The organism is gamma proteobacterium symbiont of Axiagastus rosmarus (genome assembly GCF_059730925.1).
Map to the genome: position 1 here is coordinate 344827 of NZ_AP035926.1, position 114367 is coordinate 459193.

Genomic DNA, 114367 nt, shown 5'->3' on the forward strand with positions numbered 1-114367 from the left:
AGTTTCTGTCGCCGCTCAGCAACCAGCGTGACGATGAATATGGCGGCTCATTAGAGAACCGTCTGCGTTTCCCGCTTGAGGTGTTTAAGGCGCTGCGTGCTGCGCTGCCGGCGGAAATCCCGGTTGGCGTGCGGCTGTCTGCCACCGACTGGATCGAGGGCGGCTGGGATAATCAGCAATCGATTGTTTTCAGCCAGCAGCTCGAAGCCGCAGGCTGCGCCTACATTCACGTCTCCAGCGGGGGCCTGGCACCGCAGCAGCAAATCAGCGTGGGCCCTGGTTATCAGTTGCCGTTCGCCCGCGAGATTCGCCAGCAGGTCTCGATTCCGGTGATTGGCGTGGGGCTAATTACCGAACCGAAACAGGCCGAGCAGGCGCTGCAGGAGCAGGATGCCGATTTGATTGCGCTGGCACGCGCGGTGCTGTATGACCCACGCTGGCCATGGCACGCCGCCGCCGAACTGGGCGCGCAGGCCAAAGCGCCGCCTCAGTACCTGCGTTCCGAACCGCACGGCCTGAAAGGCACCCTGATCAGCAACCAGTAGTTCCCCTGACCGGCAGCCGCCCGGTTGCCGGTTCTGTTCTGGGAAATTTCACAGATTTCAGCCCATTGTGCGCGACCGCACTGTTTTCGTCTTATGCTTTCCCGGCCAATTAACCAAAAGGAAGATGAGATGAAATTGCAGCATTATTTACTGGGCGGCGCGCTCTGTGCTTTCAGCGTGAGCGGCCTCGCCGCTGAGATGAAAAATCCCCTGAGCGTGCATGTGCTGAATCTGCAAACCGGTGTACCGACCGCAGGTATTGAGGTCGAGCTGGATAAGAAACAAGGTGACGAGTGGGTGAAACTGGCGCAGGGCACCACCAACGAACAGGGGCGTATTCCGGCGCTTTACCCGGCGGGCCAGAAGGCGCAGACCGGTATCTACCGCGTAATTTTTAAAACCGGTGACTATTACAAAAAAAACGCCCAGCCGACCTTTTTCCCGGAAATCCCGGTGATGTTCAACCTGGATAATGCCGAGCAGCACTACCATATTCCACTGCTGCTCAGCCAGTACGGCTACTCCACCTATCGCGGCAACTAAGCAAAAAAGGCGCTGCGGACGGTATATTTATACCAGTACGTTTTGTTGAACAGTTGCCTCGTTAAGCGATTGAATCAGGCAGGAGAATCTCTATTCCGTTGCTCCTGCCCATTACAGGGTAAGCCTGTTTTTTCGGCTGGTGTGATTGCTATAGCGTGCTGGCTGACGCATTAAAAACTGTCTGACTCAGACTACGCGCTGAGCTGAGTTCTGCGAAATCCAGCGCTCTGTTTTCGCTCTGCTTTCATCGGTTGCCGGATTAAAGAGCATCATCGTTAAATCCGGCCTGCCTTCAACAGAAAAGGTCGAGAACTCCAGGGCAATCGTTCCCATTTGCGGATGATGCAGCACCTTAAACCCTTCGCCATGCCCGGCCACATCGTTGTTACGCCACAGGCGGGCGAAGTCAGCACTTTGAGCGGATAGCTCCTCAACCAGTCGATCAATTTCCTTTGAAGCACCCAGGCGCGCGGCATCCGCCCGAAAGGCGTTGACGATGAGCCGGGCCACACCCTCCCAGTCGTCTTGCATCTCCCGCGCATCCTGATCGGTAAACAGCAGGCGCAGAATATTGCGCCGCGCGGGCGGAAGTTGCCCGTAATCCTTCAGCACAACCGTCGCCGGGTGATTCCATGCCACCACATCCCAGGTGGCGGTTTTGATAATCGCCGGAATCGTCAGGCTTTCCAGTACGCGTTGCAGCCGTGGGGTTATGCTGTCGGACCGACTTACCCGGTTTTCTGGCGGATGCCCAAACGCGAGGATAAACAGATGATCGCGTTCGGGAGACGTAAGCCGCAATCCGGCAGCAATGCGGTTCAGTACCTCACGCGAGGGCGCTCCCCCGCGGCCCTGCTCAAGCCAGGTGTACCAGGTCGGGCTGATATTCGCGAGCTGGGCAACCTCTTCGCGGCGCAGGCCCGGCGTACGGCGGCGGCCGGGCAAAAAACCAAACGAAGCCGGGTCAATTGCCAGACGGCGTGCCCTTAAAAACTCACCCAGCGGATTTTCAGAAAGCAGCGTCATAAATCACCCTGTTAATGTTTATACCCTGATAACTTCACTACTTTAATAGTAAAAGATCCGCGCTTACGCTGTCGCACTAAATCACTCAGGAGACAGGCTATGCGTATTTTTATAACGGGTGCGACGGGCTTTATCGGCTCACGCGTTGTATCGGCCCTGCTGGCTCGCGGCCATCAGGTGACCGGTCTTGTACGTTCAGAAGAAGCAGCTCAGCAGTTAAACGATAAGGGCGCCACAGCCCAGCGCGGTACGCTGGAAGATCCCCAGGCGTGGATTGCCGGCATTGACCAATGTGATGCGGTGATCCACACCGCTTTCGATCATGATTTCAGCCGTTTTGTCGAAAATTGCGAAAAAGACCGCCGCGTTATTCGCGCGATTGGCTCTGTATTGCAGGGCAGTCAGCGTCCGCTGCTCATCACTTCTGGTACCGGAATGGGTGATGACGGCAGCGGCCAGCCCGCTTTTGAGCAGAATTTCAACCCGGCACACCCTAACCCACGCGTCGCCTCGGAGCTGGAAGGTACTAAGCTCCTTGAATCGGGAATCGATCTACGTGTGGTGCGTTTACCTCAGGTTCACAACACCGAACGTCAGGGATTAATCAGCTATTACATCGCTCTTGCCAGGGAGAAAGGCGCGGCAGCTTATATCGGCGGAGGTGAAAACGCCTGGTGCGCGGCACACGTTGATGACGTCGCCGGGCTGTACGTAAAAGTGCTTGAGCAAGGCGAACGCGGCAAACGGTATCATGCGGTAGCTGAGGAAAGCATTGCCTCACGGCTGATTGCTGAAACCGTGGCAACAGGCCTGGGTATTCCTGCCGTTTCGCTGAAACCCGATCAGGCCGCGGAGCATTTCGGCTGGTTCGCCGCTTTCGCCAGGCTGGATCTGCGTGCCAGCGGAGCCTGGACGCGTCAGCAGCTCAACTGGCAGCCCACAGGACCGGGTCTTATCGCTGATTTAAGCAGAGTGAATTATTCAACCCAGTCGTAGCCCCAGCGCCAGGTAGCGGCGCAATTCATTGCGCAATTTACAACGCTGCGGCTAATGGATTAGCGCGATAAATCGCGCCACTACGAGCTGGTGCTGTGACCGTAAGCGGTGCAATTTATCGCACAATCTACAACGGCGCGGTGACCAGATTCGCGCGATAAATCGCGCCGCTACGAATACCTATGAACCCCATGGCTCTCGCCACTCAGGCCGCAGCAAATTGCGGTAACACACCCAGCCAGCTCAGCGTCCATGACAGCACATTCAGCGCGCCGAAAAGCAGCACCAGACCAATCGCCAGTGACGTACGCGGCCGATCGGCAAAGCGCTGTTGCGCACGCCGCGCCAGCAGCGCCGGAATAATCACCGCCCACAGCGTGGCAAACAGGCCGGCAAAACCGATGGCGGCGACGAAGCCATGTGGCCACCACAGCGAAGCGAGCAGCGGCGGCAAAAATGTCAGGCAGGCGGTTTGCAGCCGCGCGCGCGGGGAATGCCCCCAGCCGAGGCGGTCGGCGATGAAATCAAACAGGCCTGCCGTCACGCCGAGAAACGAGGCTATCACCGCAAAATGAGAGAACACCGACATCATCAGCGACAACGCGCGCACGTGCAGATGATCGCGCAGCGCGGCCATCAGCGCGGCAATATCTCCACCCTGCTGCACGATGTCAGGAAACGCGGCGCGCGGCAAATTCCCCATGGTGCAGACAATCCAGAACAGGTACAGCGCCAGCGACATCAGCGTGCCCAGCACCAGCGCGCGTGTCACCGGCGACTCGCGGCGCTGATAATAACTCACCAGCCCGGTGATGTTACCGTGATAGCCAAAAGAGGCCAGACAGAACGGCAGCACGCCCAGTGCGTAAGGCCAGTAGCTGTCTCCCGGCGCGGCGGCGGCGAACAGCGAGGGCACGTCAACCTGGGTTAACAGTCCGCCGAACAACAAAATCAATAGCAGGATTTTTGCCAGCACGCAGAACGTCATCAAACGACTGACGCCGGTGGTGCCGAGCCACACCACGGCGGCGACACACAACGTCAGCGCGACTTTGGCCCCGGCGGTTGAGAGCGGCACGCCAAGCTGATTCAGCGAGTGCTGGTAAACCGGACCGCTGGCTGAAATATAAGCGTAGGTGAGAATGCCCAGCACAAACAGGATGCTAAGGCCATTGATGCTGGCCCAGCCGCGCCCAAGCAAATCGCGCGTCAGCGTATCGTAGCCCGCGCCTGGCGGATAATGCAGGCTGACACGCATAAACAGCAGCCCGGAGAGCAGCATTGCGCCCCAGCTGATGCCCAGCAGCAGCAGCGCCCAGCCAAACCACGCCCCGGCCATCACGATCGGCAACGTAAACATACCGGCGCCCACTACCGTCCCACAGATGATCATGGCGCCCCACCATACCGAGGGCTGGCGGCGCGCCATTACGCTCTCCGTCATCACACTTTTCCTTGCACAACATAAAGGCGGCGATGATACACGGGATCGGTAACAAATGTGAGGCGCGGGCGGTGACTGACGGGAAGATGGCTGTCAACAGGTGACAACGTCACACAAAAGCGCACCGGTTAGGGTGCGCCAGCCGCGATGTGACGGGATTAACGATAAAAAGCCGGACGTGGCGGCATGGTAATCGGGACAATGTCACCGTTGTTCTGTGCCGCAACACAGGCATCGGCCGCCACGGCGGCGGCATAGCCGTCCCACGCCGACGGGCCAGTCATATTGCCTGACAGCACGTTGTTAATGAAATCCTGCAGCTCAACGTCATAGGCAGCGATGAAACGTTTTTTCCAGTCGGTCAGAATGCCAGTGGAGAGCTGCGCCGCGTGGCGGGTTTGCACCGACATTGGTTCAGGCAGGCGGGCAATGCCGCTCTCGCCAACCACCTCACACTGAATGTCGTAACCATAGGCACAGTTCACGAAGATCTCGACATCAATGCGGATACCCTTCGCGGTTTCCAGCAGCACAATCTGCGGATCTTTCAGGTGCGATGACGCGTGGCGGGTCTTGCGGGGGTAAATCACCTGCGCACTGACGTAATCATCGTTCAGCAGCCAGCGCAGCACGTCGAGTTCATGGATCAGCGTATCGGTGATCGCCATATCGGTGGTGTAAGCATCGCCGACCGCCGGATTGCGGTGCGCGCAGTGCAGCATCAGTGGCTCACCCAGGGTGCCGCCGTCGATAACTGCTTTCAGCGCGCGATAGCCGCTGTCGTACGGTCGCATAAAACCCACCTGCACCAGTTTTTTGCCTGCGGCAATTTCCGCTTCGACAATATTCATACAGCCCTGCGCGGTCACTGCCAGTGGCTTCTCGCAGAATACCGCTTTGCCGGCTTTGATGGCTGCCAGCACAAACTCTTCATGCGTCGGGCCCCACGAGGTAACCAGAATGGCCTGCACCTCCGGCGCGGCGATTAAATCGTGCGCGTTGTCGTAAATCTCCGCCTGCAAGCCGAGCTCGCTAATCACCTGCTCACAGTTGTTGCGATTGATATCATTAAGCGCGACCACGCGCGCATGCTGCAGCACCTGGCTGCAACGACGAATGTGTTCACGGCCGATAGCGCCAGTGCCGATTACACCAATATTGAGTGTCATGCGAGGTTCCTTCAGCAAAATGCCGGATTGGTTAGTGGTTGAGATAATCAATGCTGCTGCGGATTTCGCGCGCAATATCCTCAGCGCTCCAGCTCTCCATCACCGAAGAAAACGGCTCGAAAGCATAAACACCGCGATAGCCCATCTCTTCCAGGCGCTGCACCTGCTCGCGGGATTTCAGCAAGTCATCCGCGCTCAGCATGATGCGCTCTTCGTCGGTGAGTTGATGAGTCGGGCGCGCATCCGTTACGCCAGAGAGATGCACCAGGCCGATGTGATTCACGTCTACGCCACCGGCGAAATCATGTTCGGCGCCTTCGTACAGGTGATGATGGAAGGTATCCAGCACGATGTTAAACGGCACGCCGGCCTGAGCGATAAGCTGCTGCGCCAGCGCGGCGGAGCGCAGTGAGCTCTGCGGAAAACCGAGCGGTTCAACCAGCCCGGCAACACCATATTCGGCAAACAGCGGCGCCAGGATTTGCAGCGCCTGTACGGTTTGCTCATTACTCACCGGCGTCCCATCATTGAGCGGACAGAGCACCAGCGCTTTCGCCCCGGTGGCGCGCGCATCGGCTAACAGCGCGCGCGTTTTTTCCAGCACCGCATCATCTAACTGATTGAAGGGATACACCGCGTTGATGGTTTCGATCTCAAGCTGATGCTGCGCTGCCAGACGACGCACTTCCTCACCGCCTGCGCCGTCGGTCACGCTGCCGCTTTTCATATCGTTGCGTATTTCAACTTTATTTAATCCCAGTTGTTCCACCAGCGCGAAGAATTCCGCCATGCTGAGATGAGGGGCAATTTTACGGTTAACACAGAATCGGTCACTGCTTATTTTGTAGGTCATGATCTTTCCTGGATAATAATCACTGGGTAAGGTTCTGTTTGCTGCAAGGTACTGACATGCCCTGATAGTAAGTTATCTTTTTTGCCCGCTCTGCGGCTTCTTTGAGTGATTTACATCAGCCTGAGCGCAATCTGATCGCCCTCACATTTAGCCTTTGCCGTCATACAGTTCATAGAAATAGTGTTCGACCTGTTCCAGGCTGCGCCCTTTGGTTTCCGGGATAGCGCGCAGTACAAACAGGGCGCCGCCGATCCCGATCACAGCGAAAGTCAGGAAAGCGCCAGCCAGGCCAAAGGCGGCCAGCAACAGCGGGAAGGCCATGGAAATGGCGAAGTTGGCAATCCACAAGGCAAAAACGGCACCGCCCATGCAAATGCCGCGCATGCGCGCCGGGAAGATTTCCGACAGCAGCAACCAGGTGACCGGTGACAGCGCGCCCTGCTGAAAACATAAAAACATCAGCATTCCGGCCAGTACCAGATAGGCACGCAGCAGATTAACCGCACCACCGGCGTGATACTCCGGCATTAGCAGGCACACCGTGGCGATAAAGAACAGGCAGGCGGTACAGCCCATCTGCCCTATCAGCACCAGCGGACGACGACCAACCTTACCGATTATCACGATCCCCACCAGCGTCATGATTACCGAGATCACGCCGTTGGCGATGGTGGCGAACAACGCCGCATCGTTGCTCAGGCCGGTAGCAGTGAGCATGGTTGGCGCGTAGTACATGATGGTGTTCACACCGGTCAGCTGCTGGATGGCGGCAATGCCAATTCCCAGTAAAAACACTTTGCGCAACCATGGCGTGCGCAGGTCACGCAGGCGACCTTTGCCTTGCTGGCGATGCTCTTCGATGGTCTCTTCGATCTCCTCCAGTTCCCACTCTACGTCCTCCGCCGCCCGGGTTTTCTCCAGCACCCTGCGCGCGCCAGCGGTGTTGCCGCGCATGACGTGCCAGCGTGGACTTTCCGGCATAAAGATCATCCCGATCCACAACAGCACGGCGGGTACGGTGGAGATGGCCAGCATCCAGCGCCAGGTATGTTCGCCACCCCAGATTTCATTGAAGGTCGCATTGGAGACATAGGCCAGCAGCTGGCCAGAGACAATCATCAGCTCCTGCAGCGTCACCAGTTGACCGCGTTTATTCGCCGGGGCAATTTCCGCGATATACACCGGCACGGTGGCAGCCGCCCCGCCAACGGCAATACCAAGAAACAGGCGTGACGCAATCATCGTCACCACATCAGGTGCGAAGGCAGAGCCGACCGCGCCGAGGGCAAAAATAAAGGCCAGCGTGATGATGATTTTGCGGCGCCCGAGGGCATCCGCGAAGTGCCCTGCCAGCAGCGCGCCAAAGGCAGCGCCGAACAACAGTGAACTGGTCACCAGCCCGGTAGTGAACGGCGTGAGATGCAAATCACTCCGCATGAACAGCAGCGCACCGGATACCACGCCGGTATCGTAACCAAACAGCAGCCCGCCGAGTGTCGCCACCAGCGCGATGACTTTTACGAAGGGTTCGGTTTTTGTTGTGCTGTTGGGGCCGGATGCGGTGTTGGTGGAGAGATAAAGTTCTTTTTCCATAATACCTCCTGGTAAAAAATGCGTTAGGAAAAGCATCAGAACAAAGCAGCGCGTCCAGGCTATCGGCATTTTTATTTCATGTTAATTTATATTTGAAACCTGCTTTTCAAATTGTGAGTTCAAGCCTTTTGATCGGTTTATTTTGATGGATTTACATCAGCCGAAATAAGGAGAATGAAAATCGGGCGAGGTGGTTATGGAAGCGCAGTAGATCGGCCCCTTTACGCCGGGAGTCGCCACGCTTTGTGATCAATCGCGCAACAACTGCACAAACCTTCTTGTATGGTAGTCGCTCTTTCACCTCTTCGGGATTTGTCATGGCCTCTTCAACTGTTGCTCAATCTGATACCGCTGAAGCTCACCCTAAATCATTGATTCGCCGCGTCGCCAGCGCCTCGGCGATAGGCACGGCGGCAGAGTATTACGACTTTTTCGCTTACGGTACGGCAGCGGTACTATTCTTTGGCCATCTGTTCTTTCCCAGCCACGATCCGCTGGTCAGCACACTCGCTGCCTTCGCCACTTATGCGGTTGGCTTCCTCGCACGTCCTATTGGCGGCATGGTGTTTGGGCACATCGGCGACAAAGTGGGACGCAAAAAAGCGCTGGTGGCGACCATCCTGATCGTGGGCCTTGGCACGTTCTGCATTGGTCTGCTGCCAACCTACGAAAAAATTGGCGTCTGGGCCCCGGTATTACTGATTGCCATCCGCTTGCTGCAGGGGTTTGGCGTCGGCGGTGAACAGGCGGGCGCGGTATTAATGACAGCTGAATATGCGCAGCCTTCCCGGCGTGGTTTCTTTGCCAGTTGGGTGCAGATTGGTGCTCCGGTCGGGTTTCTGCTGCCGCTGGCGCTGTTCGCTGTGCTTAATGCCGCGCTGAGCGCGGAGCAGATGATGGACTGGGGCTGGCGCGTGCCTTTTCTGCTCAGCGCGCTGCTGGTGATTGTCGGCCTGTTTATTCGCCTGCGCATTGATGAATCGCCGGTCTTCGCCGCCATTCGTGAAACCAAAGCGGCAGAATCCAGGCCGTTAAAAGAGGTGCTGCGTGGTAATCCGCGGCTGGTGGTCAACGGTGTGGCAGCGAAACTGATCGAAGCCTGCGCCTTTGCCCTATTTACCGTCATCATCCTTGCCTGGGGTAAGGCTAATCAGCTTGATGCCGGCATTTTGATGAACAGTATGATCGTCGCGGTGATCCTCGAAGTCCTGGCGATCCCGCTGATGGGTGCCCTTTCCGACCGCATCGGTCGCAAGCCGGTTTATCTGATCGGCACGCTGCTGATCATGCTCTCGATCGTGCCATTTTTTCTCGCGCTGGCGCACAACAGCTACTGGCTCACGCAACTGGCGATGATCGTGGCGCTGACGCTGGGCCACAGCATGTGTTATGCCCCGCAGGCGTCATGGTTCCCCGAACTTTTTCCCACGCACATTCGCTGCAGCGGTATCGCGGTGATCTGGCAGATCGGTTCGCTGATCGGCAGCGGCGTACTCGGACTGGTGGCGGTGAAAATTCTGCAGGTGACCCACGGCCACTGGTATGGTCTGGCGCTGTATGTTGCAGTGCTGGGAGTGATTTCTTTGTTCGGCCTGCTGCGTTTGCCGGAAACGGCGCCAGCCCGCCGCCAGGGTGAATATCACCCGTGGCAGCAGCATTAACGGTTAACGGCGCGGCAGCGCCACGCACAGCAGGCCGCAGACGATCAATATGACGCCAGCGAGACTGCTCCAGCGGAAGGTTTCATGCAAGGCTGGCAGGGAAATGGCGGCCAGCCACACCAGCACATAGCTCAGACTGAGCAGCGGATAGAGCCGGTTGAGCGGCAGCAGCCGCAGCGCCAGCAGCCAGCACAGCATTGAGCAGCCGTAGGCCGCCAGTCCGGCGATTAACGGTATCAGGCCGTGCTGCCACGGTAGCGCGGTCCATGTATCCAGCGGTGGCAGCGCGAGCATTGCCGTGCGCAGCAGCAGCTGCGCCAGTGACACCAGCAGCACGCTGGCCAGCGCCAGCAGCCAGCCCTTCACAGGTGGCTCCCCATCAGCGCAACCCCGGCAACGATCGTCAGCGTACCCAGCCACTGCCGCCGCGTGTAGGTCTCACGCCAGATGACGCGCGCCGCCACCGCCACCAGCACAAAATTCAGGCTCAGCATCGGGTAAGCCACGCTGACCGGCACGGTGCGCAGCACCAACAGCCACAGCAGCATCGCTGTCCCCAGCAGCAGCAGGCTGAGCACCAGCCAGCCGAACAGGCGGTGCCCGCCGCAGTGGGCCGCCTGTTTCTGGCACAGCTGGGCGGCACAACTGAGCAGGCTTACCAGCAGGATCAGCAGCAGATTCATGGTGTCGCGTTGTAGCCGTAGTAGACCAGCCGTCCCTGCTGATACACATCGTCCGGCACCGGCAGATGCGCATCCGCTTGCTTTTCGTCAGAATTCAGCAGCAGCACCAGCGCTACCGGACCCTCTCGACGATGCAGGCGCAGCCAGTCTGCGAAGGCTTCCCCGTCGACGTAGCGCGTTTTTGCATCGGGATAACCCAGTCCGTACTCCAGCTCACCTTTTTCATCGACGAAAGTGATATCGCTGCGGCGCAATTCCCATGCGACCGCAGAAGCGATGCCGGAATTGTCCACCACCAGATAGCGGCTCTGCGCCAGCTGAGGCCGAACGGCGCTGACGAAACTCTGCGGCTGTTTGCTGTCACGTACCTTTTGTGGGATAGCCAACCCGACCAGCAGCGCCAATGCCAGCGGGCAAAGCGCAGCCAGTTGCCAGCGGCCTGTTTTCAGGCTTAACCAGCCCATCACCGCCCAGCCGGCAAATGCCAGCGCAGCGCACAGTACTCGCAGCAACTCATCGCGCGCGTACACCGGATGGTGCGCCAGCCCCCAGGGTGCCAGCACCACCACGACCAGCAGCGTGGCGCCCAGACCAAACAGCAGGTTGATCCAGCCATTTACCGCCAACGCCTGTTTCAGGCGTGCGGCGTTACCGTGTGCATAGTGCGCCATCAACAACGCCAGCGGCGCAAAGCACGGCAGGATATAGGTCGGCAGTTTGCCTTTGGCAATGCTAAAGAACAGCAGCGGCAGCACAACCCAGCTAAGCAAATAGATCGCGGCAGCGTGCTGTTGACGCTGTCGCCATGCGCCGCTCAGCGCGCCCGGCAGCAGGCCGAGCCACGGCAGACAGCCTGCCACCAACACCGGCAGGTAATACCAGAACGGGGCTTTATGCTGCGCATCGCTCTCCGCGAAGCGCTGAATATGTTCGACCCAGAAGAAGTAGTGCCAGAAATCGCCTTCCTGATGCTGAATAGACAGCGCCCAGGGCGCGCTGATCGCGGCCGCCACCAGCACAGTAAGCGGGCCCCAGCGCAGCAGTTCGCCAAAACGTCGCTGCCAGAGCACCCAGGGCACAATCGCCAGCACCGGCACCGCCAGCGCCAGAAAACCTTTGGTCATGAACCCCATGGCACAGGCCGCGCCAAGCAGCACATACCCCGTCAGCCGCTGTGAGGTACTGTGCGCCTGCGCAGCAAACCAAAAGCTGCACATCGCCGCCACCAGCCACAGCAGCAGAATCGGATCGAGCACGGCGTAAGTGCCGATGCCGTAAACCAGCAGCGAGGTAAGAAAGATCACGCTGGCGGTGAGCGCTATTTTGCGGCTGGCGAACATCCGCTTGCCCAGCCAGTAGATCAGCAGGGCACTCAGCGTGGTACAGATAATCGCACCGGCGCGCACGCCAAAATTATCATGCCCAAATAACAGCTGGCCAAGATTATTGACCCAGTAACCGGCAATCGGCTTCTCGAAGTAGCGCAAATCAAAAAAATGCGGCACCACCCAGTTACCGCTCAGCAGCATCTCGCGGCTGATTTCGGCATAGCGGGTTTCATCCGGCTGCCAGAGATCACGGAATGGCACCGGGATCAGATAATAGAGAGCAAAAAGCGCTATCAGCAGCACTATACGGGTGCGGCTGCGCATCGGTGTTTCCATACTTGGGTCCTGTAAAATGTTAACTCTGGCAACCCAGCCAGCCTTCCCGGCCGGCAATGTGTCCGCGCACCACATGGCCCTGCGGCAGCGTACTGAGATCGTCAGGCAGCAGCTCGCTCAGCGGACAAAACCGGATGCCCTGCTGCTGCGCGCGCGTCAGCAGATCGGCAAAGGCGGGCAATCCGATGATGCCTTCGACCTCTGCGTGAATGGTATAGACCGGCGTACCGCTGGCGGCATGCATCTGCGCGAGAATAAAGTCGTTAAACCCCTCCGCGCTGACCTGCTGGCCCACCACTTCATCCCACGTTGGCAGCGTCACCGGAATTTGCACCGTGCCGAGGCTGCCATCGTTGAGGCGCGGAATGAACGGCCCGCTGCCACGACAGTCGCTGTTATAGCGAAAGCCAAACGGCTGCTTGGCATCCAGTACCCGGCTGTCGGCGCGCCAGCCTGCCACCGCAGAGCAGGTGACACTGTCACTCAAGATGGCTTCCAGCGCCGCTTTACCGCGCGCAATCTGCGCATTCAGCTGCTGTGGCGACCAGACGCCAGCCCAGGTCTGCCAGGCAAAGTGATCCCACGCATGTAACCCCACTTCATGGTGATCTGCCGTGGCGCGAATAATCGAAGCCAGCCCTTTGCCTATTTCGCGGCCCGGCCAGGCGGTACCGGCCAGTAAAATATCCCAGCCGTACAGCGAGGCCGCGCGCGAACGCAGCATTTTCCACAGAAAGCGCGGCTTCATCAGGCGCCACAGGTGGCGCCCCATGTTGTCCGGCCCGACGCTGAAGAAGAAGCTGGCCTGCAGTTGATGCAGGCTGAACTGCTGCAGCAGCGCCGGTACGCCCAGTTGCGTGCCGCGCCAGGTATCGACATCAACACGCAAACCCACTCGCTTCATGGCTTTTCCTGTAGCTCAACGGTGCGCAGGAAGAAGTCCAGCGTGTTGTCGATGGTGGTATCCATCGCCACGGTTGGCGTCCAGTCGAGCAGGCGGCGGGCATTCTTAATCGACGGCTTGCGGTGCTCCACGTCCTGATAGCCTTTGCCGTAGTAGCTGCTGCTCTCTACCTCACGGAAACCGGCAAACGGCGGGAAGCGATCGCGCAGCGGGTGGCGCTCAAAGCTGGCCAGCAGGTGTTCCGCCAGCTCTTTAATACTGGCTTCGTTCTCCGGGTTACCAATGTTAACGATCTGGCCATCGCAGTTGTTGTGCTTGTTCTCGATAATGCGGAACAGCGCTTCGATGCCGTCGCGAATATCGGTGAAACAGCGCTTCTGCGCGCCACCGTCGATCAGCTTGATCGGCGAGCCTTCTACCAGATTAAGGATCAGCTGGGTGATGGCGCGAGAACTGCCGATACGCGCGGCGTTGAGGTTATCCAGCCGCGGGCCCATCCAGTTAAACGGACGGAACAGCGTAAAGCGCAGCCCCTCTTTTTCGCCATAGGCCCACAGCACCCGGTCCAGCAGCTGTTTTGATACCGAATAGATCCAGCGCTGTTTATTGATCGGTCCGACCACCAGGTTGGAGTGATCCTCGTCGAAATGCTGATCGGTGCACATACCGTACACTTCGGAGGTCGACGGGAAAATGATGCGCTTTTTATACTTCACGCAGTCACGAATAATCTTCAGGTTCTCTTCGAAATCCAGCTCGAACACGCGCAGCGGATTACGGGTATATTCGATCGGCGTGGCGATCGCCACCAGCGGCAGCACCACGTCACATTTCTTGATGTGATACTCAATCCATTCAGAGTGGATGCTGATATCCCCTTCGACGAAGTGGAAGCGCGGTTCATCAAGGAAGCGGCTGATGGCATCGGAACCGATGTCCAGGCCATAAACCTCAAAGTTATCATCCTGCAGCAGGCGTTCGGTGAGATGGTTGCCGATAAAGCCGTTTACGCCGAGGATCAGCACCCGCGTGCGGCGTTTCACCGCAGCAACCGGCTGCGAATAAAGCAGCGCACCCGGCACCATGCCCAGACTCTGCGCCAGCTGGCTGCCGTTCATGTAAACACCGTTGTCGCTCTGCCCGGTGACCACTTCGAGCGCGCCCTCGCCGCAGGCAATCAGGAACGGCTCAACCGAGAGCACCGTGCCCGGTTTGGCGCTGGGCGCATCCTGGTGCACCCGCCCTTTCCACACCACGAATTTCACCGTGCCGGCATACGCAAACGCACCAGGCCAGGGATCGGTGACTGCACGCACCAGGTTATTCACTTTAGCCGCCGGCAGCTCCCAGTTGATGCGGCCATCCTCCGGCGTGCGGCGACCGACCACGGTCGCTTCCGCGTCGTTCTGCGGCGTGGCGGCAATCTCACCGCGCTTCATCGGCGGCAGCGCGCCTTCCAGCAACTGGCCGGCGCAGGCCACCAGCTTACGGTGCAGCGTCAGCGCATTATCCTGCGGGTCAATCGCCACGCGCTGCTGCGCCACAATGTCGCCGGCATCGGCACGTTTCACCATGCGGTGCAGCGTCACGCCAGTCTCCGTCTCACCGTTGACCAGCACCCAGTTAAGCGGCGCACGACCACGGTATTTCGGCAGCAGCGAACCGTGCAGGTTAAACGCGCCAATCCGCGCGCAGTTCAGAATGGTGTCGCTCAGCAGGGCGCGATAATAAAACGAGAAGATAAAGTCCGGCTGCATGGTGCGGATGCGATCCACCCACAGCGGATGATTAGCATCTTCCGGCGCATAAACCGGAATGCCCTGCTCAGCCGCGAGGCGTGCTACCGAAGGAAACGCATGGCTCTCCGGCGAGGTGTCCGCATGGGTGAAGATGGCACTGATTTCATAGCCTGCGTTCAGCAGCGCAGTGATGCCTGCACAGCCCATTTCGGCATAGGCGAAGACGATAGTTTTCATTGCTTAATTTCCTGTACAGACGGGGCATCTTGTTGCGGATGGATAACACGTTGAATGAAGTAGCGCGGACGGGCGCGTACGTCGTTATAAATACGACCGATGTATTCGCCCAGCAGGCCCATACCGACAAACTGCGCGCCGACAAAAATAAACAGCACGGCAAACAGCATGAACATACCGTCACCGGCCCAGCTGGCACCGAGGAACAGTCGCAGCACAATCAGGATCAGAGAAAAGGCGAAACCGGCCAGCGCGATTAAGCTGCCGACAATACTCAGCAGACGCAGCGGCGTGGTGGTCAGGCAGGTCACCAGGTCATACATCAGGTTGATCAGCTTCATGAAGCTGTATTTGGAGTCGCCAAACTCACGCTCGGCATGCGTAACCGGCAGTTCAATGGTGCGGCGCGCGAAGGTGTTCGCCAGAATCGGGATAAAGGTGCTGCGTTCGTGGCAGTTGAGCATCGCATCGACAATGTGGCGGCGATAGGCGCGCAGCATGCAGCCATAATCGCCCATCGCTTTGCCGGTCACGCGCTGAATCAGGTGGTTGATGGTTCGTGAAGCGCGGCGACGGAACCAGCTGTCCTGACGGTTCTGACGCACGGTGCCGACCACGTCGTAGCCCTGCTGCGCAGCTTTGACCAGATTGGGGATCTCTTCCGGCGGGTTTTGCAGATCGGCATCCAGCGTAATGATCACATCACCTGAAACATGGCTGAAACCGGCCATAATCGCCGAGTGTTGTCCATAGTTGCGATTCAGCAGCACGCCGACCACGTGACTGCCCGGCATATCCGCCGCATCGGCGATCATCTGCGCGGAGCGGTCGGCGCTGCCGTCATCCACCAGTAAGATTTCATAGTCAAGGCCGAGCGTGCGGCAGGCAGCGTCGGTACGGCGCACCAGCTCCGGCAGGCTCTGTTCTTCGTTGTACACCGGGATCACCACGGAGACTTTGCGAATCGGTTTTTCTTCCAGCATCTCAGGCTCCCGCAAGGTGGCGTAAGGCAGCAATCACACGCGTTACATCGTCATCGTGCATGTCGGGGAACAGGGGCAGCGAGCAGATACGTTCACTGTTCCATTCGGTGGCAGGCAGCGAGAGCTGCGGATAGCGTTCACGGTAATATTTGTGCGTATGCGCGGCGCGGAAATGCAGGCCGGTGCCGATGTCATGGATTTTCAACTGCTCCATTAGCGCATCGCGGCTAATACCGCAGCGCGCTTCGTCCACGCGAATGATAAACAGATGCCACGCATGCTGATGCGGCCACGCCGGCTGCACCAGCGGCAGCAACGGCGTATCTGTCAGCTCGTGCAAATAGCGCGCGGCGATGGCCTCGCGACGTGCATTGATGGCCGGCAACTTTTGCAGCTGCACCAGCGCAATCGCGGCGTTGATGTCTGGCAGGTTGTATTTAAAACCGGGCATGATCACTTCGGCCTGCGGTTTGCGGCCATGGGTATGGCGATCGTAGGCATCGACGCCGAGGCCGTGGAATTTCAGGCTGCGCAGGCGGTCAGCCAGCTGCGCATCATCGGTCACCACGATGCCGCCTTCGGCGCAGGTGATGTTTTTGATGGCGTGCAGCGAAAAAATTGCGGTGCCCTGCTGCCCGACGTGCCGGCCTTTGTAGTAACAACCTACCGCGTGGGCCGCATCTTCAATGAGCGGGATATTGTGCCGCGCGCTGACGGCGCGAATGGCGTCGATATCCGCCGGCGCACCGGCATAGTGAACCGGCACGATGGCGCGGGTGCGCGGCGTAATGGCCGCTTCGATCTGTTCTGCACTCACCATCAGGTTATCGCGATCTACATCGATCATCACCGGCGTCGCGCCCAGCAGCGTAATGATATTGAGCGTGGAAACCCAGGTCAGCGACGGGGTGATCACCTCGTCGCCGGGCTGGATACCCAGCGCCATCAACGTGACGTGCATGCCTGCTGTGGCAGAGCTGACAGCAATAGCGTGCTGGTTGCCGGTGAGCTGACAAAACGCCTGCTCCAGCGCAGCATTCTGCGGTCCGGTGGTAATCCAGCCCGATGCAAATACCGCCTGCACCGCGGCCAGTTCTTCCTCACCCAATGCCGGGCGCGAAAACGGAAGGAAACTCATAAGATAACCTTACTGTTGTGCCTGAAAACATGCTGAAAAATAAAACAAGCGTTATTGCCGCGCATGACAACCTGATGAAACACGCTGTAACCTTTTGTTTAAACGTTACTTAAACGAGTGCGTTTGATGTGCTGTTGTCATCTGCGCGCAACAAAACTTAAGCAGGTCTGTTTTATCGCTATAAGAAACCAAAATACGGGGGAAAACTTAACTGAACATTAAATGGCAAAGCGGCACGCTGACTTTTTTACGTGATGTTGAAGATTGGTAGAAGATTGCGCGCCGGGGCCGGAAATCAGCATCGGGCCAGACATCATTGGTCTGCTTGTCGACCCACGGCAATTAAAGTGGCTATTTTTCAATGCATTAACCGAGAGACTATACTGTCCTTAAGGTTATCCTAAGGTTAGGTGCTTATTCTTCCCTGGGATAGTGACGCCAGAGGCTGGACAGGAGAATGATGATGAGAACCGCGACTGACAGACTTTCACAGGCAGCACTGCGCCGGCATCACATTGGCGTGAAAACAAAAGGATTGCGTTTCCGCGGTGAGCTGTATGTGTTTCGCTATAACGCCGGGCATTACGACGTGTTTCGCAACAGCGAATGGGTGATGTCGCTCGCCACCAGCAATGTGCTGGAAGCCATGCAGCAGTTTAAACAGAGCCAGTAAATTCGCTGGCGCATAGATAAGGTTATTATCTGTCTCCGCTGGCGTATTGATTAGATTGTTGCCCGCCTCAGCTGGTCCATCGAATGGATTTTTGCCTGTCTTCGCATCGATTTGGTCATTGCCAGCCCGTGAAATTCACGCATCCCCGCTTATATCTCCGCTGTTCTCTGGAACCCGCTCGTAAATCCTGCTGCAAATCGCTGCAACGCCGCTTTGCTGCTCGCCACGCCGTCTCCGCCGGCGTATTGTGCCTCTCGCACACCGGCCAGGGTTGGCGACAGATCGCGGTGCGCATAAATGCGCACCCTACAGGTTTTGTAGAGTCGCCATTTATGGTGACCTGTCGTCAAACCGCACAAATCCGTAGCATCGCGATTTCGCGGTGCGCATCAATGCGCCCCCTATAGTTTTTGTAGGGTCGCCATTTATGGTGACCTGCCATCAAACAGCACAAATCCGTAGCGGCGCGATTTCGCGGTGCGCATAAATGCGCACCCTGTGAAACCTGTAGGGTCGCCATTTATGGTGACCTGTCGTCAAACCGCACAGAACTGGTAGCGGCGCGATTTATCGCGCAAACAGGTTACGCGGCACCTTTATGGCAACCTGCCGTGCAACCGGGCAAAAAATCGCCCCCACGGTAACCGCGCCATGATCTGCACGGTCGCCATTGATGGCAACCGAGAAACCCAACGCTGCATGGACAGCAGGAGAAAACCTCATGGAAATCGCTTACTGGCTGATCGGTACACTGCTGGCGCTGTGCGTCGGCAGCTTTCTCAACGTAGTCATTTATCGCCTGCCGCAGCAGGTAATGAACCCGCAACCCAGCATTACCCTGCTGTTGCCGCGCTCGCACTGTCCACACTGCCAGACCACGCTGCGGGCGATCGATATGCTACCGCTGCTGAGCTGGCTGCTATTACGCGGACGCTGTCGCTACTGCCACCACCGCGTGAGCCTGCGATACCCGCTGACGGAACTGCTTACCGCCGCGATCAGCCTGGCGCTGGCCTGGCTGCTGCCGCCCGATAGCCGCCTGCCTGCCGCCCTGCTGCTCGCCTGGATTCTGCTGGCGCTGACCCTCATCGACATTGAGCATCTGCTGTTGCCGGACGCTCTCACCCTTTCACTGCTGTGGCTTGGCCTGCTGTTCAAAGCGCTGCACTGGCTGCCCGGAACGCTGCATGACGCGGTGTTCGGCGCAGTTGCGGGATACAGCGCGCTGTGGCTAGTGGGTGGACTCTATCAGCTGATAAAAAAGCGCCCCGGCCTCGGTGGCGGAGACGCCAAACTGCTGGCTGCGCTGGGTGCCTGGCTCGGCTGGGCGCTTTTACCCTTTGTGCTGTTACTGGCTTGCACAGGCGCAATTTTGTTTGTTCTGCTGGCCCGATTAGGCTGGCAACGCGAGCTGTATCACGTGCTGCCCTTTGGTCCGTGGCTGGCACTGGCGGGCATAAGTCTTTTTATTCACACGATTATTTAATCGCCTGTTCATATCGCGGCGCTAAAATAAGTGGCCAGTTTCTGTCCAACGTCCTGATTCCTATATGAAAACAATAAACAATTCTAAACAAAATTAATCATTGTGATGTGCGTCAAAAGGCTCTATATTGGCCGCGTTTTTTGAGCCACTGATACTTTTTTGTTCAACTAGTCAATCGGCCAGCCTGTTCGAGCCCCGGTTGAAGGAGAGATATGATGACGGATAAAGTCCGTATTGATACTTTTGGTGCCAACTCATTCAACGGAAACAACGACGCATTCTTAGCCCGTCAGGCTGAGTTTGAATCAAACGTCAGGAGTTACCCGCGCAAGTTGCCTTTAGCGATTGCCAAAGCCAATGGCGTGTGGATTACGGATGTTGAAAACAAACAATATCTTGACTGTCTGGCTGGCGCAGGGACGCTGGCACTTGGTCATAACCATCCTGATGTTCTGCAGAGCATCCAAAATGTCATTACCAGCGGCTTGCCGTTACATACTCTTGATCTGACGACGCCTCTGAAAGATCAGTTCTCCGAATCTCTGCTCTCGCTGCTGCCAGGTCAGGGTAAAGAGTACTGCCTGCAGTTCACCGGTCCATCCGGTGCTGATGCCGTTGAAGCGGCGCTGAAGCTGGCGAAAAAAGTCACCGGCCGCAGCGGCGTAATCAGCTTCTCTGGCGGTTACCACGGGATGACGCACGGCGCGCTGTCCGTGACCGGCAACCTGTCGCCGAAAGAAGCGGTTGACGGCATGATGCCAGAAGTGCAGTTCATGCCTTACCCGCACCTGTACCGTTGCCCGCTGGGCCTCGGCGGCGAAGCTGGCGTGAAGGCCCTGACCTACTACTTCGAAAACCTGATCAACGACGTTGAAAGTGGCGTGCGTAAACCTGCGGCCGTGATCCTCGAAGCAGTTCAGGGTGAAGGCGGTGTGAACCCGGCGCCGGTTGAGTGGCTGCAGCGCATCCGCAAAGTGACTCAGGAACACGGCATTCTGCTGATCCTTGACGAAGTCCAGGCTGGCTTTGCCCGTACCGGTAAGTTCTTTGCCTTCGAACACGCGGGCATTGAGCCAGACATCATCGTGATGTCTAAAGCGGTGGGCGGCGGTCTGCCTCTGGCCGTGCTGGGTATCAAAAAGCAGTTTGACGCCTGGTCACCTGGCCACCACACCGGTACCTTCCGCGGCAACCAGCTGGCGATGGCAACCGGTCTGGCGACGCTGAAGATCCTGACCGAGCAGAACATCGCCGGCAAAGTGGCAGAACAGGGTGAATGGCTGAAAGCCCAGCTGAACGCGATGGCGAAACGCTTCCCGGTTATTGGTCACGTACGCGGCCTCGGGATGATGATCGGTATCGAAATCGTTAAGCCACACGAGCCAGCTGACCACATGGGCAGCTTCCCGGCCGACGGCGAACTCTCTGCACTGTTGCAGAAAAAATGCTTCGAAGCCGGTTTGATTCTGGAGCGTGGCGGTCGTCATGGTGCGGTACTGCGCCTGCTGCCATCACTGCTGATCAGCAACGAAGAGCTGGCCGTGTTCCTGGATAAATTTGAGCAGGCGCTGCTGGGCGCTGGCGTCAAACCTGTTTGACTGGAAGAGTAAATGTCTGAAGTAAACCCGATTCTGGCCGCCTCGGCCCCGAGCATTGAGGCGTACCAGCAGGCGATTGCCCAGAGCAGCGCCGCGGTTGTGCAGTGGCTGCAACAGCCTGAGATGTACCAGGGCAAAACGGTTGCCGAATTGCGCGAGCGTATCACGCTCGACTTCAATCCAAACGGCCTGGGCAACCAGGCCGCGATTGAACGTGCGATTGAATATTTCCTCAAAGACAGTCTGGCGGTGCACCATCCGCAGTGCGTTGCGCACCTGCACTGTCCGAGCCTGGTGGTAAGCCAGGCGGCTGAAGTGCTGATCAACGCCACTAATCAGAGCATGGATTCGTGGGATCAGAGCCCTTCTGCCACCATTATTGAAATCAAACTGATTGAGTGGCTGCGTGCGCAGGTTGGCTATCCGGCCGGTGATGCGGGCGTGTTCACCAGCGGCGGTACGCAGAGCAACCTGATGGGCCTGATGCTGGCACGTGACGCTTTCTATGCACGTCAGGGCCATTCCGTGCAGCAGCACGGCATCACTGGCGATCTGCGCAAGATTAAAGTGCTGTGCTCAGAAAACGCCCACTTCTCCGTGCAGAAGAACATGGCGCTGCTGGGCCACGGCTATCAGTCTGTGGTGCAGGTGAAGTCGGATCAGTTCGCCCGTATGGACGTGAATGACCTGAAAGCCAAACTGGCGCAGGCTGAAGCCAACGGCGAGCAGATCCTGGCGATCGTCGCGACGGCAGGCACCACCGATGCCGGCGCCATCGATCCGCTGCGTGAAATCGCAGCCATCGCCGCTGAGCACAACATCTGGGTGCACGTGGATGCGGCCTGGGGCGGTGCGCTGCTGCTGTCTGAAAAGTATCGTCATTACCTGGATGGTCTGGAGCTGGTGGATTCCGTCACCCTCGACTTCCACAAACAATACTTCCAGACCATCAGCTGCGGCGCGTTCCTGCTGAAAGACGCGCGTCACTATGAGCTGATGCGTTATCAGGCAGCTTACCTCAACTCCGAGTTCGATGAAGAAGCTGGCGTGCCGAACCTGGTGTCCAAATCACTGCAGACCACGCGTCGTTTCGATGCGCTGAAACTGTGGATGGGCCTGGAAGCGCTGGGTCAGAAACAGTACGCCGCGATTATCGACCACGGCGTGAGCCTGGCACAGGACGTCGCGCAGTTCGTTGAATCTGAACCACGTCTGGAGCTGGTAATGCAGCCACAGCTGGCCAGCGTGCTGTTCCGCTATCGTCCAGCCCAGCTGAGCGACAGCGCGCAGATCGCCCTGTTCAACCAGCGTATCGGCGATGCGCTGCTGGAGTCTGGCCGCGCTAACGTCGGTGTGACCGAGCATGCAGGTGTGACCTGCCTGAAGCTGACGCTGCTGAACCCGACCGTCACGCTGGAAGACATCAAGCTGCTGCTGGCGCTGGTAGAAAAAACTGCTGATCAACTGCTGAGCGCCTGATTAGGCGTGAAGTAAAAAAGCCGCTAACCGGCAACGGTTAGCGGCTTTTTTTATGGGTTACAGACTGATCGCCGCACGCTGGCTCACTGCGGAATGCGCGCAATCACCTTGATTTCAAAATCATAGCCCGCCAGCCAGTTAACGCCCACCGCCGTCCAGTTGGGATAAGGCTCATCGCCGAAGAAGCGCAGCCGTACTTCGTTCACCGTGGCGAACTGCGCTTCCGGATCGGTATGAAACGTAGTGACATCAACCACGTCATCGAAACTGCAACCGGCGGCCTTCAGCACCGCCGCGAGATTGGTAAATGCCTGATTAACCTGACGCGTGAAATCGGGCTCGGCGATGCCATCATCCCGGCTGCCCACCTGGCCGGAAACAAACAGCAGGTCGCCGGAGCGAATCGCCGCAGAGTATTTATTGATGTTGTACAACGCCTGACGGCCCGCTGGAAAAACAGCATCGCGTTTGTTCATAATCGTACTCCTGAAGATGAGAGAAGAAAGCGGGTTAGCTATGCCCGTTTTCGCTTTAACATACGCCGCGTATGTATTACTATGTTTTACATACGCGGCGTATGTCAATGCAAAATTTAAGGAACAGCGATGGCAGCCAGACGACGGGCAGACCAGGTGGAAGAGACACGCGGCAAACTGATTGCCGCTGCACGACGCGCGTTTGCGCAGAAGGGTTACAGCGAAGCGTCGATGGATGACCTCACGGCAGACGCCGGGCTGACGCGCGGTGCGCTGTATCATAATTTTGGCGACAAAAAAGGGTTATTGCAGGCGGTTATTGATCAGATCGATGGTGAGATTCTTGAGCAGATGCGCGCAGCCGGACAGCAGTATCACACTCGCTGGCACGCGTTTCTGGCGGAAGCCATTACCTATATCGAGATGTCGCTGGAGCCGGAAGTCCAGCGCATCATGCTGCTGGATGGCCCGGCGGTGCTGGGCGATCCGTCGCGCTGGCCTAATCAGACCGCCTGTCTGCGCACCACCGCCGCCATGCTGGCGGAACTGATTGAGGAAGGTACGGTGAAACCTGTCGATACCGAAGCGGCGGCGCAACTGGTCAACGGCGCCGCGCTCAATGCCGCGCTGTGGATTGCCGCTGCCGATGAGCCGGTCGCGGCGCTGCCGCGTGCGGTGCAGGCCTTCCGGCTGCTGGTTTCCGGGCTGCTGGTCAACCCGGCGTCGCATTGAGTTCGCGTATCCAGCTGAGAAACGCCTGCAGCGGTGCCGGGATCAGCCGGCGATCATTGTAATACAGCCACAGGCCGGGAAAGCTGAGCCACCAGTCGGCAAGAATCGGTTGCAGACTGCCGTTGGCCAGCGCCGGCTTCAGCCAGTCCTCAAACAGATAGACCACGCCGGCACCGGCGATGGCTGTCGACACCGTCAGCTCCATCGCCGCACCGATGCTGCAAATCAGCGGCCCCTGCGGCTGTAGTGTGATGCGTTCCGCGCCGCGGCTGAACTCCCATTCGGCCGTCACCCCGGTGGCATAACGACCATACAGACAGCGATGCTGCATCAGGTCGCGCGGATGCTGCGGCGTACCGTAAGCCGCCAGATAGGCCGGCGCCGCGGCCGCGGCAAAGCGCTGCACGCGCGGACCAATCGGCAGCGCCACCATATCCTGTTCCAGATGATCGTCGTAACGGATACCGGCATCGCAGCTGTCGCGAAAAATGTCCTGCACATTACTCTCCGCCACAATCTCCAGCCGGATGTCGGGATAGCGCTGCAGAAATCCCGGCACAATCGCCGGTAATACCAGCCGCGCCGCGCTGACCGGCACGTTCAGCCGCAGCGTGCCGCCCGGCGTGTCACGGAACGTGTTCAGGGCATCCAGCGCCGCATCCACTTCGTTCATGGCGGGCAGCAGCCGTGACATCAAAGCCCGGCCCGCTTCGGTCAGTACCACCGTTCGCGTAGTGCGATTGAACAGCCGAACGCCCAGTTGCTGTTCGGCGCGCCGCACCGCATCACTCAAACGCGACGGATTGCTGCCGCTCATGCGCGCCGCCTCGCGAAATCCACCGGCTTTTGCCACCGCCACTACCGCATGCAGCAATGCCATATCCAGCGCCATTGTGCGTCACTCCGTACAGTCTGTCCTGATTTACACGGATAGTCGCACAGCACCGTTGTGATTACAATTTAAACACTATCCGATAAAGGAGGTTTACATGTCACAGGCTACCACCACTTACACACTGGGCGACCGTCAGGTTGCCCGTCTCGGCTACGGTGCCATGCAGCTGGCCGGTCCCGGCGTATTTGGCCCGCCAAAAGATGAGGCCCGCGCGTTACAGGTGCTGCGCGATGCCGTGGCTGCCGGTGTGAATCACATCGACACCAGTGATTTTTACGGCCCGCACATCACCAATCAGCTGATCAAAAAAGCGCTCTATCCTTACCCCGACGATCTGGTGCTGGTGACCAAAGTGGGTGCCCGACGTGATGCCAAAGGCGGCTGGCTGCCCGCCAGCACGCCGGAGGAACTGACGCAGGCAGTTGAAGATAACCTGCGTAATCTGGGGCTCGACGTGCTGGAGGTAGTCAATTTACGCTCGATGCTGAGCGTTCATGGGCCAGCAGAAGGATCGCTGGAGCCGCAAATCGAGGCGATGATTAAGTTGCAACAACGTGGCCTGATTCGGCACATTGGCCTGAGCAACGTGACTGCCAGTCAGGTGGCGCAGGCACAGCAGATGACGCCGATTGCCTGCGTACAGAATCTGTATAACCTCGCCAATCGTCAGGATGAGGCGCTGATCGACCAGCTGGCCGCACAGGGCATTCCCTACGTGCCGTTCTTTCCGCTCGGCGGTTTTTCGCCACTGCAGTCGGAACAGCTCAGCGCGGTGGCCAGCACGCTCAACGCCAGTACGCTGCAGGTGGCGCTCGCCTGGCTGTTGCAGCGCTCAGATAATATTCTGCTGATTCCCGGCACCTCCTCGCCGCAGCATCTGCAGCAAAATCTGGCCAGCGCGGCGCTGACGCTTAGCCCGGAGGTGGTTGCGCAACTGGACAGCATTGGCCGGGCGTAAGGCACACGCCGGGGCTATCCCCGCCCGGCGATGCCCGCTTCTATCAGGCAGGCTTTGAGCACACCAAACGCATCCTGGCACTGGCGCTCATCCACGCAGGCGTAACCGAGCAGCAGACCGCGTCGCTCCTGCGGATGCATATAGTATTGCGACAGCGGCCGCACCTTCACGCCGCGTCGCAGCGCCAGCGCGGCAATCGCCACATCATCACAGCCCGGGGGCAGATTCAGCACCAGATGCAGCCCGGCTTCATGATTGACCACCGGCATGAATGCCGCGCCCAGGTAGCGTTCAATCAGCGTCATCATAAAGCGCCGGCGCTGACTGTAGAGTTTGCGCATGCGGCGGATGTGCGTCATGTAGTGGCCTTTCTGGATGAATTCCGCCAGCGCGCGCTGCACCAGCAGATGGCCGCCGCGATAGAGTTCGGCCGCCGCCACGCGCAGCGGCTGCGCCAGCGCTTTCGGCACCACCAGATAGCCGAGGCGCAGTGCGGGATAGAGCGTTTTACTGAAGGTGCCCATGTAGATCACTGGCGCATCTGGCTCAAAGCCCTGCAACGACGGAAATGGCTGGCCGGCGAAGCGAAATTCGCTGTCATAGTCATCTTCCACCAGCCAGCTTTTGTGTTTGCGCGCCAGGTCGAGCAGTTGCCTGCGCCGCTCCAGACTGAGATGCACACCCAGCGGATACTGGTGTGACGGTGTCACAAAAATCATCTTCGGCGCTTTGCTGCGCGGTGCCAGCTCCGGGATAATGCCCTGTTCATCCACCGCTTTGGCCTGAATTTTTAGTCCGTTAATGCGTAACAGGTTGCGTGTGCCCCAGTAACCTGGCTCCTCGATCCACACCGGATCGCCCGCGTCGCACAGTACGCGCGTCACCAGATCCACCGCCTGATGAATGCCTTCGGTAATGATAATTTGATCGGCGTCGGCACGCACCGAGCGCGCCACGCTAAGATACTCAGCCAGCGCCTGGCGCAGCTGCGGACAGCCGCCGTTGCTGCTGTAAATCAGCCGCTCGATGTCAGGTTCGCGATTCAGGCGCGACTGAATCTGGCTAAATAACTTATGCGGAAACTCACGCACATCCGGCGCGCCGGGCACAAACGCACCCCACTGATAAGGCGAGGCATTGGCGTGACCGAGCAGCGTGGCGCCGCGTTTTGAAATCGCCGCTGGTTTACTCATCAGGGGTTCACTGAGCGGCAGCGCCGGCGTGCTGTTGAGGCTCCCTTCCGGCAGGTTTTCTGCAATCCAGGTGCCGCTGCCGGTGCGCGCGCTGACATATCCCTGCGCGACCAGATTTTCATAGACGTTGAGCACCGTATTACGCGACACCGCCAGCTCGCGCGCTAAATCACGCGTCGCCGGCAGGCGTGAGCCGCGCGGGAAAATGCCCTCTACAATCGCCGCCTGCATGCAGTGCAGCAGGCGCTGCTGCAGCGTGCCTTCCGCGACAAACTGTAGTCGTTCCAATACATGATCGGCGTACAAACTCCGCAATTGGCTCCATCCTTCTCAGTGAAATTGGCTCTGGCAACCGCGCTCAGTGCAGGCATAAATAAGCGTGTTTGTCGTGATTTGTAAAGACGCTTATCGCTAAGGAAAGGTTATGGAAGGTAAAAACAGCCAGTTGCAACAACGCAAAGATGACGCGCTGCCGCGCGGCACCGGTAATCTTTGTCAGTGGTATGTCGATCAGGCCGAAAACGCCACGCTGCGTGATGTTGAGGGCAATAGCTGGATTGATTTCGCCGGCGGCATCGCGGTGCTCAACACCGGCCACCGTCATCCGCGCATCGTGCAGGCCATTGCCGATCAGTTAGCAAAATTCACCCATACCGCATTCCAGGTCACGCCGTATGAGAGCTATGTGGCGCTGGCGGAACGCATCAATCAGCGGGTGCCAATTGCCGGTAAAGCCAAAACCGCCTTTTTCACCACCGGCGCTGAAGCGGTAGAGAATGCGGTTAAAGTGGCGCGCGCCGCTACCCGTCGGCACGGCATCATCACCTTCGGTAACGCCTTTCACGGCCGCACCTTCATGACCATGGCGATGACCGGCAAAGTGGCACCTTACAAGCGCGATTTTGGCCCGATGCCGGCCTCGGTGTTTCACGCCCGCTACCCTAACGCGGTCACCGGCATCAGCGTTGAGGACGCTATCGCCAGCCTGCACGATCTGTTCAGCCACGACATCGCGCCGCAGGATGTGGCCGCCATCGTACTGGAACCGGTGCAGGGCGAAGGCGGTTTCCACATCGCGCCGGCGGCGTTTCTTACGCAGCTACGTGCACTGGCCGATGAGCACGGCATCCTGCTGATTGCCGATGAGGTTCAGAGCGGATTTGCCCGCACCGGCAAGCTGTTTGCCATGGAGCACTACAGCGTGCAGCCCGATCTCATCACCATGGCGAAAAGTCTGGCGGGCGGTATGCCGCTGTCGGCGGTGAGCGGTCGTGCTGACATCATGGATGCGCCCGGTCCGGGCGGGCTGGGCGGTACTTACGCCGGCAATCCGCTATCGATTGCCGCCGCGCATGCGGTGCTGGATGTCATCGACGAAGAACAGCTGTGCCAGCGCGCCAGCGACCTGGGCGCGACGCTGAGCGAACTGCTGCACCGCGCGCGCCGCGCTAACGCGTCGATTACCGACGTGCGTGCGCTGGGCTCAATGGTAGCCGTGGAGTTTGCCAGCGCGCAGCAGGCGCAGGCGCTGCAGCAACAGGCGATGGCGCGCGGTCTGCTGCTGCTGACCTGTGGCCCGCAGGGTAACGTGATCCGCTTCCTCTATCCGCTCACCATTCCGGATACCCAGTTCCGCCAGGCGCTGGATATTCTCGACAGCCTGCTCAGCCAGCCTTAGCGTTCCACCCATTGTCCGATCGCTTGCCTGCCGCGCGCAGGCAAGTTTCACCTGCATAACAGGCGGGGTCTGCCCTGCCTGAGAGACGATCTGGAGAGATATTGATGACTGCTCAGAATGCCGATGTACTGGCACAAAGCCTGAAACCCCGCCACGTGCGCATGCTGTCGATTGCCGGTGTGATTGGCGCCGGGCTGTTCGTCGGTTCCGGCCATGCGATTGCCGAAGCCGGGCCGGCGGTGCTGCTGGCCTATATCGCCGCCGGCGCGCTGGTGGTGCTGATTATGCGCATGCTGGCGGAGATGGCGGTCGCCTCACCGGACTCCGGTTCCTTCTCCACCTACGCCGACAAATCCCTTGGCCGCTGGGCCGGCTTTAGCATCGGCTGGCTTTACTGGTGGTTCTGGGTACTGGTGATCCCGCTGGAGGCCAACGCCGCCGGCACCATTCTGCACGGCTGGTTCCCGCAGGTGGCGGTGTGGGAATACACGCTGGCGATCACCAGCTTCCTGACCATCAGCAACCTGTTCAGCGTGAAAAACTACGGTGAGTTTGAGTTCTGGTTCGCGCTGCTGAAAGTGGTGGCTATCGTCGCCTTTCTTTGTGCCGGCAGCCTGGCGCTGTTTGGCCTGCTGCCCGGCAGCAGCACGCAGGGTATTTCACACCTGTACGACACTCACGGCTTCATGCCTAACGGTATCAGTGCCGTGCTCGCCGCCATTCTTACCACCATGTTCTCTTTCATGGGCACGGAAATCGTCACCATTGCCGCCGCCGAATCTAACGAACCGCGCAAGCAAATCACCCACGCCACCAACTCGGTGATCTGGCGTATCGCGCTGTTTTATCTGCTGTCGATCTTTCTGGTGGTGGCGCTGGTGCCGTGGAATACGCCGTCGCTGATGAAAGCCGGGTCTTACCAGACGGCGATGGAGATGATGAACGTGCCGTATGCCCGGCAGATTGTCGATGTGGTGGTGCTGATCGCGGTATGCAGCTGTCTTAATTCTGCGCTTTATACCGCGTCGCGCATGCTCTATTCCCTGTCGCGTCGTCAGGATGCGCCAGCGGCGGCCTCGCGCACCACGCGCAGCGGCACGCCGTGGGTCGCAGTGCTGATGTCTACCGCCGCAGCATTTCTGGCGGTGATCGCCAACTATCTGGCGCCGAGCGCGGTGTTTGAGTTCCTGCTGGCCAGCTCCGGCGCCATTGCGCTGCTGGTTTATCTGGTCATTGCCGCTTCGCATCTGGTGCTGCGGAAAAAGCGCGAGGCGCGCGGCGAGCAGCTCAGCTATCGCATGTGGCTGTTCCCGGGTCTGACGTGGGCCACCATGGTGTTCATCGTTGGCGTACTGACGTCAATGCTGTTCAATGCGCAGCATCGTTCCGAAATTATCGCCACCGGGCTGTTAACGCTGCTGGTGCTGGTCGCCAGCCAGATAGTGCACCGCAAGCGCGCGGCGCGTAAAAACAGCGAGGAGATGGTAGCGCTGCGTTCGTAACGCTCGCCATGACGGGCACGGAAGCCCGCCGTTACTGCACATCAATACTGATCGACTCATCCGCCACGTTAATCGTCACGGTGCAGTGCGTCCACACCGGCTGCCCTTCAGTCATCTCATGTTCGATAAAGTATTGCTGAAAGTCTTTCAGCGCGGCACTGAGATCGCCAATCGCGCGCGCGTCCGGCTCGAACCAGTCCGGTTCGCCGTTTTCATCAAGGTAGTTAAACTGAAACTGCCCGCCCTCCTCATCGGCAAACAGCTCCGCCTGCACCACCAGCACCTGCGCACCGTCGGGGCCACAGCTGAAAATGATCTGGCCAATGCGGCGATAAAGGTCTTCGTATTGCATAGGGAGAACTCCTGTAAGATGCGGGACGCGCGACAGCGCCGCGGCGGCATTCATCTCAGCCAATGTCTTGACATTATGTCTGAGGATCAGAGAATGAACGCCTGCGAATAACGGACTACAAGAAACGGAGTTTATCATAGCCTGTTCAGCGCGTTACCTCTCTGTTACCCACATTAAACGCGTCGCCCGTCTGCTGTCTGCCGTGCTGTTGCTGGCCAGCTGCGCCTCGGAGCCGCCAAAATCGCTGGTCACCCCGTTTCCGTCGCCGACCAAACCGCCTGTTCCGGCTAAACCCGCAGCGCAGGCTGAACCAGTGCGCGGCGTCTGGCTCACTACGGTGTCGCGCCTCGACTGGCCGCCAATATCCTCCGTTACAGCCAGCCCGGCGCTGCGCATTCGCCAGCAGCAGCAGGCACTGACGGCCAAACTGGATAAGCTGCACAGCCTGGGGATCAACACGGTGTTTTTCCAGGTGAAGCCCGATGGCACCGCGCTGTGGCGTTCGCGTATCCTGCCATGGTCCGATACCCTGACCGGCAACATCGGGCAGGATCCGGGTTACGATCCGCTGCAATTTATCCTCGACGAGGCGCACAAACGCGGTATGAAGGTGCATGCGTGGTTTAATCCTTACCGCGTGTCGACCAATACCAAACCTGCGACTGTGACGGCGTTAAACAACACGCTCCAGCTGCAGCCGGCCAGCGTGTTTGTGCTGCATCGCGACTGGATCCGCACCGCCAGCGACCGCTTCGTGCTCGATCCGGGCATTCCGGCGGCGCGCGACTGGATCACCAGCATCGTGGCGGAAGTGGTGTCAAACTACGCCATTGATGGCGTTCAGTTCGATGACTATTTCTACACCGAAACCGCGGCATCGCCGCTCAATGACAGCGCCACCTTCCGCCAGTACGGCGCGGGCTTTGCCAGCAAAGCCGACTGGCGGCGGCACAATACCCAGCTGCTGATCGAACAGGTTTCCCACACGATTAAACAGCTCAAGCCGGGCGTTGAGTTCGGCGTCAGTCCGGCGGGCGTATGGCGTAATCTGTCGCACGATGCAGCCGGCTCCGATACGCGCGGTGCGGCGGCTTATGATGAAGCTTATGCAGACACGCGCCGCTGGGTGCAGCTTGGCCTGCTGGATTACATCGCGCCGCAGTTGTACTGGCCGTTTGCCCGCCAGGCTGCGCGCTATGACGTCCTGGCGCGCTGGTGGGCCAATGTGGTACAGCCAACGCACACCCGGCTGTACATTGGCGTGGCGCTGTATAAGGTGGGTGAAGCTTCAAAAAGTGAGCCGGACTGGACGGTTCAGGGCGGCGTTCCCGAACTGAAAAAACAGCTCGATCTGAATGAATCGCTGCCGCACATCGACGGCACCATTCTGTTTCGCGAAGATTACCTTAATCAGCCGCAGACGCAGCAGGCAGTCGATTATTTACGTCAGCGCTGGGGAAAATGATTTATTCAGGCCAGCAGAGGAATACTGCTGGCCTGAAGCGTTAGCGCGGGTTATCCGGATCGAGTAATTCAATACTGCGCGGCACGCCGTTCACGCGGACTTTCAGAAAACGGCGGGTGATCCACTTCCCCACGGCATCCTGCTCCTGCCGTTCAAAAAACGGCCCACGCAGCAGCAGTTCCTTATTATTGTTGTAACCAAAGCCGACATCTTTATTGCCCACCCAGTGCTGCTCAAAGGCGACGACCGGCTGGTTATCCAGTGCCGTGGCTTCTTCCGCACTGCAGGCGGTAAAACTTTTGCGGAAAATAAAACACTGACCGGACTGATAGCGATCGCGCCCGTTGGTTTCCACCAGCGCAATTGAGAAGCCGGTATAGGCCGGAATTTTAACGTACAGTTTGGTGTGTGCGCCTTTGCCCTCAATATGCACCTTAATTACGGGTGAGGAGCCTTCGCTGTGCCAGCTGCCAATGGTGTTATCGTCGTTGCGCGCCTGCAGATAAATATGCGCCACGCCCTCCGGTGTCCGGTAGCTGTAATCGGTTTGCGTTTCCGACTGGGAAACATACTGCGCGCTGCCGAGAATGCGAACGTGAATTTGTGAGGTAGCGTCGGAAAAATTAAATTCGCCGACGTAAAACCATTTCGCGTCTTTGCCACGGTTATCCATGTGATGCTGCGAGGTAGTGAAGTCATAACTCAGCGATCCCTGAATGATCGCGCCAAGATCGGAAATCTCCATCACGCCACGATCGCCTTCCGCCAGCAGCGTCCATGGCTCAATACCCTCTTTGCTGAAGTCAAAGCCCGCGCTATCGCGGTGCACGCTTTTCTGAATAATCATCGCGCGGCAGTAGCCCATTTTCATGGGATTTTGCGTCGATTCAATCACCAGCCCTTCAATGGTCCACTGACCATTGGTGAGATCGCCGGCAAATTCGGAGTGCTCGATCCAGCCATTGCGAATAAACGATTGCGTGCAGCGCGGCAGATCGAACACCGGCTGTCTGGTGCTGCGCTGCAAATTAAAGTTGGAGAGTTCAATGGCGGTCGAATGATCCCAGGCACCCTGTTCCCGATCGGACCAGCGCGCATAGACAATACTGCCCTGACAGCCACGTGAATAAAACTGGTCGATTTTACAGTCCAGCGTATCAATCAGTTCCAGTGCCCGCCCGCCGAGGTAGCGAAACTCCATACTGCTGACGCGCAGAAACTGGCCACCGATAATACTGTTGGTAAAGAAGCCGACATTATTAAACGCCGTGCCGCCGTCTTCGCCGCTGTCAGAACTCATGCCTTTCACCACAAAGCCGGAGATCTCCACATAGCGTGCGCGCACGCTAAAGAAATGAGTTTTGCGCGGTTTCGGTCCCCAGTTAAATTTCAGCGTGGTGGTGGGGAAATAACCGAAGTTGACCGGCGCGCCGGAAATTTTAAAGCGGTTAATCTCTCTGTCGCTGCCCAGCACTTCCGCTAAATCAAAGCCGGACAGGCTGAACTCACCGGCGGTAAAGCGAATGCCCGCGGAGGGTAAAACACGCTGAGACCATTTAAACATTCGGATCACCGCATCAATACAATCGGTGGTGCCATCGGCTATCGCGCCAAAATCCACCACCGTGACCGCGCTATAATCGAGGACCACTCTTTTCCAGCGCTTTTTACCGGACGTCACGAAATTCAGCCCGCCGTCATCGGGCGTGCTGTTGTCGGTGGCATCGTAGACAAACACGCCGCCGCCCATCCGACTGCCACGGCTGTATTCCAGCACCGACGCAATTTCGCCAATCGAAACAGGTTCCTGTTTACGTAAATCGTCAATGGTATGTAATTGAATCACCGTCCCGGTGGCAGATGGTGTGGTAGTGCTGGTGGTGCCAGATGTATTCGCCATGGTGTTCCCCATAAATTATTAACGTAATACGACAGAGCATCAGCAGTATAAGTGATTGAAAATTAATATATTGACCTGTACCAGCTTATACGGGAGCTTTTCAGCGGCGTGATGTGGCGAGAGAGAATAACGATATGATTCCGGAAGGAAAGCGAAGCGACAAAATTACGTTTTACAGATTTATCGCAGAATAATTGTGGTAATCGCCGGTACGAACGTTCTGATTAATTTGACTTACGAAGAAGAATGGCTTGAATTAACGAAATATTTCCCGCGATCATCAGTTTAATTTTTTACGCGAGATAACGCGCCAGTGAAACTTTCCGACTGGCGCGTCGCCGTCAAAATGTCGCGTTCAGGCCAATATTCCAGCTCAGCTGATGATAGGCGCTGTTGCCGCCGATCGCTGAAACCCCGGCAAAGGCGTTGACCGTTTCACCCAGCGGCACGCTGGCCCCCAGCGACATATCCAGCCAGTTTTTATCACCGGCGCTGACGCTGCGTACAAAGCCGGTCTGCGTTGACTTCAGCCCGGCGCGCACCGCGTTCTGCGTATCGCCAAACTGGTGGTTATAACTGAGCTGCGCCCACGGATTCACCGGCCACTGTTTGCTGTCGATACGCCAGCCAAGCGCACCGATTTGCGAATGCAGGGTTTGATCGGAAAAGCGCATGGCGGTGCTGCTGTCGCCGTTTTCGCTGTAGCCCCCTGCCCGCACATAATCCAGTGCGTAGCTGGCAACCGGGCCGGTGGAAAGGTGTTCGCCTATTGGCAGATCCCAGCCGGTTTGCACCTGTAGCCCGAGCATTTTTCCGCTGCTGCTGCCCTGTTCGGTGCGCGTTGCCGGGCCGATATTGATGCGACGTTCGATGCTGTCAAAATCGAGATCGGCATAGTGCACATTCGCATTGATCCAGCCCTGCTCCAGCAGCGTCAGCTGGCTATACAGCGCCAGCAAATTGCCGCGCAGCTTGTAATCATAGTGCGCCGAAGGATGCTGGTGCTGCGCGGTGCTGGACAACAGCAGACCTGCCTGCCAGTTATCTGTGAACTGATAGCCTAATCCCAGCGTCAGGCTGCCGGTATTGGCGTCACCGTTGAGCAGGCTATCGCCGCGATAATCAATATGCTGACCGGCATAGCCGCCGAACACGCTAACCTGACCGGCGCTGGCCGGCTGCTGACGCTGCTGCTGTAAATGGCCATCGAGGGTGTTCTGCATATCCCGCGACAGCATCAGCGGCGCCCGTGCCAGCGCCGCCACCTGCGCGGGTGCGTCGAGGATCGATTGAATGTAGTCGGCGATCATGGCATGTACCGCCGGGCTGGGATGCAGCCGGTCGGCAAACAGATAAGCCTGCGCGTTACTGAAACCGGGCGTTGACGAGGTGCATTCGGCGGCGGAGGTGCCAACCGGACAGGCCATCCCCAGCGTGTTGCTCAGGCCATAGCGTTGCGGATCGGCAATTACCTCGTTGAACAGGCCGGCGATGTCGGCACGCACAATGTTGCCATTCAGCGCCACCAGCCCGGCTTCTTCCTGCTGGTTATAGCCATCGGAGAGGGCCGTCACCTGCTCGCTGAGCACCTGCCAGGCCGAAAATAGCTGCTGCGCCAGCGCGGCACGCAGCGCCGGGATGGTCGATACCTGTGCGGCGGCCTGATCGAATGCGTCGCGCACCGCCTGCTGGCGCGCAGCCACGTCGGGCGTGGCATGGCTGTCCAGCGAGGCAAACGCCGCGACCATCGCCGACTGCGCCGCCGGGCCCAGCACACTCAGCACCGCCTGCACCATGAAAGGCGTGGAGCCAAGCTGCGGCACGTTTGGCACGATTACCGCCCCCGCACCGGCATCCAGCAGGGTTTTGATTTGCGACACCGCCGCGCTGGCGCTGTTGCTGATGGTCTCGCGCGCGGTAAGCGGATTGGTCACCGCCGCCGCGATATCGTTAGCGCCCACCCAGTGAATGTACAGTCCGTTGCTATCTGCGCGGCCGCCGGTGGATTGCAGATAAGCAGCCAGCTGGTCTTGCGTATTGAGGCTGGCATCCAGCGCCGGCACGGTAACGCCGCCGCCCTGTGCATAGTTGCTGCCACCGCGCGACGACGGCTGCAGCGTTTGTCCGAGCTGTGCAGCAAGAATCTCGTCATACAGCGGATGCTGGGCGCCATCATAAGTAAAACGCCCGACATTACCGCCATCGCTCAGGCTATCGCCGAATACCGTCAGGTTATCCCACGCCAGAGCGTTGAACGGCACATACAGGCAACTCAATGTGGCAAACGCGACCGCCGATCGCGTCAGGTTGCGACTTTTCATCATTCACTCCGAATCAGGTCAGAAATCATGTCTGACCGCTTAAGGTGCCAGCGCGGCAGGATGCCTTGGCGCAGGGTGAAAACCGCTTAAACAGCGGAAAGGACAGTGATAACAAGGATGCTTAAGGTGTAGTCAGGCAGGCGCGCCTTTACCAGGCAGAGAGCGGAAATTTGCGGGGTGGATCGGCACGTCAGGGATTGCGGGCTGATAATCGCAGCGTGAGGAACGGTGCTTTGAGTGACGAAGCGGCGGCGTTGACTGAAGCCAGTATAATGCGCAGATCTCAGGTATCCATATAACTCACTGATCTTATTGATATCAAGCTGCTCCCGGATGCCAACCGGGGTTGCAGTTTTAGGCAATTTGCGACGTGACACAGGCGCAACAAAAAGTTATCAGGCAACTTCCGGAAGTGATGGCTTTCGAATACGAAGCGGAGGCAAGTGATCGCACAACCGGGGCAGATAATCATCCGGCTGGCAGGCTATGTACAAATCCCGGTGCAATGACCGGGATTCACTTTAATAAGGCTGATAGTCCTCATATTGCCAAAAACTAAAACGGCTGAGCTTTTGAGCAATCTCGGGCCAATCATCTGCATGACAATCAGCGATCTGTTTTTTTATAAAGGCTAAAATTTTATCGTAATTATACTCATTAATGATGATCATCCCTTTCCCCCAAAAAACGTCTTTTTTTTCAGCCTCCAGGGCTAACCATTTAGGAGTACAAATTAACATGTCGAAATACTCAGCTCCTTCTTCATTATCAGGGCCAATCATCGCCCTAACCCAACTCCCAAAAACTTCTGGGTCGTCTGGCCAATAGAAGAGCAAATCATCTTCTATATCTAATGAACGTAATTCTTTTAATAAAGCTTTCATTTAATTATATCCAAATGGCCATTACTAATCGGCGGCTCTCCACGCGCTACTTTTTGCTCGAAATTAGCCTGAATTCCTGTTGTAGCTTTTGTACTATTTGGTTTAGCTGAAGGTGGCCGATAGACTCTTAAGCCATCAGCACTTACCCATGATGTTCCATCTTTGGATATTCTGTAACCCGGCCCCACCCATGCTTCTCCTAATATATTGGCTTCATTAGTTGTTGCATTTCCTAAGCCAAAGTTTCCTTTATTTCCTTTAGCTGCATCACGTAACATCCCAATTTGTTCTGCAATATTTAATGTTTTGGAATTACTAGCTAATTGACTATTTTTCGCCGTATTAGCTGCTACAGCTTCAGCCTTCGCTGCCATCGCTTCTACCGCTGTCTTACCAACCCCGATGGCGCCAGCAACACCTACGCCCCCTGGTGTCACAGCTTCAGCAACCTGCAAACCAGCATTATTCAGGCATATCCTTGGAGCTACTTTACATCCTTCCAGTGCAGCCTTAGCGAGAGCAGCAATTTCAGGAGTGGCGGCAACAATCGTTGCCCCTCCTGCCACAGCACTTACGCCAGCAGAGACAACAAGGTTACCCTCTGCAACCCCTTTGGCTATCCCGGCCTTACACGCTGTATCACACTCTGGTGTTTTACCCAGCCAGAACCCAAGGTCTGAGCCAGCCATTGCACCCAGCGCATTATTCTCAACCGCATTCTTCCCTGCCTGAGCGCCAGCCAGCGCACTGGCGCTACTGCCGCCGGTCACGCCGCCTGCCAGACCTGCAGCCAGGGTACTCAGTGCACTGATGATCTGCTTATCCGACTCCTTCAGGTCACTGACCTGTTTACCCGGATACATCGAATGCATGATCAACTGACCCATCAGCTCTCCGCTGACCGCACCGGCCGCGCCTGCTGCCGCGCTGTTGCCTGCCGCCCACGATGTTACCGCACCTACCACTGCATGAGCCATCGCTTTTGCGGCCTGATTGTCGGCGGTATATTTGTGTATCTGCTCGGCCAGATACGGTGCCGCTGCGCCGCTGGCTGCCTGCGCCAGATTGCCACCCGCCAAACCCTGAATCGCCGCAGTCGCCGCCTGAATCCCCTTCTGGATATCGCTGCCGGTGCCCCAGAGTGCCCTAGCTTTCTTATAATCACTGCTGTTTTCCAGCGCTTCCTGATACGCTTTCTTTTCAGCCGCAGGAGCGTCGGCATCCGGCTGGTTTATGTTGTTTTTTGCCAGTTCCTTCTTACCTGCTTCCGTCGCCTCAATCTGCCCCTGCGTCCGGGCGATATCAGCAACCTGGCTGCCTATTTCACCGATCAGCTGAGCCGTCTGCAGGCGTTTCTGCTCCTTCTCTTTGTCGAAAATCGGGCTGATGCTGTCATTAGCGTGCTCGGTGTCGCGGCTAAGTGCAGCAACATCCTGCTGCTGATTTGCCTGGTCGCGCACCACTATCGATCCCTGGGCAACGGCTGTGTACCGCCACACCACGGTGCACCCTGGCGGTTTTTGCACCAGCAGATCTCATAATCTGCACTTATTAAGACATCAAATTTCTCGCTAAATCAAAAGCTCACGATTCTGGCATGCGGGTTGCTAAGCCTTTGGTAGAGATGTTGGACCAATTAAGGCAAAGCGATGCATGACCCGGCTGAACTCCATCCCATCATTCCGACGCGCAGCGATACGCTGATTCTTGATGCGCTCACGCGCTACATGGCGCATGCCGGGGCGCAGCCGGGCAGTCGCCTGCCGCCGGAGCGCGAGCTGGCGGAGAAACTGGGCGTCAGCCGTAATACGGTGCGCGAGGCGCTCAAGCGCTGGGAAGCACTTGGCATCATTGTGCGCAAAAAAGGCAGCGGCACCTTTCTGCAGGCGGAGGTCGGTCTGCATGACAGTTTTCTCTCTCTGCGCTTTAAAAACGACTCCGCCAACATGCTTCATGCGCTGGAAGTGCGCCGCATCATTGAGTCCGAATCCTGCGTGCTGGCCGCGCAGCGCGCCAGCGCCGACGACCTGCTGGAAATCGAACGGCGGCTGGAAGAGATGGAGCGTGTGCACCTGGCTATCGGTTCCGCCGGGCCGGAGGATTGGGCTTTCCACACCAGCATCTACCGCGCCGCCGGCAATCCGCTGCTGTTGCAGATGCTTAACGGCGTCTACGACACGCTGCACGCTTTTTTCGAATCCCCGCCGGAGCAGGCGCTGTTTTCAGACTCGTTTCCCCTGCACCGTGAACTGTTTAATGCCATCCGCGCCCGCGACAGCCAGGCCGCGCGCGCCCTCTGCCACCAGATTCTTGATATCACCGAACGCGACATGAAGGACGTGATCCATGCCAAACGCTAAACCTATTGCGCAACAGACACTGCTGACCCACGACCAGCGCCACGAACAGGGCGCCGTAACGCCACCGATTTATCAGTCCTCGCTGTTTACCTTCAGCGATTACGACAGCATGATCGCCCGCTTTCGCGGTGAGAGCGACCAGCCGCTCTATTCCCGCGTTGATAATCCGACGGTCAAAGCGCTACAGGATAAAGTTGCTGCGCTGGAAGGCGGTGACGCCTGCCTCGCCTTTGCCAGCGGCATGGCCGCCATCAGCAACGCGATTTTGAGTGTGGTTCAGCCAGGCGCGAAAGTGGTCTGCGTTAATCATGTCTATCCCGATACTTACCGCTTTTTGCGCGGCTTTTGTCAGCGTTTCGGTATCACGACGCAGTTTGTTGATGGCGACGATGAAGCGGCGATGGCCGCCGCGCTGCCCGGCGCCAGCCTGCTCTATCTGGAAAGTCCCTCCAGCTGGGTGATGAGTGAACAGAACCTGCGGCAGCTGGCCACGCTGGCGCGCGATGCAGGCGTCGTCACGTTGATTGATAACAGCTGGGCTTCGCCCATTTTCCAGCAGCCGCTGCTGAGTGGTATCGACATCGTGGTGCACTCCGCCTCGAAGTACATCAGCGGCCACAGCGATGTAGTGGCCGGCCTAGTGATTGCCAGCCACCAGCACATCAACAACATTGCCCGTCACATTAGTCCGTTCCTTGGCGGCAAACTGTCTGCGAACGAAGCGTCTTTGCTGATGCGTGGCCTGCGCACGCTGCCGCTGCGCATGAAGCAGCATCAGCAAAGCGCCCTGCAGCTGGCGGAAAAGCTGCGTGATCATCCGCAGGTCAGCGCGGTTTGCCATCCCGGGCTCAATCCCCCTGAATGGTCCACGCTGCGCGGTTACAGCGGGCTGTTTTCCTTTGCCGTGACCGAACAGGTCGACATACCGCAATTCTGCAACGCCCTGCAACTGTTCCATATGGGCGTCAGCTGGGGAGGTTTCGAGAGCCTGGTGATGCCGGCGATTTCGGTCATTAATCAGGCCAGTGAATTTAATTCAGCCCAGGATTTTGGTGTCTCGCCGCGTCTGATCCGTATCTCTGTTGGCCTCGAAGAGACCGACGATCTTTGGACCGATCTGAATCAGGCACTTGCTGCCGCCACTCACCGTTAATCACGCTCCGGAGAACCAGCCATGACAACACGTTTCGCCCTGAAAGCCCTGGTACTCGCCGTGGGTTTTGGCAGCGCCTTTTGCAGCCTCGCCGCCAAACTCACCGTGGTGGAAGTTATTACCAGCCCGCCACGTACCGCACTTCTGCAAAAAATGCTCGACGAATACAAGACGCAGCATCCCGGTACCGAGATTGAGCTGATTTCGCTGCCGTGGGGTCAGGCATTTGAAAAACTGGGCACCATGTTACAGAGCGGACAGGTTCCGGATGTGGTGGAGATGCCCGATACCTGGCAAGGCTTATACGCCAGCAACAATATGCTGGAAGATCTGGAACCCCGCCTGAAAAGCTGGCCTGAAAGCGCCCAGCTGACGGACAAAACGCTGGCAATGGCGCGGGCCGCGAACGGCAAAGCCACCATGGTACCGTACGGTTTTTACCTGCGGGCGCTGTTCTGGAATAAAAAGCTGTTTAAGCAGGCAGGACTGAGTGAGCCGCCGAAAACCATGGACGAGTTTGCCAGCGACGCGAAGCGTATTAGTCAGTCAGGTAACGGTATCAGCGGCTACTGCATGCGCGGCGGTGTCGGGGGAACCAATGCGTGGATGATGTTTATGGCCGCGATGAATGGCTCGCCTGCCTTCTTTGATAAAGACGGCAACAGTACCTTAACCCAGCCGGGGGCGATAAAGGGGGCACAACTGCTGGTCGATTTGTATCAGCAAGGCGGCGCGCCTAAAGACAGCGTGAACTGGGGCTTTAACGAGATTGTCTCGGGCTTCTATTCCGGCAAATGCGCCATGCTCGATCAGGATCCGGACGCGCTGATCGCGATTAAAAATAGCATGGCGGCTGAGGATTTTGCCGTGGCGCCCATGCCGGTCGGACCGTCCGGTAAAGCCTTCCCGACCATCGGCTATACCGGCTGGGCGATGTTCAAACAGGGTAAACAAAACGATATCGCCTGGCCGCTGATTACCTTCCTCAGTAATAAAACCAACAACCTGGCGTGGGCGAAGTTTGTCGGCACCCTACCCATCTATAAAGGTGCGGAACAGGACCCGTTCTATCAGACGCCGCAGTTTGCCGGCTGGTTTAAGGAGCTGAACGATCCGAATTATGTGCCGCTCACCATGCCGACCCACCTTAAAGGCTGGGGCTATTTCAATTCAGTGATCGTGAAAGAGAGCAGCCAGGAGACGTTACTGGGCGAAAACGACACCAAAGATATGGTGCAGGACTGGGCCAGCTATCTGAGTAAAGAGCAAAAAGCCTGGCTCGCCAGCCAGTAATCTCGTGTAAACCGGAGCCCTGAAATGATGCCTGAAATCTCTCTTCCTGCCAGCCCGGCGCGCCGCCGCTGGCGCTGGACCCGGCTTGCTGAGCCATGGTGGTATCTGTCACCGGGCCTGTTGCTGATCGCCCTGTTCATCTTCGTGCCGATGGCGATCGGCATTTCTTACGCTTTTCAGAGCATGAACCTGCTCAATCCGCTGGAGAGCGGCTGGGTTGGCTGGGCGAACTTTGCGCAGATGCTCGACGATCGCCGCTTCTTTCGCGCGCTCGGCCATACCCTTAACTGGACGCTGAGTTCACTGCTGCTGCAGTTCTTTTTCGGCCTCGCGCTGGCGCTGCTGCTTAACCGCGAGTTTCGCTTTCGCCGCTGGGTGCAGGCGCTGGTGTTTTTACCGTGGGCGGTGCCGGCGTTTCTTTCCGGCCTGACCTGGTCCTGGCTGCTCAACCCGGTTGTGGGTCCGCTGCCGCAGTGGCTCAGCGACGTGGGCATTCTCGGTGAACCCTACAATATTCTTTCCGATCCGCAACTGGCGATGTGGGGGCCGGTGATTGCTAACGTCTGGTTCGGCATCCCGTTTTTTGCCATCACTTTACTGGCGGCACTGCAGTCGATTCCTAAAGATTTGTATGAAGCAGCAGCCATTGACGGTGCCAGCGGCTGGCAGCAGTTTCGCCGGGTCACCCTGCCGTTTCTCGCCCCGATGATCGCCATTACCGTGATGCTGCGTACCATCTGGATCGCTAATTTTGCCGATTTGATCGTGGTGATGACCGACGGCGGTCCGGCCGGTTCAACCTCGATTCTTTCCAGTTACATCTTCACCACCGCTTATCGCAAACTGGATTTTGGTTATGCCTCGGCGATGGCGGTGTGTCTGTTACTGCTGATGACCTGCTATGCGCTGGTATTGCTGCGCATCCGCCATCAGTTACTTAAGTAAGGAGTCTGCATGCGCCTGTTACCGTTGATCGGTCATCGTCTCAGCATCACCGCCTATTTGCTGTTTGCGCTGTTTCCGTTGTACTGGATCATTAAAATTGCCGTCACGCCGGACAGGTTACTGTTCAGTCAGGGCGTGACGCTGTTACCTGGCGGTTTCACCCTGAGCCACTTTGCGAAGGTATTGACCGACAGTGATTTCCCCACGTTTTTTATTAACAGTCTCATTGTCTCCTGCAGCACTGCCGCGCTGACCACCTTGATTGCTGCGGCTGCCGGCTATGCCTTTTCCCGCTTTCAGTTTCGCGGCAAGATGGTGATGGCGGCCCTGCTGCTGTTTACGCAGATGTTTCCGCTGGTGATGATCATTGCGCCGATTTACCGGGTGATGGCCCCGCTGGGACTGACGAATAGTCTGCTGGGGCTGATTCTGATTTACAGCGCCTTCAATGTTCCGTTCGCCACCTTCCTGATGCAGTCATTTTTTGATGCCATCCCGAAAGATCTCGAAGAGTCCGCCATGCTGGAAGGCTGCACCCGCTTTCAGGCGCTGTACCGCGTGCTGATGCCGCTGACTCTGCCCGGCATGGCAGCGACGCTCGGCTTTGTTTTCACCGCCGCGTGGAGTGAGTTGCTGTTCTCACTGATGTTAATCAACAAAAACGAAGTTATGACCTTTCCGGTCGGGCTGCTCAGTTTCGTCTCCAAATTCGCCGTTTCGTGGGGCGAAATGATGGCTGCCGCCGTGCTGGCGTTAATTCCAGCCTGTCTGTTCTTCGCTTTCATTCAACGCTACCTGGTTCAGGGACTCACCGCCGGTGCGGTTAAGGGGTAAATAATGGCTGAAATTACGCTGGCGCAAATTGAAAAGCGCTATGGCAACGTTGAGGTTCTGCGCGACATCAATCTGACCATTAAAGATGGTGAGTTCGTGGTGCTGGTCGGCCCGTCCGGCTGCGGTAAATCCACCCTGCTGCGCACCATTGCCGGCCTGGAGTTAGCGACGGGCGGCAATATCCATATCGGCAGTCAGCTGATGAACGAGGTGGCGCCGAAAGACCGCGATATTTCGATGGTGTTCCAGAGCTATGCGCTCTATCCGCATCTGACGGTCGCGCGCAACATGGGCTTCAGCCTTGAAATTCAGAAACGACCGCGTGCTGAGATTGAGGAGAAAGTCCGGCGAGCGGCGGAGATTCTCAGCCTGACACACCTGCTTGATCGCCGGCCAAAAGAGCTGTCGGGTGGACAACGGCAGCGCGTGGCGATGGGCCGCGCCATTGTGCGTCAGCCGCAGGTATTTCTGTTTGATGAGCCGCTGTCTAACCTCGATGCGCAACTGCGCGGCCAGATGCGCGTGGAGATCAAAAGACTGCATCAGCAAATGAACAACACCATCGTTTATGTTACCCACGATCAGGTCGAGGCAATGACGCTGGCTGACCGCATCGTGGTGCTTAACCACGGCGTTATTCAACAGGTGGGCACACCGCTGGAGCTGTACGACACACCGGCCAATAAGTTTGTCGCCAGTTTTATCGGTTCACCTTCGATGAATTTCATCAACGGCGTGGTGACCCCCAGCGGCGTGCGTATCAGCGACAGCGCTCAGCTGCCATTGAATACGCACTGGGCGGCACAGGCCGCTGGCCGTGACGTCATTTACGGCATCCGTCCGGAAAACATCAGCCTGGCGCAGCCGGGTGAGCAGCATGCGTTGCCCCTTGAAGTGTCGCTGGTGGAGCCGACCGGCTTGTCCGAACTGATTCACGGTTCACTGTTTGGCCACCCGCTGATGCTGTTTACCACCCAGCGTTCCGGCGCGCGTGCCGGTGATATTTTACCGGTCACGCTGGACAGCGAACGTGCGATGCTGTTCGACGCCGCATCACAGCGCCGCCTGTAATTGCACGTTTAAGGTGGTCATTTACGTTCAAAACGACCAGCGCACCCCGGCATTGTAGCGCCAGCCTTTGACGCCGTTGCCGGAAATCTCTTTGCGGTAATCCGCCTCGGCATACAGCGCCACGTTGTTGATGAGGGTCGCCGTGCCGCCGAGGCCGACGTCCCACATCTGGCCAAATTTGCCGCTGCTGAAGCTCTGGCTCAGGTCGCTGTCGCTGGCGCCAACCCTGACCTGCGCCGTACCGCCCCAGCCGCGATAGTAGTTAGCGCGCAGATACGGCGTGTACTGATTCTGGCTGCTGTCCTGCCAGCTGCGCGCCACGCGTGCGCCGAGCCGGCCAATGGTTTGATCGTAATCGTTATAAGAGACACGCGCGCCGTCAGCATCGGTAAAACTGTCCATGTTCATACGCAGCCAGCTAACCTGTGCCTGCGGTTCCAGTCGCACATCACCCGCCAGCATCAGCGGATAGCCAGACTCGACTGACGCCGTCCAGCCGTGCCCTTTGGGTTTGGCGACCGCTTTCTGCCGCGCAATGTCGGTTTCGCCGCGGTAGCCGCTCCAGCTCAGCGAACCATCTACATACCAGCCACTGCTGCGCAGCCAGGTGCCATAAAGTGACAACGTATCGCTATCAAAGCTGGTGGAGCTGTACCCGTCAGCGGCATGCGGGCGAATGCGCGTATTGCCGCGCGTATAGGCGACGCCGCCACGTACGCTATCTTCAGCGCCATCGGCGCGCAGCAAATTGCCGCCGAGCTGTACGGCGCTGTAGTTGAGGCCGAAATCATAACCCCAGGCGTCCAGCCCGCGATTGCTTCGATACTGCAAATCCGAACCGAGGTAGCGGATAAACATCTCTGCGCTGTCCGCCGGCTGCTGGCGCAGTTCGCCGAGACGCTTATGCAGATCGTCAGTGACTGCCAACGAGTAGTACGCCAGCCCGACCGGTGCGGAGATCCAGTACGGCACCTGCGGCGTGACCGCCGGACGCACCGCCTTAACCGCACTGCCCGCCTGCGGCTGGCACAGCGAGCCATCGCTGCAGATGAAGTTGTTTGCCAGACGATAGTCCCATGCGTTGCCGCCTGCGCTGCTGCCCGGTGCAAAGCTGTACAGACCATACTGCCACGGCCCGGCTGCCATATAGCCATTGCTCAGCCTGAAGCTGTCGGCGCTGGCGCTGCCGGTCACCTGCACCAGTGAGACGCCTTCGCTGGCCGCGATGACATTGTCACGATTAGTGTCCAGCAGCCCGCCGCCCTGCAGGCGGTCATCCACCCAGGTGGTACCGCTGGCGTTACCGTTAACAAGCAGCACGTCGCTGTGGGTGGCTGTCGAATTGAGTTTCAGGCGGCCCTGCGCGGAGGCCAGACTACCTTCGATGGTCAGGGTATTTGCCGCCACATTGCCACCGTTGGTCAGGTCGAGCGTGCCGGCATTATTCACTACCAGCGAATCATTGCTGGCCCCCTGCAGCCGCGCGTTGACGCCATCGCCGGCGAACAGCGTGGATCCGGCATCGATATTGATGGTGCTGTGCGCCAGTTTAATGTTGTCGCTCAGCGTCCACTGCGTATCGATGAAGTTCAGCGTGCTCCAGCCCGCGCCGAGGTTGGTGCCTTTGGTGAGGTCGTCCTGCCGGAACGAACCGCCGCGCGCATTGAGCTGGCTGAGGTTCAGCGTGCTATCCGCGCCGCCGCTGGTGATATGGCGGGTCTGGTTCAGGCTGATAGCCTGCACCGTCGCCTGATTCGCACTGCCGTCACCCATACTCAGGCCGCCATCCAGCGTGCCGCCCGTAACCAGCAGCGTATCGCTGCCGTTGCCGGTGTTCACTTCGCCCGTGACTTTGCCCGCCAGCAGTGCCACCACATCACGGGTCGCGCCGCCCGCCACTACCACCTGATCGGCGTACGGCGCATCCAGCGTGCCATGGTTGATAAACACCGTCTCACCGCCGCGCAAATCAATGAGCGGTGCGACGCGGCTTTGTGAACGGATGGTGCCCTGGTTGATCACCTGGCTGGCGCTGCGGGTGACAATCGCCGAACCGCCATCGGCATCGCGGATATCAATCAGGCCCTGAGCGATCACCCGTCCACGGGTGTTGGCACGCACGCCGGTGCCGCTGCCATTGACTTCAATGCGGTAGTCGCGCCCAATCACTAAATCGTTGCCCGTGGTCGATCCATCCGCGTTTTCAAAGCGATAGCCGGTACCGCCTGCGCCGACGTGAATCTGCGCGCTGCCCGCCGGATCGAACGAGGTGGCAGAGCGGATGCCAGTGCCACCGTTGGCCTCGAAGCGCACATTACTCAGCGAAATATCACTGATGCCGGCGCGATTGTTCAGCGCAGTGCCGCTGCCGTAAGCGCCGATGATGATGTCGTTGGCTTCAAAGCGCTGCGCACCGCTGTCGAGCAGCAAACCATCGGCTTTGCCGTAAGCCGCCAGCGTGCTGGCCCCCTGCCCGTCGCCGTAAATTTTCATCGCGCCGCCGGAGCCCACGCGCAGCGCGGCGGTGCCGTCATTCACACGTAAGGTACTGTCGACCGGTACATACTGGCCATAACCGCTGCTGACATCCACGCCGGTGCCGCTGGCGACGCTAACCGTGCCGCGGTTGATAAAGTTACCGCCATCGTGCACCCGGGCCCCGGTACTGTTGCGGCCACGCAAATCCACTACGCCCTGCTGCTGATTAAACAGGCGCGCGTCGCCGCTGACATCAAACGCCGTGGCGTTGTGCCCGGTGCCGGTGATGAGCGAGGCGGCGTAGACCTCGGTGCCATCGCCCGACGCCTGCGCGCCGAGGGTGTTTTTGCCATTCAGCGCGATAAGGCTGGTAATGATCCCCTGCGCGCGATCGCTGGCGCGCAGCACGGTGGCACCCTTACCGGTGACCTGATAAACATCGGTGCTGGATACCAGCGCATCCGTCCCGCTGACCACGATGCCGGTGCTGTCCCTGCCGCTCAGCGTAACGGTGCCAAAGCCCTGGTTGTACAGCCACGCGCCGTTGCGGATTTCATACAGCGTCGAGTTACGACTGCTGACATCAACCGGGCTGCCGTTGACGATCAGGCGTGAGCCGGGATCAAAAGCCTGATAGCCGATCTGCTGCGCATCGTGGAACACCACACGGCTGTTCACGCCCAGCGTAATACGGCCGCCGGCAAAGGCTTTCGCGCCGACCACGTTATCGCCGTACAGATTAATTGTGCCGTTCTGGTTAATCCGCCCCAGCTGGTGATACGAGACCGCACCGAAGGTGGTGGTTTGCTGGGTGCTCTGACCGCTGTAGAGATTAAGCGTGCCGCTATTGTTAATCTCCGTCAGGGTTTTGCCGTCGCCGGCGCCTGGATAACCATCGGCGAACAGCGCCCGGCCGTTACGCAAAATGTTGATATCGCCGCGGTTGTCGACCGTTGCGCCATACTGCGCGTAGATACCCGTTACGCCTTCCCCCCGCAGGGAGATAGCGCCGCGATTCACCAGCCGCGCATGATTCATCACGGTAAACGGCTGCTGGTTATTGGCGCGGCCGTCTATCGCTGCCTGATTGATGAGTAAAGTGTTCGGATCGAACTGCGTATTAGGGTTAACAACGTTACCCTGCAGCGTATAGCGATTACCGTCAGCGATGGCGACGCGGGCATCAGACCCGTTGAGGTGAATACGCGTTGCGGCATCAATGGTGGCGCGGGCGCCATCAGTAATGGTCAGCCCGCTGGCAAAGCTGGCGATGTTCAGCGTCGCGCCGTGGGTATTAATGTCGGTGCCGGCACCGCTGCCGTACACACCGCTCGCAAACGGGCTGTTCATCGACAAAGTCAGGCCGCGCCCGTCAAAATCTGCTCCCTGCTCGACGCGAAAAATCGTGCCGTTCCACACGGAGGCGCTGTAGCGGCCGTTGGCCGGCAGATTAATGCGCGCATCCGGGCCGATACGGTAGAAACTGATCTGTCCGCTATCCAGCATGCTGTCGCTGCCGCTGGAGGTGGGAATCGCGCGGGCGCTAACGTTGACTGTTGCCTGGCCTTCAGCACGAATCCCGATGCCCGCTTTGCCGCTGAGCCGGATTGGGCCGGTGATATCGGCACTGGCGTGACCGCCCGGTTCGCCAGTTACCCACACCGCCGTATTGTTGGTGCCGCCAAAGCGGTCGGCGTCACCCGCCACGTTGATCGCCCCGCTGGAGAAGGCGTGCGCCTGATTGCCCGCCGTGGCGATCACTTTCAGGCCGGTGCTGTTATAGCCATTCAGATTGAGGGTACCGCGGTTGCCCACCTGGCCGCCGCTGCCGGAATCCATCACCAGCATGGCGATATTTTCGCGCGGTAGCGCCTGCGCCATACCGTTGACATCGATAACGCCGTTATTCAGTGACACCGCGTTGGGCCCGGCCTCGATGCGCATGCCAACGGCGTTCTCGACTTTTGAGCCGATAACAATACGGCCATCATTGATGGCACGCGAGTCGAGCAGGCCGGAAATGGCGCTGATGCCACCGTCGAGGCTAACCGCGACATCCTGCGTGACGTCACCCTTATGATTTTGCGGTGTGCGGCCGAGATAAATCGTGCCATCGCGCGCGTTGACGAAGCTACCCTCACCGCTGAAACTCACCGCCGTTGCTGAGGAGCCGTTCGCCACATCGTGAATGCCGATGTTAATATTACCGTGGTTGACCGCGCTGCTGCTGCCGAGAAATAAGCCGGCGGTGCCCCACGGCGCATCACCGATATGCACATTGAGCACGCCATTGTTGCGGAACTCGCTGTCATAAATCGCCGACACCGCTGTGCCCGCATAGCCGAGAGAATCCTCCGCCACGCCGCGTCCATTGGCGGCGTTGAAAAAACCGCTGTTGATGACACCATTATTGATACCGCGCGCGCCGCTGATCAGCTCCAGCGCGCCCGCTTCGGATGAGAGCGCGTTACTGGTCGCCAGTTTTCCGGCGATAATCGCCGTTGCACCGTTGCTGGCGCGCATCACGGCGCTGGCGCTGTTGGCCACTTCCAGCGTTTTGCCGCGATTGATTTTCACACTGGCTTTCGCGCCATCGGCGCTCAGCACCACCTGATCGCCGAGTGCGGCAGCCACTTCATCATCGTAATTGCCGGTGCTCATGCGGTAAACCACACGACCGTCGCGCAGGCTGAACGCCTGGTTCAGCGCGGCGTTATAACTTTCCGGGCTCAGGTTGCCGCCGCTAATCTGGTCAATCAGCCAGTCGTTATAGTTACGCAATTCATTGAGATTACTGACGTAGTACGCGTTGCTGCTGCCATCCTTGAGCGTGACATCAAACAGACCGGCGTAGGTCACCACACCTCCGGCATCAAATGCCAGCCGATCGCCACCGTACGGCGGCGTGGCGGCGGTAAAGCGGATGCGGTTATTGCTGTCCCAGTTAATCTGGCCGTTATTACTGCTGGCAAATAACTGACTCTGTTTGGCCGCCATTGACCAGCGATTGGTGCTGGCGTTAGCGGCTGCGCCTTGCTGACCAATATTGATATTTAACCGGCCATTAGTGACTGTCGCCACGCGCGCATCAATATATTGCTTATCGTTCACATCATAATAATCTGGCACTACCGTAGCGCCATTAATTTCCGCCGGCGCAATCATTTCCGCACTGTTATAAACCTGATAGACACGATAACTGCCTGTTTCTTCATCCGGAATACCAATAGCGTAATTTTGTGCGCCGAGTTGCAGGCGGGGCTCGCCGATTAAATTGTCATTAATAATACGCCCAACCTTTTGTAGTTCACCCAGCGTGACGCTGCTCATGCCACTTTCTCCCACGGTAAAGCGCGGCACGCCGCTTAGCGTCTGGTTGGAACCATTACATAAGCAATAAGCGCCGACTTTATTGTCGTTGCGTTCGGGGGTGAAAGGTTTTAATACCACCGCCGATACCGGTGAGGCAGGCAGCATTAAGCCCTGCGCAGCAAGCAGGCTTAGTAACAAGGGGTTTAATTTAAACACACTATTTTCCTCACCAGAGAAAAGACAAATGCCGCACAGCGAATGCGCAGTGCGGGGAAATAGCGAAGCGAAATATATTGTCGTAATAGCTTACGGCTGGAAATCCGTTGAAATGAGTATTACCGCGACCAGGTTAAAACGTCCAGTTTGACTTAAGAAATTGTGATGACGGCGATAAGCTTTAGGAATTGCGCTAACGGCCTGAGATAATTATCTGGAACTAAAAATGCGGAAAATAGCAAAAATCAGATGGCGGGAAATAATACCCGGCACGCCAGTGGCGGCCGGGCATGATGACAATTACAGTCGCGCTTCGACCGGCACCGCCACTTTTTTATCTTTCGGCTTGAGGCCAAACATGAACGAGGCGAAGCGTGAACGTTTGACGATGGCGTAACACACCGCGCTCAGCGCAATGCCGAGGGCAAAATCGATCAGGACATACAGGACTGACAGGTTATCCGGTAACCAGACATCCAGCAGCCATGAGAAAATGATCACCACCGGATAGTGCAGCAAATAGATAATCAGCGCGGAATCCACAATCGCCGTCAGAATGCGACTCTCTTTCACGTTGATGCGTTCGAAGCTAAACACCAGCCAGTAGGACAGCATCACCGACAGCACGCTGCCCAGCATCACCGGCACATATTTCATCACCCCGGTGATGTGGTTGTGCGCGACAACATAGCAGGCGGCCCACACCGCCAGCACCAGCGCGGCCACCAGCCAGCCATTCATCAGTTTACTGTTGGCGTACCGGGCAATTTTCTCGCGGTTGACGTATAACGCAAAACCGGCGGTGTAGTAGACGAGGAAGCGTGCGGTCACCGGGATGAGCTCGACAAATTCACCGCGGCCTTTTACCAGGAACTTCAGCACGAAGCAGGCGTTACCCAGAATCACCAGCGTGGCGATCAGCATTGGCAACGACATTTTGCCCAGCTGACGGGCGCTCCACTGATAAAACGCGCCGGGTACCAGCAGCGACATCACCGACAGCGACACGAGGAACCACAGGTGGTGCATCATGGTATAGCTGTTTAGCCAGCCTTCGAGGCTCAGCGGGGTGTTATTCATCTGTCCCGCGATAAAATACATCAGCGGCGGAATAAACAGATAGGCTGATATCAGCGGAATCAGGACGCGCTTACGGCGATTATCCGTAAAGAATTTCTGCCCTTTGCGCAAAATAATCAGCGCGGAGAACATGCCCGAAAGAAAGAAGAACACTTCCATCCTGAAGGTGTGCACCATGCTCAGCAGTGCCGTGAATATTTCCGAGGGATCGCGCTGCGCGACATAATACCAGCCATTCTCTCCCGGCAAACTCCGTGAGGCGTGTAATAACACCCCTTCCAGAATTAGGCCGGCACGCAGCAGATCCAGGCCAATATTACGGCTGGATAAAAAGGATTCTGTTTTCACATTGCACATCCTGAAATGAGTTGTAACGCAATCATAATGATTCAGTCAGAATGCTAACACCGGATTAATCTGTATACATTATGTTTAGAAACGTTTCGGAATTTCGCCATAGTGTAAAGAATGCCACTGTGCAATGGCCATAAAGCTTAAGCCAGAATGTTCTGATGGTAAAAGTTATCGTCAGGCAGCGCATATTCGCAGCTAACCGCCGGAAAAGCAGCGAAAACCCGCTCCTTTACAACAGGTTGTGGATTATCCGGTTCGACTCGCAGTGCGAAAATTCGCTAATCAAACTGCGTTATGTCCTGAAGCAACCATGATGTTTTAAGCAGGCGTCACTGCGGGATTTTCTGGCTGAAGGGTGACTGTTGGGTAAGGTTTGTTTTTATGTTGCTGTATTTAAATAACTTTTATTCAGCGAGCGGCTTTTTTCTCAGAGTTGACCTAATTTTCACCCCGCAACCGTGCTTTCGGATTGTTGACCCGCAATCTCCCCTGTTAAGGTAATTCGCTTACGGTAAACAACCGATTCTCCATGTAACCTTGAGTATCAAAAGGCGGAAATTTGTTATGCAACGAGCGCTATCTGGCATCGTCACTTTGCTGATTACCACAGCCTGTCTGTGCAATACCGCATTCGCCGAAAGCGGCAAGCCCGATAATAACTTTATTATTGAAGCCTATGGCGGTTCCAGTACGCGCGGTGCCATGGCGATAAAGGAAAATGGCAAATTGCGCGCAATCTATATTAAAGACAATGAGATTGCTCTGATTAACCAGTGGCTACAGGAGAAGTATGGCGATGGCATCCGCGTAGTGAATAAAGGCGCGTCCTCATCGCAGGCCATGGATCTGTTAAATGGCAAATATTTTTACAAGAATAATAAAAGCTGGCGCGAAGAGATGAAGAAATCGCCGGCAAAAATCATTTTGCTGAATTTTGCCACCAACGATGCACGCCATTTCCATTTCCGCGATATAGAAAAAGATTACCAGGTTAGCCCGGACAAATATACCCAGGTGATGACACAGCTGATTACTATTGCCCGTGAAGAGGGTAAGCAGGTGATATTACAGGAGCCGCACCCGATTTGTGGCCGCGCGGAGAAATGGCACGTTGCACCTTACGTCACCAAACTGGACGCACTGGCTAAAGCGGAGTCGGTGCCGCTGGCGCGTCAGTATCAGCGCATCCTGCAGATGAAAGACTGGCAGTCGCTGATGTCACCCGATTGTATTCATCCGTCCGAACAGCTGTACCGCATGAAAGCAGAGGAAACTTTTTCGGTGCTGGTCTCCCACTTTAATACCGAGCTGGCTGCTGCCGGGCATGGCAAAAACCCGGATGGCGAGCAGGTGGCGAAACGCTAAGCCGGTGATTGGCTGACCGGTGAAACGGCTTAACGCGATAGTGTAGCGGCATATTAACGGTAGTCTTTACCACCACGCTGTGTTATCCCTCGGGTTGTCGCGGAGGGATAACAATGAATATCAGTTTACTGAGCCAGTGTCCGCAGTTGCTGGATACGGTGGCAGCTATGCTTCATCAGGAGTGGTCCGGGTTTTCTCACTGGCGCGACCGGAGCGCCATTCGTCAGCGCCTGCTGATGCGCAACGCGCAGCCGGCAAAAACGTTTACGCTGGTCGCGTTGAATGCAGAAAATGAAGTGCTTGCCACCGCCAGCACGATTCTTCACGAGCTTGATGACATCCATGAACGCCAGTTCTGGATGGGCGAAGTACTGACTGTCGCGGCACACCGCGGTAAAGGCGTGGCCTCTGCTCTGGTATTGCGTTTAATTGAAGAAGCTCGCCAGCGCCACATGCCAGAGTTGTGGCTGTATACGCCGGATCAGCAGGCATTTTACCGTCGCTATGGCTGGCAGGAAATCGAGCAGCGCATCGTGTCGTCAGAACAGGTTAGCGTGATGCGAAGGGAAATCTTTTAAGGAAAAGAAACAGAGGCAATTGTGCTCCCCGATGAAGTTGTAATTCTTTGTTTTAACGATGCTTTGATTTAAAACGATTCTTGTATGGTCGTCTGTTGGCTGCACAAGTATTCCCTGGTCGCCATAAATGGCGACCCTACAGGGTACAGCACGGTTTTGTAGGGTGCGCATTGATGCGCACCGGCATTAACAGGGTGATTTTTAAACTGAACGGCATTGCACGCTTTATGGCGGCCCGTTTTACGCTGGCGGCTGTCCCGGGCGTGATTAACTTACCTGGGCGATTGCTGGCTCAGCTTCTGCGGTGCCGCTGCGCCGTTCCGCGCCAGCGAAGCCGCTCGGCGTCTGGCCGGTGAAGCGGGTGAAAGCGATGCTGAAGGCGCTGGCAGAGCGGTAACCCACCCGTTCAGCCACGTCGGCTACTGACAGGCGGCTGCTGCGCAGCAGATTTTTTGCCAGCGCCATGCGCCACGTCAGCAGATACGCCATCGGCGCCATGCCCACTGCATCGCGAAAACGCACGAAAAACGCCGAGCGCGATAGCGCCGCATGTTTCGCCAGCTGGGGTACCGTCCAGCCATGGGCAGGCCTGGCGTGGATGGCGCGAATCGCCCCGGCAAGCCGCTCATCGGCCAGTCCCCGCATCACGCCAGGCGATGCATTCGCCGCGGGCATTGCGCGCAACGCCTCGATCAGCAGTAATTCCAGCAAACGTTCCAGCACGATCTGCCGTGCCGGACGCTGTGCACGGCACTCATCCCTGACCAGCTGCACCAGCGTGGTCAGGCGCGATGCGCCACGCACATGAATAAACTGTGGCAGTAACGAGACAATCAATTCCGCGTCGGGTGCGGCAAACTGGCAGTAACCAATCAGCGTCTGAACCTCGGCTGGCTGCTGCCGATCGCCAAGCCACACTTCGCCCGGCGCAAGCATCTCCGGCACAGAATCAGGCGCATCTGCGGCCGGTGGCTGCTCGCTGGTCATGCAAAACTCCCACGCAGCCGGAATCAGGACAAAATCCCCCTGCTCAAGCGCAACCGGAGGATGACCTTTCATTTCCAGTCGGGTGCGCCCCTCCAGCACCACGCAGTAAAACGGCTGGCCGGTCTCACTGCGCTGCACACGCCATAATCCATTGGCACGCGCGCGTTTGGAATAAGCCGCCCCGGGCTGTAACAGTGACACCATTTCGGCGAGCGGATCGATCATAATGGACTCCTGCAAATGAAACCAGGACTGTACGTTGTAGTGAGTCCGGTAATGGCACTCTATAGTGAGCTCTTACCCAACGCAATGCAGGAATGAACCATGAAAACCATTTTAATTACCGGCTGCTCTTCTGGTTTTGGTCATGCTACCGCGCTCTGGTTTCTGGAGCGCGGCTGGAAAGTCATCGCCACCATGCGCACCCCGCGCGCCGAACTGTTCCCTGAATCCGCCCATCTGCGCCTGCTGCCATTGGATGTCACCGATGCCGCCAGCATCAGGCAAACGCTGGCTGAAGCAGGAGAGATTGATGTGCTGGTCAACAATGCCGGCATCGGATTATTAACCTCGCTGGAAGGCGCGCCGATGTCCTCGGTGCGGGAGGTGTTCGAAACCAACACGCTGGGCACCATCGCCATGACGCAGGCGGTCATCCCGCAGTTCCGTGCGAAAAACAGTGGCATGGTGATCAATGTGACCTCGACGGTGACGCTGAAATCCCTGCCGCTGCTGGCGGTTTATACCGGCAGCAAAGCGGCAGTCAACGCCTTTACCGAGTCGCTGGCGCTGGAACTGCAGCCCTTTAATGTTCAGGTGAAACTGGTATTACCCGGGATGGCTCCCACCACCGACTTTGGCAAAAATGCCCGGCCGCGCATGGAAAACACCTTGCTCGAGCCTTACCAGCCGATGTTTGATGGCATCATCGCCGGCATGCAGCAGCCCCAGCCAACCACTGAAGCACAGGACGTTGCCGCTGCCGTGTGGCGTGCCGCAACCGATCCCGCCGCCCCGATGCGCATCCCGGCCGGAGAAGATGCCGAAGCTTCGATGAAGCAATACGGTTAGCGATCTTTACGCTGGGCCAGCGCCTGCAGTGCCGCCAGACCGTCGCGCGCCAGCCAGCTTTGCAGCGGGGCAAACAACGGTTCAGGCAGCGCCTCAGGCGCGAACCAGTGCCAGCCTGCGCACTTATCCGGTTCCCGCAACTGCGGCTCGCCGCTGGCGTCCGGCGCCACCATCAGCAGCGTAATATAGTGGCGGTTGACCGCCGGAAACACATCGCTGACGAAGGCGCCGTTGTGTACGCTGTGCAGCTGTAAACCGGTCTCCTCCAGCACTTCCCGCCGCGCACAGGCTTCCGGTGATTCACCAAACTCCAGATGGCCGCCCGGTGCCGACCAGTCACCGGCACCGTGGCTGCCTTTACGCTGGCCGAGCAACAGCTTGCCATCGCGGAAAATTAATACGCCAACACCGACCTGCGGGGACATCATTGCTCCTGATTTATCGATCCTCTCACTCTGCACGGTTTATAAAACAGCGCACCCCGCCTGACAATGGTTTCCTGCCGTTATCGCTGGGGTTTGAGTCGCAGCGCCATCAGCATCAGTAGCAGCACGCCCGCCGCCATGATTTGCCACGCGCTGTCGAGTGATGCCGCGCGGTCGCGCACGATGCCGGCCATCAGCGGCATCAGTGCGGCCAGCATATAGCCGCCGCCCTGCACGAAAGACAGCAGCGCAGTGGCTTCTTCCGGCGTACGGGCATGGTCAAGCGTGACAATCAGCGATAGCGGAAACAGCGCACCGATCCCCAATCCCAGCAGCAGCGTCGGCAACCAGGCGTGTTCGCCGCCCAGCCACAGCAGTGCGATCAGCCCCAGCAGGATAGAAGCCAGCACCACCAGCAGCGGCCAGCGGCGATCGCGGCAGCGATGAATCAGCGCGGAGAGCATAAATCCGGCGGCGACTTCGGTCAGGGTTAATGCGCCTAGCACGTAGCCGCTCTGCGCCGGCAGCCAGCCGTGTTGCATGTAAAATGGCGGCAGCCACGCCAGCACCAGCGTGTAAGCACCGGTGCCGATGCCAAAAAACAGCATCAACAGCCAGGCGCGCGGCGTGCGGTGTACGCCGCCGGCCGGTGGCGTGTTTACTCTCGTGGTCACAGGCTGCAGGCGCAGCCACAGAATCAATGCGATCAGCGCCGGTAGCGACGGCAGCATCAGGGCGATCGTCAGTCCGGCATGGCTGGCGAGCGGCGCGGCGCTGGCAGCGGCCACTGCGGCTCCGGCCATAATACCGGTGGTGAACAGTGCCATTAGCGTACCGGCACGCGAGGCGAAGTGACGTTTGATGAGCGCGGGCATCAGCGCCTGGATCAGCCCGATGCCGCAGCCGGCCAGCAGCGCGCTGGCGGTTAGCATGGCGGCGCTGTGATCGACGCCACGCGCGCCACCCGCAAACACCAGTACTATCAGGCCAGCGGTAATGCCGCGCGCTTCACCAAGCCTGCGCAGCAGCAGCGGCCCGGCCAGCGCCGCCAGCCCCATCATAATGACCGGCAGCGTCGTCAGCAGGCTCAGCTGCGTGGCACTGAGCCCTGCATCGTGCTGCAGTTGCAGGAACAGCGGTCCGATGGCCGCCATCACCGGACGCAAATTCAGCGCCACCACAAAAACCAGTAAAGCAAACATGCCAATAGCAGGTAAGGTACGATTCACATTCTGTCTCCATACGCCAAAGTATCTTAACGTTAAGATACTTTGCGGAAGAACGATAGCGGGTGCGCACAAAGCGACACATTGCCCGCCGTGAACTGATGAGAATTAACATGACTGACCACGTAGATTTTGTCGTTGCGCAATGGGCCAGCGCCATGCCGGAGCTGGACGCCTCTTCCATGGCGATTTTTGGCCGCATGCTGCGCCTGATGAAGCATCTGGCGAAAAAGCGCGCTGAGGCGCTGGCGCCCTTTGGTTTTCGCGATGGCGAATTTGATGTACTGGCTACGTTGCGGCGTGCCGGCGCACCTTACCGGCTGTCGCCCACGCAGCTCTACAAATCGCTGCTGGTCACCTCCGGTGCCATGACCAACCGGCTTAACCGGCTGGAAGAAGAGGGATTGATTGCGCGTGTTGCCGATGCCGATGATAAGCGCAGCATGCTGGTGACGCTGACGCCGGCCGGGCTGGCGAAGATTGAGCAGGCGCTGCAGGTGCATACGCAAACGCAGAACGCGCTGCTGGCCACGCTGGACGATCGGCAGCAGCAGCAGCTTGCCGCCCTGCTGCGTCAGCTGTTGCAGGCAGCCGAACAGTAAGCCGAACGGGATGTGGCAAAAAATGAATTAATTCAGCGCGTTTTTCGCTATGTTAAGCATCCCACACCGCTTATTTTCGGACTGGCTATGCGTAACAAATATGCCCCTGCGCAAATCTTTATTCACTGGCTGACGCTGGTACTGGTGGCCACCGCTTACTGCACCATGGAGTTTCGCGGCTTATTCACGCGCGGATCCTGGCAAGGCTATACCATGATCGTCGGACATTTCAGCGCCGGCAGTTGTGTGCTGTTGCTGATGCTGTCACGCATTGTGCTGCGTTTTCGCCATCGCAGCCCGAAAATCGAACCTCAGCCGCCGCACTGGCAAACCGGACTGGCGCATCTGATGCATCTGGCGATTTATCTGTTTTTTATCGTGCTGCCGATTCTCGGCATCCTTTCGCGCTTTTACATGGGCCGCAGCTGGTGGATTTTCGCGATTCCGATGCCGGTCAGCGCCAGTCCGGATCCGGACTTTGCCGACATGCTGAGCGACTGGCATGAAACGCTTGCGCCTTACGGTTACTGGCTGATTGGCCTGCACGCGACCGCGGCGCTGGTGCATCATTATCTGATTAAAGACAATACGTTGCTGCGCATGATGCCGTCACGGCGAAACGGATGAAAGGAATAAGACGGTCGCCTGATGTGGCGACCGTCCTGATTTACGCAGCGTGCCGGCGATCGGTCACCGACCTCAGCTGAGGTGAAAACGTCCCACGGTATGCGCCAGCTGTGCCGCCTGGTCTTCCAGCGAACTGGCGGCGGCTGACATCTGCTGGACCAGCGCGGCGTTCTGCTGGGTGGTGCCATCCATCTCGTTTACCGCGATCGTTACCTGGCTGATGCCGCGCGCCTGCTCGTCTGACGCGGTAACAATCTCGCCGATAATAGTGCGCACCGAGTTTACCGCCTGCGTCATCTCCTGCATGGTTTTACCGGCATCCTGCACCAGCTGCACACCGCTGCCGACGCGCTGCCCGGACTCTTCAATCAGCGCAGCGATATCCTTCACCGCATTGGCGCTGCGCTGTGCCAGATTACGCACTTCCGACGCCACCACGGCAAAACCGCGTCCCTGTTCCCCGGCGCGCGCTGCTTCAACCGCGGCGTTGAGTGCCAGAATGTTGGTCTGGAAGGCGATGCTGTTGATAATGGCGGTGATGTCGCCGATTTTCTTCGCGCTGTCGTCGATTTGCGCCATGGTCTGCACCACCTGGCCCACCAGTGACTCACCGCGACTGGCGATGTGCGTGGCGTTATCGGTCAGCGTCGTCGCCTGATGCGCGTTAGCAGCGTTGTGTTTCACCGTCGCGGTAATCTGCTCCATGCTGGCGGCAGTTTGTTCCAGCGCGGCCGCCTGCTCTTCGGTACGTGACGCGAGGTTGAGGTTGCCGCTGGCGATTTCACCCGCGCCCTGGCGCACCGAGGCGCTGGCATCCTGAATCTGCCCGACAATCTCGCGCAGCTGGTTTTGCATAGTGTGCAAGGCGAAGAACAGACTGCTGCTGTCGCGCGCTTTCAGCGGGATAGCGTTATCCAGTTTGCCATCGGCCACCGCCAGCGCAATGGTGGCTGCGGTCAGTGGCTCACCGCCAATCGGCTTCAGCACTTTGCGACTAAATACCAGCCCAAGCAGTGCGCACACCACCAGGATGCTAATCACCATTAAAATCACCGCGTTAATCAGCTGACGGTGCGCCGCTTCCATGACTTTGCTCACCGGGGCCACCACGCCGAGATACCATTTCTGATCGCTGTTACCGATCACCACCGGCCGCCAGGCCACCAGCGCATCCTCGCCCAGAATAGCGTCATGCTGTTCGGTGACCGTGCTGCTGAAATTATGTGTGTCGCCCTTCCAGGCTTTGCTGGTCTGGCTTTTGTCCGGATAAGACACCACATTGCCCGCGCTCGAGAGCAGCATGGCGTAACCGCTGCCTTCCCACGGTTTGATGCTGTTCACTTTTTCCTGCAGTGACGCCAGTGAGATATCGGACGTCACCACGCCCCACAGTTTGCCCTGGCTGATAATTGGCGCGGCCACCGAGGTCAGCAGCGTTGGCACACCGTTATAGGCATAGCTATAAGGTTCGATCAGCGTATCTTTCTGGCTTTTCTGCGGCAGCAAATAGTAATCGCCCTGGCCTGGCGTAAAGATTGAGGTCAGCGGATGCAGGGCAAAATTGCCACCCTGGTCGCGATCGACGAAATAGGCGTAACGTCCTTTAGGTGCCGCGCCAGCCTGAGAGGCAAACTCAGCATCGCGTCCGTCAAATGCGTTTTCTTCGAAGATGACCGAAATAGAGAGATAGTCCGGATTATCACGCAGTGCAGAGACCAGCAGCTTATCGGCCACTTTACGGTCCTGCACACCGGCAGCCGGCAGGGCAATCAGACTGTGGCCGAGGTTGTGTGCGACATCGCGTGCGTAACTCAGCTCCTGCTGGATTTGCAGCGCCTGACTCTGCGCAATCTGCTGTAAGTAACTCTCCGCCAGCGATTTTTGCTCATTGCTGGACTGCCAGCTGAGCACACCGATAGTCACGGCGAAGCCCAGGGTGATGGTTAAGGCGCCCGTCAGCAGCATTTGTGTGCGGGTGCTCATTTTTTTCTTATTAGATACGGTTGTGGCCATGTCGGCGCTCCTGGTGTTGACACTTTATTACTGAAAAAGAATCACGCCCTGTGCACCTGCATCCCTGTAATCACTCTATCGGCGCACAATCCGGGAACTTGATGGCCTGGCAGGTCCGATCAGAAAACCATCAACCGCTGTTGCGGCGTTGAGTCGCCATTAAAAACGCTAAGACGATGCAGTAAAAAAGAGGGAATTTGATCTGGCGCAAGATCGCCACTTCGTTGTGCTGTCAGGTTATTGCGTACGGGCGCAACGCGCCGCATAACTAGAGGAATGCAACATGGCAGGTAAATTGAGTCTGGCAGGGTTAATGGTGGTCTGGCTGGTGTATGTGGCGTGGATGGTCAGTTACTACTCAGGCACCTTCTCTCTTTTCACGCACTGATCCTTAGCACGGTTCCCAGGCCAGCACAGAGGCTGGCCCGGATTCAGCAGCAGTACAAAGCGAACGCGCGGTTCCTCAGGCGGCTTTGACCGCACGCACCTTCTTCTCTTTTTCCGGCGCAGCCGTATCGCTGTCGTCAGCAGCGGTTTCGCCGCTGTCTTTCACCGCGTCCGGCAGTTTGCTGGTGCGCAGAATGTGTTGCACCGCGTCTTTCTGTTCGGCCAGCAGCATACCCAGCGCTTCGGCCTGGGCCTCATCCATCGCTGGCTGATGTTGCTGCAGCCAGTCGGTGAACGCGTCGGCCATATCGAGCATCTTGTCCCATGCATCTGCGTCTTTTTTATTGGCAAACGTCATCTTCTCTTCACCCTTTCTGACCACAACATATTTGGTTTCGACTGCCATGATGCACCTCATTTACTGTGTTTATATACAGTATATTTCATTCAGCTTTTTTAGCCAACGATTTTCTGCTTGCCGTTTAAGCCAGCAGCTCTTCGAGGAAGGTTGCCAGCGCTTTGCGCGGATCGTCCTCTTCAGACACGATCATCTCAATGCCCCACTGCCCCAGTACCTCTTTCGCCACCGGATTATTACGGTTGGTGAACAGGTAGGATTTAGGCCGTGCGGTCGCCAGCCCGGTGCGGCCCCACATCTTGGTCAGGCGATAAAACAGCAGGCGGATATTGAAATCGCTGATGCTGTAGCCAACAAACAGCACGGAGTTACCCATGACATCATGGGTCAGTTTGATATCCAGCGGCGAGTCAAAATAGAGCCGCTCAAAGTAGCTGCTCTCATCCAGCACGATGGAGGTATCATCGTCAAAGTCACCATGGAGTTTAATAATATGGCGCTTATCTTCGGTCAGCGACACCAGATCGGCGGCATTAGCGACCTTGCTGTACGGCACGTTGTGCGCTTCATGCGCCATCTCCAGCCAGCGGTCGTAATTGGTGGTGTAGATGCGCGAGAAATTGCCCTGGGTGATCATGGTGTGGATTTCAGAGCTGCGCACATCGATGTCCGGACGGTGCCACTCGCGATCCATCCAGCTGCGCAGCGGGCCGAGCGAGCCTTTGCGCTGTTTGTAATACTCCGCCAGCGACAAATGGGTGCCGTAAGTATTGAAGATTTTCGGATCGTAGCCCAGCTCATTAGCCAGATGTGCAATCAGCTCGTGCCACTCCGGCAGTCCGAGATTGCGTGAGATGCCCGCACCGGCGAACAGAATCAGTTTGCCGGCATCGTAAGCGCGTTTGAGTTCCGGTTTCATGCCAGTCCCCGCGAAGTTTTCAGAAAGGTGGCAAAGCGATCCAGCGCCAGGCGGCGCATCGAGATTTCGTTTTTCAGTTCGCCCATTTCAGCGAATGTCTGGGTGTGCCCTTCCGGGATAAACACGCAGTCCCACTGAAATTCGCGTGGCCCCGCCGGCTCCCGGGCAATGGTGCCGCGCAGCTGGCCTTCAAACTGGTACATTTTGCGCCCGTCACAGTAGCCGAGGACGGTTTTGGCGGTCACGCCCGGGCTGTCCAGCCCGTTCACCAGTTTGGTAAAGCGTTCCGCGTTCAGCCGGCTCCAGAAGATGCGCGTCAGACCGGCGGGCAGGCCATTGAGCCCATCCAGATACAGACCGGTATGCTCGACAAACAGCGGGCGGCCAATGATTGAAAAGGCTTTAGTCAATTTGTCACGAACCAGCTCCACCTCATTTTCGGTCTGAATCTCTTCAATACGGCGCGCAATGGGCACCACTTCGACACCCACCGGCTCAAGGATGGTACGCACCTCGGCCAGCTTGAGTTCATTAGCAGATAAGAAACGAATTTTCATTGCAATCAGTATGTTGAAAGTGGGTTAGTCCAACCTGGTGACGCGTATCCGGCTGCGGTTCCGGCTGTTATTGTCCGGCACGCTGTCGCCGCGCCGCGTGGTCATTCTACTCTGCGGCGACGTCACTGGCGAGGAACAATCGGGTCGCGCTGCGCGCGCCTTCGCCGGTATAGCGCATCGCTTATCGCTGGCGGCGTTAAATATTGCGCCTGAATGCGTTAATAGCGCTATTTGACGCCGCTTATGTCAAATATAAAAATCCGCGCTTAACGCGCAAATAATCTGAAAACAATTATGACAGTCGTCTCGCTTAAATATATTATGTGGCGTTTACACCTTCACGCGTCATGACAATAAAACCCGGAACCGTTTATGAACCCTTTGTTGAGTTCAGCCTGGTCGCGCATCCGTAATCTGCCCTTCATTCTGCAGGGTGATAGCCCGGAAAAAAAGCTCCGCCTGACGCTGCTGATTGCCGGCGTCGCCAGTATCGTGGCTGGTATCTTTATGGCAACACTGAATTTCAGTCGCGGTCATCATGACATTGGCTGTCTGTATATCGCCAGTATAGCGCTGGGGGGCTACATCATCATCGGCGCCTTCAGCGACCGGCTGGAGCGGCATCTGGCGATCATTACCCACGCGTTATTATTTACCATCATCGTGCTGTTGCTGGTGGATAATCATCACGCTGCCGGCAAGCGTTCAGAATATAACTATCTGGTGGCCTTGATCATCGGTTCGGCACTGGTGTTGCGCCAGCAATCCTTTTATCTGAGTAAAATATTTCCGCTGCTGTGCCTGCTGTGTTATCTGTTTTTTGTCACCACCGGTCTGATCTGGGAAAATAATCGTTTTCATCTCAATATTCCGCAGGAAGCCGTTTTTACCGTTTTCAATTGTGCAGTGCCGGTGACGGCACTGCTGTCGACCGTGTTTACCTATGGCGGCAATTATTCCGCCACCGACCTTATCAAGCGCGAACTCGCGTCCGCCATCGAGCGCCAGCAGCTGGAGCTCTATTATCAGCCGCAGGTCGATGGCGACAAAAATCTCATCGGTTTTGAAGCGCTGCTGCGCTGGAAGCACCCGGAGAAAGGCTTTATCTCACCGGAAGTGTTTATTCCGGTAGCCGAAAAAAGCGGGCTGATTATCGATATTGGCAAGTGGGTGCTGGAGCGCATGCTGCAACAAATCGTTGAGTGGGATCGCGTGCTGCGGCTGCCCCCGCTGGTGTTTTCCATCAATATCAGCCCGCTGCAGTTGATGCACCGCGACTTCACCCATGACACGCTGCTGACGCTGTCGCATTACAAAATCCGTCCCGAGCGGCTGAAGTTTGAAATTACCGAGACCACCTTTATTTACGATCAGCAGCGCATTGGGGATGTCATTAACCACTTCAGCCAGTTAGGGATCAAATGGGCGATCGACGATTTCGGCGTCGGCTACTCTTCGCTTAAGTCGCTGAGTGATTTCGCTATTGATGATATTAAGATTGATAAGTCCCTGATTATGCACATTTTTGAAAACGAATCGGCGGCGATTGTGGTGCAAAAGACCATTGAGTTGTCGCGCGCGATGGGGCTGAACGTGCTGGCGGAAGGGATTGAGAGCGAGGAGTATTTCGAGCACCTGCGCAATAAGGGCTGCCATTTATTCCAGGGTTACCATTTTGCCCGCCCGCTGCCCGCCGCCGAAGCATTGCAGTGGATAAAAAAAGCAGGATAAACCGGGCGAGCCTTCATTTTTTAAGCCGGTGCGCATCAATGCGCACCCTACGAAAGCCCGTGCGAGCTGTAGGGTCGCCATTTATGGTGACCACACCGTGCGCCTGACCACCCCGCCCTAATTATCCTGATAAACAATCCCGGGCGGATTAACCTGCGAAATCTCCACTGCCTCGCCCTCTTCACCCCATCTTGCCAGCACCTGGTGATACTGGCCGCCAGCGATAGCGCCGTTGATCGCCTGCTGCAGCGCGACGTCCAGGCCATTGCCCTTCTTCGTGGTGACCGCCACCCAGGCGCGAAACGGTCCGTGCCCGACAATTTTGGTTTGCCCGCGCGAAGCCACTTTCCACGCCGCCATGGCCTGCGGGCCGAATGACGCATCGGCCCGGCCAGAGAGCAGCGCCAGCGTGGCGGAGGCATCATCGTTGAGATAAATCGGCTGCACCGGGGCCAGGCCCTGCGCCCGATTCTTCGCATCCCAGCTCAGCAAGATTCGCTCCTGATTGGTACCGGAGCCCACAATAATCCGCTTGCCGGCCACGTCTTCCCGGCGACGAATCGCGCTGATTTTACTGTCCGCTTTAACCGCGAAGGCGTGGTTATCCGCGCGATAGGTGGCGAAATCAAACTTCTGCTTGCGCTCCTCGGTCACCGCGATATTAAACATCGCCACATCATAGCGCCCTGCCGTGATGCCCAGCGGCCAGTCCTCCCACGCCGCCGGCACCAGCCTGAGTTTCAGACCGAGGCTGTCGGCCAGCAGGCGCGCAATGTCCGGGTCGCTGCCGATCAGCGTTTTATTATCGGACGCCCAGAGGCCAATTGGCGGTGAATTATTGGCTGAGGTGGCGACGGTTAAATAGCCGGGGTGAACAAAATGAAATCCGGCGGGGATCTTCGCGATCGCCTGCTGATTGGCCGCCATAGTGATCGGCGTTTCGTTATGACTGGCGTCAAGCTGTTGCGCGCCTGTCGCGGGTGCCGCCAGCACCGCACCCGCCAGCGCGACTATGATCGCTTGCTTCATTACAGCACCCGGGCGAGGAAACGTTTGGTGCGCTCATGACGCGGCTGATTTAGCACCTGCTGGCTGCTGCCCTGCTCAACCACGCGCCCGTCAACCATAAACACCACGTTATCCGCCACTTCGCGCGCAAAGCCGATCTCGTGCGTGACAATCACCAGCGTGGTGCCGGATCGCGCCAGTTTTTTAATCACATCCAGCACTTCGCCCACCAGTTCCGGGTCGAGCGCCGAAGTCGGCTCATCAAACAGCATCACGCGCGGGTTAAGCATCAGCGCACGCGCAATCGCAATGCGCTGCTGCTGACCGCCAGAGAGATGCCGCGGCCAGGCATCGGCTTTGTGCCGCAGGCCGACCACATCCAGCAGCTCACCGGCGCGATCGATCGCTGCCCGGCGCGACAGCTGACGATGGGCAATCGGCGCTTCAATCAGATTTTCCAGCACCGTCAGGTGCGGAAACAGATTGAAGTTCTGGAACACATAGCCAACGTTGATGCGCTGCCGCAAAATCGCCTTCTCTTTCAGCTCATAGAGTTTATCGCCGCGCCGCTGATAACCGATGTAATCGCCATCGATCTGAATAAAGCCTTCATCCACGCGCTCCAGATGATTGATGGTGCGCAGCAGCGTCGATTTGCCAGAACCGGACGGTCCGAGGATCACCGTCACCGAACCGGGAGCCAGCTCAAGCGACACATCATCGAGTGCTTTATGCCGGCCAAACGTCTTGCTGACGCCGGTAATACTGATGGCGCCGGTGGTATGCAGATAGCGGTAATCAATGGCTTCGGACATGAGACAGCTCCTCGTTGACGGCAGGGTTCACGCTGCGGTTGCGCCACTGGCGCCAGCGCGAAGGTTGCGGTTCACGCGTGACGCTGCGTGCCAGCCAGCGCTCGACGCTGTGCTGCAGCAGCGACAGCACGGTGGTGATGATCAGATACCAGGCGGCCCCGACCATCAGCAGCGGGATCACCTGCTGGGTGCGGTTGTAGATCATCTGGATGGTATAAAACAGCTCGGGCATCGCCAGCACATACACCATTGAGGTGCCCTTGGCGAGGCTGATGATCTCATTAAAGGTGGTGGGAATAATCGCGCGCAGTGCCTGCGGCAGAATGATGCGAAACGTGCGACGCGACGACGATAATCCCAGCGCCGAAGCGGCTTCAAACTGGCCGTGATCGACACCGAGAAACCCGCCGCGAATAATCTCCGCGCTATACGCGCTCTGCACCAGCGTCAGGCCAATCACCGCCGCCGGGAACTGGCCGAGCACGTTAATGGTCTGGAAGTGCCCCCACGACAGGGCGGTGAACGGAATACCGAACGACAGCGTGTCGTACAGGTACGAGAAGTTATACAGAATGATCAGCACCACAATCAGCGGCAGCGAGCGAAACAGCCAGATATAGCCAAACGCCAGCGTGCTCAGCAGCCACGATGACGAGAGCCGCGCCAGGGCCAGCAGGCCGCCGAATATCAGGCTCAGCAGCGTGCCGCACAGCGTCAGCAGCAGCGTTTGTCCCAGACCATTGAGGATCACCGGATCGAAAAACCAGCGGGCAAACACGCTCCACTCCCAGCGCGGATTAAAGGCCACGGAATCGATCACCGCCGCAAGGATAAACAGCGCGATGATGGCACCGACGGTACGCGCCGGATAGCGTGCCGGCACCACGGTCAAAGGTTGTTGCTTACTCATGATGGCTCTCCTTAGCTGGCCTGTGCCACGTTGTGCACATCAATTACTTTGAGAAAACGCAGCCGGCCATCGTGCGGCGGCTGGCCGTAAATCTCCATATCTTCGCGCAGCTCAAACTGCGGCTGATAGCCGTGGCCGATATACAGCTGTACCGCTTCCGGCTGACGAAAACCGGTGGTGAGAAACACGCGCTGATAGCCTGCGCGCAGCGCCCGGCGCTCCAGCTCCTGCAGGATCAGCAGTGCCAGTCCCTGACGGCGCAGGTCACGCCGCGTCCAGATGCGCTTCAGTTCGGCGGTGGTAGCATCCCACGGTTTGTAGGCGCCCATGGCGATGATCTCACCGTCGCGCTCCAGCACGATGAACAGCCCGCGCGGCGGCAGATACCACTCGGTCAGCTCAACTTCATTGTGTTTCCTGAAGAAATCGCCGTAGCGTGCTGCATATTCACCAAACAGACCGTCAAGAATCGGCTGCAGCTCCGGCGCTTCCGGTGACACTTCGCGGAAAAATTGCTGGCTCATGCCGCCTCCTTAATCGCCCAGTCCGGGCGGATTGATCTCGGAACGATCCAGACGCTCCACGCCTTCACCCCAGCGGTTCAGCACCTTGTCGTAGTCACCGTTTTTGATCACGCCGTTGAGCGCGGTGTTGATTGGCTGCACCAGCCCGTTGTCTTTCTTCACCGTCACCGCGATGTGCGCCGCCTTCGGCCAGCCGCCGTCCACGCTACCCACCAGCCGGGTCTTTTTGGTCAGCGCCGCTTTCCACGCGCCAATCACGTTAGGGCCGAAGTAAGCGTCGGCGCGCCCGGCCTGTAACGCCAGCGTCTGCGCAGCGTCATCTTTGGTATAAACCGGTGTGAAAGGCTTCAGTCCCTTAGCCTGATTCTCTTTATCCCAGGCCAGCAGGATGGCCTCCTGATTGGTGCCGGAGCCGACGATGATGCGCAGGCCGGCGATATCTTCTGCCTTGCTCAGCGAGGTAATCGGGCTGCTGGTTTTCACATAGAAGCCCAGCGAATCTTTACGGTAGGTGGCAAAATCAAAACGCTGTTTACGATCTTTGGTCACCGTCACGTTGGTGATCGCCGCGTCATATTTGCCCGATGCCACGCCCAGCGGCCAGTCTTCCCACGAGGTGGGCACGATGTTGAGCTTCAGCCCGAGGCTGTCGGCCACCAGACGCGCAATATCCACCTCACTGCCCAGCAGCGTTTTATTGTCGTCGCTGAATACCGTGAGCGGCGGCGAGTTGAGTGCCGCAACCGCCACGGTGAACGATCCCGGCACGGCAAATTTGTGGCCCGCCGGTATTTGCGCCACGGCGGCAGGATTCTCTGGCGTGTTGATGGGCGTTTTATTGGCGGCAAGGCTCACCTGCTGACCATTAACGGCCACGTCCTCGGCCAGTGCCGCACTGCTCAGGCTCAGTAACAGCAGCACAATCAGGGATTTTCTCTGCATAGCGTGTTTTCTCATCGTTATTGTGGTGTGAACTGGTTGAGCGGCTGTTTCAGACCAAAGCTGGCGCGCAGCGTGCTGCCCGGGTATTCACGACGCGTCAGGCCGCGCGCCTGGAGAACCGGAATAACCTGATCAACAAAACGCTCGAAGGTGTCCGGCGTGCCGCCCTGGATAATGAAACCGTCAGTGGCTTCGGTTTCGAACCACAGCTGCAGACCATCCGCCACCTGCTGTGGCGTACCGTGAAACAGCGGACGCGGCGTCGCGGCTTCCAGCGCCGCCTGGCGCAGCGTATGGCCGTGTTCGCGCGCCTTGCGTTTGATCTCGTCGGTGGTGCTACGGAAGCTGTTCTGGCCAATATCGCCAATGTCCGGGAACGGCTGGTCGAGCGGATACTGCGAGAAGTCGTGATGGTCAAAGAAGCGACCAAGGTAGTTGAGTGCATCCTCAATTGAGACCAGCGCCGCGGTGGTCTGGTACTGGCGCTCGACGTCTGCGTCATCCTCCCCCACGATCACACTGACGCCCTGGAAAATGTGCAGATCGCCCGGTTCACGCCCGTTCGCCACCAGCTGCTGCTTCACATCCCGGTAGAACGCCTGCGCTTCTTCGCGCGTTGGCTGATGGGTGAAGATGGCGTCAGCATGACGCGCCGCCAGCTTGCGGCCATCTTCCGAGGCGCCCGCCTGAAAGATAATCGGCCGGCCCTGCGGCGTGCGCTCAATGTTCAGTGGCCCCTGTACCTGGAAAAAATCACCGTGATGATTCAGCGTGTGCAGTTTGTCAGGCGCATAGAACTGACCGCTGGCTTTATTGCGCACAAACGCGCCCTCTTCCCAGGAATCCCACAACCCTTTCACCACCTGCAGGTACTCGTCGGCGATGCGGTAGCGCAGCGCATGCTCGGGATGCTGCTGACGCGAAAAGTTTTTTGCCGAGCCCTCCAGCGGCGATGTCACCACATTCCAGCCCGCGCGCCCGCCGCTGAGATGGTCGAGACTGGCGAACTGGCGGGCGACGGTGAACGGCTCACTGTAGGAGGTGGACACCGTACCAACCAGGCCGAGATGCTCGGTGACGCCGGCCAGCGCCGACAGCAGCGTCAGCGGTTCGAAGCGGTTAAGAAAGTGCGGGATCGATTTCTCATTGATGAACAGGCCATCGGCGACAAACAGGAAATCCAGTTTGCCAGCCTCGGCTTTACGGGCGATACGGCGGGCGTAATCAAAACTGATGCTGGCATCCGCCTGCGCCGCCGGATGACGCCAGGCGGACATGTTGCCGGATGCGCCGTGCAGAATGGTGCCGAGGCGCAGTTGTCTTGCAGTCATAATCGTCTCTCTTTGCTCATGGCGCAGCCTGCCGGCGATAGCCTTATCGCCTACAGCGCTGCCAGAAATGGAAGGAAATCAGTTAAGGATGGCGTCGCGACATCGCGCGTTTAGCTGCTGCAATGCCTGTTGCGCCAGCTGACTAAAATAGTGTGCCGCCGGGGCGATCAGCGCTTCATCGGGGTTGAAGCCACCGTGATGCAGGCCAAATTCACTGGCGCTGCCAATGCTGACAAACGCGCCCGGGAGCTGCTGCAGGTAATAAGCGAAATCTTCGCCGCCCAGGTGCAGCTCAGCCGGTTGCACCTGATAACCCACCTGCTGCGCCACCTGACTGGCAAACTGTGCCCAGTGGGCGTCGTTCTCCAGCACCGGCGGCCCCGGATGCCAGCTAAAGGTGGCCGTGGCACCGCTGGCGGCGGCGATATTGACCACCACCTCGCGCGCACGCTGCTCCAGCTGCGCGCGCACCTGTTTATCGTGCGTGCGCACCGTGCCGCCAAATTCCGCTTCAGCCGTCTGCTGACCGTCGTGCCTGTGTGCATCAATCCGCGTGACGCTCAGCACCAGACTGTCCAGCGTATTAAAGCTACGGCTGGTGAGGGATTGCAGCGCCTGAATAATCTGGCTGGCGACCAGGATGCTGTTCACGTCCGCGCGGGTGCTGTGCACGCGCACCACAAATTTATCGGCGTTTGCGTAAAACGCACCGCTGCGCGTGGCAAAGGTGCCCGTGGTCAAACCCGGTTCGTTGTGCATGCCAAAAATCGCCTGTACCTGATCCAGCACACCCGCGTCGATGAACTGGCGCGCGCCCTGGGCAATCTCTTCCGCTGGCTGGAACAGGATGCGCACCCGCCCCGCTAGCTGAGCTTCCCGTGCTTTCAGCTGCAGCGTGGCACCCAGTATCACCGCACTGTGCACATCGTGACCGCAGGCGTGCATGACGCCGGCTTGCCGTGAACGAAAAGGCAGCCCGGTGGCTTCATGGATCGGTAATGCATCGATATCGGCACGCAGGGCAATCAGGGGCGCGCCCTGACCCACTTCCGCCACCACGCCGGTGTGCAGCGGATAATCCAGCAGGCGCACGTCAGCCTGCTGCAGCCAGCGGCGCAGCCGCGCGCTGGTTTCCACTTCATGACCGGAGAGTTCCGGCCAGCTGTGCAGCTCGCGCCGCCAGTCAATCAGCTGCTGTTCGCTTACTATCGTCACAGGACCTCCCGGTCAGGCGCTAACCAGACGATGCGTCGCCAGCAGTTCGAGGGATTTCACCCGCGCCTGCTCCTCCGCCACCGGCGTATCAATAACAAACTCTTCAATGCCGTAGCGCTGGTGCAGCGCATCAAGCTGCGCGTGCACCTGTGCCGCGGTCCCTTTCAGCAGCGACGGCGTGCGTGGCTCAATCACGTAGTCACTGAAGCCGCCCTGACGCACATAGCGCTCAGCCTGTTCAATGCTGCCGACGTTAACGCTCTGTCCGCCCGTCACGCTGACGTGATAAATGCGCAGTGTGTCGACCAGCAGGTCAGCTTCTGCCGGCGAATCCGCCACCACCACCTGTACCGCTACCAGCGCACGCTGACCCTGACTGTGCTGGCGATAGCTGTTCAGCACCTGCGCCATCAATTGCGGATCGCCGTTGTGGTGTGCGGCGAATACCAGTTGCCAGCCGAGCTCTGCCGCCAGTCGGGCGCTCGCTTCGCTGGCCCCGAGCAGAAAGCGATTGGCCGGACGCGGCGGCTGCGGCGTGGCGCGCAGGATCTCCTCATCCCCCACCGGCGGCACACTGAGCCAGCTATCCAGCAGCGCCAGCTGTTCGGCAAAGCTGCCTTTCTCCTGCTGGCGCACCCCCAGTTGCAGCGCGCGGGTAGAAAGCGGCAGTCCGCCGGGCGCTTTCCCCACGCCCAGGTCGATACGTCCAGGTGCCAGCGCAGCCAGCAGGTTGAAGTTTTCCGCCACTTTATAAGGGCTGTAGTGCTGCAACATCACGCCGCCGGAACCCACGCGGATATGCCGGGTCTGGCCAATGATCCAGGCAATCAACAATTCCGGCGAAGGACTCGCCAGCTGGTCGCTGTTGTGGTGTTCCGCCAGCCAGAAGCGGTGATAACCCCAGGCTTCCGCGCGCTGAGCCAGCTGCAGTGTGCGATGCAGGGCCTGCGTGGCGCTCTCACCTGCTGCAATCGGTGATTTGTCGAGCAAACTCAGTCGGTATGACATGCGCCTGTTCCTTATTTCGATGAATAGGGTTGCGATGAATATGGCGCTTAGTGTGGCGGGGAGATTTATATTTCGTAAAACAACTAAATCGGCAAAGCGAATCAGGAAATGAGAAATAGTCATAATACTGGTGGATGAAAGCCTGATTTTTCGTAAAGCGGATTTCGCTTTCTGTCGGGTTAACATTACGCGAGCCGGTAATGATCCGCAGCAGCAATAACCTCAGTGCAGGTTTCAGGCTGAGAAAAAACAATTTTATCGGGGCAGGAAAACAACCCGGTAATTGCGGTATACAATTAACTCTCCGCTTTTGTTATTTTCGCAAAAGCTTAGTGCAATTCATTGGTTCAACTCACGGGTTGCACATTTGATGATGATTTCAGCCCACCGGGCACTTGATAACAAAGGAAATCATCATGAAGACGCATTTTCACTTGCGGGCGCTGAGCTTAGCCCTGCTGACAGGGATATTTAGCGCCCACGCGGCGGAGACGCCGGTCAAAGGCGGCACGCTGATTTATCTGGAACAGCAGGCACATACCAATCTTTATCCGCCGGCCGGGGGTTTTTATCCCAACGGCGGCATTCTTAATCAGATCACCGACAAACTGACGTGGCAAAATCCGAAAACGCTGCAGGTGGAACCGTGGATTGCCGAAAGCTGGAGCAGCAACGCGGATAAAACGGAATACACCTTTAAAATTCGCCCTGGCGTCACCTTTTCCGATGGCACGCCGCTGGATGCGAATGCCGTAGCGAAAAACTTTGATACTTACGGACTCGGTAATAAAGCCCAGCGCCTGCCGGTATCTGAAGTGATTAATAATTACGAACGCAGCGAAGTGATTGATCCCCAGACGGTGAAGTTTTATTTCAAACAGCCCTCACCTGGATTTTTACAGGGCACGGCCACCATTGGCTCCGGGCTGGTTTCGCTCAGCACGCTGCAACGTAGTTTCGACCAGCTCGGCGATGCGCGCCATATTATTGGCTCCGGGCCATTTGTGGTCAGCGATGAAAAGCTTGGGCGGGAAGTGGATTTAACCGCGCGCAAAGATTACCAGTGGGGACCGAAAAACAGCGCCCAGCAGGGACCGGCGAATCTGGCTGGTATCAAATTTATCGTCACACCGGAAGATAGCGTGCGCATCGGCGCGCTGCTGGCCGGCCAGGCCGATTTTATTCGCCAGGTGCAGGCGTATGACGAAAAACAGGCGCAGCAGCAGGCGTTCCCGGTTTACGCAGCGCCGACGCGTGGCGTCAACGACAGCATCAGCTTCCGCCCGGACAACCCGCTGGTCAGCGATCTGCGCGTACGTCAGGCGCTGTTACACGCGACCAACGCGCAGCAGGTGGTGCAAACCCTGTTTTCACCTAACTATCCGCAGGCCACCTCGGTACTCGCCGCCTCGGCCGCCGGGTATGTCAACCTCGCGGACAAACTGAAATACGATCCCGCCCGCGCCAGGCAACTGCTTGATGAGGCTGGCTGGCAGCCCGGCAGCGACGGCATCCGCGCTAAAGCGGGGCAAAAGCTGGCCCTGACCGTGTATGAATCGCTGCCGCAGCCGCAGAACAAAGAAGTGCTGCAGCTGGTGGCCCAGCAGTGGCGTCAGGTTGGCGTCCAGCTCACGGTGAAAGCCGGTGACGCCGGCAGCCGCACGCTGGACAACCTCGATCCGCTAAAAACCCCGCTCACGGTCTCGGAAGTGGGCCGCGCCGATCCGGACGTGGTGAAGAGCATGTTTTATCCCGCCAACCGCGATGCGCTGCTGCAAAAAGGCGGCTCCAGCGACAAAGTCCGGCATTTCCGTGACGACCAACTCAACAAGCTATTGGTGGCGATCTCGGCCGAAGTCGATCCGGCGAAACGTCTGGCGCTCACCGGAGACGCCCAGCGTTATCTGCTGGATCAGGCTTATGTGATCCCGATTTTTGAAGAGCCGCAGGTGTTTGCCGGCGCGCCGTGGCTGAAGGGCGTGAGTTTTGAAGCCGTAGGCCGACCGTCGTTCTACGGCGCATGGCTGGAAAAACATTGAGAGGATGATGATGCGACACGCACTGCTGCATAGAGCGGGACAAAGCCTGCTGGTGTTATGGGCGGCGTTTACCCTGTCGTTTCTGCTGCTGCAGGTGCTGCCGGGCGATGCGGTGCTGATCAAGTTCCAGAATCCGGATCTGGGTCTCAGCCCGCAGCAAATTGCAGAGATGCGCCAGGCCTACGGTGCCGATAGTCCGATCTGGCAGCAGTATCTGCATACGCTGCTGGCGATGCTGCGCGGTGACTTTGGCTACTCGGTGCAGGCAGGTGTGCCGGTCAGCGATCTGCTGCACAGCAATATGCCCGCCACGCTGCAGCTGGCGCTGGCCGGATTTGCCGTTGCCTGCGTGGTGGCCTTCGCACTGGCGGCGCTGGCGCGACTGCCGGCGCTGCGCCTGCTGCGTACGCTATTGCAGTCGCTGCCGGCACTGTTTATTTCGCTGCCGACGTTCTGGCTTGGCATCGCGCTGATTCAGCTGTTCTCCTTTCAACTGCGCTGGATTCCGGTGATCAACCCATCGCCCCTGCAGGGACTGATTCTGCCGGTGCTGACCGTCGCCGTGCCCATCTCCGCCCCGCTGGCCCAGATTCTGCTGCGCAGCATCGATCAGGTTGCTACTCAGCCGTTTGTCGCCGTGGCCCGCGCCAAAGGTGCCAGCGCACAACACGTGCTGTGGCGCCATATCATGCGCAACGCGCTGCTGCCGGTGCTCAATGTGGCCGGTTTGCTGCTGGGGGAATTGATCGCGGGCGCGCTGATTACCGAAACCGTGTTCGGCTTAAGCGGCATCGGCCAGCTGACCCAGCAGGCGGTCAACAATCAGGATGTGGCGGTGTTACAGGCGGTGGTGATGATCTCCGCACTGGCGTTTGTGCTGATCAACCTGCTGGTCGATCTGCTGATGCCGCTGTTCGACCCACGTCTGCAAACCGTAGCCGGAGGAAATTCATGAGTCTGGTCGATTACTCTACCGCGCGTCAGGGACAGCCGGCCTTGCGGCGCGATCGTGCCCGTCGCCTGCAGCCTGGCTTGTGGCTGGCATGGACGGTGCTGGCGCTGGCATTCGTGGCGGCCGTGGCACCGCAACTGTTCACCCACTATAGCCCGACCGAAGGCATTGCCGGCGCGCAGCGCTTAGCGCCGCACAGTGTGCACTGGCTCGGCACCGATCAACTCGGACGCGACCTGCTGGCGCGCATCGTCTATGGCGCCTCGCAGTCGCTCTCTGCGGCGGTCGCGGCGGTGGCGATGGGGCTCACTGGCGGAACCGCGCTGGGCGTCCTGGCCGGGGCCGTGGGCGGCCGCACTGAACAGGCGCTGATGCGACTGGTTGATGTGCTGCTTTCAATCCCGGCGCTGCTGCTGTCATTAAGCCTGCTGATCCTGCTGGGTTTTGGCACCGTGCACGCTGCGCTGGCGGTGGGCATCGCTTCGATTGCCAGTTTTGCCCGGCTGGCGCGCGGCGAAGTGGTGCGGGTACGCCGCAGTGAATATGTGGAAGCGGCTTTCGGCAGTGGCGGCCGTTTCTGGCAGGTACTGTGGCGCCACATTGTCCCGAACTCGCTGACCGCGGTGATTGCCTTCGCCGCACTGCAGTTCGGTCAGGCCATTCTGGCGCTCTCAACCCTCAGCTTTCTCGGCTATGGCACGCCGCCACCGACCCCCGAATGGGGTTTGCTGATCGCCGAAGGCCGCAACTATCTGGCTACCGCGTGGTGGCTGACTACCTTTCCCGGCGTGGTGGTGGTCGCCGTGGTGCTGGCGGCGAATCGCGTCAGCCGTCAGCTGGCAGGAGGTGACGCATGACAGCGCTATTAAGCGTGGAAAACCTCAGCCTCAGCTATCGCCAGCGCGGCGTGTGGCGTGAAGTGGTGCATAACGTGAGCTTTTCCCTGCAGCCGGGCGAAATGGTGGCGCTGGTCGGTGAATCCGGCTCAGGCAAAACCACCACGGCCCAGGCGATTATCGGTCTGCTGGCGGACAATGCCCGGCGCGATAGCGGTAAAATCCTGCTGAACGGCACCGACATCGCGGGCTGGTCATCCCGGCGCATGGACAGCGTGCGCGGCGTGCATATCAGCCTGGTGCCGCAGGATCCCGGTAATTCGCTTAATCCGGTGAAGACCATTGGCGATCAGGTTGGCGAGATCCTGCAGCTGCATCAGAAGCTTAGCCGGACCGCGCGCCAGCAGCGCGTACTGGAACTGCTGCAAAAAGTTGGGCTGAACCATCCGGAGCAGCGCCTGCATCAATATCCGCATCAGCTCTCTGGCGGGATGAAGCAGCGCGTGCTGATTGCCATCGCGCTCGCCCTGCAACCACAGTTGATCATCGCCGATGAGCCAACCAGCGCGCTCGATGTCACGGTGCAAAAGCGCATTCTCGATCTGCTCGACCAGCTACGCCGTGAGTTCGACACCGCCGTGCTGTTTGTCACCCACGACCTGGCGCTGGCCGCGGAACGCGCTGACCGTCTGCTGGTGTTTCGTCACGGCGAGATCCAGGAACAGGGAAGCGCAGCGACGCTGGTCAGCGCGCCACAGCATCCTTATACCCGCCAGCTGTTACAGGACGCGGTGCCCGATGCTGCCGCTCTGCCTTATCCGTCCGCAGCCCGTTTTTCCACACCGGCGATTCAGCTCAACGCCATCGATAAACAGTTTGCGCTTGGCAGGCAGCAGACGCTGACGGTGGCGAAAGCGGTCAGCCTGACGGTGCCACGCGGCACGACGCACGCGCTGGTGGGTGAATCCGGTTCCGGCAAAACCACGCTGGCGCGCATTCTGCTTGGCTTTGAACGCGCCGATCGCGGCAAAGTGGTGATTGACGGCATTGATGCCAGCAGCCTGCGCGGCGAAGCGCTGCGCCAGCTGCGGCGCAAAATCCAGTTTGTTTACCAGAATCCGTTCGCCTCGCTCGATCCGCGCCAGACGCTGTTTAACATCATTGAAGAACCGCTGCGCAACTTCGGCTCGCTCAGCGCCGCCGCACGCCAGCAGCGGGTGCACGAAGTGGCGCAGCGGGTGGCACTGCCGCTGGAACTGCTGACGCGCAAGCCGCGCGAGCTGTCTGGCGGCCAGCGTCAGCGCGTCGCCATCGCAAGGGCGTTGATCCCGCAACCGGCGATCCTGGTGCTGGATGAGGCGACGTCAGCGCTGGACGTCACGGTGCAGGCGCAGATTCTGCAATTGCTGCAACAGTTACAGCGCGAGCTGGGCCTCACCTATCTGTTTATCACCCACGATTTGGCCACCGTACGACGACTGGCACACAGCGTTACCGTGCTACGCGCAGGCGAAGTGGTTGAACAAGGTGACACCGTCACACTGTTCAATGCGCCGCAGCACCCTTACACCCGCGCGTTGATTGACGCCATTCCGGTTTTCCGTCCGCTGATTAAGGAGTCTGCATGACGCGCAAACGCATCGGTTTTTTTACCCGCCTGCTCGATGACACCACAGCGCAACAGCGCTACCGGCTGGCGACGGAACAAATTCAGCACGCTGAACGCTGCGGATTTGACAGTGCCTGGATCGCGCAGCACCACTTTCATGAAAAGGAAGGCGGGCTGCCCTCACCGCTGGTGTTTCTTGCTCACGTGGCCGCGCACACACGTCATATCCGCCTCGGCACCGGCATCATCACCCTGCCGCTGGAAAATGCCCTGCGCGTGGCCGAAGACGCGGCGGTGCTGGACCTGCTGAGCGACGGACGACTGGAGGTGGGGCTCGGATCCGGCGGCACGCCGACCTCATTCTTGCCGTTTGGCCTGACCAGCGAACAGCGCGCTGGCGTGTTTGCCGACCAGTTGCATACGCTGCTCAGCGCGTGGCGCGGCGACACGCTGGCCCATCCGGACAATCATCTCTATCCGCCGGCTCCCACGCTGGCGCAGCGCGTGTGGATCGCCACCTTTTCCGTTGCAGGCGCGACGCGTGCCGGCCAGGCCGGTCACGGGCTGATGTTATCGCGCACCCAGCCGCGGCCGGCGGGCCAGCCGGACCTGTCGCTGCAGCAGCTGCAAAACCCGATGATCGATGCTTATCTCGCGGCGCTGCCGTCGGGCGTTGCGCCCCGCATCCTGGCTTCACGCACCGCGTTTGTTGCCGACTCGAACGACTACGCGCGCCGCCTTGCCGCGCCCGGTCTGCAGCGCCAGGCAGAGCAGTTTCGCAAGGCGGGCCACGACATCACCGGCAGCACGCTGGAGAGCCACGCGCGCCAGCTCGATGCGCATATCGGCGATGCGGACGCGGTGCTGGCTTCGCTGCTGGCCGACAGCACGCTGACGCGCGCCACCGACATCACCTTCCAGGTGCACTCTATCGATCCGCCGCACGCCGATACGCTGCGTTCGGTGGCGTTAATTGCTGAACATATTGCCCCCACGCTGCGTGCGCTGGGTACCGCTTAACAGGAGAAAACCATGTCTCAGGCTACAGATTTACTGGCGGCGCTGGCCGATATCGACCCGGCGGCGCAACTGGCAGAGGCGCGCAACGTGCGTCAGGCCGCGACCCGACACGCCCAGGGCAGCTATGAGGTGCTGTTTGGCCAGGATGACGACGATTTCCCGCTGGCGCAGCGTTACGCGCTCGCCGGGCAGGTCGCGGGCTGGCACGGCGTCACATCATTGCAGGCACACTATCAGCAGCAATCCAGCGAAAGCCCGGCAGATGCGCGCTTTGCCGCCGGTCGCGCCTTTGCTGAGCTGCTGAGCCTGCATCCGGTCGACGCCACACCGCAACAACTGACCACGCTGCGCCATGCCGGCTGGACGCCGCGCGGCATCGTCACGCTGGCGCAGCTGGTGGGATTTGTCAGCTTTCAAAGTCGCCTGCTGACCGGCCTGCGCCTGCTGAGCGGTGAAGCATCGCGCGCCCAGCCCCATGCGGTGGCTGGCAAATGGCATAGCGCCCCGCTCACGGCCAGCGGTCAGACTGCGCTCACCGCGTTTACCCAGCAGGAGCTGGGCTGGGAGCCGTGGCTGGCAGCCAAACCGCTCAGCGAGTTTACGGCGGAAGAACAGGCGACGCTGGCAAAAAACGGTCATAGCGAGTCCGACTATTTCCGTCTGCTGGCGCGCAATCTGCCGCTGCTGGAACAACGCACGCTGACGGATAAAGGCATCTTTTATACGCCGGGCGGTTTACCTCGCGCCGAGCGCGAACTGGCGGCCACGGTGGTGAGTAAAGTCAACGGCTGCATTTACTGCGCGTCCGTGCATGCCCGCAAAGCCAGTCAGCTGTCAAAAGATGAGACTGCGGTGCAGAAACTCCTGAATGTCGCGCCGGGTGCCGAGCTGGCACACGGCCAGTCCGTGCGCTGGGCGGCGATTATCGATTTTGTCGCCACCTTATCGCTAACCCCGGTCGCCAGCAGCCAGACCCAGCTGCAGGCGCTGCGCGAGCACGGGCTGGATACGCTGCAGCTGCTGGACCTGATCCAGTCCGCCGCATTTTTTGCCTGGGCCAACCGCCTGATGCTAACGCTGGGCGAACCTTTCTTACCCGAACAGCCGCAGGGATGACCATGACACACACGTTATCTGCCACACCGGCAGCGTTTACTGACCATTTTCATATCACCATTCACGGCAAAGGCGCTCACGCTGCACGTCCGCATGAGGGCATCGACAGTATCGTTACCGGCAGCCACATCGTCAGCGCGCTGGCGGCCGCCGGACTGGATGTCACCCGCTTTCAGGGCGGCAACAGCTGGAACGTGCTGCCGCCAGAGGTCGTCGTGGAGGGCGTACTGCACAGCGAGGATGCCAGCGCGCGCCAGCGGTCATCGGCGCAGGCCGCGACGCTGGTCAGCCATATTGCCCGGGCGTTCGGCGCTGAAGCGCAGCTCGCCTGGCAACCGCAACGCGAAGCCGAACGCAGCGCGACACCGCGGTCATCGTAATGATGCGAACCAGGAGGCAGATAATGGCGATACCGGTACCCGTTCCACAGCTCGATCATGCAGTGATCAATGTTGCCGATCGGCTGGATGATGCCAGCGCGCTGTATCGCCGGCTCGGTTTCCAGCTCACGCCACGCGGCCATCACTCGCTGGGTTCCAGTAATCATCTGGCGGTGTTTGGTGATAATTATCTGGAACTGCTGGGCTATGAAGCCGGGCGTGCGCACCGGCGTCAGGATATCTGGCAGGCACCGGCGGGCCTGAGCGGTCTGGTATGGAAAACCGGCGATGCCGATGCAGTGTGGCGCTATCTGGAAAGTCAGGATATTGATGGCGATCCCGCCGCCAGTTTTTACCGGCCGGTGCAGTTGCCGGATGGCAGCGCACAGCAGGCGCGTTTTCGCACCGTTCGCCTGCGCCCCGCACTGGTGCCAAACGGACGCAGTTTTTTCTGCCAGCATGAGACACCGCAGGCGGTCTGGCAGCCAGTGTGGCAGCAGCATCCCAACGCGGTGACCGACATTATTGAATTTGTAGTGGTGGCCCAGGATCCGGCAGCCGCCGCGCTGCCCTACAGTCGTTTATTTGGTGCTGATAATCTCACCGCCTGTCAGCAGGGCGCGTTTGTGCTGAAAGCGGGCGTGGCCACCGTGCGCTTTGCCGCTGCGCACTATGTGACGCAGCGCTTTACCGGCCTGCCGCCCGATTATGACGGCAGTGCGCGTATGGCCGCGCTGACGCTGCGCAGCAGCGACTTACGCAGGGTGAAAGCCAGCCTGCTGCTGGGCGATGTGCCTTTCCGCGAAGAGCCGGATGCCATCGTGGTCAGCGCGGAACAGGCCAGCGGCGTGGCGCTGCGGTTTCAGCTATGAAAGCATTGTCGGAGTAGATTGCCTGCTGACGACCTGGCAAGCGAACCAGATCTTAATCTCATCGCTTACTGTAGAAATAGAAACACGACAACAGGCCGTTATTAAAACGGCCTGTTGCAATGACTATCACGCCTGATTTGCAGCGTATAATTTATTATTTATACACTGTTGCCGTACCCTGTATTTTCTTGCCTTCTTTGCCGGAGGTGATCACAAAATATTTACCCCCCATCTCATCGGCCTTTTTCGAGATTTCAGCCATGGCCTCTGCCGGTGAACTGTATTCATTATTGGTACTAACCTTACCAACTTCCTGATACTGCTTAGCCTCTTCTTTAGTAATCTCCTGCGCTGCCAGAGCCGATAAAGAGAAAGTTGACGCCACCAGCAATGACATTATTGCTACCGTAATTTTTTTCATAAATCACCCCAGATTAATTGATTCCATCCCGTTCCGGATGGCCTTTTAAGGCTTAGGTGAGCCATAAAAATAACGCAAACCTGAACGCTGAAAAATATGACCCGCCTCGTAAAAAATAACCAGCCACTTTCAGCCCACAGAAAATTTATTCATATATTACAATATATTAAGTTATTTTAAGCTTATTCAAAATAAGAAATTCCCTAGACGAAATGCGGAGCAGTGCGATACAGCAGAAAAAAATCACTCTGCCGCTCACATTTTTAAAATAGCACTTGGCATTCCAGTTATGAGCCGCTATGGTTGCTACATAACCAGATACACAGCCTGCTCATTTTTTGCATTTTTATACCTTGGTTACTTATATCCTCTCGCACACCGCATATTTTTCGCCTGCACGCAGCCTGCGTGCAGCGGGCCACGCTTTAATAAAAACTATTTAAAATCACAGATAATCAGACTGACTGAGCACCGCCATTCCGCACCGGGAAATAGCTATCAAAAAGATGCGTTTATTCATCTGCCGTCCTTTCAGGGTAAGGAGGAAATAACCGTCTGCGCAGCACTTATTCGGTCGGAAAAATTCTGACCTGGTCGGAATACAATTATCGGAGTGCAGAAATGTCCAGATTACCTTTTAGCAAGTCACTATTAGCGTCCATGCTATCTGTGGCCTGCTGTTCCTGGAGCGCCCATGCGGCTCCTCAATCCCCGACGCCCTCTACCGCGCCCGAGCAAAATTCGGGCAAGCCTAACATCGTGGTGATTTTTGGCGATGACATTGGCTACTGGAACATCAGTTCCTATAACCAGGGCACCATGGGATACAAAACGCCCAACATCGACAGTATTGCCGCCGAGGGCGCCAAATTCACCTCGTATTACGCCGAGCAAAGCTCCACCGCCGGACGCTCGTCGTTTATCACCGGGCAGATGCCTTTCCGCACCGGCATGAGTAAAGTCGGTATGCCAGGTGCGCCGCAGGGCCTGCAGAAAGAAGATCCGACCATTGCCTCAATCCTGAAACAGCTCGGCTATGCCACCGGTCAGTTTGGTAAAAACCATCTGGGCGATCGCAATGAATTCCTGCCTACCGCACACGGTTTCGACGAGTTCTTTGGCAATCTGTATCACCTGAACGCCGAAGAAGAACCGGAGAACCCGGACTATCCGAAAGATCCTGAGTACCGTAAACAGTTCGGTCCGCGCGGCGTCATTAAAGCCAGCGCGGATGGCAAGGTTGAAGATACCGGGCCACTGAACGTGAAACGTATGGGCACGGTGGATGAAGAGTTCCTCGCCGCCAACAACGATTTCATGGAGCGTCAGGTCAAAGCGGGCAAACCGTTTTTTACCTGGTTCAACACCACGCGCATGCACAACAAAACGCACATTAAACCGCAGGATCAGGGCGTGACCGGCCTCGGCGACTACGCGGACGGCATGGTTGAGCACGATAAAATGATCGGCGAGGTGCTGAAGAAAATTAAAGACCTGGGTATCGAAGATAACACCATCGTGATTTACACCACCGACAACGGTCCGATGATCGCCACCTGGCCTGATTCCGGCATGACGCCATTCCGCGGCGAGAAAAATACCGGCTGGGAGGGCGGGTTCCGCGTCCCAGCGATGATCAAATGGCCGGGACACATTAAGCCTGGCACGATGATCAACGATATTTTCGGCAGCAATGACTGGTTCCCGACGCTGGTTGCCGCAGCGGGCGTGCCGGATATCAAACAGCAGCTGCTGAAAGGCTATAAGACCAGCGCCATGACCTACAAAGTGCATCTGGACGGTTACAACCAGCTGGATTTCCTGCAGGGCAAAGGGCCCGATCAGCGTAATGAGTTCTTCTACTGGAGCGATGACGGCGATCTGTTAGCGATGCGCTACGGTCGCTGGAAAGCCCATTTCATGATTCAGGAACACACCGGCCTCGACCTGTGGAAATATCCGTTCGTTAAACTGCGCACGCCACTGATCTTCGATCTGGAGATCGACCCGCTGGAGCGCGGTGACAGCGGTATGGATTACAACCACTGGTTCTATGACCGTCTGTTCCTGCTGGGTGGCGCGCAGAAATATGCCGCAGAAATGCTGCAAAGCTTTAAAGAGTTCCCGCCTCGTCAGAAACCCGGTTCCTTCACCGTTTCGGATGTGCAGAAACTGATTGACGAAGGCAGCCCGGCCACTAACTGAGTTAAGACTCACAGCCGGGCACGCCGTGCCCGGTATTCGGAGGCATTGATGAAATACAGCACCACACTGCCGGTTCGCCCGTTGCCCTCGGCGGAAAAATACAACGGCATCGGCCCGGCGTATAAACGCCGCTTTCACGTGATGGCCAAGCCCACCGGCTCGCGCTGCAATATCGACTGCAACTACTGTTTTTACCTGCATAAAGAGCAACTGCTGCAGCAGGATCATCACAGCGGCATGTCTGATGAGGTGCTGGAAAACTATATTCGCCAGTACATTGATAGTCAGGATGGCGATCAGGTGGTGTTCTCCTGGCAAGGCGGTGAACCGACGCTGATGGGGTTGCCGTGGTTCGAAAAGGTGGTGGCGCTGCAGCAAAAGTATCAGAAGCCAGGACAACGCATCGAGAATGATCTGCAAACCAATGGCATCCTGCTGAACGATAGCTGGGCGCGCTTTCTGAAGCAGCATCACTTTCTGGTCGGGCTGTCGATTGATGGCCCGCGCGAGTTGCACGATCGCTATCGCGTAACACGCAGCGGTAAACCGACTTTCGACAAAGTGATGGCGGGTGTGGCGGCGCTGCAACGCCACGGCGTGCCGTTCAACGCGCTGGTCACGGTCAACCGGACCAATGCACGCTTTCCGCTGCAGGTGTACCGCTTTCTCACGCGCGAACTGGGCGCGACCTATCTGCAATTCAATCCCTGCGTCGAGCCGGTCGATTTTACCCAAACCGCGCCGCAGTTCTGGCGCGATGACAGCATCCCGGTGAGCGGTTCCCGCCGCGCGCGGCCGGGCGATCTCGACTCGGTGGTGACCGACTGGTCGGTCGATCCCGATGACTGGGGACGCTTTCTCATCGCCGTGTTTGAAGAGTGGGTCAACAATGATTTAGGCCGCGTACAGGTTAACCTGTTTGAAACGGCAGTGGCGCAAACCCTGGGCCTGCCGGGCCAGATCTGCGTGACCTCAGAGTTCTGCGGCAAGGGCCTCGCCATTGAAAAAAACGGTGATATCTATGCCTGCGATCACTACGTCTATCCGGAGTATCAGTTGGGCAATATTGCCAACACTAAACTGGCGCACCTGGCGTTTTCCGAACGGCAAAAAGCGTTTGGCCTCGGGAAACGCGACACCCTGCCCGCCGTCTGCAAACGCTGTCCTTACCTCAAATTATGCTGGGGCGAATGCCCGAAAAACCGCATCGTGCGCAGCGCAGAGGGTGAACCCGGCCTTAACTATCTCTGTCCCGGCATCAAAGCGTTTTTTTCCTATGCTCAGCCGATCCTGGTAGGTATCGCCACGCTGCTTGAGCGGGAAAAACAGGGAGTGACGCAATGACCCTGCGGCAACGGTTTCTCGACCTGGAAGCGAGCATGAACCAGCAGGTGCTGGGTCAGCCAGAGCTGGTGCGCATGCTGATTATCGCGCTGCTGTGCGACGGCCACGTTCTGCTGGAAGGACTGCCCGGACTGGCCAAAACCCGTTCGGTGCGTGAGCTGGCGCGCCACATTGAAGGCGACTTCAGCCGTATTCAGTTCACACCGGATCTGCTGCCCTCGGATATCACCGGCAGCGAAATTTATCAGCAACACGCCACGCGTGAAGAGGAGCAGTTTCGTTTCCGGCCAGGCCCGGTGTTCGGCAACCTGATTCTGGCCGATGAGATCAACCGCGCCTCGGCACGCGTGCAGTCGGCGCTGCTGGAAGCCATGGAGGAGCGTCATGTCACGGTGGCGGGCAACAGCTGGCCGCTGCCCGGCGTATTTATGGTGCTGGCGACGCAAAACCCGGTTGATCAGGAAGGCACCTGGCCTCTGCCGGAAGCGCAGCTGGATCGCTTCCTGATGAAAGTGCTGGTGCACTATCCCTCGAAAGAGAATGAACAGCGCGTGATGCAGCTGGTGCGCGCCGAACAGCAGGCAAAATATCGCGAACAGGACACCCCTGCCGTCAGCGCCGCTGCGCCGCCGCCGGTGAAAATCAGCCAGGTGGATATGGGTCGCTGCTGGCAGGCCATCTCCGACATTTACGTCGCGCCCACGGTGGAAGATTACATCGTCTCGCTGGTGGAAATGACGCGCCAGCCGCAGCAGGTCAGCGACACCTTTGCCAGTTATGTGGCGCTGGGTATCAGCCCGCGCGGCACGCTGGCACTGGACCGCGCCGGGCGCGCGCAGGCGTGGCTCGAAGGGCGTGATGCGGTGTTGCCGGACGATATTCAGCGCATTGCCCCGGCCGTGCTGCGGCATCGTCTGCTGCTGAGTTATCAGGCCAGCGCCGACCAGGTGACCGCCGATGACGTGGTACGCATGCTGCTGGATGCGGTGGTCGCATGACGGATACCGCACTGGCCGTCACCCTGCCCGGCCTGCTGGCGCTGGCGGGTGCAGCGCAGCAGCTGCGCAATCCGCCGGCTCAGCTGCCACCCGGCGCGATGGCCGGCGAGCGCGTGTCGCGTCAGCAGGGACGCGGACTCAATTTTGACAGCCTGCGCCGCTATCAGCCGGGCGATGATGTGCGGCTGATCGACTGGCAGGCCACCGCGCGTCTGCGCACACCCTGGGTGCGGTTGTACAACGAAGAGCGCGAGCGGCCGGTATTTCTGCTGGTTGATCAGCGCCTGGATATGTATTTCGCCACACGCGGGCAGACTAAATCGGTTGCCGCCGCCCATCTGGCAGCGCTGCTGGCGTGGCGTAGCTGGCACGATGGCGATCGCCTTGGGGCCGCCGTGTTCAGCGATGATTCCCTGAGGTTGCAGCGCTGCCGCTCGCCGAAACTCGCCCTGGCGCCGTGCCTGAACGACCTGCATCAAATGAATAATCAGCTGCCGGCGCGCTATCCGCAGGAGCCTGCCAGCAGTCTGCCACTCCATCAGGTGCTGCAACGTATCCGGGCGCAGGTGCCTGCCGGAAGCTGGCTGGCACTGATCAGCGATTTCCACGATCTTGACGCTCAGAGTGACGCGCTGCTGGCGGCGCTGGCGCGCCGGTGTGATATCACCGCCTTTGTGCTGCTCGACGATCTGCATCTGCGGCTTCCGCATCAGGGCTATCTCGCCGCGCATTACCAGCATCAGCACGTTACGCTGCCGCTTTCGCCCGCGTTGCGTCAGCAGATTAGCGAGCGGGTCACCGCCCGGCTGGCACAGCAGCAGACGCGACTGCTGCGGCTCGGCATCCGCGTGCAGCACATTGTGGTGAGTGAACCGTTATTGCGTCAGTTAACGCAGGGAGACGAGCATGCTGGAAAAAGGCTTTAGCGTTCCGCAACTGCTGCATCCTGACCTGCCGCCCGCGGTATCCTGGCTGCCGCTTCCTGCGGGCTGGTGGTGGCTGGCAGGCGCGTTAGCGGCCCTGCTTGTGCTGCTGGCGCTGTGGCGCACAGCGCGCTGGCGGCGCAACCGCTGGCGGCGTGAAGCGCGTCAGGTTTTACGTCACGACAACAGCATTGATAGCTGGCTGCGGCTGATTAAGCGGGTGCGGCTGGTGCACCAGCAGCGTGCTCAGGTGAGTGAACTGAGCCTCAGCCAGTTACTGCAGGAGCTACCGCTGGATGCTGCGACCTATCAGCGGCTGCTTGACGGTTACTGCCAGCCGGACAATAGCCTGTCGCCTGATGAAATGCAGCGCCTGCGCAGCCAGCTGCGGCGCTGGCTGGAGGCACTGCCCGATGTCTGAACTGCTTACCCGCTTCGATTTTGCCTGGCCGTGGATCTGGCTCCTGCTGCCGCTGCCGCTGCTGACGCGCTTTCTGCTACCGCCACGCCAGCCGGTCAGCGAAGAGGTGCGCGTGCCGTTCCTGCCGGAACTGGTGAGGGAGTTGCGTCTGGAGAATGCCCCTCCGGTCAGCCGCTGGCCTCAAACGCTGCTGTTCTGGCTGGTGTGGCTGCTGTTACTGGCCGCGCTGGCGCGCCCTGAGCTGCTGTTGCCACCGCAGCTACAGCATAAGCCGATGCGCAATGTGGTGCTGGTGCTGGATGTTTCCGGTTCGATGGCGAAAAACGACGCCGGCGCGGGCACCACTCGCCTGCAGGCGGTGCAGCGCTCGGTGCACAATTTTGTGCTGCAGCGAACCCGCGATCGTATCGGGCTGGTGATTTTTGCCAGTCAGGCGTGGCCGTTTGCGCCGATCAGCGCCGATAAGCAGGCACTGCTGGCGCGCATAAACCAGCTGGCACCCGGCATGGTGGGCCAGCAAACCGCCATCGGCGATGCGCTGGGGGTGGCGGTCAAACTGCTGGACAGCAGCCTGGAACAGGACGCCAGCCGCATGGTGATTTTACTTACCGACGGCAACGATACCGCTTCACAGCTGCCGCCCGCCCTCGCTGCGCAGCTGGCAGCAGAGCATCAGGTGCAGGTTGATACCATCGCCTTTGGCGATCTTAATGCCAGCGGCGAGGACAAAGTCGATAGCGCGCTGATGCAGGATATTGCCCGCATCACAGGCGGTAGCGCCTTTCAGGCGGCTACCTCAGGCAGCGCCCTGCAACGTGTCTGGCAAACCATTGACGCCCAAACGCCCGCGCAGGTGGCGACGCTCGGTCTGTCGTTTACGCGCCCGCTGTTTGCCTGGCCGCTCGGCGCGGCGCTGGCGCTGTTAACCGCGGCGTTGTTGCTGGCGCGCCTGCGGGAGCGTGCAGCATGAATGGCTTTCATTTTATGCACCCGTGGTGGCTGTCCGGGCTGCTGGTTTGTCTGGCACTGGCGTGGCTATTGCGCGCGCCGCGCAGCGCCTGGCAGCGCATTATGACAGCGCCGTTTCACGCCCTGATTACCGGTAAGCGACTGCAGCGGCTGTCACCCGTACCGTGGCTGCTGGCGCTCGGCGTGCTGGCGCTGGCAGGGCCGTCATGGCAGAAGGCGTTGCCGGGCGGCGTTACGCCGCAAAGTAACGTGATGGTGATTCTGCAACAGGATCTCAGCATGCTGGCGCAGGATCTCCCGCCCGACCGGCATCAGCGCATGCAGCATAAGATCGCTCAGCTGATGCAGCAGATGCCGGGTAGCCACTTTGGCCTGGTGGTGTATCGCGGCGGTGCCTGGCTGACCACGCCGCTGACCAACGATCCGGCCTTTTACTCGCTGTTCTTGCAGGCGCAGCAGCCAACGTTACTGCCGGACGGTCAGGGCAATGGCCTGGCGGCCGCTCTCAGGCTGGCCGATGATAATCTGCCGGACACGCCGCGCAGCATTGTGCTGGTGACCGATACGTTGCGCCAGGAAGATGCCCGGTTGCTCAGCCAGACCTCGCTGCCGCTGCAGCTGTGGGTGCCCGGCACTGCGCCAGGCGGCCCCTTGCCGCCCGCTTTCGCCAGTCAGGCTATTGATACCCGCCTCAACGTGGCGCGCTTCCAGCAGCTACGCGCTAACGGCGTGGCGGTTACGCTCGCCACCCCCGATGACAGCGATCTGCCTGCCATCAGGCGCCATATTCAGCAAAGCCTCAGCGCCCAGCAAAACAGTCGCGGGGATCTGCCGTGGCACAACAGCGGCTACTGGCTGATTGCGCCGATGTTGTTGCTGCTGCTGTGGTGGCGTCGTCAGATATTGATCGTGCTGATTGTGTTGCCGCTCAGTGGGATAACGCCGCCGGCGGCCGCCGCGCTGCTGGATGCGTTTATCCCGCCCGACCTGCAAGGGCAACATGCCTTTCAACGGCAGGATTACGCGCGCGCGGCGCAGCACTATGTCGATCCGCTGCGCCGCGGCATTGCGCTCTACTATGCCGGTGATTTTTCTGCCGCCAGCGGCGCTTTTCGTCAGGCGCCTGTGACGCCTGAATCGCTGTTGTGGCTGGGCAACAGCCTGGCGCAGCAGAAACAGTGGCAGCAGGCGCTGCAGCATTACGATCAGGCGCTGAGCCTGCGTCCCGACTGGCGAATGGCACAGCAAAATCGCGCCAGCATCGCGCGCATTGTGATGCAGCTTCGTCAGCAGGAGCGCGATCGCCAGGCGGCACAGGGAAAAGAGCAGGATTACGATCCTGACGGCAGCAAAAAAGACCTGCACAAACAGCAGGTCATGCAGCCTGCAGGTCACGCGGCACCGCAGGTCAGTCAGTGGTACGACAATCTCAGCCTGTCGCCCGGTGGCCTGCTGGAAAATCTCTATCGTCAGGAGTCACCATGAGAACGCTGCTTATTTGCCTGTTGCTGCTGACCGGGCCCGCGCGCGCCGCGATGGACATCACGCGCGAGCTGGTGGGCGATGACCGTTTGGTGCCGGGTCAGCCGCTGCGTGCCGCGGTAACCTACTGGACCGATAGCTGGTTTAACCCGCCGCCACAGTGGCCTGACTTCCCGGTCAGCAACGGCACGCTGTTGCCGGCGGCCATTCCCAATCAGCTGGTATCGCGTCAGCGTGACGGTGTCAGCTGGAGCGGCATCCGCATGGAGCGCCAGCTGATGGCCTGGGATCAGGGCAAACTGCAGCTGCCGGCGCTGGACATCACCCTGCAATCCGCGGGCCAGCCGCCGCAGACCGTTACGCTGCCAGCGCTGGAAAAAAATGTGCGCTGGCCGCCGGGTGTGCAGCAGCCGGATCGCTTCCTGCCCGCCGCCACGCTTCATCTGCAGGAAAAAGTGACGCTGTATCGTGCCGCGCAGGGCGACGCGCTGCACGCAGGCGACGTGGTGGAACGTCAGATTACGCTGCAGGCCAGTGGTGTGGTCTCCGGACAGATTCCACCGGTGCTGATCGATTTGCCCGGTGCCAGTACCCAACTGCTGACGCCCGAGGTTAGCGTCCTGACCAGCGGACGCGGTGAAATCACTGGCAGCCAGCGACGCGAGCGGCTGCGCTATCTGCCGGACAGCGCCGGCAGCCTGACGCTGCCGCCGGTGCAGCTGCGCTGGTGGGATACCCGACAACAGACATGGCAGCTCGCCACGCTGCCCGCCCATCACTATGACATTCTGCCTGCGCGCACGGCCGGCAGCGAACAGGTGCTGCGTGCCGGGCCTGAACGCCCCTGGTGGCAGTGGCTGCTGCTCGCCGCAACCGTGGTTCTCCTCGTCGCGGTGCTGTGGGCTGGCCGCCGTTTACTGCGTCAGGCGCTGATGTTTGCCGGCCATGCGTGGAGCCGCCTGTGGCGTATTCATGCGCTGCCCGATCTCGTTCCACATCACAGGAGTCGCCGATGAAAACTGTTTCTATACTGGCGGGCCTCACGCTGTGCCTCGCTAGCGTCAGTCAGGCTGACGATCTCTCCGCCTGGCGTGACGGTGCGGCAAAGCGTGCCATTACACAGTGGGTGGATGACACCACCCGCGCCGGCAGCGCTGACTTTATTCCTCTTAACCAGCGCTACGTGGTGTTCGATAATGACGGCACGCTATGGCCGGAAGCACCGCTCACCTTTCAGCTGCAGTTTGCGCTCGATGAAGTGAAACGGCTGGCGCCGCAGCATCCGCAGTGGCAGCAGGATGCGCTGGTACAGGCGGTGCTCAGCAACAACACGGCCGCTATTGCCGCCAGCGGGAAAAAGGGGCTGATGCATTTGCTGACGCTGACCCACAGCGGTATCACCACCGATGAGTTTGCACAACACGTGCAGAACTGGGTGGCGACGCAGCGGGATACGCGTTTTGGCTGCCGCTACGATCGCATGGGCTATCTGCCGATGCGCCAGCTGCTGGATTATCTGCGCGCTCACGGTTTCCGCACCTGGATTATCTCCGGCGGCGGCATCGATTTTATGCGCGTGCTGGCGGAACAGATGTACGGCATTCCACCTGAGCAGGTGGTTGGCTCGTTTTCCCTTGCGGAATTTTCACTCAGCGACAACGGCACGCAGTTGCGGAAAACCATGAATGGTGCATTTTATGATGATGAAGCCGCAAAACCGGTGGCCATCCATCTGTTCATGGGTCATCGGCCGGTAGCAGCGTTCGGCAACAGCGACGGCGATGTGCCGATGCTGCAATACACCTCGGGCAACCCTGCCGCCAGCACCTTCGGCCTGCTGGTGCATCACACCGATGCACAGCGGGAATACGCCTACGATGCGCATCCGCCGGCCAGCGGCAAACTGGTTTACGGTCTCAGGCTGGCCGCGCACTATGGCTGGACCGTTGTCGATATGAAACAGGACTGGCGCACGGTGTTCGATCCCACCCAGTGCCCGGCCGCCGTTTCCGTTCATCAAGGAGAAGCAAAATGAAAACATTAACTTTCACTGCCATGATCGCCCTGCTCACCCTGAGTGCCACGTCTGCGCTGGCGGTATCGCCGTATGAGAATCTGGCGCTGGCGCTGCGGCAGCAGACCATGATCAACGATCTGCGCACTCACTGCTGCGTGCCGGTCTCAATCGCCGACGAAAAAATCAAGCAGACCTTTCTGGCGGATAAGAGCAATCACAACGCGCTGTTGCAGGCTGCTGATGCGCTGAAGATGGGCAAGCATCAGCATTATCAGCAGCTGATGTCGCAGATAACCTGCCCGGATTTTAGCTGATCGTCGCTGACAGGAAACGCCAGACGCCATCGTGGTCAGCGCGGAACAGGCCAGCGGCGTGGCGCTAAGGTTTCAGGCGTGATCTACGGTTTGAGCTGCGCCCGCGCGGTGTAAAAACGACGGTAGGACAGATACGCCGCGATGATGGTCGACAGGCTGGCGGTGGCAATCAGCATAAACGTCACCATAATCTGGTACTTGATGGCCTTTACCGGATCGATCCCGGCGAAAATCAACCCGGACATCATGCCTGGCAGACTCACCAGCCCCACCGTTTTCGCGCCGTCAACGGTGGGGATCATCGCGGCACGAATACTGTCACGCATCGGCCCGGCGGATGCGCGTTTGATTGGTGCCCCCAGGCTGAGCATCTCCATGATTTTTTGCTGGTTGTCGCTAAAGCGCTGATTGAGATTGGTGAAACACAGCCCGACCGCCACCATGGCGTTACCGGCAATCATGCCGGAAATTGGGATCACCTGCATGGGAACAAAGGCAATGGCGCCGCTCAGCAGCAGCACCGTTAGCGTCAGTGCCGTACCGCTGGTAATCGCCACCAGCGCGATGATAAAACCATGATCGATCCGCCGGCTGCGTTTGCGCGCGTTCAGCGCTGCATTGACGCAGATAAACAGCACCATCAGCAGCGTCAGCCAGTCATTATTGACATCGAAAATTGACTTCAGCACGTAACCGACGATCACCAGCTGGATAATGGCGCGTGTGACACTCCACAGAATGTCTTTGCTCATCCCCAGCTTCTCTTTCTGGCTAATCAGCAGCGCCACCAGCACCAGCATGAGTGAAAGCAGCAGCGAGCTGTCGCTGATATTATGCTGACTCATGCTGTTCTCCCGCTGCGGGTGGGGTGAGCCGCAGAATACGCTCAGCGGCATCGATCTCTTGTACGTCATGACTGATACGGATCACCGCCAGCCCTTTTTCCGCCACCAGCGCGGCAATCAGCTGGTTAACCCGTTGTTTATTAGACTCGTCCAGTGCGCTGGTCACTTCGTCCAGCAACAATATCTGTGGCAGAAATTGCAGATTGCGCAGCAAAGCCACCCGCTGCTTTTCACCGCCAGAGAGTCCGGCAACGTTTTCGTCCAGCAGGTCGCCGGATAAATGGAGACTGCGCAACGCCGCCACCAGCTGCTCGCGCGACGGTTGTTGCTGACGCAGCTGCCACGGCAGCGCCAGGTTATCGTACACCGTGTCACCAAACAGTTGCGGTGTCTGAAAACAGTAGGAGACCTGCTGGCGATAGTGTTCGACTTTCAGCGAGTGAATATCCCGCTGCTGAAACAGGATCTGGCCGCTATCGGGCTCCAGCAGTGAGGCAATAATTTTCAGCAACGTGCTTTTGCCGCTGCCGGACGGGCCGATGAGCAACAGCGTTTCACCTGCGTACAGCTGCAGTGATACCGGCGCCAGCAAGGTGCGCCCCTGCACGGCCAGCGTGACGTCTTGTACCGCCAGCAAAGGAGAATCAGCAGACATAAAAGGCATCCGTGAGAAATTGTCGGCAGATTATAGACAGCTGCACAAGGCAGGGGAATGCGTCACGATGCGGAGAGCGGCAGCCGTTTAACCGCCGTGGCTTTACAACGCGGTAGAAATCCGCATGCTGGTGACATTCAGGACCACTTTCTTCATTACTATGACCGCCACCAAAACCGGATTTCTCTGCGCGAGCGTGCTGCTGCTGAGCGCGCTGACGCTGCTGTCGTTGCACTGGAGCGCGTTTCAGGCATGGGCGCTGCAAAGTCAGATTCAGCTGCACCGGCTGCTGGTTACCCATTTACTGCAAATCAATAGCGGCCAGTACAGTGCCGGACTGTGGCTGCTGGCTGTGACCTTCATTTACGGCATTCTGCACGCGGTGGGTCCCGGGCACGGTAAATTTATCGTTACCACCTGGCTGACCACCCATCAACCCCCGCGCGGCGTGGCGCTGAGCGTGCCGCTGCTGGGCAGCATGGTGCAGGGCCTGAGCGCGATTGCCTTTGTCTTTATCCTCGCGGTTGGTTTTAACCTGACGACCGGCGATCTCAGCCTGAGCCGCTGGTATCTGGAGAAAGCCAGCGCTGTGTTCATTGCCGGGTTAGGCGTGATGCTGCTGCTGCAAGCCTGGCGCAGGCCGCCAGCGGAGCATCATCATGATCATTGCGGCCACGCGCATGGCGTCGCGGCTGGGCACGGCAGGGACTGGAAAAGCTGGGCGGGTATTATTATTGCCACCGGCGTGCGGCCGTGCAGCGGTGCGCTGACGGTGCTGCTGTTCGCCAGCGTCATCGGCATTACGCGCTGGGGCATGCTGGCGGTGATGAGTATGGCGCTCGGTACCGGCATGGCGCTGGTGGCGCTGGCACTGTTTGTGCAGCATTACCGTCAGCGCGCCGGGCAGCTATGGCTGGCAGAGCGCTCGCCGCAGGCGGCATCGCTGCTGAGAGCGGTACGGATCGCCGGTGGGATATTGCTGGTGATGTTTGCGCTGGTGCTGTTTTTTACCGTGGTGCCGGTGAGTGCCAACGGGGATTATATTGCGGCGGGATGCTGAGGTGCATGGTTTGGGGTGGGTGCGGTTTTCCCCTCACCCTAACCCTCTCCCGCACGCGGGAGAGGGAATGTCAGGTGCGGCCTGTTCCCAGGGAGAGGGAACGTCAGGTGCCGCTTTGGGCTCTGGCTTAATGATCAGAAACGGTATTTCGCGGACAGCATAAAATTGCGCGGTTCGCCGTAGACGATGCCGGTGCTGTCGACGTTTTCGTCGTACTCTTTGTCGAACAGGTTATTCAGGTTGGCCTGCAGGCTGAGGTTTTTGGTCACGTCGTAGCGCGCGAACAGATCCACCAGCGCATAGCTGCCCTGACGGGTGCGCCAGGTGCCATTGCCATCCGGGCCACTGATATCCGCGTAAGTTCTCGCCTGCCAGTTCACACCGCCACCCAGCGTCAGCTGGTCCAGCATCGGCAGGCGATAGCTGGTGAACAGGTTGAACGACGTGCGCGGCAGCTGTGAATTGTAGCGATCGCCGTTGGCGTCTTCCGCCACATACGAAGTCCCGCCAAAGGTCATCTGCCAGTTATCGGTCAGCGCCCCATTCACCTCAAACTCGACGCCACGACTTACCACGCCCTTCTTCGCCACGTAAATGGTATTACCGGTCTGCGCATTGGTCTGTCCGGTGCTCTGACCCACGTTATCCAGTTCGGTGCGGAAGATCGATACCGAGGTGGTCAGACGGCTGTTGAACCAGTCAGATTTCACGCCAGCTTCGTAGTTTTTGCCAATCACCGGCGAGAGATAAGCGCCTGACGCATCCTGATAATCCTGCGGCTGGAACACCGAAGTGTAGCTGGCGTAGGCAGACCAGTTATCGTAGAAGTCCCAAATCACCCCACCGTACGGCGTGATGTTGTTTTTCTCCATCTCTGCCGTCAGCGTCTGGCGGTTCCAGTTGGTGTAGCGCGCCCCGACAATCAGGTGCAGCGGATCGGCCAGATTGATGCGCGTCGCAAGATACGCTGACTTCTGCCGCACCAGCTGGGTGTCGGCCGCAGGTTCACGCGGATTCCAATCGGTTTCAGGGAAATCGCCGTTAAACTGGTTGAAGTTACCCAGCTCGGCTGACGAAATGTTGGCCCAGGCGCTGTAATATTTGTTGTCCTGACGGCTGTAGTTCACCCCGACCATCAGCTCATGCTGGCGGCCCAGCAGTTCATAAGGACCGCTGGCGAAGGCATCGACCGCATCCACTTTACGTTTGCCGGTGTTGTAGCCGGTTCCGCCCACCACCGGATAGCCGGCATAGCCAGAGACGCCTGCGCCAGTGGTTTTGTCGAAGTAACCGTCGAGATACAGCTGCTTGCTGTCGAGGAACATCTCGTTATGCGTGCCGTTAAGGGTGATGTTCCAGCCGTTATCGAAATTCTGCTGCAGGTTAACAAAGACCTTTTTATTTTCTTTGTTGTTGTAAGCCCATTCTGGCGCGGTGTTATAGCCGCGACGCGAGTGGATCTGCGTGCCATCGGTGTACCAACGCGGCGCGCCGCCCCACATCGGTGAATCGGTATTTACCTGGCTGAATTCATAACCAACAGACAGTCTGGTGGCGTCCGTCACATCAGCGTCGACCACGCCGTAAATAAACTTCTTATCGGCACCGTAACGTTCAATGAAGCTGTTTTTGTCTTCATAACCGGCCACCAGGCGACCGCGCACGTTGCCTTCCGCTGACAGCGGTGCAGAAAGATCGGCGACGTAACGCTGCTTATTCCAGCTGCCATAGCCAGCTTCAAGGCTACCGGTAAACTCTTTGCTGTCGGCATGTTTACGCACCATGTTGATGGCAGCGGAAGGATTGCCCGGTCCGGTCAGCAGGCCCGTTGCGCCACGCACCACTTCGACGCGCTCGTACAGCGCGGTATCGGTCTGCGCATCACCGAGGTTCCAGCGCTGGGCAAACGCGGTCGGAATGCCGTCGGTCATGTAATTATCGATCAGGAAACCGCGCGAATAGTAATTGATGCGGTCCATATCGGCGGCCACACCGTGGATGCCGGTGGTGTTGCTCAGTACGTCGTTCAGCGACTGCAGCTGTTGATCCTGCATGCGCTGCTTGCTGATGATGGTGACCGACTGGGGAATATCACGTGCGGTCAGCGCCATTTTGGTGCCGGCCCGCGTCACCGGTACGCTGTAATCCGCTGCGGCCTGCGCCTGCTGCGCTTCTGCGCTGGCGCTGGCATCAACGGTCAGGGTGGCCTCACTGTTTTGCGTATCGGCCGCCTGCGCGACACCCGAGGCAACCAGCACTGCCAGCAGTGACAGGCGCAGCGCGCGCTGCGGCGCAAGACCTGCGTTCCGGACGCGCATCTCTTTGCAAGACATAATATTCCTCAATCGGCTTATCGTTATTTTGTGGTGAGCATGTGGTTAAGAAAGCAAATGAGAAATATACGCATTAAGATTAACATTGCAAGAAATTGTTACTGCCTTTCTGACGCCTTTACACTGAGAAAAAATCTTATGCTTCAGGGAGTAACGGCCCTGAGGCTGCTTTACAGGAAACTATCACGCCTGAAATCATCCTTAATCTCAGTCAACCGGTGCGTGACCTACGGCCTCCCCGCCTGAACGGCTGTCCCTGCATCCTGATCTGGCATCTGAACACCACGCATTTACCAGCTTCGTACCCGGTCACCGCCATTGATTTATAATTACGCTGCCGATAGGAAAGGTGTTTATAAAATTTCCTTTTCTGCGCTAAGGTTGACCAGTTACGCTTTTAATCCCTGCAGCAATCGCTGCGTTGTTTATATGACGCCATTTATTAAGCTGTAAATCGCCGTGACGTATATTGCGTGAGATGCCGCGATGTTAAATGAACGGCTTGACGTAGGTGGCGAGTAATATTAAATCAGCCGCTAACATGTTTATGCGTAATCAATGAAGAGACAAAAATCTTTACGCCCAATCAAAAACTGTACAGGTCGGGGCATATTTCCGGACAAATCTGTCGGCGGGTGAATATTTCCATTTGAATAAAATTGCCGTAGAATGCACGCTTTCAAATCAGTGGTATCAGTAATAAGGGTTTATACATGAGCGATGCACTCAAGGCATTGAACAATCTTCGTACGCTGCGTGCTGAAGCACGTAATATTGAGGTTGCGGTATTAAACGAAATGCTGGAGAAGTTTGCCGTGGTGGTCGCCGAACGCCGCGAAGAGACGGCTGCAGAGAGTGCTGCACAGCGCGAAAAAGAAGAGAAGCTGGCGTTATATAAAGAGATGCTGCGCAAAGACGGCATTACAATTAATGAACTGGCGCAATTAAACCAGGGTGAAACGAAGAGCAAAGCAAAACGTGCACCGCGTCCGGCGAAGTATAAATTTACCGACGAACAGGGTAATGAGAAATTCTGGACCGGTCAGGGTCGTACTCCCTCGCCGATAAAGTCAGCGATTGACGCTGGCGGTTCGCTGGATGATTTTCTGATTTAATCCAGTCGCAGGAAATCGGGGCGGAACCGGCTAATTGCCGCATCACCGCCCCTGTATCGCGGCACCCTAAATGCTTTCATGCAATCCTTTCATGAAGTGTGCTGCGAGGTGATCAGGCTATTACGCCTTCCCACACCCGCCCGTCAGATTAACGCTGCACAGGCGCGCGCAATGCGTTTACCCGCCTCCTCAACGCTATCGATATCCGTGGCGATCGACAAACGGAAATACGGCGACAGGCCGTAAGCACTGCCCGCAACGCCGGACACACCGCTCTCCAGCAGATAATTCAGCACATCCTGTTCGTCATGCAGTACGGCACCGTCAGGCCGGGTTTTGCCCAGCAGGCCTGCACAGCGGCAAAAGACAAAAAATGCGCCCTGAGGTTGCAGCACTTCAATGCCGGCCACCTGCTGCAACTGCTGCACAATGACATCGCGTCGCGCCTGATACGCGGCGCGCTGCGGGGGCAGAAAATCGAGCCCACCGTTAAAGGCCGCAACCGCCGCCGCCTGGCTGATGGCGCTGGCACCAGAACTGTTCTGCGACTGCACCACTACCATGGCATCAATCAGCGGCTGCGGCCCGGCAGCAAAACCAATGCGCCAGCCGGTCATGGCATAGGTTTTCGACACGCCTCCCACCAGCAAAATGCGTTCAGCCAGCTCCGGCGCCACCTGCAGCAGGCTAACGTGCTGACGATCGTCAAACAGGATATGTTCGTACAGCTCATCCAGCATAATCAGCACATTGGGATGATCGCGCAGCACCGTCGCCAGGGCCTGCAACTCCTGTGCGCTGTACACCATGCCAGAGGGATTGCCGGGATTGTTCAGCACCAGCCAGCGGGTTTTCTCAGTGATCGCCTGCGCCAGCTGCGCCGGCTGCAGCTTGTACTGCTGCTCAAGCGGACAAGGCAGCAGCACCGCCTCGCCACCGTTGAAGCGCACGCTGTCCGGGAAAGTTGGCCAGTATGGCGTGGGCACAATCACCTCGTCGCCGTCGTTTAGCGTCGCGGCAAAAGCGTTGAAGATGATCTGTTTTGCGCCGTTGGCGATACAGATTTGCTCCAGCGCGTACTGCAGCTGATTCTCGCGCGCCAGTTTGGCCTGCACCGCTTTACGCAGCGCGGTGGTGCCATTGGTCGGCGTATAACGGGTTTCACCGCCATCCATCGCGGCGCTGGCGGCGGCACGGATGTGCGCGGGCGTATCAAAATCCGGCTCACCGGTGGTGAGGTCAAGAATATCCACGCCCTGCTCTTTTAGCTGGCGCGTCAGCTGACGTGCCGCCGCGTTAGCCGAGAGCGACACAGACTGTACGCGCTTCGATAGGGTGATCATGTTTCGCTCCTGTCTCTCACACCACCGGCAGGCCGAGGTTTTCACGCAGCGTGGCGAACTCGTACTCTTCGCGGAACAGACCGCGACGGCGTAGTTCCGGAATCACCAGCTCCACAAACAAATCCAGCTGCTCGGACATGATCGCCGGCATGATGTTGAAACCATCGGCACCGCCCTCGTTGAGCCACAACTCAAAGTCATCGGCAATATCCTGCGCGGTACCGACGATTACCCGGTGACCACGCGATCCGGCGGCTACCGCGGCCAGTTCGCGCAGCGTCAGATTTTCACGTTTCGCCATGTCGGTCATCAGTTTCACGCGGCTCTGGTTGCCTTCACCCAGCGGCACTTCCGGCACCGGACCGTCGAGCGGATACTGGCTCAGATCCATATTGAAACGCAGCGAGAGCTGACGCAGACCGTTGTCGATATCAACCAGCGTGTTGAGCTCTTTCCACAGCGCTTTGGCCTCTTCGCGCGTGCGGCCCACAATCGGCATCACGCCAGGCATGATCACCACGTGATCCGGATTGCGTCCGGCGGCAATCACCTGATCTTTCTGCGAACGGTAGAAGCTTTGTGCTTCTTCCAGGCTGGCCGAGGCGGTGAAAATCACCTCGGCGGTCTCTGCCGCCAGCTTCTGCCCATCGCTGGAAGAACCGGCTTCGATAATCACCGGACGCCCCTGCGGTGAGCGGGTAATGTTCAGCGGGCCCTGCACCTGGAAGTGCTCGCCGACGTGGTTAATCGGCTGAATTTTGTCATCAATGAAGTACTGACCGGTCTCTTTGTTGGGCTGCACCGCCCCCGCCTGCCAGCCGTCCCACAGCTTATAGGTGACATCAAGGAATTCACGCGCGCGCGCGTAGCGCTCCGCATGATTAGGCATATCGCTGCGGCTGAAGTTACGCGCCACATCGGTAGAGAACGACGTCACCACGTTCCAGGCGGCGCGGCCGCGGCTAATGTGGTCCAGCGACGAGAAGCTGCGTGCCATGGTGAACGGGTCGCTGAAGGTAGTCGAGACGGTCGCCGCCAGGCCAATGCGTTTGGTGTTGACCGCCAGCGCCGACAGCAGCGTTAACGGCTCCAGACGCGCCATGGTGGAAGGCAGACGATACATGCTGGTCGCCAGTGCATCACCCACGAAAAACAGATCAAACTTACCGGCTTCGGCTTTTTTCGCGATGGTGATAAGCCAGTCAATATCCGTCGGATCGCCCAGATTTTCCGTCAGCCGCCAGCCGCTCACGTGCTGTCCTACCGGTTGCACAAACAGCCCTAAACGGATGCGGCGTGAAGATGAAGTAGCCATATTTTTTCCTGGTCAATAAAAGGGTCAATAACAATTAAAAGGCGTTCTCGGTCGCCAGCAGCGCCTGCTCTAAGGCATCCGCGCTGATGCGGAACGGCAGACGTTCGGCGCTGGCCGCCGGGAATTTGATCTGTTCAGCAATGCTTCTGATGGCTGCGCGACGATCGCCGTGTAGCGGCGCTAAGGTCAGCGGCATATCATACTGTCGCAGCAGCGCCAGCAGCGCGGCGTCCGGCTCACCGTCGTGCTCAATCAGCGACTGCACCAGCAGGCTGTAACCGACTTTTTCACCGTGCAGCCAGTGGTGCAGCTCCGGCTGATGGGTCAGACGGTTATGAATGGCATGGGCAAAGCCTGGCGTCGGCAGCACATCACGCACGCTGTTGGCCAGGCCGGCCAGCACAATGCTGGCATCGATCACCTTCTCCAGTTCCGGCGTCACTTGCTGTTGCTGGTTGGCCAGCACGGCAGCGGCACCGTGCTGGCGATAGACATCCAGCGCGCGCTGCGCGGTCATCACTTTTAGGTCGAGGGCGAGATCGTGGGGGTTGTGCCGCAGATAAGGATAGAACTCGTAGTATTTAGCCAGCGCGTCGACAATGCCCGCTTTGAGGTAACGCACATCACTTTGCGCGATCACTTCGCTGTCTACCAGCACCAGTTCAGGCATTTTGCCCAGCGGCTGGCTGCGCACGTGACCGCCCTGCGCGTCATAAATAATCGCCACCGGCGACCAGGCGGCACAGGTCGCCGCGACGGTGGCGAAATTGACGACGGTGATTTCCGGTAACTGGCTGCCGACCGCTTTAGCCGCATCCAGTACGCGCCCGCCGCCAATTGCCAGCAGCAGTTCAGCCTGCTGCTGTTGCAGATTGCTTTTCAGCGTATCAATGGCCGCGTCGGTGCATTCGCCGTGCAAATACTCGATTTCCCAGCGAATACCACAGGTTTCCAGACTTTGCGTTAATTGCGGATTAACCGCCTGCCAGGCGCGTGGAGAGGTGAAAATACGGATATGCGTAGCATAAGGTTTAATGAATTCACCGGTGCGCGCACGCAGTCCCGGTTCGTGTGCGTAGGCACGCGGAGATTTAATCGCTAACACGTTGTCACCCTGATTAGGAAAAACGCCATAACAAAATTGTTATATTTCAGAGGATTAATGCGAAATAGTTATAGCGCTATGTATTTTATGCATACTACGGTAAATGGCGATTTGTGCAATGAAAAAGCCGCCATTTCATTTTCACAAATTTGCATTAGCTTATCCGGATTTCACATATAGCCCGTCAGCGCTTTACTGCTACTCTGAGCCTTCTTTCATTATCGCCCGCCGGGCGGTTTTCCGGGGATAGCTATGACACTTGAGTTTCGTCAGGTCACTGAAGACGAAGTGGACACTTATCAGGCGCTGATGCATGCCGCCTATGCGCCCACGCTGGCGCTGGGGATCAAATTTGATGCGGCCACCGCCGACCGCGAGAAAACGCTGCGGCATCTGCAAAGCCACGGCGTGTATGCGCTGTATGCCCAGGGCATGATGGTCTCCTCGGTCACCGTGCGTTATCCGTGGGGCCCGCTGCCGGGTCCGTTCGGCCTGCCGCATATCGGCTGGTTTGGCGCTCACCCGGACTACGCGGGGCAGCAGTTTGGCCGCCAGGTTCAGGATCGCCTGGAGCAGGAAATTTTACGCGGCCAGTTACGCGCACCGGCAGTTTCGCTCGGTACCGCCATCAGCCATCCGTGGCTGATTGATATGTATCGCAAGCGCGGATTTGTGCTCATGCACACCACCGATCTCGGCAAAGGCCACATCACGCAATATATGAAAAAAGTGCTGGATGAAACCGCACACGATGCCTGGCTGACGCGCCAGGCGGCATCACAAGGAAGCCAGGCATGAGCCAACTGAATGAAACAGCGCTTGGCGAGCGGCTGATCGCCTTTCGCCACGAACTACACCGTTTTCCGGAACTCTCTAATCAGGAGTTTGAAACTACCGCCCGCCTGCGCCAGCAGCTGGAACAGCACCAGATTCGCATCGTTGATTTGCCACTGAAAACCGGTCTGGTGGCGGAGGTCGGCCCGGCACAGGGACCGCTGATTGTGCTGCGTTCGGATATTGATGCGTTGCCGATTGAAGAGCAGTCGGACGTCGCTTTTCGCTCGGAGCGTCCCGGCGTGATGCATGCCTGCGGCCACGATTTTCACGCTTCCGCGGCACTCGGCGCGGCGATTCTGCTTAAGCAGCAGGAGGCAACGCTGCCCGGCCGCGTGCGGATTCTGTTCCAGGCCGCCGAAGAGACCGGCCAGGGCGCGCCGGATGTCATCGCTACCGGCGCGCTGCAGGAGGCGGTGGCGATTTTCGGCATTCACAACGATCCGTCGCTGCCGCCTGGCGTGGTGGGCAGCAAAGCCGGCGCGCTGACCGCGGCGGTAGATCGCTTCGATATCCGCATCACCGGCACCGGCAGCCATGCTGCCAAACCGCATCAGGGCAACGATCCGATCATTATCGCGGCGCAGATTGTCTCCGCGGCGCAAACGCTGATTAGCCGTAACGCCCCCTCCGCTGACAACGCGGTGGTGTCGATCACCCAGCTGCACAGCGGCAGCACCTGGAACGTTATTCCGGACAGCGCCTGGCTGGAAGGCACGGTGCGCACCTTCTCTCAGTCCACGCGTGAGCGACTGGAGCAGCGCTTCCGCGAAATCGTGCTTGGCCTTGGTGCGGCTTTTGCCGCAGAGGTTGAGTTTAACTGGCACGCCGGTCCGCCTGCGGTGGTGAATGATGCCCACTGGGCGGATTTTGCTCTGCAAGAGGCCACCGCCAGCGGACTTGAGGCGCGCGTGGTGGAAGCCAGCCCGATCGGCGAAGATTTTGCTTTTTATCAGCAACAACTGCCCGGCGCCTTTGTGATGATCGGCACTGGCGAACCTTATGCGCTGCACCATCCGGCTTTTCGCATCAATGATGCAGTGTTGCTGCCCACCTCACGCTACCTCGCGCAGCTCGCCGTGGCGGCGCTGCGCAGTCTGGAGCGGGCATGAACCTGAGCCACGCGCTGGCTGAGCGCATCCTGCAAAGCCAGCCGGATGCGGCGGCACGTGATGCCGCGCGCACTGGCATACAGGATTTTCTCGCCGTGAGCTGGCCGGTGTTACAGCAGCAGGTGCCGGACAGCGGCTTACCGGCGCTGCGACAGGTTTATGGCGACGGCAGCGTACGCTCACAGGCGTTGCTGCTGGGCTATGCCGGGCATGCGCTGGATTACGATGATTTCCATGCTGATTTTCGCGGCCATCCCAGCGTGGCGATTCTGCCTGCGCTGTTTGCCTGGCAGCAGCAGCAGCCCGCCACTGCCGAAGCGTTCCTTGATGCCTATGTCATCGGCGTGGAAGTGGCTGGCCGGCTGGGTCTGGCCGCCAGCCAGCAGCACTATGCGCTGGGTTATCACAACACGGCCACGCTGGGTACGCTGGCGGCGGCGGCGGCGCTGGCACGTCTGCTGCAGCTTAATGCAACCGACTGCGCCACGCTGATCGGCATCGCGGCGACCCAGGCCAGCGGACTGCGCGCTCAGTTTGGTTCAGCGGTGAAGCCGCTGCACGCCGGACTGGCGGCAGAGCGTGCGGTGATGGCGGCGCAGCTGACGCTGGCGAAATTCGATGGCCGGCATGAAGGCGTGCTCGACGCGTTTCTCGCCGCCAGCAGTAACGGCGAGGCGCAGCCGCAACGGCTGGTGGAAAACTGGGGCGCGCCGTGGCGCATCAGTACCCCCGGTCTGGAGTTCAAACCCTTCCCCACCTGCGCCGGAACTCACAGCGCTGCCGAAGCGGCACGTCTGCTGCGGCGCGCCTGGCTGGCGGAAGGCCACTCGCTGGACTCGCTGCTGGAAAATATTGATGACATCACGGTCGCCTTCCCGCCGGGTGGTGACATCGCGGCGGCAGTTCGCGTGCCGGCTAACGGCATCGAAGCACGCTTTAGCCTGGAGTACGTGATCGCCGCCATGCTGATGTACGACGATTTACGGCTGGAAGATTTTGCCGAAGGTGCGCTTAATCCGGCGGTGATGCCGCTGGCGGCCAAAGTGCGTCGCACGCCGGATGCGTCCGCGCCGCCCGATGCGCTCAACCCGGCGCGGCGTTTTCATCTCGTCACGCTGACGCTGAAAGAGGGTCGTCAGTTGCAGCAGCGCCGCACGCGGCAGCAGTCGCTGGCGGATGGCGTAGATGTGGCGGCCAAACTGCGTCAGGCGCTGCGCCATGAAGTGCCGGCGCGCCAGCAGCAGTTACTGGCTATCAGCGAGCTGCAAAGCACGGCGGATTTGGCTACATTAAGCCAACTGTTGCGTGCCTGATTCCTGGCGGCGCGCGTTCTTCGCTTAAGGCTGGCGTATCGTGTCTAAAACTCAGCGGCTTCCCGAACTGCTGCAATTGCTGCGCTGTCATCGCTATCCGCTGACCGCGCAGCGTATCGCTGAACAGCTGCACATCAGCGTGCGCACCGTCTATCGTGACATTCTTAGTTTGCAGCAGCAGGGCGTAGAGATTGAGGGCAGCGCGGGCGTTGGTTATTTACTGAAATCCGACGGCCATTTGCCGCCGCTGATGTTTTCCCGTCAGGAGATTGACGCGCTGGTGCTCGGGCTCAACTGGGTCACCCGACACACCGACGATGAGCTTAAGTCCGCCGCGCGCCATGCGCTGGCCAAAGTCCAGGCTGTGATTCCGCCGCATCTTACGCAGAGTATCGATCACCAGTCGCTGCTGATCGCCTCCCAGGGCGAAGCGTTGTTCGAAACCCATCTGCCGCAGATTCGCCAGGCAATCCATCAGCGCAGCAAGATCAGCCTGCGCTACAAAGATCTGCAGGATAACCTCTCCACGCGCACCATCTGGCCGGTGGTGATTGGCTACTTTGAACGCGTGCGCCTGCTGTGCGGCTGGTGCGAACTGCGCCAGGAGTTCCGCAATTTCCGCGTCGATCGCATTGAAGCGATCAGCGTCACCAGCGAACTCTATCCCGGCACGCGTCATCAGTTGCTGAAACGCTGGCGGGATTATCACCATTTACGTCACCCGGTGGACAGCGCGACGCGCTAGCGACATAACGTTGCTATAAGCGACAAAATGTCGCATACTTGGCCGCGTGCAGCAGTAATCGCAACTCAACATTACAACAGTCAGTCCATCACCGCTTTCATCCGCGAGGTAATATTCATGGCCACAAGTATTCGTTTAGACGATGACTTCGTGAGCGACGTAAAAATTCACGCTGAAGCCGCCAGCCGCAGCATTCCAAAGCAGATTGAGCATTGGGCGAAAATCGGTCGGATTGCTGAGGATAATCCGGACTTACCGTATAGCTTCATCGCTGAAGTATTGATCGCCCAGGCTGAAGTCGATAATCAGAAGGTTTCGCCGTATGTCCGCCGAACACCCCGATCCAAAACCACAAAATAGCATTGAGGTTTATCAAACACGCCGCTTTGAAAAAACGCTCGATAAATTGCCCGATACACAGCGTGCCATCGTCGAGGATGAGATCGACAGGATTGTTGATGCGCCTGAAATCGGTGAGCTTAAAAGAGGTGACTTAAACTTTTTACGCGTGCACAAATTTCAGCTGAATAACCGCCTGACGCTGTTGGGCTATAGCTGGGTGGAAAATAAACTGGAACTGTATCTGCTGGATATCGGACCCCATGAGAATTTCTATCAGGAACAGAAAAAGCACCGTAAAGCCGATCTGAAAATTATCAGTTAACCCATCGACTCCTGACAAAATCTGTCACAGCCTCCCCCTACTATGCAGCGGTAAACACACAAGGAGATCACCATGCTTACCGCTAACATGACCATTATTTATGTGCCCAACGTCGTGAAAAGTGCTGACTTTTATGCCGCGCTGTTCGACATCAAACCCGCAGAACTCAGCCCGACCTTTGCCATGTTTGTGTTTGAGAGCGGCTTTAAACTGGGTATCTGGTCGCAGTATACCGTTGAACCCGCACTCTCTCTGCCCGCCAGTGCAGCGCGTAGCGAAATTGTGTTTAAAACCGCGCGCAAAGACGATGTCGATTTTCTTTATCACGAATGGGGCGTGCTGCGCGAAATCACCATCATTCAGTCGCCGGTGCGCATGGACTTTGGCTACACCTTTACCGCGCTGGACCCGGACGGGCACCGCCTGCGTGTCTGCTATTTACAGCTGGATGAGTAAGTGAAGAGACCTGGCGCTGACGGTTGCAGGTTGTTAAATGCGCCGAGTAATCATTAACTATATTAATATTCTTAATTGCCGGTTAATGACATTAACGCTGCTGTTCAGTTAAGCAACGTGCAGGTAATCCATCCTGGTAGATAGCGGTGCGATTTATCGCGCAATAAATTGCACCGCTGCACAGTGCGCGAGATATTTGTATTATCCCAAATAAATACCTATATATTTCAGTTTATTGCAAAAAGTTTGTCACTATTGCCTTTATCCGTCATTACCGTTCCCCTCCCACATCGCGCTTTTTTAAAGTGCCTTCCGTGTATGCCATAAATAAACTCTACTGAATACAGCCACCTGAACACGCTACGTCATTTCCAGGACAAGTCTTGTTACTGTTAAATATTGATTACGTTTTTATGGGCCTCTGCACAGGCTGCAGTGTACCTGTAGCCCGACCATGGATAAGGCCAGGCAATGAAACGCCGTACTACTCCGGGATGTGATGATGACCAGTAATCTGCTTAACCTGCGCCAGCAGCGCGCGACGCGCACGCTATTTTTTATCGCCGGACTGGGCATGGCCGCCTGGGCGCCGCTTATTCCCTTCGCCAAAGCGCAACTGGCGATCAATGACGGCATGCTGGGGCTGCTGCTGTTCTGTATCGCCGCAGGCTCCATGTCAGTTATGCCCTTTACCGGCGCGCTGATTGCCCATTTTGGCTGTCGCACGCTGCTGCTGCTGTGCGGTGCCGGACTGGCGCTGGATCTGCCGCTGCTGATGCTGCTGAACTCACCGCTGCCGATGGCGGGCGCGCTGTTGCTCTTCGGCGCGATCAACGGACTGATGGATGTCAGCATGAATTATCAGGCGGTGATCGTGGAGCGCGAGGCCGGGGTCAGCAAGATGTCGGGCTTTCACGGCTTTTACAGTCTTGGCAGCATTGCTGGCGCCGGCGCGGTGAGTCTGCTGCTGTGGCTGCAGGTTGCGCCCCTGCTGGCGCTGCTGCCGCTGTGTGCGTTGATTTTATTGCTGCTGCTGATGAGCCATACCGCCCTGTTGCCCCGTCGCCGCACGGATGCAAAACCAACGCGCGGTACGCTGCGCGCTCTGACGCACCGTAACGTGGTGCTGATTGCCCTGCTGTGTTTTCTGCTGTTCCTCACCGAAGGCGCCATGCTCGACTGGTCAGCGGTGTTTATGAACAGTGAACGCGCCATGTCGATGCAGCTGGCCGGTTTCAGCTTCACGCTGTACGCCACGGCTGTCGCCACGCTGCGCCTGTTTGGCGATCGGCTGATTAATCACTATGGCAGTCGCCGCGTGCTCACCTGGGGCGGTCTCGTCGCCAGCGGGGGGCTGGCATTAGCGATTTTCTCCGTCTGGCTGTGGAGCGCCCTGCTCGGCTTTGTGCTGGTGGGTATCGGTCTGGCCAATATCGTGCCGATTTTATTCAACGCGGCGGGTAACCAGCGCACTGTCGCCGCGCATTACGCCATACCGGCCGTCACGCTGTGCGGTTACTCCGGGCTACTGCTGGGCCCGGCGCTGATTGGCTTTAGCGCCCAGCTCACGTCCCTGACCACCACGCTCAGCGCCGGCATCGTGATGTTGCTGCTGGTGACTTTCGCGGCGCGTTTCGCTCTGACAGCGAAGTAGCGCCTTTGCCCTGTCATATTCACAAGGAGTTTCTATGACAACCTCAACGCAACCGGTGTTCAGCCTGCACTACGTCGGGCTCAATCTGAAGAAAGGCGTTAATGCCGCAACCTTCGAAGCCTTTCTCAAGGCGCGCGGCACGCAGATTCCTGCTTATCCGGGCTGGCAATGGTCGCTGTTAAAAGGCCTGCGCGGCGAACGCCAGGAACAATACCTGATGCTGTATCAGGCTCCCAGCCAGGCAGACTATGACCGCTATATCACACCGGCTGGCGAACTCACGGCTGAGGCCATCGCCTTCTGGCAACAACGGCCCGAGGCGAGCGCGCTGCTTGAGGAGTGGAAAAACTTTGCCACTTATGGGGAGTTACCAACGCTCTTCTCCACGTTCTCGCTGCTGGCAGAAAACCGCCACAGTTCACTGCCGCCCGGCCCGAACTTTCAGCCCGATGCTCAACCTGCGGTGGCACGCGTGGTCGGTTTTCATCATCTGGCGCTCCGCGCGGGCGTGACGGCTGCCGACTTTGATCGCTTTATGATTGAGAACGTCGCGCGCATTGATGACTATCCCGGCTGGAAGTTTCACATGCTGAAGGGCACCGGCGGTAATCGAAGTGAGCAGTATGCGGTGATGCTGGTGATCGAGAGCCTCGACTCGCTCAACAGCTTCCATCCGGCGATGGACGTCTCAACCGAAAAATCGCTGACGTTTGTGAAAAACCATCAGGAGAGCGAGCGTATGTATGATGAATGGCGCACCATGGCCTCGTTCTCCGGCGCACCGCAAATGTATACCGACTATCTGACGATTGCCGGCAACGTTGGCTGAAGTTTGCCATGACCGGCGGAGGCCGGTCAGACTGCATCATCACGCCCGCGCAGGGTTGGTGTGCGGTTGTGGCTGGCCCGGCACCTCAACGCCTGGCCAGCCCGCCGTTCGCGTCCGTTGCCGGATTAGCTCATCCGCGCCGCTGCCGGGCTGTTCAGCGCGGCCAGCAGCGTTGCCGAGTCCGCCACTGCGCCGAATATACCGCCCTGCATATGAATCATGCTGAGCGCCGCCTCATGATGCTTCAACTCCGTCGCCGCGCAGCAGTCGCTCAGTACCAGACATTCAAAGCCGCGATCGTTGGCTTCGCGCAGTGTGGTATGCACGCAAACGTCGGTGGTGATGCCGCTGATGATTAAGTTGCGGATACCGCGACTGTGCAGAATCAGCTCAAGGTCGGTGGCGTAAAAAGAGCCCTTGCCGGGTTTATCAATAATCACTTCATCCGGTAGCGGCGCCAGCTCGGGAATGATTTCCCAGCCTGGCTCACCGCGCACCAGAATGCGACCACAGGGCCCTGGTGCACCAATCTCCGCCTGCATGCGCCGCGATCGCCAGCGCTTGTTGGCCGGCAGATCGCTCAGGTCCGGACGATGGCCTTCACGGGTATGGATGATCGGGAAGCCGGATTCGCGCATGCGCGCTAACACCTGCTGCAGCGGTTTGATGGGGGCGCGTGTCAGGGAGATGTCGTAACCCATAGTGTCAACATAACCGCCCTTGCCGCAGAAGTCGGTTTGCATATCAATCACCAGCAGCGCGGTGTTTTGCACCGTGCAGTTGCCGTCAAACGGCCACGGATAGGGGGTTGAATCAACGATATAATCAGGCATTGCTTTTCTCCATTACCGCCGTGCTACTTTCCGGTTTCCATTTCACGATCAGCGTATAGCTCAGTGAAGCGGTGACCAGGCCGATAACCGCTTCACCAAACTGCGGGAATTCGAGGTGGGCCATCACCGCACACAGGCTGCCGATGGCCCAGGCGGCGAACGCGCTGCCGCGCAGGCGCCGGGTTTGACGCTGTTCGCTGATTTTTGCCATAAAGATCAGATCAACAATCATCACTGCGCCAAACGGCGGCACCACCATGCCAAGCAGGCTGAGCCATTCGAGGAACAAGGACCACACGCCGGCCAGCGCCAGCACGCCACCGATGGCCCCGAGGATCAGCGTCCACAGGCGCATATTGCTGCTGAACAGATGGCTGAAACCGACCGCGCCGTTATACAGGCAGTGCGTGCACACCGAACCGAGGTTGATAAACACAAACAGAAAGGCAATGACGGAGAGCAGCATGCCGTGCCCCATCAGCAGCGGCAGGAAGTTACCGCCGTTGCTGAGCGGATCGACCGCCGCGCCGACGGCGACAATCACCACACCAAACAGATAGGAAATCACATTCGCCAGCGGGAACGCGGAAAACGCGGCGATCACCGCTGATTTGCCGTCCTTCGACCAGCGGGTAAAATCCGCTGTCATGGTGCCGGAATCCGCAAAGCCGGCAATCACCATGGTGACCGCCGTGCCCATGCTCATGGCGCCAGCGGCTGCCGGACTGCCCTGCCACTGGGTCAGCGTGGTGAAATCATGATCCTTGCTCACCAGCCACAGCGCCACCAGCCCCAGCACCACAAACAGCGGAGCGGCAATCATTCCCAGCACCGACAGCGCCCGCACCCCGAGAAAGGTGACGCCGGTATACAGCACCATGGCAAACGCGGTGACCGCCAGCGCATTCCAGCCAAAAGTCTGGTTGATCACCGTCCCGGTCAGGCCGGTCTGGAAGGCGTACCAGCCTATCACCACGGTAGAAAGAAAGCCGGACACCAGAATATAGCCTTTGGTGCCGAAGGTCCGCTTCGCCTGCAGCGCGAAGTTCATACCGGTATGTCCGGCGAACCAGCTAAGTGCGCCGACATAGGCAAACAGCACCAGGTTACCCAGCAAAATCGCCAGCAGTGCCGGCCAGAAGCCAAGATGCCAGGTGATAATGCCGCCGAACAGCGCATTGGTGAGGATCATCGGAAAGCCAAACCACACCGCCGACACCGAACCCGTCGAGTGGCGATGGCTAAGCGGCACCGGCTCATGCTCGAACTCCTGCTCCAGCGCAGGGGAAGATTTGTTACTCATGGAGAACTCCAATAGCAGCAGGATAGTGATGATTCCATGGTTGGATGCGCTCAAAAGCGGCACTGGCCGCCAGCACCAGGCCATCGTCCAGATGACGACCCACAATTTGCATACCGATCGGCAGACCACTGGCCGTGAAGCCGGCAGGCACCGAGGCGGCAGGCTGACCGGTAAAATTGAACGGGAAGCAGAACGACAGCCAGTGATCGCTGCGCACCATGCGGCCATCAATGACTTCCGGGCCCTGCATGTGCAGCGCAAACGGCGGCACCGCCAGCGTCGGCGACAGCAGCAGATCGTAGCGCTGCATAAAGCGCCACAGCTGGTTGCAGAGCTTTTTGCGCGTGGTGTTGGCGTCGGTGAAATGCTCTGCACGCCAGTCGCGCTGCAGCATGGCGCTCAGGTGCGGTGACATCGCTGTTCCCAGTTGGTTCTGCATCTGGCGCATGCCGCTCAGATCGCTTTCGAACGCCACCAGCGCAGCAAAGCTGGCGCTTTCGTCAGCGATGCCGGGATCCACCTCCTCCAGCTCTGCGCCCAGCGCTGCAGCGAAACGACGCGCGGCCGCGGTGACCACGGCGCGCACTTCCGCATCGACGGCGATATAGCCAAAGTCGGCGCTGAAAGCGATGCGCAACCCCTGCAGTGGCCGATCCAGACTGGCCAGCCAGTCAACATCGCTGCATGGGATGGAGTGCCGATCGCGCATGTCCGGACCGGCCATCACCGACATCATCAGCGCGCTGTCGCGCACGCTACGCGTCATCGGACCGATATGTTCAAGCGATTCCCAGCTGGAAACGCCAGGATAACGCTCATCGCGGCAGCCCGGCCACAGCGGCACCCGCCCCATCGAGGCCTTGAGTCCATAGACACCGCAGTGGGCCGCCGGGATACGTACCGATCCTCCGCCATCACTGCCGAGCGCAATCGGACACAGCCGTGCCGCCAGCGCCGCGCCGGAACCCGCGCTCGATCCGCCCGGCGTTTTGCTCACGTCCCAGGGATTACGCGGTGAGGGAAACAGGGGATTATGGCCGACACCGCTGTAGCCAAACTCCGGCGCGGTGGTCTTGCCCAGCAGGATGGCATCCGCCGCCAGCAGGCGCTCAACGGTGATGTCATCTTCTTCGGGAATGAAATCGGCGTAGGCGGCCGATCCTGATGTGGTTCGCACACCTGCGGTACAGATCAAATCTTTTACCGCCAGCGGCACACCCGCCAGTGCGCCCAGCGGCTCGCCGCGCGCACGACGGCGGTCGATCTGCTCTGCCTGTGCCAGCGCCCGCTCCGGCGTCAGGGTACAAAACGCCTGAATCAGCGGCTCCCGCTGTTCCAGGCGATCCAGCGTCGCCTGGGTTAACTCGCGCGCGGAAACCTCGCCGTCGCGCACCCGCGCCGCCAGCTGGGTGGCATCTTCATCCAGCAGTGCATCAAACATGATCGTTCTCCCGGGTTAATTGGCTACCGGGAGGAGTGCAGTTTGCGTGCCAGAATAGTGTGGTGCGCGCGGCCGTTATGCGCCGGGCCAGATAGGATACGGTCTGGGATACAAGATGGAATACTTATGGATGCGGCAGTCATACCGATGCAGGCAATGTGCACAAGCCGTGCACACCGCTGCATCATCGCGTTGCCATTTAAAGGTGCAACCAGCGGAGGCGGCGTTGCTGCCGTGGCGTGCGTCAGAAGGGTTAGCTTTGCGCGCTGACTAACCGCACGGCGAAGCCAAAAAACAGCATGCCGGTCAGCATGTTCGCCAGCTTAACCAGGCGGGTGCGGCTGCGCAGATAGCGCACCATCACCGCGCCAGCCACCAGCAACAGGGAATAGTAGCTGAAACTGATCACCTGGATCAGCGCACCCAAGGTGGCAAACGCCGGCGCGGTATGGGTTACGCGCGGATCGATAAACTGTATGAAGAACGAAACGTAAAACAAAATCGCCTTGGGATTGGTTACGCCAAGCAGCAGCGCACGCAGGAAATAGTTTTCCTGTTTTACCGCTTCAGCCGGTTGATCGCCGCTGCGTTTGCGCAGCGCGCCGATGATAATCTTCACGCCGAGATACAGCAGGAACATGGCGCCAAGATAACGCACCACCATAAAAATATGCGGACTGGTACGGATCAGCGTCGCGACGCCCGCCCAGGCGAGGAAAATCAAAATTAAATCGCCCGCCATCACCCCGGCTATCGCCTGACAGGCCGGCTTTGCCCCACGACTCATCCCGGTGCGCAGCACATACAGGCTGTTGGGTCCGGGTAATAGAATGATCACCAGCGCGCCCGCCAGGAAAGTCCAGAGATTGATGATGCCTAAATCGTGAAACATTACGGTGCTACCCCATGCCGTTAAGCAGGTAAAAATGAGTGAAAGTGGAACCCGGCGCGCAGCTCAACTGCCGCAGCGCGGCGCATAGTAGCAGTTGTGCGGTGGATTTGTCGCTTAACGCCATGGTTCAGTATGTC

At 58.5% G+C, this 114367-nt stretch carries 103 protein-coding genes (2 of these 103 running past the window's edge); 55 read left to right on the forward strand and 48 right to left on the reverse strand.

Annotation, left to right across the window (positions count from 1 at the left end; all coding sequences use genetic code 11):
- Together AC6I8F_RS20945 and uraH are read left to right on the forward strand one after the other, a co-directional pair.
- Window positions 1-545: the 3' end of an NADH:flavin oxidoreductase/NADH oxidase gene (locus AC6I8F_RS20945; protein ID WP_058759145.1), read on the forward strand. 556 nt of this gene lie to the left of the window's left edge; 545 of the gene's 1101 nt are visible here — the last part of the coding sequence; its start codon lies beyond the left edge, outside the window; it ends in the stop codon at window positions 543-545.
- A gap of 129 nt (window positions 546-674) precedes the next feature.
- Window positions 675-1088, forward strand: coding sequence for a hydroxyisourate hydrolase (uraH, locus tag AC6I8F_RS20950; RefSeq protein WP_104093291.1), 414 nt, complete (start codon window positions 675-677; stop codon window positions 1086-1088).
- A 186-nt stretch (window positions 1089-1274) separates the two neighbouring features.
- Here uraH and AC6I8F_RS20955 read toward each other — a convergent pair whose 3' ends face one another.
- A complete protein-coding gene (locus AC6I8F_RS20955; protein WP_498028816.1) occupies window positions 1275-2114 on the reverse strand; it encodes a helix-turn-helix transcriptional regulator in 840 nt (279 codons plus the stop codon).
- Between the two features lie 99 nt (window positions 2115-2213).
- Here AC6I8F_RS20955 and AC6I8F_RS20960 point away from each other — a divergent pair, with 99 nt between their 5' ends.
- Window positions 2214-3110 carry an SDR family oxidoreductase gene (locus AC6I8F_RS20960; RefSeq protein ID WP_498028817.1) on the forward strand — a complete coding sequence of 299 codons (897 nt, stop codon included), beginning with the start codon at window positions 2214-2216 and terminating at the stop codon, window positions 3108-3110.
- Between the two features lie 205 nt (window positions 3111-3315).
- On the opposite strand, the gene AC6I8F_RS20965 is transcribed toward AC6I8F_RS20960, so the two are convergent.
- The 4 genes from AC6I8F_RS20965 to AC6I8F_RS20980 all read right to left on the reverse strand — a co-directional run bounded on the left by AC6I8F_RS20965 (window position 3316) and on the right by AC6I8F_RS20980 (window position 8169).
- Window positions 3316-4554 carry an aromatic amino acid transporter gene (locus AC6I8F_RS20965; protein WP_127834912.1) on the reverse strand — a complete coding sequence of 413 codons (1239 nt, stop codon included), beginning with the start codon at window positions 4552-4554 and terminating at the stop codon, window positions 3316-3318.
- Between the two features lie 158 nt (window positions 4555-4712).
- Window positions 4713-5723, reverse strand: a complete 1011-nt coding sequence (gene iolG, locus AC6I8F_RS20970; RefSeq protein ID WP_058770196.1) for a bifunctional inositol 2-dehydrogenase/D-chiro-inositol 1-dehydrogenase — start codon at window positions 5721-5723, stop codon at window positions 4713-4715.
- A 31-nt stretch (window positions 5724-5754) separates the two neighbouring features.
- Window positions 5755-6576: a TIM barrel protein gene (locus AC6I8F_RS20975; protein WP_498028818.1), complete on the reverse strand. Its 822-nt coding sequence runs from the start codon at window positions 6574-6576 to the stop codon at window positions 5755-5757.
- 147 nt (window positions 6577-6723) lie between these two features.
- A complete protein-coding gene (locus AC6I8F_RS20980) occupies window positions 6724-8169 on the reverse strand; it encodes a sugar porter family MFS transporter (RefSeq protein WP_241798221.1) in 1446 nt (481 codons plus the stop codon).
- Between the two features lie 317 nt (window positions 8170-8486).
- On the opposite strand from AC6I8F_RS20980, the gene AC6I8F_RS20985 reads away from it, so the two are divergent.
- Window positions 8487-9830, forward strand: a complete 1344-nt coding sequence (locus AC6I8F_RS20985; RefSeq protein WP_498028819.1) for an MFS transporter — start codon at window positions 8487-8489, stop codon at window positions 9828-9830.
- 3 nt (window positions 9831-9833) lie between these two features.
- Here the strand turns inward: AC6I8F_RS20985 and arnF are convergent, their stop codons facing one another.
- Genes arnF through arnB form a run of 7 tightly spaced genes read right to left on the reverse strand, consistent with a single transcriptional unit; the run spans window position 9834 to window position 17178 of the window.
- The gene (gene arnF / locus AC6I8F_RS20990; RefSeq protein WP_394521868.1) at window positions 9834-10196 is read right to left on the reverse strand and encodes a 4-amino-4-deoxy-L-arabinose-phosphoundecaprenol flippase subunit ArnF; all 363 of its coding nucleotides are present in this window, start codon (window positions 10194-10196) and stop codon (window positions 9834-9836) included.
- Window positions 10193-10513, reverse strand: coding sequence for a 4-amino-4-deoxy-L-arabinose-phosphoundecaprenol flippase subunit ArnE (arnE, locus tag AC6I8F_RS20995; protein WP_498028820.1), 321 nt, complete (start codon window positions 10511-10513; stop codon window positions 10193-10195). The genes arnF and arnE overlap by 4 nt, the downstream gene beginning before the upstream one ends.
- Window positions 10510-12165 (reverse strand): lipid IV(A) 4-amino-4-deoxy-L-arabinosyltransferase, encoded by a 1656-nt coding sequence (gene arnT, locus AC6I8F_RS21000; protein ID WP_498029020.1) that lies wholly within the window; start codon window positions 12163-12165, stop codon window positions 10510-10512. The genes arnE and arnT overlap by 4 nt, the downstream gene beginning before the upstream one ends.
- 31 nt (window positions 12166-12196) lie before the next feature.
- Window positions 12197-13081: a 4-deoxy-4-formamido-L-arabinose-phosphoundecaprenol deformylase gene (gene arnD, locus AC6I8F_RS21005; protein ID WP_283342317.1), complete on the reverse strand. Its 885-nt coding sequence runs from the start codon at window positions 13079-13081 to the stop codon at window positions 12197-12199.
- Window positions 13078-15057 carry a bifunctional UDP-4-amino-4-deoxy-L-arabinose formyltransferase/UDP-glucuronic acid oxidase ArnA gene (gene arnA / locus AC6I8F_RS21010; protein WP_211724641.1) on the reverse strand — a complete coding sequence of 660 codons (1980 nt, stop codon included), beginning with the start codon at window positions 15055-15057 and terminating at the stop codon, window positions 13078-13080. The genes arnD and arnA overlap by 4 nt, the downstream gene beginning before the upstream one ends.
- Window positions 15054-16040 carry an undecaprenyl-phosphate 4-deoxy-4-formamido-L-arabinose transferase gene (arnC, locus tag AC6I8F_RS21015; protein WP_498028821.1) on the reverse strand — a complete coding sequence of 329 codons (987 nt, stop codon included), beginning with the start codon at window positions 16038-16040 and terminating at the stop codon, window positions 15054-15056. The genes arnA and arnC overlap by 4 nt, the downstream gene beginning before the upstream one ends.
- Window position 16041: 1 nt before the next feature.
- Window positions 16042-17178 carry a UDP-4-amino-4-deoxy-L-arabinose aminotransferase gene (gene arnB, locus AC6I8F_RS21020; RefSeq protein WP_498028822.1) on the reverse strand — a complete coding sequence of 379 codons (1137 nt, stop codon included), beginning with the start codon at window positions 17176-17178 and terminating at the stop codon, window positions 16042-16044.
- A 457-nt stretch (window positions 17179-17635) separates the two neighbouring features.
- Between arnB and AC6I8F_RS21025 the strand changes: the two genes are divergently transcribed.
- The 4 genes from AC6I8F_RS21025 (at window position 17636) to AC6I8F_RS21040 (ending at window position 22414) form a co-directional block, all read left to right on the forward strand.
- The gene (locus AC6I8F_RS21025; protein ID WP_227746467.1) at window positions 17636-17851 is read left to right on the forward strand and encodes a hypothetical protein; all 216 of its coding nucleotides are present in this window, start codon (window positions 17636-17638) and stop codon (window positions 17849-17851) included.
- Between the two features lie 721 nt (window positions 17852-18572).
- Window positions 18573-19337: a prepilin peptidase gene (locus AC6I8F_RS21030; protein ID WP_262264983.1), complete on the forward strand. Its 765-nt coding sequence runs from the start codon at window positions 18573-18575 to the stop codon at window positions 19335-19337.
- A 215-nt stretch (window positions 19338-19552) separates the two neighbouring features.
- Window positions 19553-20935 (forward strand): diaminobutyrate--2-oxoglutarate transaminase, encoded by a 1383-nt coding sequence (locus AC6I8F_RS21035; RefSeq protein WP_176428146.1) that lies wholly within the window; start codon window positions 19553-19555, stop codon window positions 20933-20935.
- Between the two features lie 12 nt (window positions 20936-20947).
- A complete protein-coding gene (locus AC6I8F_RS21040; RefSeq protein WP_058770207.1) occupies window positions 20948-22414 on the forward strand; it encodes a pyridoxal phosphate-dependent decarboxylase family protein in 1467 nt (488 codons plus the stop codon).
- Between the two features lie 83 nt (window positions 22415-22497).
- Here AC6I8F_RS21040 and AC6I8F_RS21045 read toward each other — a convergent pair whose 3' ends face one another.
- Window positions 22498-22890 (reverse strand): RidA family protein, encoded by a 393-nt coding sequence (locus tag AC6I8F_RS21045; protein ID WP_282954400.1) that lies wholly within the window; start codon window positions 22888-22890, stop codon window positions 22498-22500.
- Between the two features lie 129 nt (window positions 22891-23019).
- Between AC6I8F_RS21045 and AC6I8F_RS21050 the strand changes: the two genes are divergently transcribed.
- Window positions 23020-23622 (forward strand): TetR/AcrR family transcriptional regulator, encoded by a 603-nt coding sequence (locus AC6I8F_RS21050; RefSeq protein WP_132463926.1) that lies wholly within the window; start codon window positions 23020-23022, stop codon window positions 23620-23622.
- Here the strand turns inward: AC6I8F_RS21050 and AC6I8F_RS21055 are convergent.
- Window positions 23603-24514, reverse strand: coding sequence for a LysR substrate-binding domain-containing protein (locus AC6I8F_RS21055; RefSeq protein ID WP_021509092.1), 912 nt, complete (start codon window positions 24512-24514; stop codon window positions 23603-23605). The genes AC6I8F_RS21050 and AC6I8F_RS21055 overlap by 20 nt on opposite strands.
- Before the next feature lie 97 nt (window positions 24515-24611).
- On the opposite strand from AC6I8F_RS21055, the gene AC6I8F_RS21060 reads away from it, so the two are divergent.
- Window positions 24612-25475 (forward strand): aldo/keto reductase family oxidoreductase, encoded by an 864-nt coding sequence (locus AC6I8F_RS21060; protein ID WP_058759127.1) that lies wholly within the window; start codon window positions 24612-24614, stop codon window positions 25473-25475.
- Between the two features lie 14 nt (window positions 25476-25489).
- Here AC6I8F_RS21060 and pdxR read toward each other — a convergent pair whose 3' ends face one another.
- Window positions 25490-26983: a MocR-like pyridoxine biosynthesis transcription factor PdxR gene (gene pdxR, locus AC6I8F_RS21065; RefSeq protein WP_215787765.1), complete on the reverse strand. Its 1494-nt coding sequence runs from the start codon at window positions 26981-26983 to the stop codon at window positions 25490-25492.
- Between the two features lie 109 nt (window positions 26984-27092).
- On the opposite strand from pdxR, the gene gabT reads away from it, so the two are divergent.
- Both gabT and gabP read left to right on the forward strand, forming a co-directional pair.
- Entirely contained in the window at window positions 27093-28346 is a 1254-nt protein-coding gene (gene gabT, locus AC6I8F_RS21070; protein ID WP_498010324.1) for a 4-aminobutyrate--2-oxoglutarate transaminase, read from the forward strand.
- Window positions 28347-28450: 104 nt separating this feature from the next.
- Entirely contained in the window at window positions 28451-29848 is a 1398-nt protein-coding gene (gene gabP / locus AC6I8F_RS21075) for a GABA permease (protein ID WP_498028823.1), read from the forward strand.
- A 31-nt stretch (window positions 29849-29879) separates the two neighbouring features.
- Here gabP and AC6I8F_RS21080 read toward each other — a convergent pair whose 3' ends face one another.
- A complete protein-coding gene (locus AC6I8F_RS21080) occupies window positions 29880-30200 on the reverse strand; it encodes a hypothetical protein (RefSeq protein ID WP_058759124.1) in 321 nt (106 codons plus the stop codon).
- A 172-nt stretch (window positions 30201-30372) separates the two neighbouring features.
- Between AC6I8F_RS21080 and AC6I8F_RS21085 the strand changes: the two genes are divergently transcribed.
- Entirely contained in the window at window positions 30373-31665 is a 1293-nt protein-coding gene (locus tag AC6I8F_RS21085) for a glycoside hydrolase family 10-like protein (protein WP_264252032.1), read from the forward strand.
- 40 nt (window positions 31666-31705) lie between these two features.
- Here the strand turns inward: AC6I8F_RS21085 and AC6I8F_RS21090 are convergent, their stop codons facing one another.
- The 4 genes from AC6I8F_RS21090 to AC6I8F_RS21105 form a co-directional block, all read right to left on the reverse strand.
- On the reverse strand, window positions 31706-33565 hold the full coding sequence (locus AC6I8F_RS21090; RefSeq protein WP_275029297.1) for a putative phage tail protein: 1860 nt from the start codon (window positions 33563-33565) through the stop codon (window positions 31706-31708).
- A gap of 341 nt (window positions 33566-33906) precedes the next feature.
- Window positions 33907-35889, reverse strand: a complete 1983-nt coding sequence (locus AC6I8F_RS21095; protein ID WP_498028824.1) for an autotransporter outer membrane beta-barrel domain-containing protein — start codon at window positions 35887-35889, stop codon at window positions 33907-33909.
- Between the two features lie 518 nt (window positions 35890-36407).
- Window positions 36408-36770 (reverse strand): immunity 8 family protein, encoded by a 363-nt coding sequence (locus AC6I8F_RS21100; RefSeq protein WP_021313390.1) that lies wholly within the window; start codon window positions 36768-36770, stop codon window positions 36408-36410.
- Window positions 36767-38230, reverse strand: coding sequence for a VENN motif pre-toxin domain-containing protein (locus tag AC6I8F_RS21105; RefSeq protein ID WP_498028825.1), 1464 nt, complete (start codon window positions 38228-38230; stop codon window positions 36767-36769). The genes AC6I8F_RS21100 and AC6I8F_RS21105 overlap by 4 nt, the downstream gene beginning before the upstream one ends.
- Window positions 38231-38419: 189 nt before the next feature.
- Between AC6I8F_RS21105 and AC6I8F_RS21110 the strand changes: the two genes are divergently transcribed.
- The 6 genes from AC6I8F_RS21110 to AC6I8F_RS21135 are packed head-to-tail and all read left to right on the forward strand — an operon-like array spanning window position 38420 to window position 44426.
- Window positions 38420-39130, forward strand: a complete 711-nt coding sequence (locus AC6I8F_RS21110) for a FadR/GntR family transcriptional regulator (protein WP_021509083.1) — start codon at window positions 38420-38422, stop codon at window positions 39128-39130.
- Entirely contained in the window at window positions 39117-40283 is a 1167-nt protein-coding gene (locus AC6I8F_RS21115) for a PLP-dependent transferase (RefSeq protein WP_498028826.1), read from the forward strand. Before AC6I8F_RS21110 ends, AC6I8F_RS21115 begins: the two co-directional genes overlap by 14 nt.
- A gap of 21 nt (window positions 40284-40304) precedes the next feature.
- Window positions 40305-41576, forward strand: a complete 1272-nt coding sequence (locus AC6I8F_RS21120) for an ABC transporter substrate-binding protein (protein WP_498028827.1) — start codon at window positions 40305-40307, stop codon at window positions 41574-41576.
- Between the two features lie 24 nt (window positions 41577-41600).
- Window positions 41601-42521: a carbohydrate ABC transporter permease gene (locus tag AC6I8F_RS21125; protein ID WP_215481284.1), complete on the forward strand. Its 921-nt coding sequence runs from the start codon at window positions 41601-41603 to the stop codon at window positions 42519-42521.
- Between the two features lie 9 nt (window positions 42522-42530).
- Window positions 42531-43355, forward strand: coding sequence for a carbohydrate ABC transporter permease (locus AC6I8F_RS21130; RefSeq protein WP_498028828.1), 825 nt, complete (start codon window positions 42531-42533; stop codon window positions 43353-43355).
- A 3-nt stretch (window positions 43356-43358) separates the two neighbouring features.
- The gene (locus tag AC6I8F_RS21135; RefSeq protein WP_325968036.1) at window positions 43359-44426 is read left to right on the forward strand and encodes an ABC transporter ATP-binding protein; all 1068 of its coding nucleotides are present in this window, start codon (window positions 43359-43361) and stop codon (window positions 44424-44426) included.
- Window positions 44427-44453: 27 nt separating this feature from the next.
- Here AC6I8F_RS21135 and AC6I8F_RS21140 read toward each other — a convergent pair whose 3' ends face one another.
- Together AC6I8F_RS21140 and AC6I8F_RS21145 are read right to left on the reverse strand one after the other, a co-directional pair.
- Window positions 44454-50432 (reverse strand): autotransporter outer membrane beta-barrel domain-containing protein, encoded by a 5979-nt coding sequence (locus AC6I8F_RS21140; RefSeq protein ID WP_498028829.1) that lies wholly within the window; start codon window positions 50430-50432, stop codon window positions 44454-44456.
- Window positions 50433-50732: 300 nt separating this feature from the next.
- The gene (locus AC6I8F_RS21145; protein WP_058759114.1) at window positions 50733-51860 is read right to left on the reverse strand and encodes an acyltransferase family protein; all 1128 of its coding nucleotides are present in this window, start codon (window positions 51858-51860) and stop codon (window positions 50733-50735) included.
- Between the two features lie 570 nt (window positions 51861-52430).
- On the opposite strand from AC6I8F_RS21145, the gene AC6I8F_RS21150 reads away from it, so the two are divergent.
- Together AC6I8F_RS21150 and AC6I8F_RS21155 are read left to right on the forward strand one after the other, a co-directional pair.
- Window positions 52431-53231 carry an SGNH/GDSL hydrolase family protein gene (locus AC6I8F_RS21150; RefSeq protein ID WP_072208996.1) on the forward strand — a complete coding sequence of 267 codons (801 nt, stop codon included), beginning with the start codon at window positions 52431-52433 and terminating at the stop codon, window positions 53229-53231.
- Between the two features lie 113 nt (window positions 53232-53344).
- Entirely contained in the window at window positions 53345-53809 is a 465-nt protein-coding gene (locus AC6I8F_RS21155; protein ID WP_264251786.1) for a GNAT family N-acetyltransferase, read from the forward strand.
- Between the two features lie 267 nt (window positions 53810-54076).
- Here AC6I8F_RS21155 and AC6I8F_RS21160 read toward each other — a convergent pair whose 3' ends face one another.
- The gene (locus AC6I8F_RS21160; RefSeq protein ID WP_498028830.1) at window positions 54077-55021 is read right to left on the reverse strand and encodes an AraC family transcriptional regulator; all 945 of its coding nucleotides are present in this window, start codon (window positions 55019-55021) and stop codon (window positions 54077-54079) included.
- 99 nt (window positions 55022-55120) lie between these two features.
- Here AC6I8F_RS21160 and AC6I8F_RS21165 point away from each other — a divergent pair, with 99 nt between their 5' ends.
- Window positions 55121-55867 (forward strand): SDR family oxidoreductase, encoded by a 747-nt coding sequence (locus tag AC6I8F_RS21165; RefSeq protein WP_498028831.1) that lies wholly within the window; start codon window positions 55121-55123, stop codon window positions 55865-55867.
- On the opposite strand, the gene AC6I8F_RS21170 is transcribed toward AC6I8F_RS21165, so the two are convergent.
- Complete coding sequence (locus AC6I8F_RS21170) at window positions 55864-56292, reverse strand: nucleotide triphosphate diphosphatase NUDT15 (RefSeq protein ID WP_021509070.1); 429 nt, start codon at window positions 56290-56292, stop codon at window positions 55864-55866. The two genes, AC6I8F_RS21165 and AC6I8F_RS21170, sit on opposite strands and share 4 nt — an antisense overlap.
- 80 nt (window positions 56293-56372) lie before the next feature.
- A complete protein-coding gene (locus AC6I8F_RS21175; RefSeq protein WP_256737268.1) occupies window positions 56373-57521 on the reverse strand; it encodes an MFS transporter in 1149 nt (382 codons plus the stop codon).
- Window positions 57522-57631: 110 nt separating this feature from the next.
- Here AC6I8F_RS21175 and AC6I8F_RS21180 point away from each other — a divergent pair, with 110 nt between their 5' ends.
- Both AC6I8F_RS21180 and cybB read left to right on the forward strand, forming a co-directional pair.
- The gene (locus AC6I8F_RS21180) at window positions 57632-58120 is read left to right on the forward strand and encodes a MarR family winged helix-turn-helix transcriptional regulator (protein ID WP_260640916.1); all 489 of its coding nucleotides are present in this window, start codon (window positions 57632-57634) and stop codon (window positions 58118-58120) included.
- 87 nt (window positions 58121-58207) lie between these two features.
- A complete protein-coding gene (gene cybB / locus AC6I8F_RS21185) occupies window positions 58208-58747 on the forward strand; it encodes a cytochrome b561 (protein ID WP_348879325.1) in 540 nt (179 codons plus the stop codon).
- A gap of 72 nt (window positions 58748-58819) precedes the next feature.
- On the opposite strand, the gene AC6I8F_RS21190 is transcribed toward cybB, so the two are convergent.
- The 4 genes from AC6I8F_RS21190 to AC6I8F_RS21205 all read right to left on the reverse strand — a co-directional run bounded on the left by AC6I8F_RS21190 (window position 58820) and on the right by AC6I8F_RS21205 (window position 62981).
- A complete protein-coding gene (locus AC6I8F_RS21190) occupies window positions 58820-60760 on the reverse strand; it encodes a methyl-accepting chemotaxis protein (RefSeq protein WP_021509066.1) in 1941 nt (646 codons plus the stop codon).
- A 463-nt stretch (window positions 60761-61223) separates the two neighbouring features.
- Window positions 61224-61553, reverse strand: coding sequence for a YebG family protein (locus AC6I8F_RS21195; protein WP_058775925.1), 330 nt, complete (start codon window positions 61551-61553; stop codon window positions 61224-61226).
- 76 nt (window positions 61554-61629) lie between these two features.
- Window positions 61630-62424, reverse strand: coding sequence for an SIR2 family protein (locus AC6I8F_RS21200; protein ID WP_010618046.1), 795 nt, complete (start codon window positions 62422-62424; stop codon window positions 61630-61632).
- Window positions 62421-62981, reverse strand: a complete 561-nt coding sequence (locus tag AC6I8F_RS21205) for a non-canonical purine NTP pyrophosphatase (RefSeq protein ID WP_010618047.1) — start codon at window positions 62979-62981, stop codon at window positions 62421-62423. The genes AC6I8F_RS21200 and AC6I8F_RS21205 overlap by 4 nt, the downstream gene beginning before the upstream one ends.
- 372 nt (window positions 62982-63353) lie before the next feature.
- On the opposite strand from AC6I8F_RS21205, the gene AC6I8F_RS21210 reads away from it, so the two are divergent.
- The gene (locus AC6I8F_RS21210; protein ID WP_021509063.1) at window positions 63354-64712 is read left to right on the forward strand and encodes a putative bifunctional diguanylate cyclase/phosphodiesterase; all 1359 of its coding nucleotides are present in this window, start codon (window positions 63354-63356) and stop codon (window positions 64710-64712) included.
- Window positions 64713-64829: 117 nt separating this feature from the next.
- Here AC6I8F_RS21210 and AC6I8F_RS21215 read toward each other — a convergent pair whose 3' ends face one another.
- The 8 genes from AC6I8F_RS21215 to AC6I8F_RS21250 form a co-directional block, all read right to left on the reverse strand.
- Window positions 64830-65741, reverse strand: a complete 912-nt coding sequence (locus AC6I8F_RS21215; RefSeq protein ID WP_498009320.1) for an ABC transporter substrate-binding protein — start codon at window positions 65739-65741, stop codon at window positions 64830-64832.
- Complete coding sequence (locus AC6I8F_RS21220; RefSeq protein WP_058770231.1) at window positions 65741-66535, reverse strand: amino acid ABC transporter ATP-binding protein; 795 nt, start codon at window positions 66533-66535, stop codon at window positions 65741-65743. The genes AC6I8F_RS21215 and AC6I8F_RS21220 overlap by 1 nt, the downstream gene beginning before the upstream one ends.
- Window positions 66519-67445, reverse strand: coding sequence for an amino acid ABC transporter permease (locus tag AC6I8F_RS21225; protein ID WP_021509060.1), 927 nt, complete (start codon window positions 67443-67445; stop codon window positions 66519-66521). The genes AC6I8F_RS21220 and AC6I8F_RS21225 overlap by 17 nt, the downstream gene beginning before the upstream one ends.
- A gap of 11 nt (window positions 67446-67456) precedes the next feature.
- Window positions 67457-67969: a GNAT family N-acetyltransferase gene (locus AC6I8F_RS21230; protein ID WP_021509059.1), complete on the reverse strand. Its 513-nt coding sequence runs from the start codon at window positions 67967-67969 to the stop codon at window positions 67457-67459.
- Between the two features lie 9 nt (window positions 67970-67978).
- Window positions 67979-68911: an ABC transporter substrate-binding protein gene (locus AC6I8F_RS21235; RefSeq protein WP_058775929.1), complete on the reverse strand. Its 933-nt coding sequence runs from the start codon at window positions 68909-68911 to the stop codon at window positions 67979-67981.
- A 17-nt stretch (window positions 68912-68928) separates the two neighbouring features.
- A complete protein-coding gene (locus AC6I8F_RS21240) occupies window positions 68929-70242 on the reverse strand; it encodes an LLM class flavin-dependent oxidoreductase (protein WP_058770232.1) in 1314 nt (437 codons plus the stop codon).
- Between the two features lie 78 nt (window positions 70243-70320).
- Window positions 70321-71457: an amidohydrolase gene (locus AC6I8F_RS21245; protein ID WP_498028832.1), complete on the reverse strand. Its 1137-nt coding sequence runs from the start codon at window positions 71455-71457 to the stop codon at window positions 70321-70323.
- Between the two features lie 12 nt (window positions 71458-71469).
- Window positions 71470-72465 carry an MsnO8 family LLM class oxidoreductase gene (locus AC6I8F_RS21250; protein ID WP_058781525.1) on the reverse strand — a complete coding sequence of 332 codons (996 nt, stop codon included), beginning with the start codon at window positions 72463-72465 and terminating at the stop codon, window positions 71470-71472.
- Window positions 72466-72881: 416 nt separating this feature from the next.
- Between AC6I8F_RS21250 and AC6I8F_RS21255 the strand changes: the two genes are divergently transcribed.
- The 8 genes from AC6I8F_RS21255 to AC6I8F_RS21290 are packed head-to-tail and all read left to right on the forward strand — an operon-like array spanning window position 72882 to window position 81289.
- Window positions 72882-74504, forward strand: coding sequence for a TIGR04028 family ABC transporter substrate-binding protein (locus AC6I8F_RS21255; protein WP_498028833.1), 1623 nt, complete (start codon window positions 72882-72884; stop codon window positions 74502-74504).
- A gap of 10 nt (window positions 74505-74514) precedes the next feature.
- On the forward strand, window positions 74515-75459 hold the full coding sequence (locus AC6I8F_RS21260) for an ABC transporter permease (protein WP_288421732.1): 945 nt from the start codon (window positions 74515-74517) through the stop codon (window positions 75457-75459).
- Window positions 75456-76313: an ABC transporter permease gene (locus tag AC6I8F_RS21265; protein ID WP_498028834.1), complete on the forward strand. Its 858-nt coding sequence runs from the start codon at window positions 75456-75458 to the stop codon at window positions 76311-76313. The genes AC6I8F_RS21260 and AC6I8F_RS21265 overlap by 4 nt, the downstream gene beginning before the upstream one ends.
- A complete protein-coding gene (locus tag AC6I8F_RS21270) occupies window positions 76310-77920 on the forward strand; it encodes a dipeptide ABC transporter ATP-binding protein (protein ID WP_498028835.1) in 1611 nt (536 codons plus the stop codon). Before AC6I8F_RS21265 ends, AC6I8F_RS21270 begins: the two co-directional genes overlap by 4 nt.
- Complete coding sequence (locus AC6I8F_RS21275; RefSeq protein ID WP_021509049.1) at window positions 77917-78921, forward strand: putative FMN-dependent luciferase-like monooxygenase; 1005 nt, start codon at window positions 77917-77919, stop codon at window positions 78919-78921. The genes AC6I8F_RS21270 and AC6I8F_RS21275 overlap by 4 nt, the downstream gene beginning before the upstream one ends.
- Before the next feature lie 12 nt (window positions 78922-78933).
- Entirely contained in the window at window positions 78934-80037 is a 1104-nt protein-coding gene (locus AC6I8F_RS21280; protein ID WP_498028836.1) for an alkylhydroperoxidase domain protein, read from the forward strand.
- Window positions 80038-80039: 2 nt separating this feature from the next.
- Window positions 80040-80417: a peptidase dimerization domain-containing protein gene (locus AC6I8F_RS21285; protein WP_031280000.1), complete on the forward strand. Its 378-nt coding sequence runs from the start codon at window positions 80040-80042 to the stop codon at window positions 80415-80417.
- Between the two features lie 23 nt (window positions 80418-80440).
- Window positions 80441-81289: a VOC family protein gene (locus tag AC6I8F_RS21290; protein WP_498028837.1), complete on the forward strand. Its 849-nt coding sequence runs from the start codon at window positions 80441-80443 to the stop codon at window positions 81287-81289.
- A gap of 154 nt (window positions 81290-81443) precedes the next feature.
- Here the strand turns inward: AC6I8F_RS21290 and AC6I8F_RS21295 are convergent, their stop codons facing one another.
- Window positions 81444-81710 carry a YdgH/BhsA/McbA-like domain containing protein gene (locus AC6I8F_RS21295; protein ID WP_058770242.1) on the reverse strand — a complete coding sequence of 89 codons (267 nt, stop codon included), beginning with the start codon at window positions 81708-81710 and terminating at the stop codon, window positions 81444-81446.
- Window positions 81711-82331: 621 nt separating this feature from the next.
- Here AC6I8F_RS21295 and AC6I8F_RS21300 point away from each other — a divergent pair.
- From AC6I8F_RS21300 to AC6I8F_RS21345, 10 genes are read left to right on the forward strand one after another with little or no spacing between them, the layout of a single operon-like run.
- Window positions 82332-83915, forward strand: coding sequence for an arylsulfatase (locus AC6I8F_RS21300; protein WP_127834936.1), 1584 nt, complete (start codon window positions 82332-82334; stop codon window positions 83913-83915).
- A gap of 48 nt (window positions 83916-83963) precedes the next feature.
- The gene (locus AC6I8F_RS21305; RefSeq protein WP_166710413.1) at window positions 83964-85259 is read left to right on the forward strand and encodes an anaerobic sulfatase maturase; all 1296 of its coding nucleotides are present in this window, start codon (window positions 83964-83966) and stop codon (window positions 85257-85259) included.
- A complete protein-coding gene (locus tag AC6I8F_RS21310) occupies window positions 85256-86257 on the forward strand; it encodes an AAA family ATPase (protein WP_498028838.1) in 1002 nt (333 codons plus the stop codon). Before AC6I8F_RS21305 ends, AC6I8F_RS21310 begins: the two co-directional genes overlap by 4 nt.
- Window positions 86254-87183 carry a DUF58 domain-containing protein gene (locus AC6I8F_RS21315; protein ID WP_159377678.1) on the forward strand — a complete coding sequence of 310 codons (930 nt, stop codon included), beginning with the start codon at window positions 86254-86256 and terminating at the stop codon, window positions 87181-87183. The genes AC6I8F_RS21310 and AC6I8F_RS21315 overlap by 4 nt, the downstream gene beginning before the upstream one ends.
- Complete coding sequence (locus AC6I8F_RS21320) at window positions 87164-87601, forward strand: DUF4381 family protein (RefSeq protein WP_498028839.1); 438 nt, start codon at window positions 87164-87166, stop codon at window positions 87599-87601. Before AC6I8F_RS21315 ends, AC6I8F_RS21320 begins: the two co-directional genes overlap by 20 nt.
- On the forward strand, window positions 87594-88571 hold the full coding sequence (locus AC6I8F_RS21325) for a VWA domain-containing protein (RefSeq protein ID WP_498028840.1): 978 nt from the start codon (window positions 87594-87596) through the stop codon (window positions 88569-88571). The genes AC6I8F_RS21320 and AC6I8F_RS21325 overlap by 8 nt, the downstream gene beginning before the upstream one ends.
- Window positions 88568-90055 (forward strand): VWA domain-containing protein, encoded by a 1488-nt coding sequence (locus AC6I8F_RS21330; RefSeq protein WP_498028841.1) that lies wholly within the window; start codon window positions 88568-88570, stop codon window positions 90053-90055. The genes AC6I8F_RS21325 and AC6I8F_RS21330 overlap by 4 nt, the downstream gene beginning before the upstream one ends.
- Entirely contained in the window at window positions 90052-91068 is a 1017-nt protein-coding gene (locus tag AC6I8F_RS21335) for an oxygen tolerance domain protein (RefSeq protein WP_498028842.1), read from the forward strand. Before AC6I8F_RS21330 ends, AC6I8F_RS21335 begins: the two co-directional genes overlap by 4 nt.
- The gene (locus AC6I8F_RS21340) at window positions 91065-92087 is read left to right on the forward strand and encodes an HAD family hydrolase (RefSeq protein WP_498028843.1); all 1023 of its coding nucleotides are present in this window, start codon (window positions 91065-91067) and stop codon (window positions 92085-92087) included. Before AC6I8F_RS21335 ends, AC6I8F_RS21340 begins: the two co-directional genes overlap by 4 nt.
- Window positions 92084-92383 carry a YicS family protein gene (locus tag AC6I8F_RS21345; RefSeq protein ID WP_498028844.1) on the forward strand — a complete coding sequence of 100 codons (300 nt, stop codon included), beginning with the start codon at window positions 92084-92086 and terminating at the stop codon, window positions 92381-92383. Before AC6I8F_RS21340 ends, AC6I8F_RS21345 begins: the two co-directional genes overlap by 4 nt.
- A gap of 83 nt (window positions 92384-92466) precedes the next feature.
- Here AC6I8F_RS21345 and fetB read toward each other — a convergent pair whose 3' ends face one another.
- Both fetB and fetA read right to left on the reverse strand, forming a co-directional pair.
- Window positions 92467-93228 carry an iron efflux ABC transporter permease subunit FetB gene (gene fetB, locus AC6I8F_RS21350; protein WP_498028845.1) on the reverse strand — a complete coding sequence of 254 codons (762 nt, stop codon included), beginning with the start codon at window positions 93226-93228 and terminating at the stop codon, window positions 92467-92469.
- Window positions 93215-93883 (reverse strand): iron efflux ABC transporter ATP-binding subunit FetA, encoded by a 669-nt coding sequence (fetA, locus tag AC6I8F_RS21355; RefSeq protein WP_498028846.1) that lies wholly within the window; start codon window positions 93881-93883, stop codon window positions 93215-93217. Before fetA ends, fetB begins: the two co-directional genes overlap by 14 nt.
- A gap of 160 nt (window positions 93884-94043) precedes the next feature.
- On the opposite strand from fetA, the gene AC6I8F_RS21360 reads away from it, so the two are divergent.
- On the forward strand, window positions 94044-94943 hold the full coding sequence (locus AC6I8F_RS21360; RefSeq protein WP_498029021.1) for a nickel/cobalt transporter: 900 nt from the start codon (window positions 94044-94046) through the stop codon (window positions 94941-94943).
- A gap of 134 nt (window positions 94944-95077) precedes the next feature.
- Here AC6I8F_RS21360 and fhuE read toward each other — a convergent pair whose 3' ends face one another.
- Window positions 95078-97276, reverse strand: a complete 2199-nt coding sequence (gene fhuE, locus AC6I8F_RS21365; RefSeq protein WP_498028847.1) for a ferric-rhodotorulic acid/ferric-coprogen receptor FhuE — start codon at window positions 97274-97276, stop codon at window positions 95078-95080.
- 713 nt (window positions 97277-97989) lie between these two features.
- Here fhuE and AC6I8F_RS21370 point away from each other — a divergent pair.
- Window positions 97990-98391 carry an H-NS family histone-like protein gene (locus AC6I8F_RS21370; protein WP_021509031.1) on the forward strand — a complete coding sequence of 134 codons (402 nt, stop codon included), beginning with the start codon at window positions 97990-97992 and terminating at the stop codon, window positions 98389-98391.
- A gap of 143 nt (window positions 98392-98534) precedes the next feature.
- On the opposite strand, the gene AC6I8F_RS21375 is transcribed toward AC6I8F_RS21370, so the two are convergent.
- Genes AC6I8F_RS21375 through AC6I8F_RS21385 form a run of 3 tightly spaced genes read right to left on the reverse strand, consistent with a single transcriptional unit; the run spans window position 98535 to window position 102154 of the window.
- On the reverse strand, window positions 98535-99734 hold the full coding sequence (locus AC6I8F_RS21375; RefSeq protein WP_498028848.1) for an aminotransferase class I/II-fold pyridoxal phosphate-dependent enzyme: 1200 nt from the start codon (window positions 99732-99734) through the stop codon (window positions 98535-98537).
- A 16-nt stretch (window positions 99735-99750) separates the two neighbouring features.
- Window positions 99751-101049: an LLM class flavin-dependent oxidoreductase gene (locus tag AC6I8F_RS21380; protein ID WP_498028849.1), complete on the reverse strand. Its 1299-nt coding sequence runs from the start codon at window positions 101047-101049 to the stop codon at window positions 99751-99753.
- Window positions 101050-101083: 34 nt separating this feature from the next.
- Complete coding sequence (locus AC6I8F_RS21385; protein ID WP_104187445.1) at window positions 101084-102154, reverse strand: iron-containing alcohol dehydrogenase family protein; 1071 nt, start codon at window positions 102152-102154, stop codon at window positions 101084-101086.
- 252 nt (window positions 102155-102406) lie between these two features.
- On the opposite strand from AC6I8F_RS21385, the gene AC6I8F_RS21390 reads away from it, so the two are divergent.
- From AC6I8F_RS21390 to AC6I8F_RS21430, 9 genes are all read left to right on the forward strand, one after another.
- On the forward strand, window positions 102407-102952 hold the full coding sequence (locus AC6I8F_RS21390; protein WP_498028850.1) for a GNAT family N-acetyltransferase: 546 nt from the start codon (window positions 102407-102409) through the stop codon (window positions 102950-102952).
- Window positions 102949-104100 (forward strand): amidohydrolase, encoded by a 1152-nt coding sequence (locus AC6I8F_RS21395; protein WP_498028851.1) that lies wholly within the window; start codon window positions 102949-102951, stop codon window positions 104098-104100. The genes AC6I8F_RS21390 and AC6I8F_RS21395 overlap by 4 nt, the downstream gene beginning before the upstream one ends.
- Window positions 104097-105413 carry an MmgE/PrpD family protein gene (locus AC6I8F_RS21400; protein WP_132463099.1) on the forward strand — a complete coding sequence of 439 codons (1317 nt, stop codon included), beginning with the start codon at window positions 104097-104099 and terminating at the stop codon, window positions 105411-105413. The genes AC6I8F_RS21395 and AC6I8F_RS21400 overlap by 4 nt, the downstream gene beginning before the upstream one ends.
- 40 nt (window positions 105414-105453) lie before the next feature.
- The gene (locus AC6I8F_RS21405) at window positions 105454-106158 is read left to right on the forward strand and encodes a helix-turn-helix transcriptional regulator (protein WP_211724600.1); all 705 of its coding nucleotides are present in this window, start codon (window positions 105454-105456) and stop codon (window positions 106156-106158) included.
- 117 nt (window positions 106159-106275) lie between these two features.
- The gene (locus tag AC6I8F_RS21410) at window positions 106276-106518 is read left to right on the forward strand and encodes a ParD-like family protein (RefSeq protein ID WP_071813632.1); all 243 of its coding nucleotides are present in this window, start codon (window positions 106276-106278) and stop codon (window positions 106516-106518) included.
- On the forward strand, window positions 106481-106822 hold the full coding sequence (locus tag AC6I8F_RS21415) for a type II toxin-antitoxin system RelE/ParE family toxin (RefSeq protein WP_021313439.1): 342 nt from the start codon (window positions 106481-106483) through the stop codon (window positions 106820-106822). The genes AC6I8F_RS21410 and AC6I8F_RS21415 overlap by 38 nt, the downstream gene beginning before the upstream one ends.
- Window positions 106823-106894: 72 nt before the next feature.
- Window positions 106895-107278, forward strand: a complete 384-nt coding sequence (locus AC6I8F_RS21420) for a VOC family protein (protein WP_058759086.1) — start codon at window positions 106895-106897, stop codon at window positions 107276-107278.
- A gap of 499 nt (window positions 107279-107777) precedes the next feature.
- A complete protein-coding gene (locus AC6I8F_RS21425) occupies window positions 107778-108932 on the forward strand; it encodes an MFS transporter (protein ID WP_498028852.1) in 1155 nt (384 codons plus the stop codon).
- Window positions 108933-108966: 34 nt separating this feature from the next.
- Window positions 108967-109761 (forward strand): hypothetical protein, encoded by a 795-nt coding sequence (locus AC6I8F_RS21430; protein WP_325924106.1) that lies wholly within the window; start codon window positions 108967-108969, stop codon window positions 109759-109761.
- Window positions 109762-109886: 125 nt separating this feature from the next.
- Here the strand turns inward: AC6I8F_RS21430 and biuH are convergent, their stop codons facing one another.
- The 4 genes from biuH to leuE all read right to left on the reverse strand — a co-directional run bounded on the left by biuH (window position 109887) and on the right by leuE (window position 114230).
- Window positions 109887-110594, reverse strand: coding sequence for a biuret amidohydrolase (gene biuH / locus AC6I8F_RS21435; protein WP_264444016.1), 708 nt, complete (start codon window positions 110592-110594; stop codon window positions 109887-109889).
- Window positions 110587-111897 carry a purine-cytosine permease family protein gene (locus tag AC6I8F_RS21440; RefSeq protein WP_498028853.1) on the reverse strand — a complete coding sequence of 437 codons (1311 nt, stop codon included), beginning with the start codon at window positions 111895-111897 and terminating at the stop codon, window positions 110587-110589. Before AC6I8F_RS21440 ends, biuH begins: the two co-directional genes overlap by 8 nt.
- Window positions 111890-113338 (reverse strand): amidase, encoded by a 1449-nt coding sequence (locus tag AC6I8F_RS21445; protein ID WP_222952130.1) that lies wholly within the window; start codon window positions 113336-113338, stop codon window positions 111890-111892. Before AC6I8F_RS21445 ends, AC6I8F_RS21440 begins: the two co-directional genes overlap by 8 nt.
- A 253-nt stretch (window positions 113339-113591) precedes the next feature.
- Entirely contained in the window at window positions 113592-114230 is a 639-nt protein-coding gene (gene leuE / locus AC6I8F_RS21450) for a leucine efflux protein LeuE (protein WP_058770263.1), read from the reverse strand.
- Between the two features lie 38 nt (window positions 114231-114268).
- Here leuE and AC6I8F_RS21455 point away from each other — a divergent pair, with 38 nt between their 5' ends.
- Window positions 114269-114367, forward strand: the 5' portion of a protein-coding gene (locus tag AC6I8F_RS21455; protein WP_498028854.1) for a hypothetical protein. The gene runs 33 nt beyond the window's last position; only the first 99 of its 132 coding nucleotides appear in the window; its start codon is at window positions 114269-114271; the stop codon falls past the right edge of the window.

What these genes read in the sequence shown, in the direction of transcription:
- AC6I8F_RS21040 (WP_058770207.1), top strand. Translation starts at nt 20,948, where the DNA reads ATGTCTGAAGTAAACCCGATTCTGGCCGCCTCGGCCCCGAGCATTGAG.
- AC6I8F_RS20965 (WP_127834912.1), bottom strand. Translation starts at nt 4,554, where the DNA reads ATGACGGAGAGCGTAATGGCGCGCCGCCAGCCCTCGGTATGGTGGGGC.
- AC6I8F_RS21235 (WP_058775929.1), bottom strand. Translation starts at nt 68,911, where the DNA reads ATGCAGAGAAAATCCCTGATTGTGCTGCTGTTACTGAGCCTGAGCAGT.
- AC6I8F_RS21310 (WP_498028838.1), top strand. Translation starts at nt 85,256, where the DNA reads ATGACCCTGCGGCAACGGTTTCTCGACCTGGAAGCGAGCATGAACCAG.
- gabT (WP_498010324.1), top strand. Translation starts at nt 27,093, where the DNA reads ATGGAAGGTAAAAACAGCCAGTTGCAACAACGCAAAGATGACGCGCTG.
- AC6I8F_RS21425 (WP_498028852.1), top strand. Translation starts at nt 107,778, where the DNA reads ATGATGACCAGTAATCTGCTTAACCTGCGCCAGCAGCGCGCGACGCGC.
- AC6I8F_RS21280 (WP_498028836.1), top strand. Translation starts at nt 78,934, where the DNA reads ATGTCTCAGGCTACAGATTTACTGGCGGCGCTGGCCGATATCGACCCG.
- AC6I8F_RS21155 (WP_264251786.1), top strand. Translation starts at nt 53,345, where the DNA reads ATGAATATCAGTTTACTGAGCCAGTGTCCGCAGTTGCTGGATACGGTG.
- arnD (WP_283342317.1), bottom strand. Translation starts at nt 13,081, where the DNA reads ATGAAGCGAGTGGGTTTGCGTGTTGATGTCGATACCTGGCGCGGCACG.
- gabP (WP_498028823.1), top strand. Translation starts at nt 28,451, where the DNA reads ATGACTGCTCAGAATGCCGATGTACTGGCACAAAGCCTGAAACCCCGC.
- AC6I8F_RS21360 (WP_498029021.1), top strand. Translation starts at nt 94,044, where the DNA reads ATGACCGCCACCAAAACCGGATTTCTCTGCGCGAGCGTGCTGCTGCTG.
- AC6I8F_RS21210 (WP_021509063.1), top strand. Translation starts at nt 63,354, where the DNA reads ATGAACCCTTTGTTGAGTTCAGCCTGGTCGCGCATCCGTAATCTGCCC.
- AC6I8F_RS21025 (WP_227746467.1), top strand. Translation starts at nt 17,636, where the DNA reads ATGATGATGAGAACCGCGACTGACAGACTTTCACAGGCAGCACTGCGC.
- fetA (WP_498028846.1), bottom strand. Translation starts at nt 93,883, where the DNA reads ATGTCTGCTGATTCTCCTTTGCTGGCGGTACAAGACGTCACGCTGGCC.
- arnA (WP_211724641.1), bottom strand. Translation starts at nt 15,057, where the DNA reads ATGAAAACTATCGTCTTCGCCTATGCCGAAATGGGCTGTGCAGGCATC.
- AC6I8F_RS21165 (WP_498028831.1), top strand. Translation starts at nt 55,121, where the DNA reads ATGAAAACCATTTTAATTACCGGCTGCTCTTCTGGTTTTGGTCATGCT.
- AC6I8F_RS21410 (WP_071813632.1), top strand. Translation starts at nt 106,276, where the DNA reads ATGGCCACAAGTATTCGTTTAGACGATGACTTCGTGAGCGACGTAAAA.
- AC6I8F_RS21170 (WP_021509070.1), bottom strand. Translation starts at nt 56,292, where the DNA reads ATGTCCCCGCAGGTCGGTGTTGGCGTATTAATTTTCCGCGATGGCAAG.
- AC6I8F_RS21290 (WP_498028837.1), top strand. Translation starts at nt 80,441, where the DNA reads ATGGCGATACCGGTACCCGTTCCACAGCTCGATCATGCAGTGATCAAT.
- AC6I8F_RS21330 (WP_498028841.1), top strand. Translation starts at nt 88,568, where the DNA reads ATGAATGGCTTTCATTTTATGCACCCGTGGTGGCTGTCCGGGCTGCTG.
- AC6I8F_RS20960 (WP_498028817.1), top strand. Translation starts at nt 2,214, where the DNA reads ATGCGTATTTTTATAACGGGTGCGACGGGCTTTATCGGCTCACGCGTT.
- fetB (WP_498028845.1), bottom strand. Translation starts at nt 93,228, where the DNA reads ATGAGTCAGCATAATATCAGCGACAGCTCGCTGCTGCTTTCACTCATG.
- AC6I8F_RS21415 (WP_021313439.1), top strand. Translation starts at nt 106,481, where the DNA reads ATGTCCGCCGAACACCCCGATCCAAAACCACAAAATAGCATTGAGGTT.
- AC6I8F_RS21225 (WP_021509060.1), bottom strand. Translation starts at nt 67,445, where the DNA reads ATGAGTAAGCAACAACCTTTGACCGTGGTGCCGGCACGCTATCCGGCG.
- AC6I8F_RS21195 (WP_058775925.1), bottom strand. Translation starts at nt 61,553, where the DNA reads ATGGCAGTCGAAACCAAATATGTTGTGGTCAGAAAGGGTGAAGAGAAG.
- AC6I8F_RS21150 (WP_072208996.1), top strand. Translation starts at nt 52,431, where the DNA reads ATGCAACGAGCGCTATCTGGCATCGTCACTTTGCTGATTACCACAGCC.
- AC6I8F_RS21055 (WP_021509092.1), bottom strand. Translation starts at nt 24,514, where the DNA reads ATGGCGCTGGATATGGCATTGCTGCATGCGGTAGTGGCGGTGGCAAAA.
- AC6I8F_RS21110 (WP_021509083.1), top strand. Translation starts at nt 38,420, where the DNA reads ATGCATGACCCGGCTGAACTCCATCCCATCATTCCGACGCGCAGCGAT.
- AC6I8F_RS21400 (WP_132463099.1), top strand. Translation starts at nt 104,097, where the DNA reads ATGAACCTGAGCCACGCGCTGGCTGAGCGCATCCTGCAAAGCCAGCCG.
- AC6I8F_RS21030 (WP_262264983.1), top strand. Translation starts at nt 18,573, where the DNA reads ATGGAAATCGCTTACTGGCTGATCGGTACACTGCTGGCGCTGTGCGTC.
- AC6I8F_RS21265 (WP_498028834.1), top strand. Translation starts at nt 75,456, where the DNA reads ATGAGTCTGGTCGATTACTCTACCGCGCGTCAGGGACAGCCGGCCTTG.
- fhuE (WP_498028847.1), bottom strand. Translation starts at nt 97,276, where the DNA reads ATGTCTTGCAAAGAGATGCGCGTCCGGAACGCAGGTCTTGCGCCGCAG.
- AC6I8F_RS21380 (WP_498028849.1), bottom strand. Translation starts at nt 101,049, where the DNA reads ATGGCTACTTCATCTTCACGCCGCATCCGTTTAGGGCTGTTTGTGCAA.
- AC6I8F_RS21275 (WP_021509049.1), top strand. Translation starts at nt 77,917, where the DNA reads ATGACGCGCAAACGCATCGGTTTTTTTACCCGCCTGCTCGATGACACC.
- AC6I8F_RS20980 (WP_241798221.1), bottom strand. Translation starts at nt 8,169, where the DNA reads ATGGAAAAAGAACTTTATCTCTCCACCAACACCGCATCCGGCCCCAAC.
- AC6I8F_RS21285 (WP_031280000.1), top strand. Translation starts at nt 80,040, where the DNA reads ATGACACACACGTTATCTGCCACACCGGCAGCGTTTACTGACCATTTT.
- AC6I8F_RS21320 (WP_498028839.1), top strand. Translation starts at nt 87,164, where the DNA reads ATGCTGGAAAAAGGCTTTAGCGTTCCGCAACTGCTGCATCCTGACCTG.
- AC6I8F_RS21420 (WP_058759086.1), top strand. Translation starts at nt 106,895, where the DNA reads ATGCTTACCGCTAACATGACCATTATTTATGTGCCCAACGTCGTGAAA.
- AC6I8F_RS21270 (WP_498028835.1), top strand. Translation starts at nt 76,310, where the DNA reads ATGACAGCGCTATTAAGCGTGGAAAACCTCAGCCTCAGCTATCGCCAG.
- AC6I8F_RS21200 (WP_010618046.1), bottom strand. Translation starts at nt 62,424, where the DNA reads ATGAAACCGGAACTCAAACGCGCTTACGATGCCGGCAAACTGATTCTG.
- AC6I8F_RS21035 (WP_176428146.1), top strand. Translation starts at nt 19,553, where the DNA reads ATGACGGATAAAGTCCGTATTGATACTTTTGGTGCCAACTCATTCAAC.
- AC6I8F_RS21115 (WP_498028826.1), top strand. Translation starts at nt 39,117, where the DNA reads ATGCCAAACGCTAAACCTATTGCGCAACAGACACTGCTGACCCACGAC.
- AC6I8F_RS21120 (WP_498028827.1), top strand. Translation starts at nt 40,305, where the DNA reads ATGACAACACGTTTCGCCCTGAAAGCCCTGGTACTCGCCGTGGGTTTT.
- AC6I8F_RS21135 (WP_325968036.1), top strand. Translation starts at nt 43,359, where the DNA reads ATGGCTGAAATTACGCTGGCGCAAATTGAAAAGCGCTATGGCAACGTT.
- AC6I8F_RS21370 (WP_021509031.1), top strand. Translation starts at nt 97,990, where the DNA reads ATGAGCGATGCACTCAAGGCATTGAACAATCTTCGTACGCTGCGTGCT.
- AC6I8F_RS21130 (WP_498028828.1), top strand. Translation starts at nt 42,531, where the DNA reads ATGCGCCTGTTACCGTTGATCGGTCATCGTCTCAGCATCACCGCCTAT.
- AC6I8F_RS21295 (WP_058770242.1), bottom strand. Translation starts at nt 81,710, where the DNA reads ATGAAAAAAATTACGGTAGCAATAATGTCATTGCTGGTGGCGTCAACT.
- AC6I8F_RS21205 (WP_010618047.1), bottom strand. Translation starts at nt 62,981, where the DNA reads ATGAAAATTCGTTTCTTATCTGCTAATGAACTCAAGCTGGCCGAGGTG.
- AC6I8F_RS21090 (WP_275029297.1), bottom strand. Translation starts at nt 33,565, where the DNA reads ATGGCGAATACATCTGGCACCACCAGCACTACCACACCATCTGCCACC.
- AC6I8F_RS21440 (WP_498028853.1), bottom strand. Translation starts at nt 111,897, where the DNA reads ATGAGTAACAAATCTTCCCCTGCGCTGGAGCAGGAGTTCGAGCATGAG.
- AC6I8F_RS21340 (WP_498028843.1), top strand. Translation starts at nt 91,065, where the DNA reads ATGAAAACTGTTTCTATACTGGCGGGCCTCACGCTGTGCCTCGCTAGC.
- AC6I8F_RS21230 (WP_021509059.1), bottom strand. Translation starts at nt 67,969, where the DNA reads ATGAGCCAGCAATTTTTCCGCGAAGTGTCACCGGAAGCGCCGGAGCTG.
- AC6I8F_RS21160 (WP_498028830.1), bottom strand. Translation starts at nt 55,021, where the DNA reads ATGATCGATCCGCTCGCCGAAATGGTGTCACTGTTACAGCCCGGGGCG.
- AC6I8F_RS20955 (WP_498028816.1), bottom strand. Translation starts at nt 2,114, where the DNA reads ATGACGCTGCTTTCTGAAAATCCGCTGGGTGAGTTTTTAAGGGCACGC.
- AC6I8F_RS21375 (WP_498028848.1), bottom strand. Translation starts at nt 99,734, where the DNA reads ATGATCACCCTATCGAAGCGCGTACAGTCTGTGTCGCTCTCGGCTAAC.
- AC6I8F_RS21305 (WP_166710413.1), top strand. Translation starts at nt 83,964, where the DNA reads ATGAAATACAGCACCACACTGCCGGTTCGCCCGTTGCCCTCGGCGGAA.
- AC6I8F_RS21240 (WP_058770232.1), bottom strand. Translation starts at nt 70,242, where the DNA reads ATGACTGCAAGACAACTGCGCCTCGGCACCATTCTGCACGGCGCATCC.
- AC6I8F_RS21180 (WP_260640916.1), top strand. Translation starts at nt 57,632, where the DNA reads ATGACTGACCACGTAGATTTTGTCGTTGCGCAATGGGCCAGCGCCATG.
- uraH (WP_104093291.1), top strand. Translation starts at nt 675, where the DNA reads ATGAAATTGCAGCATTATTTACTGGGCGGCGCGCTCTGTGCTTTCAGC.
- cybB (WP_348879325.1), top strand. Translation starts at nt 58,208, where the DNA reads ATGCGTAACAAATATGCCCCTGCGCAAATCTTTATTCACTGGCTGACG.
- AC6I8F_RS21095 (WP_498028824.1), bottom strand. Translation starts at nt 35,889, where the DNA reads ATGATGAAAAGTCGCAACCTGACGCGATCGGCGGTCGCGTTTGCCACA.
- AC6I8F_RS21315 (WP_159377678.1), top strand. Translation starts at nt 86,254, where the DNA reads ATGACGGATACCGCACTGGCCGTCACCCTGCCCGGCCTGCTGGCGCTG.
- AC6I8F_RS21345 (WP_498028844.1), top strand. Translation starts at nt 92,084, where the DNA reads ATGAAAACATTAACTTTCACTGCCATGATCGCCCTGCTCACCCTGAGT.
- biuH (WP_264444016.1), bottom strand. Translation starts at nt 110,594, where the DNA reads ATGCCTGATTATATCGTTGATTCAACCCCCTATCCGTGGCCGTTTGAC.
- arnT (WP_498029020.1), bottom strand. Translation starts at nt 12,165, where the DNA reads ATGCGCAGCCGCACCCGTATAGTGCTGCTGATAGCGCTTTTTGCTCTC.
- AC6I8F_RS21390 (WP_498028850.1), top strand. Translation starts at nt 102,407, where the DNA reads ATGACACTTGAGTTTCGTCAGGTCACTGAAGACGAAGTGGACACTTAT.
- leuE (WP_058770263.1), bottom strand. Translation starts at nt 114,230, where the DNA reads ATGTTTCACGATTTAGGCATCATCAATCTCTGGACTTTCCTGGCGGGC.
- AC6I8F_RS21215 (WP_498009320.1), bottom strand. Translation starts at nt 65,741, where the DNA reads ATGAAGCAAGCGATCATAGTCGCGCTGGCGGGTGCGGTGCTGGCGGCA.
- AC6I8F_RS21050 (WP_132463926.1), top strand. Translation starts at nt 23,020, where the DNA reads ATGGCAGCCAGACGACGGGCAGACCAGGTGGAAGAGACACGCGGCAAA.
- AC6I8F_RS21445 (WP_222952130.1), bottom strand. Translation starts at nt 113,338, where the DNA reads ATGTTTGATGCACTGCTGGATGAAGATGCCACCCAGCTGGCGGCGCGG.
- AC6I8F_RS21430 (WP_325924106.1), top strand. Translation starts at nt 108,967, where the DNA reads ATGACAACCTCAACGCAACCGGTGTTCAGCCTGCACTACGTCGGGCTC.
- AC6I8F_RS21080 (WP_058759124.1), bottom strand. Translation starts at nt 30,200, where the DNA reads ATGCAATACGAAGACCTTTATCGCCGCATTGGCCAGATCATTTTCAGC.
- AC6I8F_RS21060 (WP_058759127.1), top strand. Translation starts at nt 24,612, where the DNA reads ATGTCACAGGCTACCACCACTTACACACTGGGCGACCGTCAGGTTGCC.
- AC6I8F_RS21325 (WP_498028840.1), top strand. Translation starts at nt 87,594, where the DNA reads ATGTCTGAACTGCTTACCCGCTTCGATTTTGCCTGGCCGTGGATCTGG.
- AC6I8F_RS20985 (WP_498028819.1), top strand. Translation starts at nt 8,487, where the DNA reads ATGGCCTCTTCAACTGTTGCTCAATCTGATACCGCTGAAGCTCACCCT.
- AC6I8F_RS21220 (WP_058770231.1), bottom strand. Translation starts at nt 66,535, where the DNA reads ATGTCCGAAGCCATTGATTACCGCTATCTGCATACCACCGGCGCCATC.
- AC6I8F_RS21260 (WP_288421732.1), top strand. Translation starts at nt 74,515, where the DNA reads ATGCGACACGCACTGCTGCATAGAGCGGGACAAAGCCTGCTGGTGTTA.
- AC6I8F_RS21100 (WP_021313390.1), bottom strand. Translation starts at nt 36,770, where the DNA reads ATGAAAGCTTTATTAAAAGAATTACGTTCATTAGATATAGAAGATGAT.
- arnB (WP_498028822.1), bottom strand. Translation starts at nt 17,178, where the DNA reads ATGAGTTTCCTTCCGTTTTCGCGCCCGGCATTGGGTGAGGAAGAACTG.
- AC6I8F_RS21045 (WP_282954400.1), bottom strand. Translation starts at nt 22,890, where the DNA reads ATGAACAAACGCGATGCTGTTTTTCCAGCGGGCCGTCAGGCGTTGTAC.
- arnE (WP_498028820.1), bottom strand. Translation starts at nt 10,513, where the DNA reads ATGAATCTGCTGCTGATCCTGCTGGTAAGCCTGCTCAGTTGTGCCGCC.
- AC6I8F_RS21300 (WP_127834936.1), top strand. Translation starts at nt 82,332, where the DNA reads ATGTCCAGATTACCTTTTAGCAAGTCACTATTAGCGTCCATGCTATCT.
- AC6I8F_RS20975 (WP_498028818.1), bottom strand. Translation starts at nt 6,576, where the DNA reads ATGACCTACAAAATAAGCAGTGACCGATTCTGTGTTAACCGTAAAATT.
- AC6I8F_RS21395 (WP_498028851.1), top strand. Translation starts at nt 102,949, where the DNA reads ATGAGCCAACTGAATGAAACAGCGCTTGGCGAGCGGCTGATCGCCTTT.
- iolG (WP_058770196.1), bottom strand. Translation starts at nt 5,723, where the DNA reads ATGACACTCAATATTGGTGTAATCGGCACTGGCGCTATCGGCCGTGAA.
- AC6I8F_RS21250 (WP_058781525.1), bottom strand. Translation starts at nt 72,465, where the DNA reads ATGTCATACCGACTGAGTTTGCTCGACAAATCACCGATTGCAGCAGGT.
- AC6I8F_RS21190 (WP_021509066.1), bottom strand. Translation starts at nt 60,760, where the DNA reads ATGGCCACAACCGTATCTAATAAGAAAAAAATGAGCACCCGCACACAA.
- AC6I8F_RS21255 (WP_498028833.1), top strand. Translation starts at nt 72,882, where the DNA reads ATGAAGACGCATTTTCACTTGCGGGCGCTGAGCTTAGCCCTGCTGACA.
- AC6I8F_RS21335 (WP_498028842.1), top strand. Translation starts at nt 90,052, where the DNA reads ATGAGAACGCTGCTTATTTGCCTGTTGCTGCTGACCGGGCCCGCGCGC.
- arnC (WP_498028821.1), bottom strand. Translation starts at nt 16,040, where the DNA reads ATGCTGGAAGAAAAACCGATTCGCAAAGTCTCCGTGGTGATCCCGGTG.
- AC6I8F_RS21125 (WP_215481284.1), top strand. Translation starts at nt 41,601, where the DNA reads ATGATGCCTGAAATCTCTCTTCCTGCCAGCCCGGCGCGCCGCCGCTGG.